Source organism: Rhizobium sp. AN5 (assembly GCF_900215255.1).
Taxonomy (GTDB): Bacteria; Pseudomonadota; Alphaproteobacteria; order Rhizobiales; family Rhizobiaceae; genus Agrobacterium; species Agrobacterium tumefaciens.
In genome coordinates, this window is sequence record NZ_OCMJ01000004.1 from 678,015 (window position 1) to 789,869 (window position 111,855).

Annotated in this window: 112 protein-coding genes, 1 tRNA gene and 1 pseudogene (1 of these 114 cut by a window edge); 65 read left to right on the forward strand and 49 right to left on the reverse strand. The window is 59.3% G+C overall.

Features of this window, described 5'->3' with window-relative positions:
* Together CRP02_RS15710 and CRP02_RS15715 are read right to left on the reverse strand one after the other, a co-directional pair.
* A protein-coding gene (locus tag CRP02_RS15710; RefSeq protein ID WP_097171673.1) for a glycoside hydrolase family 32 protein crosses the window boundary here: on the reverse strand, positions 1-1,122 show its 5' portion. Its footprint begins 597 nt before the window's first position; 1,122 of the gene's 1,719 nt are visible here — the first part of the coding sequence; it begins with the start codon at positions 1,120-1,122; the stop codon falls past the left edge of the window.
* A gap of 63 nt (positions 1,123-1,185) precedes the next feature.
* The gene (locus CRP02_RS15715) at positions 1,186-2,256 is read right to left on the reverse strand and encodes an HWE histidine kinase domain-containing protein (RefSeq protein ID WP_323455370.1); all 1,071 of its coding nucleotides are present in this window, start codon (positions 2,254-2,256) and stop codon (positions 1,186-1,188) included.
* Between the two features lie 177 nt (positions 2,257-2,433).
* Here CRP02_RS15715 and CRP02_RS15720 point away from each other — a divergent pair, with 177 nt between their 5' ends.
* Positions 2,434-3,894 (forward strand): protein adenylyltransferase SelO, encoded by a 1,461-nt coding sequence (locus tag CRP02_RS15720; protein WP_097172796.1) that lies wholly within the window; start codon positions 2,434-2,436, stop codon positions 3,892-3,894.
* A gap of 140 nt (positions 3,895-4,034) precedes the next feature.
* Here the strand turns inward: CRP02_RS15720 and CRP02_RS15725 are convergent, their stop codons facing one another.
* Positions 4,035-5,135, reverse strand: coding sequence for a saccharopine dehydrogenase family protein (locus tag CRP02_RS15725; protein ID WP_097101957.1), 1,101 nt, complete (start codon positions 5,133-5,135; stop codon positions 4,035-4,037).
* 147 nt (positions 5,136-5,282) lie between these two features.
* Between CRP02_RS15725 and CRP02_RS15730 the strand changes: the two genes are divergently transcribed.
* On the forward strand, positions 5,283-5,714 hold the full coding sequence (locus CRP02_RS15730; protein WP_003512084.1) for an Lrp/AsnC family transcriptional regulator: 432 nt from the start codon (positions 5,283-5,285) through the stop codon (positions 5,712-5,714).
* A gap of 109 nt (positions 5,715-5,823) precedes the next feature.
* Here the strand turns inward: CRP02_RS15730 and CRP02_RS15735 are convergent, their stop codons facing one another.
* Entirely contained in the window at positions 5,824-6,189 is a 366-nt protein-coding gene (locus CRP02_RS15735; RefSeq protein ID WP_097171675.1) for a winged helix-turn-helix transcriptional regulator, read from the reverse strand.
* Positions 6,190-6,332: 143 nt separating this feature from the next.
* Between CRP02_RS15735 and CRP02_RS15740 the strand changes: the two genes are divergently transcribed.
* A complete protein-coding gene (locus CRP02_RS15740; protein ID WP_097171676.1) occupies positions 6,333-7,172 on the forward strand; it encodes an SDR family oxidoreductase in 840 nt (279 codons plus the stop codon).
* A 26-nt stretch (positions 7,173-7,198) separates the two neighbouring features.
* On the opposite strand, the gene CRP02_RS15745 is transcribed toward CRP02_RS15740, so the two are convergent.
* Positions 7,199-8,839 (reverse strand): alpha/beta hydrolase, encoded by a 1,641-nt coding sequence (locus CRP02_RS15745; protein ID WP_179784154.1) that lies wholly within the window; start codon positions 8,837-8,839, stop codon positions 7,199-7,201.
* 252 nt (positions 8,840-9,091) lie between these two features.
* Here CRP02_RS15745 and CRP02_RS15750 point away from each other — a divergent pair, with 252 nt between their 5' ends.
* From CRP02_RS15750 to CRP02_RS15800, 11 genes are all read left to right on the forward strand, one after another.
* On the forward strand, positions 9,092-9,619 hold the full coding sequence (locus CRP02_RS15750) for a hypothetical protein (protein ID WP_097172797.1): 528 nt from the start codon (positions 9,092-9,094) through the stop codon (positions 9,617-9,619).
* Entirely contained in the window at positions 9,616-10,878 is a 1,263-nt protein-coding gene (locus CRP02_RS15755; RefSeq protein ID WP_179784037.1) for a DNA-packaging protein, read from the forward strand. The genes CRP02_RS15750 and CRP02_RS15755 overlap by 4 nt, the downstream gene beginning before the upstream one ends.
* Positions 10,879-11,327: 449 nt before the next feature.
* The gene (locus tag CRP02_RS15760; RefSeq protein WP_097172799.1) at positions 11,328-11,966 is read left to right on the forward strand and encodes a glycoside hydrolase family 19 protein; all 639 of its coding nucleotides are present in this window, start codon (positions 11,328-11,330) and stop codon (positions 11,964-11,966) included.
* A 43-nt stretch (positions 11,967-12,009) separates the two neighbouring features.
* Positions 12,010-12,333 carry a Dabb family protein gene (locus CRP02_RS15765; protein ID WP_323455371.1) on the forward strand — a complete coding sequence of 108 codons (324 nt, stop codon included), beginning with the start codon at positions 12,010-12,012 and terminating at the stop codon, positions 12,331-12,333.
* A gap of 186 nt (positions 12,334-12,519) precedes the next feature.
* Complete coding sequence (locus CRP02_RS15770; protein ID WP_097171678.1) at positions 12,520-13,686, forward strand: phage portal protein; 1,167 nt, start codon at positions 12,520-12,522, stop codon at positions 13,684-13,686.
* A 187-nt stretch (positions 13,687-13,873) separates the two neighbouring features.
* Complete coding sequence (locus tag CRP02_RS15775; protein ID WP_003512100.1) at positions 13,874-14,194, forward strand: DUF6107 family protein; 321 nt, start codon at positions 13,874-13,876, stop codon at positions 14,192-14,194.
* A 41-nt stretch (positions 14,195-14,235) separates the two neighbouring features.
* Entirely contained in the window at positions 14,236-14,826 is a 591-nt protein-coding gene (locus tag CRP02_RS15780; RefSeq protein ID WP_097171679.1) for an HK97 family phage prohead protease, read from the forward strand.
* Positions 14,827-14,863: 37 nt separating this feature from the next.
* Positions 14,864-16,132 (forward strand): phage major capsid protein, encoded by a 1,269-nt coding sequence (locus tag CRP02_RS15785; RefSeq protein ID WP_097171680.1) that lies wholly within the window; start codon positions 14,864-14,866, stop codon positions 16,130-16,132.
* 112 nt (positions 16,133-16,244) lie between these two features.
* Positions 16,245-16,814, forward strand: a complete 570-nt coding sequence (locus CRP02_RS15790) for a head-tail connector protein (RefSeq protein ID WP_097171681.1) — start codon at positions 16,245-16,247, stop codon at positions 16,812-16,814.
* Positions 16,815-16,817: 3 nt separating this feature from the next.
* Positions 16,818-17,153, forward strand: coding sequence for a phage head closure protein (locus CRP02_RS15795; protein ID WP_097171682.1), 336 nt, complete (start codon positions 16,818-16,820; stop codon positions 17,151-17,153).
* Positions 17,150-17,545 carry a DUF3168 domain-containing protein gene (locus CRP02_RS15800; RefSeq protein WP_097171683.1) on the forward strand — a complete coding sequence of 132 codons (396 nt, stop codon included), beginning with the start codon at positions 17,150-17,152 and terminating at the stop codon, positions 17,543-17,545. Before CRP02_RS15795 ends, CRP02_RS15800 begins: the two co-directional genes overlap by 4 nt.
* Positions 17,546-17,552: 7 nt before the next feature.
* Here the strand turns inward: CRP02_RS15800 and CRP02_RS15805 are convergent, their stop codons facing one another.
* Positions 17,553-18,752 carry an MFS transporter gene (locus CRP02_RS15805; protein ID WP_179784038.1) on the reverse strand — a complete coding sequence of 400 codons (1,200 nt, stop codon included), beginning with the start codon at positions 18,750-18,752 and terminating at the stop codon, positions 17,553-17,555.
* A gap of 107 nt (positions 18,753-18,859) precedes the next feature.
* On the opposite strand from CRP02_RS15805, the gene CRP02_RS15810 reads away from it, so the two are divergent.
* From CRP02_RS15810 to CRP02_RS15910, 21 genes and pseudogenes are all read left to right on the forward strand, one after another.
* Entirely contained in the window at positions 18,860-19,267 is a 408-nt protein-coding gene (locus CRP02_RS15810) for a phage major tail protein, TP901-1 family (RefSeq protein ID WP_097103217.1), read from the forward strand.
* Positions 19,267-19,623, forward strand: a complete 357-nt coding sequence (locus tag CRP02_RS15815; RefSeq protein WP_097171684.1) for a gene transfer agent family protein — start codon at positions 19,267-19,269, stop codon at positions 19,621-19,623. The genes CRP02_RS15810 and CRP02_RS15815 overlap by 1 nt, the downstream gene beginning before the upstream one ends.
* Entirely contained in the window at positions 19,620-19,841 is a 222-nt protein-coding gene (locus CRP02_RS15820) for a rcc01693 family protein (RefSeq protein WP_013635743.1), read from the forward strand. The genes CRP02_RS15815 and CRP02_RS15820 overlap by 4 nt, the downstream gene beginning before the upstream one ends.
* 97 nt (positions 19,842-19,938) lie before the next feature.
* Entirely contained in the window at positions 19,939-20,520 is a 582-nt protein-coding gene (locus tag CRP02_RS15825) for a phage tail tape measure protein (protein ID WP_097171685.1), read from the forward strand.
* A 90-nt stretch (positions 20,521-20,610) separates the two neighbouring features.
* Complete coding sequence (locus CRP02_RS15830; RefSeq protein ID WP_097171686.1) at positions 20,611-21,249, forward strand: TIGR02217 family protein; 639 nt, start codon at positions 20,611-20,613, stop codon at positions 21,247-21,249.
* Positions 21,246-22,130, forward strand: a complete 885-nt coding sequence (locus CRP02_RS15835) for a DUF2163 domain-containing protein (RefSeq protein WP_097171687.1) — start codon at positions 21,246-21,248, stop codon at positions 22,128-22,130. The genes CRP02_RS15830 and CRP02_RS15835 overlap by 4 nt, the downstream gene beginning before the upstream one ends.
* Positions 22,127-22,561 (forward strand): NlpC/P60 family protein, encoded by a 435-nt coding sequence (locus tag CRP02_RS15840; RefSeq protein ID WP_097171688.1) that lies wholly within the window; start codon positions 22,127-22,129, stop codon positions 22,559-22,561. Before CRP02_RS15835 ends, CRP02_RS15840 begins: the two co-directional genes overlap by 4 nt.
* Before the next feature lie 17 nt (positions 22,562-22,578).
* Positions 22,579-26,382, forward strand: a pseudogene (locus CRP02_RS15845) (baseplate multidomain protein megatron).
* Between the two features lie 34 nt (positions 26,383-26,416).
* Positions 26,417-26,623, forward strand: coding sequence for a hypothetical protein (locus CRP02_RS15850; protein ID WP_003512133.1), 207 nt, complete (start codon positions 26,417-26,419; stop codon positions 26,621-26,623).
* A 139-nt stretch (positions 26,624-26,762) separates the two neighbouring features.
* The gene (locus CRP02_RS15855; protein ID WP_097171689.1) at positions 26,763-27,017 is read left to right on the forward strand and encodes a hypothetical protein; all 255 of its coding nucleotides are present in this window, start codon (positions 26,763-26,765) and stop codon (positions 27,015-27,017) included.
* 96 nt (positions 27,018-27,113) lie between these two features.
* The gene (locus CRP02_RS15860) at positions 27,114-27,785 is read left to right on the forward strand and encodes a response regulator transcription factor (protein ID WP_003512135.1); all 672 of its coding nucleotides are present in this window, start codon (positions 27,114-27,116) and stop codon (positions 27,783-27,785) included.
* The gene (locus CRP02_RS15865) at positions 27,775-29,175 is read left to right on the forward strand and encodes a sensor histidine kinase (RefSeq protein WP_097101994.1); all 1,401 of its coding nucleotides are present in this window, start codon (positions 27,775-27,777) and stop codon (positions 29,173-29,175) included. The genes CRP02_RS15860 and CRP02_RS15865 overlap by 11 nt, the downstream gene beginning before the upstream one ends.
* A 107-nt stretch (positions 29,176-29,282) precedes the next feature.
* The gene (locus tag CRP02_RS15870) at positions 29,283-29,711 is read left to right on the forward strand and encodes a hypothetical protein (protein WP_097172801.1); all 429 of its coding nucleotides are present in this window, start codon (positions 29,283-29,285) and stop codon (positions 29,709-29,711) included.
* Positions 29,712-29,854: 143 nt separating this feature from the next.
* A complete protein-coding gene (ccmI, locus tag CRP02_RS15875; RefSeq protein ID WP_179784039.1) occupies positions 29,855-31,009 on the forward strand; it encodes a c-type cytochrome biogenesis protein CcmI in 1,155 nt (384 codons plus the stop codon).
* Positions 31,006-31,518, forward strand: coding sequence for a cytochrome c maturation protein CcmE (gene ccmE, locus CRP02_RS15880; RefSeq protein WP_003512141.1), 513 nt, complete (start codon positions 31,006-31,008; stop codon positions 31,516-31,518). Before ccmI ends, ccmE begins: the two co-directional genes overlap by 4 nt.
* Complete coding sequence (locus CRP02_RS15885; RefSeq protein ID WP_097171691.1) at positions 31,515-33,506, forward strand: heme lyase CcmF/NrfE family subunit; 1,992 nt, start codon at positions 31,515-31,517, stop codon at positions 33,504-33,506. The genes ccmE and CRP02_RS15885 overlap by 4 nt, the downstream gene beginning before the upstream one ends.
* Positions 33,507-33,628: 122 nt before the next feature.
* Entirely contained in the window at positions 33,629-34,093 is a 465-nt protein-coding gene (locus CRP02_RS15890) for a cytochrome c-type biogenesis protein CcmH (protein ID WP_179784155.1), read from the forward strand.
* A 156-nt stretch (positions 34,094-34,249) separates the two neighbouring features.
* The gene (locus CRP02_RS15895) at positions 34,250-35,803 is read left to right on the forward strand and encodes a Do family serine endopeptidase (RefSeq protein WP_097171693.1); all 1,554 of its coding nucleotides are present in this window, start codon (positions 34,250-34,252) and stop codon (positions 35,801-35,803) included.
* A gap of 270 nt (positions 35,804-36,073) precedes the next feature.
* Positions 36,074-36,832 (forward strand): response regulator transcription factor, encoded by a 759-nt coding sequence (locus CRP02_RS15900; RefSeq protein WP_013635754.1) that lies wholly within the window; start codon positions 36,074-36,076, stop codon positions 36,830-36,832.
* Positions 36,833-36,841: 9 nt separating this feature from the next.
* Positions 36,842-38,251 (forward strand): sensor histidine kinase, encoded by a 1,410-nt coding sequence (locus CRP02_RS15905; RefSeq protein WP_097172802.1) that lies wholly within the window; start codon positions 36,842-36,844, stop codon positions 38,249-38,251.
* Between the two features lie 191 nt (positions 38,252-38,442).
* Positions 38,443-38,868, forward strand: coding sequence for a thiol-disulfide oxidoreductase DCC family protein (locus CRP02_RS15910; protein ID WP_097171694.1), 426 nt, complete (start codon positions 38,443-38,445; stop codon positions 38,866-38,868).
* Between the two features lie 113 nt (positions 38,869-38,981).
* Here CRP02_RS15910 and CRP02_RS15915 read toward each other — a convergent pair whose 3' ends face one another.
* Positions 38,982-39,845, reverse strand: a complete 864-nt coding sequence (locus CRP02_RS15915; protein ID WP_174001568.1) for a MipA/OmpV family protein — start codon at positions 39,843-39,845, stop codon at positions 38,982-38,984.
* A gap of 323 nt (positions 39,846-40,168) precedes the next feature.
* On the opposite strand from CRP02_RS15915, the gene CRP02_RS15920 reads away from it, so the two are divergent.
* Positions 40,169-43,138: a bifunctional [glutamine synthetase] adenylyltransferase/[glutamine synthetase]-adenylyl-L-tyrosine phosphorylase gene (locus CRP02_RS15920; protein ID WP_097171695.1), complete on the forward strand. Its 2,970-nt coding sequence runs from the start codon at positions 40,169-40,171 to the stop codon at positions 43,136-43,138.
* Positions 43,139-43,200: 62 nt separating this feature from the next.
* Here the strand turns inward: CRP02_RS15920 and CRP02_RS15925 are convergent, their stop codons facing one another.
* The 3 genes from CRP02_RS15925 to pepN form a co-directional block, all read right to left on the reverse strand.
* Entirely contained in the window at positions 43,201-45,537 is a 2,337-nt protein-coding gene (locus tag CRP02_RS15925) for a PAS domain-containing sensor histidine kinase (protein ID WP_019564062.1), read from the reverse strand.
* Positions 45,538-45,775: 238 nt separating this feature from the next.
* Entirely contained in the window at positions 45,776-46,096 is a 321-nt protein-coding gene (locus CRP02_RS15930; protein WP_003512161.1) for a carboxymuconolactone decarboxylase family protein, read from the reverse strand.
* Positions 46,097-46,239: 143 nt separating this feature from the next.
* Positions 46,240-48,888, reverse strand: coding sequence for an aminopeptidase N (pepN, locus tag CRP02_RS15935; protein WP_097171696.1), 2,649 nt, complete (start codon positions 48,886-48,888; stop codon positions 46,240-46,242).
* 491 nt (positions 48,889-49,379) lie between these two features.
* Here pepN and CRP02_RS15940 point away from each other — a divergent pair, with 491 nt between their 5' ends.
* Positions 49,380-50,318: a DMT family transporter gene (locus CRP02_RS15940; protein ID WP_003512165.1), complete on the forward strand. Its 939-nt coding sequence runs from the start codon at positions 49,380-49,382 to the stop codon at positions 50,316-50,318.
* A 161-nt stretch (positions 50,319-50,479) separates the two neighbouring features.
* On the opposite strand, the gene CRP02_RS15945 is transcribed toward CRP02_RS15940, so the two are convergent.
* From CRP02_RS15945 to CRP02_RS15960, 3 genes are all read right to left on the reverse strand, one after another.
* Positions 50,480-50,671 (reverse strand): hypothetical protein, encoded by a 192-nt coding sequence (locus CRP02_RS15945; RefSeq protein WP_003497027.1) that lies wholly within the window; start codon positions 50,669-50,671, stop codon positions 50,480-50,482.
* Between the two features lie 153 nt (positions 50,672-50,824).
* Positions 50,825-51,724, reverse strand: a complete 900-nt coding sequence (locus CRP02_RS15955; RefSeq protein ID WP_097171697.1) for a uracil-DNA glycosylase — start codon at positions 51,722-51,724, stop codon at positions 50,825-50,827.
* Between the two features lie 43 nt (positions 51,725-51,767).
* Positions 51,768-53,066 (reverse strand): Hsp70 family protein, encoded by a 1,299-nt coding sequence (locus CRP02_RS15960; RefSeq protein ID WP_003512167.1) that lies wholly within the window; start codon positions 53,064-53,066, stop codon positions 51,768-51,770.
* Between the two features lie 299 nt (positions 53,067-53,365).
* On the opposite strand from CRP02_RS15960, the gene CRP02_RS15965 reads away from it, so the two are divergent.
* Complete coding sequence (locus CRP02_RS15965) at positions 53,366-54,343, forward strand: sensor domain-containing diguanylate cyclase (protein WP_179784040.1); 978 nt, start codon at positions 53,366-53,368, stop codon at positions 54,341-54,343.
* A 22-nt stretch (positions 54,344-54,365) separates the two neighbouring features.
* Here CRP02_RS15965 and CRP02_RS15970 read toward each other — a convergent pair whose 3' ends face one another.
* Positions 54,366-55,154 carry an SDR family oxidoreductase gene (locus CRP02_RS15970; protein WP_013635763.1) on the reverse strand — a complete coding sequence of 263 codons (789 nt, stop codon included), beginning with the start codon at positions 55,152-55,154 and terminating at the stop codon, positions 54,366-54,368.
* A 143-nt stretch (positions 55,155-55,297) separates the two neighbouring features.
* On the opposite strand from CRP02_RS15970, the gene CRP02_RS15975 reads away from it, so the two are divergent.
* Positions 55,298-56,218, forward strand: coding sequence for a cation diffusion facilitator family transporter (locus CRP02_RS15975; RefSeq protein ID WP_097171698.1), 921 nt, complete (start codon positions 55,298-55,300; stop codon positions 56,216-56,218).
* A 195-nt stretch (positions 56,219-56,413) separates the two neighbouring features.
* Here CRP02_RS15975 and CRP02_RS15980 read toward each other — a convergent pair whose 3' ends face one another.
* Both CRP02_RS15980 and CRP02_RS15985 read right to left on the reverse strand, forming a co-directional pair.
* The gene (locus CRP02_RS15980; RefSeq protein WP_097171699.1) at positions 56,414-57,001 is read right to left on the reverse strand and encodes a Swt1 family HEPN domain-containing protein; all 588 of its coding nucleotides are present in this window, start codon (positions 56,999-57,001) and stop codon (positions 56,414-56,416) included.
* Positions 57,001-57,723 (reverse strand): DUF5343 domain-containing protein, encoded by a 723-nt coding sequence (locus CRP02_RS15985; protein WP_097171700.1) that lies wholly within the window; start codon positions 57,721-57,723, stop codon positions 57,001-57,003. Before CRP02_RS15985 ends, CRP02_RS15980 begins: the two co-directional genes overlap by 1 nt.
* Positions 57,724-58,206: 483 nt before the next feature.
* On the opposite strand from CRP02_RS15985, the gene CRP02_RS15990 reads away from it, so the two are divergent.
* On the forward strand, positions 58,207-59,871 hold the full coding sequence (locus CRP02_RS15990; protein ID WP_097171701.1) for an electron transfer flavoprotein-ubiquinone oxidoreductase: 1,665 nt from the start codon (positions 58,207-58,209) through the stop codon (positions 59,869-59,871).
* A gap of 302 nt (positions 59,872-60,173) precedes the next feature.
* Positions 60,174-60,914 carry a pentapeptide repeat-containing protein gene (locus CRP02_RS15995; protein WP_097171702.1) on the forward strand — a complete coding sequence of 247 codons (741 nt, stop codon included), beginning with the start codon at positions 60,174-60,176 and terminating at the stop codon, positions 60,912-60,914.
* Positions 60,915-60,969: 55 nt separating this feature from the next.
* Here CRP02_RS15995 and CRP02_RS16000 read toward each other — a convergent pair whose 3' ends face one another.
* Complete coding sequence (locus CRP02_RS16000) at positions 60,970-61,986, reverse strand: zinc-binding alcohol dehydrogenase family protein (RefSeq protein ID WP_097171703.1); 1,017 nt, start codon at positions 61,984-61,986, stop codon at positions 60,970-60,972.
* A 103-nt stretch (positions 61,987-62,089) separates the two neighbouring features.
* On the opposite strand from CRP02_RS16000, the gene CRP02_RS16005 reads away from it, so the two are divergent.
* Together CRP02_RS16005 and CRP02_RS16010 are read left to right on the forward strand one after the other, a co-directional pair.
* Complete coding sequence (locus CRP02_RS16005) at positions 62,090-62,479, forward strand: winged helix-turn-helix transcriptional regulator (RefSeq protein WP_003512185.1); 390 nt, start codon at positions 62,090-62,092, stop codon at positions 62,477-62,479.
* 120 nt (positions 62,480-62,599) lie between these two features.
* Positions 62,600-63,436 (forward strand): undecaprenyl-diphosphate phosphatase, encoded by an 837-nt coding sequence (locus tag CRP02_RS16010; protein WP_003512187.1) that lies wholly within the window; start codon positions 62,600-62,602, stop codon positions 63,434-63,436.
* Positions 63,437-63,504: 68 nt separating this feature from the next.
* Here CRP02_RS16010 and mgtE read toward each other — a convergent pair whose 3' ends face one another.
* Together mgtE and CRP02_RS16020 are read right to left on the reverse strand one after the other, a co-directional pair.
* Complete coding sequence (gene mgtE / locus CRP02_RS16015) at positions 63,505-64,878, reverse strand: magnesium transporter (RefSeq protein WP_097171704.1); 1,374 nt, start codon at positions 64,876-64,878, stop codon at positions 63,505-63,507.
* 286 nt (positions 64,879-65,164) lie between these two features.
* Positions 65,165-66,409: an MFS transporter gene (locus CRP02_RS16020; RefSeq protein ID WP_097102028.1), complete on the reverse strand. Its 1,245-nt coding sequence runs from the start codon at positions 66,407-66,409 to the stop codon at positions 65,165-65,167.
* Between the two features lie 235 nt (positions 66,410-66,644).
* On the opposite strand from CRP02_RS16020, the gene CRP02_RS16025 reads away from it, so the two are divergent.
* The 3 genes from CRP02_RS16025 to CRP02_RS16035 all read left to right on the forward strand — a co-directional run bounded on the left by CRP02_RS16025 (position 66,645) and on the right by CRP02_RS16035 (position 69,670).
* Entirely contained in the window at positions 66,645-67,553 is a 909-nt protein-coding gene (locus CRP02_RS16025) for a diacylglycerol/lipid kinase family protein (RefSeq protein WP_097171705.1), read from the forward strand.
* A 210-nt stretch (positions 67,554-67,763) separates the two neighbouring features.
* The gene (locus CRP02_RS16030; RefSeq protein ID WP_097171706.1) at positions 67,764-69,140 is read left to right on the forward strand and encodes an aspartate aminotransferase family protein; all 1,377 of its coding nucleotides are present in this window, start codon (positions 67,764-67,766) and stop codon (positions 69,138-69,140) included.
* Between the two features lie 59 nt (positions 69,141-69,199).
* On the forward strand, positions 69,200-69,670 hold the full coding sequence (locus CRP02_RS16035) for an OsmC family protein (RefSeq protein WP_097171707.1): 471 nt from the start codon (positions 69,200-69,202) through the stop codon (positions 69,668-69,670).
* Positions 69,671-69,674: 4 nt separating this feature from the next.
* Here CRP02_RS16035 and CRP02_RS16040 read toward each other — a convergent pair whose 3' ends face one another.
* The 6 genes from CRP02_RS16040 to CRP02_RS16060 all read right to left on the reverse strand — a co-directional run bounded on the left by CRP02_RS16040 (position 69,675) and on the right by CRP02_RS16060 (position 73,230).
* Entirely contained in the window at positions 69,675-69,974 is a 300-nt protein-coding gene (locus CRP02_RS16040) for a hypothetical protein (RefSeq protein WP_414896235.1), read from the reverse strand.
* 65 nt (positions 69,975-70,039) lie between these two features.
* Complete coding sequence (amn, locus tag CRP02_RS16045) at positions 70,040-71,545, reverse strand: AMP nucleosidase (protein WP_097171708.1); 1,506 nt, start codon at positions 71,543-71,545, stop codon at positions 70,040-70,042.
* A gap of 102 nt (positions 71,546-71,647) precedes the next feature.
* Positions 71,648-71,821 (reverse strand): hypothetical protein, encoded by a 174-nt coding sequence (locus CRP02_RS27545; RefSeq protein ID WP_179784041.1) that lies wholly within the window; start codon positions 71,819-71,821, stop codon positions 71,648-71,650.
* A 10-nt stretch (positions 71,822-71,831) separates the two neighbouring features.
* Positions 71,832-72,014: a hypothetical protein gene (locus tag CRP02_RS27550; protein ID WP_179784042.1), complete on the reverse strand. Its 183-nt coding sequence runs from the start codon at positions 72,012-72,014 to the stop codon at positions 71,832-71,834.
* Positions 72,015-72,173: 159 nt separating this feature from the next.
* Complete coding sequence (locus CRP02_RS16055) at positions 72,174-72,770, reverse strand: hypothetical protein (protein ID WP_097171710.1); 597 nt, start codon at positions 72,768-72,770, stop codon at positions 72,174-72,176.
* Positions 72,771-72,891: 121 nt separating this feature from the next.
* Positions 72,892-73,230, reverse strand: a complete 339-nt coding sequence (locus tag CRP02_RS16060) for a DUF2147 domain-containing protein (RefSeq protein ID WP_013635782.1) — start codon at positions 73,228-73,230, stop codon at positions 72,892-72,894.
* Positions 73,231-73,711: 481 nt separating this feature from the next.
* On the opposite strand from CRP02_RS16060, the gene CRP02_RS16065 reads away from it, so the two are divergent.
* The gene (locus CRP02_RS16065) at positions 73,712-73,978 is read left to right on the forward strand and encodes a sel1 repeat family protein (RefSeq protein ID WP_003496982.1); all 267 of its coding nucleotides are present in this window, start codon (positions 73,712-73,714) and stop codon (positions 73,976-73,978) included.
* 391 nt (positions 73,979-74,369) lie between these two features.
* Here CRP02_RS16065 and CRP02_RS16070 read toward each other — a convergent pair whose 3' ends face one another.
* Both CRP02_RS16070 and CRP02_RS16075 read right to left on the reverse strand, forming a co-directional pair.
* Entirely contained in the window at positions 74,370-75,482 is a 1,113-nt protein-coding gene (locus CRP02_RS16070) for a pyridoxal phosphate-dependent aminotransferase (protein WP_097171711.1), read from the reverse strand.
* 159 nt (positions 75,483-75,641) lie between these two features.
* Positions 75,642-75,989: a hypothetical protein gene (locus tag CRP02_RS16075; protein ID WP_097171712.1), complete on the reverse strand. Its 348-nt coding sequence runs from the start codon at positions 75,987-75,989 to the stop codon at positions 75,642-75,644.
* A 328-nt stretch (positions 75,990-76,317) separates the two neighbouring features.
* Between CRP02_RS16075 and CRP02_RS16080 the strand changes: the two genes are divergently transcribed.
* A complete protein-coding gene (locus CRP02_RS16080) occupies positions 76,318-77,535 on the forward strand; it encodes an NAD(P)/FAD-dependent oxidoreductase (RefSeq protein WP_097172805.1) in 1,218 nt (405 codons plus the stop codon).
* Positions 77,536-77,542: 7 nt separating this feature from the next.
* Positions 77,543-78,343 carry an aldolase/citrate lyase family protein gene (locus tag CRP02_RS16085; protein ID WP_097171713.1) on the forward strand — a complete coding sequence of 267 codons (801 nt, stop codon included), beginning with the start codon at positions 77,543-77,545 and terminating at the stop codon, positions 78,341-78,343.
* A gap of 3 nt (positions 78,344-78,346) precedes the next feature.
* Here CRP02_RS16085 and CRP02_RS27555 read toward each other — a convergent pair whose 3' ends face one another.
* Entirely contained in the window at positions 78,347-78,523 is a 177-nt protein-coding gene (locus tag CRP02_RS27555) for a hypothetical protein (protein ID WP_174001585.1), read from the reverse strand.
* Between the two features lie 95 nt (positions 78,524-78,618).
* Positions 78,619-78,960, reverse strand: a complete 342-nt coding sequence (locus CRP02_RS16090) for a hypothetical protein (protein ID WP_003512218.1) — start codon at positions 78,958-78,960, stop codon at positions 78,619-78,621.
* Between the two features lie 163 nt (positions 78,961-79,123).
* Here CRP02_RS16090 and CRP02_RS16095 point away from each other — a divergent pair.
* Positions 79,124-79,214, forward strand: a tRNA-Ser gene (locus CRP02_RS16095).
* A gap of 276 nt (positions 79,215-79,490) precedes the next feature.
* Positions 79,491-80,450: a DUF4062 domain-containing protein gene (locus CRP02_RS16100; RefSeq protein WP_097171714.1), complete on the forward strand. Its 960-nt coding sequence runs from the start codon at positions 79,491-79,493 to the stop codon at positions 80,448-80,450.
* Between the two features lie 165 nt (positions 80,451-80,615).
* On the opposite strand, the gene CRP02_RS27560 is transcribed toward CRP02_RS16100, so the two are convergent.
* From CRP02_RS27560 to CRP02_RS16140, 7 genes are all read right to left on the reverse strand, one after another.
* Positions 80,616-80,759 carry a hypothetical protein gene (locus CRP02_RS27560; RefSeq protein WP_179784043.1) on the reverse strand — a complete coding sequence of 48 codons (144 nt, stop codon included), beginning with the start codon at positions 80,757-80,759 and terminating at the stop codon, positions 80,616-80,618.
* Between the two features lie 32 nt (positions 80,760-80,791).
* On the reverse strand, positions 80,792-81,145 hold the full coding sequence (locus CRP02_RS16105; RefSeq protein ID WP_097171715.1) for a hypothetical protein: 354 nt from the start codon (positions 81,143-81,145) through the stop codon (positions 80,792-80,794).
* A 1,483-nt stretch (positions 81,146-82,628) separates the two neighbouring features.
* Complete coding sequence (locus CRP02_RS28065; RefSeq protein ID WP_097171718.1) at positions 82,629-83,189, reverse strand: gene transfer agent family protein; 561 nt, start codon at positions 83,187-83,189, stop codon at positions 82,629-82,631.
* Positions 83,190-83,858: a hypothetical protein gene (locus tag CRP02_RS16125; protein ID WP_097171719.1), complete on the reverse strand. Its 669-nt coding sequence runs from the start codon at positions 83,856-83,858 to the stop codon at positions 83,190-83,192.
* A complete protein-coding gene (locus CRP02_RS16130) occupies positions 83,855-85,864 on the reverse strand; it encodes a tape measure protein (RefSeq protein WP_097171720.1) in 2,010 nt (669 codons plus the stop codon). The genes CRP02_RS16125 and CRP02_RS16130 overlap by 4 nt, the downstream gene beginning before the upstream one ends.
* Positions 85,854-86,315, reverse strand: a complete 462-nt coding sequence (locus CRP02_RS16135; protein ID WP_097171721.1) for an HK97-gp10 family putative phage morphogenesis protein — start codon at positions 86,313-86,315, stop codon at positions 85,854-85,856. Before CRP02_RS16135 ends, CRP02_RS16130 begins: the two co-directional genes overlap by 11 nt.
* Positions 86,308-86,667, reverse strand: coding sequence for a gene transfer agent family protein (locus CRP02_RS16140; RefSeq protein ID WP_097171722.1), 360 nt, complete (start codon positions 86,665-86,667; stop codon positions 86,308-86,310). The genes CRP02_RS16135 and CRP02_RS16140 overlap by 8 nt, the downstream gene beginning before the upstream one ends.
* Positions 86,668-87,041: 374 nt before the next feature.
* Between CRP02_RS16140 and CRP02_RS16145 the strand changes: the two genes are divergently transcribed.
* A complete protein-coding gene (locus CRP02_RS16145; protein WP_313595263.1) occupies positions 87,042-87,245 on the forward strand; it encodes a KTSC domain-containing protein in 204 nt (67 codons plus the stop codon).
* Positions 87,246-87,384: 139 nt separating this feature from the next.
* On the opposite strand, the gene CRP02_RS16150 is transcribed toward CRP02_RS16145, so the two are convergent.
* The 5 genes from CRP02_RS16150 to CRP02_RS16170 form a co-directional block, all read right to left on the reverse strand.
* Entirely contained in the window at positions 87,385-87,591 is a 207-nt protein-coding gene (locus tag CRP02_RS16150) for a cold-shock protein (RefSeq protein ID WP_210200304.1), read from the reverse strand.
* Positions 87,592-87,717: 126 nt separating this feature from the next.
* The gene (locus tag CRP02_RS16155; RefSeq protein ID WP_097171724.1) at positions 87,718-88,806 is read right to left on the reverse strand and encodes a phage major capsid protein; all 1,089 of its coding nucleotides are present in this window, start codon (positions 88,804-88,806) and stop codon (positions 87,718-87,720) included.
* A gap of 3 nt (positions 88,807-88,809) precedes the next feature.
* Positions 88,810-89,103, reverse strand: a complete 294-nt coding sequence (locus CRP02_RS16160; RefSeq protein WP_097171725.1) for a hypothetical protein — start codon at positions 89,101-89,103, stop codon at positions 88,810-88,812.
* A complete protein-coding gene (locus tag CRP02_RS16165; RefSeq protein WP_097171726.1) occupies positions 89,103-89,618 on the reverse strand; it encodes a hypothetical protein in 516 nt (171 codons plus the stop codon). Before CRP02_RS16165 ends, CRP02_RS16160 begins: the two co-directional genes overlap by 1 nt.
* Before the next feature lie 301 nt (positions 89,619-89,919).
* Positions 89,920-90,885 (reverse strand): hypothetical protein, encoded by a 966-nt coding sequence (locus CRP02_RS16170; protein WP_097171727.1) that lies wholly within the window; start codon positions 90,883-90,885, stop codon positions 89,920-89,922.
* Between the two features lie 315 nt (positions 90,886-91,200).
* On the opposite strand from CRP02_RS16170, the gene CRP02_RS16175 reads away from it, so the two are divergent.
* From CRP02_RS16175 to CRP02_RS16185, 3 genes are all read left to right on the forward strand, one after another.
* Complete coding sequence (locus tag CRP02_RS16175; RefSeq protein WP_179784044.1) at positions 91,201-91,806, forward strand: DUF4145 domain-containing protein; 606 nt, start codon at positions 91,201-91,203, stop codon at positions 91,804-91,806.
* Positions 91,803-92,318 carry a hypothetical protein gene (locus CRP02_RS16180; RefSeq protein WP_097171729.1) on the forward strand — a complete coding sequence of 172 codons (516 nt, stop codon included), beginning with the start codon at positions 91,803-91,805 and terminating at the stop codon, positions 92,316-92,318. Before CRP02_RS16175 ends, CRP02_RS16180 begins: the two co-directional genes overlap by 4 nt.
* 104 nt (positions 92,319-92,422) lie before the next feature.
* A complete protein-coding gene (locus CRP02_RS16185) occupies positions 92,423-93,286 on the forward strand; it encodes a putative phage abortive infection protein (protein ID WP_323455372.1) in 864 nt (287 codons plus the stop codon).
* 118 nt (positions 93,287-93,404) lie between these two features.
* Here CRP02_RS16185 and CRP02_RS16190 read toward each other — a convergent pair whose 3' ends face one another.
* The 5 genes from CRP02_RS16190 to CRP02_RS16210 form a co-directional block, all read right to left on the reverse strand.
* The gene (locus CRP02_RS16190) at positions 93,405-94,217 is read right to left on the reverse strand and encodes a hypothetical protein (RefSeq protein WP_143539323.1); all 813 of its coding nucleotides are present in this window, start codon (positions 94,215-94,217) and stop codon (positions 93,405-93,407) included.
* Complete coding sequence (locus tag CRP02_RS16195) at positions 94,207-94,551, reverse strand: hypothetical protein (protein ID WP_097171731.1); 345 nt, start codon at positions 94,549-94,551, stop codon at positions 94,207-94,209. Before CRP02_RS16195 ends, CRP02_RS16190 begins: the two co-directional genes overlap by 11 nt.
* A gap of 84 nt (positions 94,552-94,635) precedes the next feature.
* Complete coding sequence (locus CRP02_RS16200) at positions 94,636-94,896, reverse strand: hypothetical protein (RefSeq protein WP_097171732.1); 261 nt, start codon at positions 94,894-94,896, stop codon at positions 94,636-94,638.
* Positions 94,897-94,955: 59 nt separating this feature from the next.
* Positions 94,956-95,165: a helix-turn-helix transcriptional regulator gene (locus tag CRP02_RS27175; RefSeq protein ID WP_179784045.1), complete on the reverse strand. Its 210-nt coding sequence runs from the start codon at positions 95,163-95,165 to the stop codon at positions 94,956-94,958.
* A gap of 215 nt (positions 95,166-95,380) precedes the next feature.
* Positions 95,381-96,553: a tyrosine-type recombinase/integrase gene (locus CRP02_RS16210; RefSeq protein ID WP_097171733.1), complete on the reverse strand. Its 1,173-nt coding sequence runs from the start codon at positions 96,551-96,553 to the stop codon at positions 95,381-95,383.
* An 894-nt stretch (positions 96,554-97,447) separates the two neighbouring features.
* Between CRP02_RS16210 and CRP02_RS16220 the strand changes: the two genes are divergently transcribed.
* From CRP02_RS16220 to CRP02_RS16225, 3 genes are all read left to right on the forward strand, one after another.
* Positions 97,448-98,512, forward strand: a complete 1,065-nt coding sequence (locus CRP02_RS16220) for a porin (RefSeq protein WP_065661187.1) — start codon at positions 97,448-97,450, stop codon at positions 98,510-98,512.
* A 37-nt stretch (positions 98,513-98,549) separates the two neighbouring features.
* Positions 98,550-98,840 carry a hypothetical protein gene (locus CRP02_RS27340; protein ID WP_143539325.1) on the forward strand — a complete coding sequence of 97 codons (291 nt, stop codon included), beginning with the start codon at positions 98,550-98,552 and terminating at the stop codon, positions 98,838-98,840.
* Between the two features lie 264 nt (positions 98,841-99,104).
* The gene (locus CRP02_RS16225) at positions 99,105-100,151 is read left to right on the forward strand and encodes a porin (RefSeq protein ID WP_097102053.1); all 1,047 of its coding nucleotides are present in this window, start codon (positions 99,105-99,107) and stop codon (positions 100,149-100,151) included.
* A gap of 145 nt (positions 100,152-100,296) precedes the next feature.
* Here the strand turns inward: CRP02_RS16225 and CRP02_RS16230 are convergent, their stop codons facing one another.
* Positions 100,297-102,369, reverse strand: coding sequence for a lytic transglycosylase domain-containing protein (locus CRP02_RS16230; RefSeq protein ID WP_179784046.1), 2,073 nt, complete (start codon positions 102,367-102,369; stop codon positions 100,297-100,299).
* Positions 102,370-102,756: 387 nt separating this feature from the next.
* Here CRP02_RS16230 and dapA point away from each other — a divergent pair, with 387 nt between their 5' ends.
* Both dapA and smpB read left to right on the forward strand, forming a co-directional pair.
* On the forward strand, positions 102,757-103,641 hold the full coding sequence (dapA, locus tag CRP02_RS16235; RefSeq protein WP_003512226.1) for a 4-hydroxy-tetrahydrodipicolinate synthase: 885 nt from the start codon (positions 102,757-102,759) through the stop codon (positions 103,639-103,641).
* A gap of 162 nt (positions 103,642-103,803) precedes the next feature.
* Positions 103,804-104,286 (forward strand): SsrA-binding protein SmpB, encoded by a 483-nt coding sequence (gene smpB / locus CRP02_RS16240; RefSeq protein WP_003512228.1) that lies wholly within the window; start codon positions 103,804-103,806, stop codon positions 104,284-104,286.
* Positions 104,287-104,446: 160 nt separating this feature from the next.
* Here smpB and CRP02_RS16245 read toward each other — a convergent pair whose 3' ends face one another.
* Positions 104,447-105,946 (reverse strand): globin-coupled sensor protein, encoded by a 1,500-nt coding sequence (locus tag CRP02_RS16245; protein WP_097171735.1) that lies wholly within the window; start codon positions 105,944-105,946, stop codon positions 104,447-104,449.
* 224 nt (positions 105,947-106,170) lie between these two features.
* Complete coding sequence (locus CRP02_RS16250) at positions 106,171-106,740, reverse strand: NYN domain-containing protein (protein WP_013635795.1); 570 nt, start codon at positions 106,738-106,740, stop codon at positions 106,171-106,173.
* Positions 106,741-107,131: 391 nt separating this feature from the next.
* Here CRP02_RS16250 and rpoZ point away from each other — a divergent pair, with 391 nt between their 5' ends.
* From rpoZ to acpS, 5 genes are all read left to right on the forward strand, one after another.
* A complete protein-coding gene (gene rpoZ, locus CRP02_RS16255) occupies positions 107,132-107,524 on the forward strand; it encodes a DNA-directed RNA polymerase subunit omega (protein ID WP_003512234.1) in 393 nt (130 codons plus the stop codon).
* Positions 107,525-107,656: 132 nt separating this feature from the next.
* Positions 107,657-109,891: a RelA/SpoT family protein gene (locus tag CRP02_RS16260; protein WP_097103234.1), complete on the forward strand. Its 2,235-nt coding sequence runs from the start codon at positions 107,657-107,659 to the stop codon at positions 109,889-109,891.
* Positions 109,892-110,087: 196 nt separating this feature from the next.
* Positions 110,088-110,234: a hypothetical protein gene (locus CRP02_RS16265; RefSeq protein WP_003496944.1), complete on the forward strand. Its 147-nt coding sequence runs from the start codon at positions 110,088-110,090 to the stop codon at positions 110,232-110,234.
* Positions 110,235-110,683: 449 nt separating this feature from the next.
* Positions 110,684-111,262, forward strand: coding sequence for a DUF2062 domain-containing protein (locus CRP02_RS16270; RefSeq protein ID WP_097171736.1), 579 nt, complete (start codon positions 110,684-110,686; stop codon positions 111,260-111,262).
* On the forward strand, positions 111,259-111,663 hold the full coding sequence (acpS, locus tag CRP02_RS16275) for a holo-ACP synthase (protein ID WP_003512241.1): 405 nt from the start codon (positions 111,259-111,261) through the stop codon (positions 111,661-111,663). Before CRP02_RS16270 ends, acpS begins: the two co-directional genes overlap by 4 nt.
* The last annotated feature ends 192 nt before the right edge of the window (positions 111,664-111,855 follow it).

Sequence of the window (111,855 nt, forward strand, 5' to 3'; positions counted from 1 at the left end):
CTCCTGCCCGAATTCCTTGGTGAAAGTCTTGCCGTCGAACCAGCCGACATCTGCCATGGTCAGGTTCTTGCGGCCGGTTTCAGGGTCTTCGGAATGCATCAGCCCATAGACCAGAACCCAGCGCGTGGAGCGGGCATTGGCCGGGCCGTCGAGGGGCAGAAGGCAGGGGCATTCAATGGCAGTGGTCTTGTAGCGCGTTTCCACCCAAAGCTTGCCCACATAGGTCCAGCCTGACGCCGCCGTCGGGTCCAGCGTCTCGTAAAGCAGGATGACGCCGCCACCGTCGCTCTGACTTCCGAGCAGCATTTTCCAAAGTCCATCCGGGCCGCGAAAGACGTAAGGATCGCGGAAATCCGGCGTCAGCCCCTGTCCGTCCGGACGATGGCCGAGAATGACTTCGGCCTGTCCGGCCATGATGAGATCGGAAGAAGTGGCGGTGAGCTGGATCTGCTGTTCGGGAATGCGATCCTGCACCTGCTCGGTGAAGAACACGCGGATGCCCGAACCTTCGACCAAAGGAATGGTCGAGCCGGAATAGGCGCCGCCGCGCTTGTCCGGCCGCGTCGTCAGGTCCTCGGAAGGGAAGAGGAAGATCGGCAGATGCCGCCAGCGCAGGTAGTCGGAGGAAACCGCGTGGCCCCAATGCATGGTGTTCCAGCGCAGCCCGTGTGAATAATGCTGGTAGAACAGATGCGGCCGGCCTTCGAACCGGCCAAAGCCGTTCGGATCGTTCATCCAGCCGAAGGGCGGGCGGAAGTGGTAGCTGTCAGGCAATTCCGGTGCGGCATTGTCCGGCTTGGTATGGACGACGGTTATGCCGGTTTCCAGCACGTCGGCGGCGGTGAACCAGTAGATGACGGAAACGGCTGTGGTAACGGTGTCGTAGCTCAGTTCCACATGGCCGCCGCCGAACACCTGATAGATTCTAAATCCGAACTCTTCCGTGTTGAGGCTTGAAACCTCAGCGAATTTTCCATTCGCATTGGAAAAGGAGACGGCGCCGGGTTCCGCCGGTTTTTTCGCCTTCAGCCACACATGGAAAGTGGCGTTAACAGGCAGATCGGTGTGCAGGATGCGGATTGCGCTTTCCGGCTCGGCGGCTACGGCTTCAACGACGGTCATTCCCGTTCCTTTCGTTGCGGCTACTTTGGTTCAGGAAACGCAACGAATGGGACGAAAGAAAGTTCAACCGCCAGAGGTTTCACCGTCGCCAGCCTCGTATTTGCCATCCAGCTCGAACAGCAGCCCGTCTGGATGATAGAAGGTGCGGCCTTCGCCGGAGAAGTAAGCCGCAACGATCTGGTTGGTCAGCCGCGAGCCGAAACCCGTACGCGTCGGCGTCCTGACCGCAGGTCCGTCCGTCTCGCGCCAGCGCAGTTCGAAGTGGTCATCCTCGTCCAGCGTCCACACGATTTCGATTTTGCCGCTCTCGTTGGAAAGTGCGCCATATTTCAGCGCATTGGTGGCCAGTTCATAAATGGCCAGAGACAGGCCCAGCGCCTGTTGCGGCGCGATTTCCATGTCCGGTCCGGAAATCGTTACGCGCGCCTTGTCGTCAAGATGCGGATAAACGGAATCGCGGACAAGCGCGGAGATGCTGGCCCCCTTTCCCGAAGCGTGAATGAGGTTCTGGGCGTTGCCGAGTGCTGCGATACGCCTTTTGATGGTGTCGCGCGCATCCTCAAGTGTCTGCGAGTGGCGCAGGGTGGCGCTGACGACCGCCGTAGTGATCGCCATCGTATTCTTGACCCGGTGGACGAGTTCGCGCCGCAGAACCTCTTCCCGGCTGCGGCTCTGGACGCTGTTCGTGGTATCCACCGTGATGTTGATCAATCCAGCCACCTTGCCTGCATCGTCATAAAGCGGGCTGTAGGAAAAGGTCCAATAGGTGTCCTCGGGATAGCCGTTGCGCTCCATGACGAGGTGCAAGTCCTCGGCAAATGTGCCCCTGTCTGAAAGGGCTGCGTCCACGAACGGTTTGACATCGTCCCAGACATCGGACCAGAGAATGTGAAACGGCTTGCCGAGCGCATCCTGTTCCTTCAGCCCCAGAAGCGGCCGGTAGGCATCGTTATAGATGATGTTCAGGTCAGGACCCCAGAACAGGCAGATCGCATGACCTTGTTTTAGGATCATTTGCACGGTGGCTTTGAGCGATACCGGCCATGTCTCTATCGGTCCCGTGCTTGTCGACGCCCAGTCGAAGCGGCGGATGGCCTCGCCCATTTCACTGTCGTCATAGGGGAACTCTGGCACGAATTTATCCTGCTTGCACTGCGGCTCATTCATTGGATGTTTGTATGTTTAAATATACCTGTAGTTCAAATTGATTTTTCCAAACTTCGCTGCGGCTTCCCGTAATTGTGGCTATTCACCCCTCGCAACCGGGCGGAAAAAGCGCCATATCAGGCAAAAGCAGGGAGTTTACCCGTGATCACATTCGACAATTCCTATGCCCGCCTGCCGGAAAGGTTCAGCGCCGCCGTATTGCCGACGCCGGTGAAGGCGCCACGCCTCATCGCCTTCAACCGCGCGCTGGCAGACGAGCTTCTTCTCGACGTCTCAGGCCTCGACGACGAAAGGCTGGCGGCGATCTTTTCCGGCAATGTGGTGCCGCAAGGGGCCGAGCCGCTGGCCATGGCCTATGCCGGCCACCAGTTCGGCGGTTTCGTGCCGCAGCTCGGCGATGGCCGCGCCATTCTTCTCGGTGAAGTCATCGACAAAAACGGAAAACGCCGCGATATCCAGTTGAAGGGCTCCGGCCCGACGCCGTTTTCGCGAAGGGGCGACGGGCGCGCAGCGCTCGGCCCGGTGCTACGCGAATATGTCGTCTCCGAGGCAATGTTCGCGCTCGGCATTCCCGCGACAAGGGCGCTCGCCGCCGTCCTGTCCGGTGACAGGGTGCAGCGCGAGGTGGGTCTGCCGGGCGGGGTTTTCACCCGTGTTGCGGCAAGCCATATCAGGGTCGGCACCTTCCAGTTCTTCGCCGCGCGCGAGGATGAAGAGGGGATCAGAAATCTCGCGGATTATGTGATCGACCGCCACTATCCCGAAGTGAAAAACGCGGACAATCCCTATCTCGCCCTGTTGCAGGGCATCGCCCAGAGGCAGTGCGAACTCATCGCCCGCTGGATGATGGTTGGCTTCATCCACGGCGTGATGAATACCGACAATATGGCGATCTCCGGCGAGACGATAGACTTCGGTCCCTGCGCCTTCCTTGACGAATACAATTCGAACAAGGTGTTCTCCTCCATCGACGCACAGGGGCGCTACGCCTTCAACAACCAGCCGGGCATCGCCCAATGGAACATTGCAAGGCTGGCGGAATGCCTGTTGCCGCTGCTTGACCCTCAAGTGGAGAAAGCAGCCGAACTCGCAAACGCCGTGCTCGCTGATTTCGCGGCCGCCTTTCCCAAGCGCTGGCTTGCCGGCATGCGAGAAAAGCTCGGGCTGACGGGCGAAGAGGAGGGCGATATAGAGCTGGTGCAGGCGCTTCTTTCGCTGATGCAGGCATCGGAAGCCGATTATACGCTGACCTTCCGGCGTCTTTCCCACGCGGTAGAGGGCGATGCCGAGCCGTTTCGCGGCATGTTCATCGATATCGCGGCGGCGGATGGATGGCTTGCACGCTGGCGGGAGCGGGCCGGGCGGGAAGAAGTTTCTGCCTCCGAGAGGTCGCGGGCGATGCTCGCCGTCAACCCGGCCATCATTCCCCGCAACCACCGCATCGAGGAACTGATCGAGGCGGCGGTGGAGGACGGCGATTTCGAACCGTTCCACGCCATGCTGGCGGCGATTGCCACGCCATTTGAGGAACGGCCGGACAATTTCGTCTACATGCAGCCGCCGATGAGCGATGAGAAGGTGTTTCGGACCTTTTGCGGGACGTGATTTGGGTGCGGCATTCCGCCGCTCGCCGTCATGCTCGGGCCTGTCCCGAGCATCTGCGACCTATCGATTTCGTGAGACGTTAGCAGATCCTCGGGACGAGCCCGAGGATGACGGTGTCGGGGCCGATTGCTCCCCTTAACTCACCCAACCCGGGCCAGCGGCTCATGCGCGCCGTAATATCTTCCAAACCGGTTTTCCAGGAATTTCGGCAGGGCGACTTCTTCCTGCCGGACAAACCCCTTCTGCGGCAGGGCGCCTTCCGCAAGCAGATCAAGAACGGTGCAGATGCCGGCTGCGGTGGTGATCTGGATTGCGCTCATCATCCGGCCGGAAACGGGGCCCGCATAGACCTTGTTGGCATAGGTTTCCTGCAGGAAACGGCCGTTGCGGGTGCCGCAGACGGTGACGAAGACAATGACCACGTCCTGCATGGTGCCGGGCAGGGCGTTTTCGAACAGGTCCTTCAGCACATCGCGGCGGTTGCGCAGGTTGAGGTCGTTCAAAAGCGCCTTCATGATCGCGACATGGCCGGGATAACGGATGGTGCGGTAATTCATCGTCCGCACCTTGCCTTCCAGCGTCGCACATAGCGTGCCGAGGCCGCCCGAGGTGTTGAAGGCCTCATAGGTCACGCCGTCGAGCGAGAACTCCTCGCGCTCTTCCAGCGCCGGAACGGCGGTGAGGCGGCCTTCGACGATGGCTTCGCAGGGCTCGATATACTCGTTGATCAGCCCGTCCGTGCTCCAGGTGAGGTTGTAGTTGAGCGCATTGGACGGATATTGCGGCAGCGCGCCGACACGCATGCGCACGCTGTCCAGCTTGTCGAACCGGGCAGCGAGATCTGCGGCGACGATGGAAATGAAACCGGGGGCGAGGCCGCATTGTGGAATGAGCGCGGTCTCAGCCGTTTCCGCCAGTGCCTTGACCTTGCGGGTGGATTCGACGTCTTCAGTCAGATCGAGATAATGCGTGCCGACGGCAACCGCAGCTTCCGCAATGCCCGCCGTCAGGTGGAAGGGGGCGGCGGAAAGCACGGCGAACTTGCCTTTCAACAGCGCTTCCAGCGCCGGACGGTCGCCAATGTCGACGATTTCAGTATCGACGCGCTCATGCGCCGGCACATTCGTCAGCTGGTCTGCCGAGCGATCGGCAACCGTGATGCGATAATCGCCGGTGACAGCCAGCATCCAGGCGATGGCTGAACCGATATTGCCCGCGCCGATGACGACGATGTTTTTCATGTTTTTGTTCCCCGCAGTAAATTTATATGCCTCTGCGCACCGGATGCGCTTCATAGACAGAATGCCAGCTTTTTTGGACGATTCGCAGCTTCACTATGTGCGGATAGCGGGTTAATATTGGACAATTAGACGACAGGATTGGTCATTATGACGATTGCCGACAAGGACCGGGCGCTGCTCGCCCTGCTTTCCGAAAACGCCCGCATGCCGGTGGCGGAACTGGCCCGCAAACTCGGCCTTTCGCGCACCACCGTGCAGGCCCGCATCGAGCGGCTCGAGGCCGAAGGGGTGATCGCCGGTTATGGCCTGAGGCTTTCGGAAAGCTATCTTTCCGGGCTGGTGCGCGCCCATGTGCTGATCACCATCGGGCCAAAGGCGCTGCCCGGCGTGACGGCGGCGCTCACCGCCATCAAGGAGGTGACAACGCTGCATTCGGTCAGCGGCACTTTCGACCTGATCGCCATTCTGGCAGCACCTTCCATTCTGGACCTTGACCGGTTGATCGACAGGATCGGCGCGCTGGACGGTGTGGAACGCACGCTATCGTCGATCATTCTTTCCACGCGGATTTCGCGGTAGGCGTTGGAGGGTGTGGCAGGGCGAAAGGTGGACGAGTGCGCGCGATGCTCTCGTCTCCCTCATCCCTTTGACAAGCACAGGAATCAGGAAGGCGGGGGTCTGCCTTACCCTACCCACCCCTCTCGTCATAAGCCTTCTGCGCCGCCAGCACCGCGTCCATATTGCCCTCCGCCCAGTGGGCGAGTGCCGCAACCGTGTCGGTCAGCGTGCGCCCGAGCGGCGTCAGGGAATATTCGACCGTGACCGGCACCGTCGGAAAGGCCTGCCGCGAAATCAGGCCGTCGCGCTCGAGCTTTTTCAGCGTCTGCGACAGAACCTTCTGCGAAATGCCCTTGATTTCCCGCCGCAGCAGGTTGAAGCGCACCGAGTCCACCCGCAGCTTGTCTAGGATCAGCAACGCCCATTTGTCAGCGATCCTGTCCAGCACCATGCGTGTGGGGCAGCGATCCTCGTAAACGTCATAGACATGTTCCATGGGTCTCATCCCGTTCTCAAAAGGCCGGGTCGGTTTCCTTGAGGATACCAAATAACCGGAAAGTGCTCTCTTTTCCTGATTTCGAATACGCAGTACGTATGTTTTCGAAACATGGTTTCTATTGGATACTACGGAGATTTGAGATGACTGGCAAGATACTCGTAATCGGTTCCACCGGCACCATCGGCACGCCGCTGGTAAAGGCGCTTCTGGCCAAGGGCGAAAGCGTGAAAGCGGCCTCGCGCACCGGCAAGGCAGCCGAAGGCGCGGAAGGGGTGCGCTTCGATTATACCGACGCCTCGACCTACACGGGTGCCTTCGATGGCGTTGATCGTCTGTTTCTGATCCTGGCTGGCGGGCGTCTGGATGCAATCGACGCGCTGACGCCGGTTGTCGAGGAAGCTGCCCGCCGGAAGGTGAAGATCGTGTTCCTCAGCGTCTTCGGCGTCGATGCCGACGACTCCATTCCCTATCGCCAGGTGGAACTGAAGATCATCGCTTCCGGCGCGCCTTACGTCATCCTGCGCCCCAACTGGTTTGCCGATAATTTCCACACCTACTGGAAGGCCGGCATTGAACACGGCCAGATCGCCGTGCCGGCAGGCGAGGGCAAGTCGAGCTTCATCGACGTGCGCGATATCGCCGACAGTGCAGCGTCAGCGCTGACCTCGACGGCTTTCGACAATAAGGCGTTCAACCTGACCGGGCCGAGAGCGTTGGGTTACGGCGAGGCGGCCGCGATCATCTCGCAGGCCATCGGCAAGCCGGTCGGCTATAGCGCGGTTTCGGACGATGTTTTCATCGGCATTCTGACCGGCGCTGGCGTTCCGAAGGATTACGCCGCCTTCCTCGCGTCGATCTTCTATCCGGTGCGCGAAGGCTGGACGTCGGCGGTCACCGGTGATGTCGAGACTTTGACCGGCCACGCACCGCGCTCGCTGGAAACCTATGTGGCCGAGCATGTGGCCGCGCTGAAGGACTGACGCTCAGAAACGACACGCCCGTCGCGTCACGCCGGATCGGTGGAGCCGCGGCGGGCCTTGAACAACATCTTGAGCCGCTGGATATCATCCGCATTCCAGCCCTGCGGTGCGGTTACCTCCATCCACGCATCGATATAGTGCTCCGGCGCATAGACATGGCCGTAACCGATCGGCGCCGTGGTGGCGGCGGCAACATCAAGACCGAGTTGCAGCAGGGTCACGACGGGGAACCAGCGGAAGGATGTGGAGACGTCAGGGCCGTGATGAACCATCCATTGCGGTCGCCGGTAAAGCGATGCGGCCTCGAAGAAGGTGATCGGGTCGCTGGCATATTGCAGATAGACGATGCGCATCGGCCCCCACTTCGCATCAGGCATATGCGCGGTGGTATATTGGTTGGCGAAGCGGATGACCGAGGAATCGCGGAAACGCGGCAGCCATTCCGGCGTACCCGCCACCCGCCCATTGGTGGCCATGCGCCATGTGGGGCTGGAAAAGGGCGGACCGCTCCACAGCGCACCCTGGAACGGGTCGGAGAGCACGTCGTAAAGATCGGATGATTTCTGCGAGTTCAGCGAACCGAGGCTCAGCCCATGCAGATAGAGTTTCGGGCGCGTTTCCTTCGGCAGTGTGGTCCAGTAACCGTAGACGGCCTGAAACAGCGCGCGCGCCGTTTCCACACCGTAATCCGGTTCGGTCAGAAGCGCGATCCAGCTGGAAAGATAGGAATATTGCACGGCAACGCTGGCGATATCGCCGTCATGCAGATATTCGACCGTATCAAGCGCTTCCGGATCGATCCAGCCGGTGCCGGTGGGAATGACGACCAGCAACACCTTGCGCTCGAACCCGCCAACCCGCTTCAGCTCGTCCAGCGCAAGTGCTGCCCTTTCCTCGGGCGTTGCCGCAGAATTCAGGCCTGCATAGACCCTGAGCGGTTCCCTGGCAGGGCGGTGGGTGAAGGCGGAAATCTCTTGTGCCTCCGGCCCGCCGGCCACGAATTCGCGGCCTCTGCGGCCAAGCGATTCCCATGTCATCAGGGAAGCGCTGCTGCCGGTTTTGAGCGCATCGGAAGGGCGCGGTACATCCGGCTCGATCAGCGCATCCACCTGTTTCAGCGAGGAATCGGCAAACTTCAGGCCGATATCGAAGATCAGACCGTTCAGCAGCATCCATGACAGCACGATGGCGGCGGCGATACCAAGGACATTTGCGAGCCGGCGCGGCAGGAAGTGACGGCTGCGCACCGAGAAGAATCGCCGGATGAGCTGGAAAAGCCGTCCAGCGCCGATGAGGAGGGCGGAGACCAGCACCGCAACGCCGCCGGTCTTGGTGGGGTGGGCGCTGGGCAACGGATCGAGCTCCATCAGGATACGGATGGAATTCTGCCAGTCTTTCGCCTGCCAAAGAAACGCGATCGCCGTTATCGCGCTGGCAAGGGCGATGAGAAAGCGGATGCTGCGCCGGTTATGGCGCGAGGGGTGGGGCAATTCCAGATAGGTCCAGATGGCGGTGAGCGCCACGCCGATCAGATAACCGATGGCAAAGGAAAATCCGCACAGCACACCCTGCATCAGCCATGTGCGCGGCAGAAGAGACGGCGTGAGCGAAGCGCAGAACAGAATAGTGCCAAAGACGATGCCGGTTGCCGAAAGACCCGCAAACAACCGCCCAACCCATTGTTTCAACAACTTGACTTGCCCCTTTTTCCCGCCGTCTCGCACGAGTGTAGTATGCGCCGGGCGAGGGTGCAAACCCTGTTACAAGGATAAAAATCACAATTATAGGAAAATAATCCTTTACAGCGTGACGGTGGTTTGATAGGTTTAGGTCACAGTCGGAGATTTGCGGCTGAGCGGCAAAGGTCGGTTTAGCCGATGCTTTTTCCGCGACACGTCATTCTCTCGCAGGTCCACCTCATGGCAAATATCCGCAATTGCGATCTGGCGCTCCACGGCGTCTGGCAGGAAAGCTGCGCCTATGGCAACGAGGGCAGGCTGGAGGCCGCACCTGAGATAAAATCGCGGGCCGACAAGCTGGCTGCCGAAGATGCGGCGCGCAATGGCAATCTGCGGCAATTGCTGAACGAGCTGACGGTGGAGATGCGCGAACAGTTCTGCATGTACCGCAACCTGCGGCAGACAAGCGAAGCGGCATTTTTATCAACGGTGGAGGATGCCTCGGGCAAACAGGCGCGCGCCGACGTGAAGGCCGCAACGGACCAGCTTTCGCTGATCGTGCGCGCACTGGAACGGATCGACGCCCTGCAACGCGTGCTGGCAGAAGAGAGGCAAGCTCTTGCCGGTGAGGACGAAGCCGATACCGAAGATTACGAAGTGGCGGTGGCGCATTTCCTCAAACGCATCGACGAACTGGCGGAACAGAAATGCCGCGCGAGGCTGGAGGCCGATCTGGCCCGCATCACATCCGCAGAAGCTGACACATGACGGATGTTTCGAGCGCACCCCAACTGCAGAAGCAGGTCTTCACCCTTCTGCGCGACTGGCGTTTCATAGGTAACCTCCCGCAACAGCCGCCTGAAGGTGACTGGCGGACGTGGCTTCTGATCGGCGGGCGCGGATCCGGCAAGACCCGCGCCGGGGCCGAATGGGTGCACAGGATTGCGTCCGCCGACAAGCAATCTGATTTGCGCATCGCGCTTGTTGCGGAAACGCTGGGGGATGCCCGTGAGGTGATGATCGACGGCATTTCCGGCATCTGCCGTATCGCCCGCCGTCGTTGCCGCCCCGCCTTCGAGGTATCGCGCCGCCGGCTCATATGGCCAAACGGTGCTATGGCGCAGGTGTTTTCCTCGGAAGACCCAGAAAGCCTGCGCGGCCCGCAATTTCACATGGCTTGGGCCGATGAACTTGGAAAATGGAAATATCCGCAGGAAACCTGGGACATGCTGCAATTTGGTCTGCGTCTGGGTGAGGCTCCACGGCAATTGGTGACGACGACGCCACGGCCCCTTCCGCTCCTGAAGGCGCTTCTCGCCGACCCTTCGAGCCGGGTGGCCAAAATGCCGACGGCGATGAATGCGCAAAATCTCTCACCGGGTTTCCTGAAAGCCATGCACGACCGTTACGGCGGCACGCGGCTGGGGCGTCAGGAAATCGGTGGCGAACTGATTGATGAGCGCGAAGGCGCGCTGTGGAAACGCGCCGATCTGGAAGCGATTGTGGAAACCGACCATGAGCCGCTGGTGCGGATCGTGGTCGCGGTAGACCCGCCCGCCGGTATCGGTGAAAATTCCTGCTGCGGCATCGTGGCGGCCGGGCTTGGCATATCAGGCAAGTTGGTCGTGCTTGCGGATTGTTCGGTGGAAGGTGAAACACCGGCCGGCTGGGCGCGCGCCGTTGTCGCTGCCGTTCGCCGTCATGAGGCCGACCGGGTGGTGGCCGAAGTCAATCAGGGCGGCGAGATGGTGCGCGCAATGTTGCAGAGCATAGACGCCAACCTGCCGCTGACCCTGGTGCGTGCAAGCCGGGGTAAGTTCACCCGCGCCGAGCCGGTGGCGGCACTTTACGAACAGGGCAGGGTGCGCCACGCCGCACGGTTTGAAAAACTAACCGACCAGATGGCGGATTTCGGACCCGACGGTCTTTCATCCGGACGCTCGCCCGACCGGCTGGATGCGCTGGTGTGGGCAATAACGGCGTTGACGACGACTGTGGCGAGCGAGCCGAGGGTGCGCGGGATGTGATATCGGCGATTGTTGGCCCCATGAATGAGAGCCAATTGCCTATCTAGCCGATGCATATTGGTTCTTCTCCCCCGGCGGGGAGAAGAAATTCGGCACCGTCAACGTCCAAAATCGGGCGCCTGGCAGATGCTACTTCTTCGGAGACTGCGCGGGTTTTGGCTGAGAACCGGTTTCGCGCATCTGGCGCCACTCGTTTTCGAGCCGGTCATAAACGGTCTGGGGGATTGTCGCTGTCATGGTGGCATTCCTCCTTGAATGGTCAACGCTGCGGAAGTGCGCGGTGAATGGAGTTAGCGCGCTAAGGTTCCGCAACTCAAGGAATTTTTTACCTCAAAACCCCGGTCAGCGGATTAAAATCGATTAGGATTTTTTCAAATCGATTTAGTTCTGACGGCCGTCATGTGGAAAAACCCGAGGGTGATATCGCCCCCGATTTTCAGGAGCCGGCTATGGCCTATGAAGAGGCGCGATTCTTCGCGTCGGTGCGAATTTCCATCTACGGTGGTCGCCTGCGAGCTGCACAGCTTGCCGGGACCAAGACGATCCTGGCCGGCTTTGGCAAGGCCCTGCCGGGCGGTGATCCCCGCTGGCTCGCCTACATGCTGGCCACCACTTTTCACGAGACGGCTGCGACCATGCAGCCGGTGCGCGAGACATTGGCGGCAAACGATGCCGAGGCGATCGCAAGGCTGGACCGGGCCTTTGCGGCAGGCGGGCTGCCCATGGTGCGCAAACCGTATTGGCGGCCAGACGCCGACGGCAAAAGCTGGCTCGGGCGCGGTTTCGTGCAACTGACGCATCGCCGCAATTACGAGGCCATGTCGCAGCTGATCGGTGTAGACCTTCTGGCGCGCCCAGAACGCGCCATGGAACCGGATGTGGCCACCGCGATCCTGATCCACGGCATGGTAGCCGGCAGCTTTACCGGCCGGAAGCTTGCCGATGTCTTCGAGGGCGAGCGTGAGGACTGGGAGGGTGCGCGCGCCATCATCAATGGCCGCGACCGGGCGCGGCTTGTCGGGGACTACGGCCGGGCATTTCATCGCGCCCTTTTGGCGGCGCGGATTGAACCGGCGCGGGCCAGATGATAACCCGTTAGCAAACGCCGCAAGGGCCATATTCGAATTTTGCATGACAGGTGACACCTTGATCCGCCATATCGTTTTTTTCACCGTTCCCGAGGAAAACCGCGACGCCGTGCGCAAGGGGCTTTCCGGCCTTACCGCGATACCGCATTCGCTGAAGCTGGAAATCGGCGAGAATGTGAAGAAGGACCAATGGGGCAATTCGGTCGATTTCATCGTCTATGGCGAGTTCGAAAACGAGGCGGCGCTCGCGGCCTACAAGGCCGACCCCGCTTATGATCTTTCGACGCGTACGGTGAAGCCGCTGCGCGAGACGCGTGTTGCCGCTGATTTCAACAGCGATACGGCAGTGAAAGCGCCAATCCGGTAAGTTTCGTCGGGACTCGGGCCCTCCACCTTCATTCCTGAGCCTGTCACAGGAATCCAGCCGACGCGCGTCTGCGCGGCGAAAAGAGTGCTTTCAGCCCAAAGACTTGGGCTGGCTGAATCCCCGTCACGAGCACGGGGATGAGGGCCTGGCGGGAAACTGAGCCCGCATTAAAACAAGGACAATTCAATGCGATTTCCGTTTTTCCTGCCGTGGCGGCGCCCGGCGGATGGCAGAGCCGTGCCTGAACGCAAGACAGCGGCGGGCGGCTTCATGGCGGTTGCGGCGCAGGGTGGGCAGGCATTCTGGACCGGCCGCTCCTATGCCGCACTCGCCCGCGAGGGCTTCATGAAAAACCCCGTAGCGCACCGCGCCGCCCGCATGGTGGCAGAAGCCTCCGCATCGGTGAGCTGGCTGCTTTACGATGGCGATGAGGAGATCGGCGATCATCCGCTGCTCGCACTTTTAGGCAAGCCGAGCGCTCATATGGGTGGGCCGGATTTTTTCGAGACGCTGTATGGCCATCTGATGTTGGCTGGCAACGCCTATATCGAACCGCTAGTGGTCGGCGAACGACTGCGCGAGCTGCATCTTCTGCGGCCGGACCGGGTGAGCATCATCGAAGGCGCGGATGGCTGGCCCGTGGGTTACGATTATCGTGCCGAAGGCCGCGCCATCAGGCGCATTGCCGCTGAACGTGACGGGCTGGGGCTGCTGCACCTGAAGCTTTTTCATCCGCTGGACGATCGGGCCGGGTTCGCGCCACTTGCTTCGGCGGGCGCGGCTCTCGATCTGCACAATGCCGCAAGCCAGTGGAACAAACGTCTGCTCGACAATTCCGCCCGCCCTTCCGGTGCGCTGGTCTATCAGCCGAAGGAGGGTGGCAATCTCTCCACCGAGCAATATGAGCGGCTGAAGCGCGAGCTGGAGGAAGGTTATCAGGGCGCGATGAATGCAGGCCGGCCGCTTCTTCTCGAAGGCGGTCTCGACTGGAAGGCCATGGGGCTTTCGCCGCGCGACATGGATTTTCTGGAGGCGCGCAACGGTGCGGCTCGCGACATAGCGCTTGCACTCGGCGTGCCGCCGATGCTGATCGGCATTCCCGGCGACAATACCTATGCCAATTACCAGGAGGCAAACCGCGCTTTTTATCGTCTCACCGTGCTGCCGCTCGTCAACCGCACGGCGGCACGGCTCTGCGGGTGGCTATCACCGATTTTCGGCTCCGGGCTGCGGCTGGAACCGGATCTCGACAGGATCGCCGGGCTTGCCGGTGAGCGGGACGCGCTGTGGACAAGGATCGGCGCAGCATCGTTTCTGACCGACGAGGAAAAGCGGGAGGCTGTGGGGTATTAGCCACCGTGCTTGAGCCACCGGACCGCGTCTTCGACCAACTTCTGAACCAGCGGAATCGTTTTGTGAGGTTCGCCGTTCAAGCGATTCTGAAGACTCGCGAAATGGCGTTTTGAAACTGCACACCCGACCTGCGGGCGACGCGGCGCGTCTGCCCGATTTTTCACATCCTAAACCGGAATGATTACCCATGTCTGAATTCGCCAATGAAGGCGGCATCTGGGCCGCCCGCATCACCGGTGCCGTCGCAGGCGCGGGTGTGTCGCTCGTCTACCTCCTGCCGAAAAGCAAACGCGAGGCGGCGAGCCGTTTCGTGACCGGCGTCTCCTGCGGCATGATCTTCGGCGGCCCCGTGGGCCTGTGGATCGTGCAGCAACTCGAGATTGCCGGCGCGCTTTCAGGCCGGGAAATCATGGTGGCGGGCTCTGCCGCTGCCAGCATGGTGGCCTGGTGGGGGCTTGGCCTGCTGGTGCGCGTGGCCGACCGTTACAACGCCCGTCCGCGCGCTTAGCCCCCACGCGGCACCCCCTTTTCACATCGCAGGAGTTTCCCATGCACGTCTATCGCGGGCCGCGCCCCGCCACGCGCAAATTCGCCAATCTGGAACTGCGCGGCATAGCTGGCGACGGCACGTTTTCCGGTTATGCCAGCGTCTTCGGCGAGGTCGATCTCGGCCGCGACGTGATCGAGCGCGGCGCTTTCCGCCGCTCCATCGAGGAACGCGGTGCGGGCGGTATCCGGATGCTCTACCAGCACGATCCGGCCGAGCCGATCGGCGCATGGCGCACCATCCGCGAGGATGAGCGCGGGCTTTACGTGGAAGGTGTTCTCGCCCCCGGCGTCGCCCGCTCGCGAGAGGTCCATTCGCTGATGAAGACAGGCGCGCTGGACGGGCTTTCGATCGGTTTTCGCACGGTACGTTCCAGCAAGGACGGGCGCTCCGGCAAGGCGGCACGCTCTGGCGTCAGGCGCATTCTGGAGGCCGATCTCTGGGAAATCTCGGTGGTGACCTTTCCGATGCTGCCGTCCGCGCGGGTCTCGGATGTCAAACACGCCCGCTTCTTCCGCGACCGCGAAACCGAGCTGGTGCGCACCATGCGCCGCGCGGCGCGTTCGCTTTTCGACACAGCCTTCAAACGCTGACTTCCTCCCAAACACTTCCGAAAACAAGGATGGCGACATGACAGACCAGATGACAAAACCGGCCGCAATGACGGTTGCGCCGCAGGTGAAGGCCGTGCCCGATACGATGACGGCGGCCTTCGACGAGTTCATGGAAGCCTTCGAGGCCTTCCGCGACACAAACGACCAGCGGCTTTCCGATATCGAACGCAAGATGGGGTCCGACGTCGTGACCCGCGACAAGCTCGACCGCATCGACAAGGCGCTCGATGACAACCGCAAGATCATGGACGATCTGGCGCTCAAGAAAGCGCGCCCGGCGCTCGGCCGCAAGCAGGCGCATTCCCTCGATACGGATGAGCACAAGGCCGCCTTCGAGGCCTATATCCGCCGGGGTGAGGAGGGCGCGCTGCGCGATCTGGAGGCCAAGGCCTTTGCCGGATCGACAGGCGCCGATGGCGGTTATCTGCTGCCCACCGAAACGGATGGCGAGATCGGCCGCCGCATGACGGCGATTTCACCGATCCGGTCGTTGGCGACCGTGCGGCAGGTTTCCACTGCCGTGCTGAAGAAACCGTTTTCGCCGGGCGGATTTGCCACCGGCTGGGTCTCTGAAACGGCGGCTCGCCCCGAGACGACGACACCGAAGCTCTCCGAACTTTCCTTCCCGACCATGGAACTCTACGCCATGCCTGCCGCAACCCAGGGGTTGCTGGATGATGCGGCCGTGGATATCGAGGCCTGGATCGCCTCGGAAGTGGATATTGCCTTTGCCGAACAGGAGGCAGCGGCGTTCATCACCGGCGACGGCACCAACAAACCGAAGGGCTTCCTCTCCTATACGGCCGTCGCTAATGACAGCTGGAGCTGGGGCAATATCGGTTATGTCGCCACCGGTGTTGCGGGTGGCTTCGCCTCCGCGGGGCCAATGGATGTGCTGCTGGATGCCGTCTATGGACTGAAGGCAGGCCACCGCCAGAACGGCAACTTCGTGATGAACCGCAAGACGCAAGGGGCGCTGCGCCGCTTCAAGGATACCAGCGGCGCCTATCTCTGGCATCCGCCCGCTGCCGCCGGGCAGCCCGCCTCGCTGATGGGCTTTCCGGTGATGGAGGCCGAAGACATGCCGAATGTCGCGGCAAACAGCTTCGCCATCGCTTTCGGTGATTTCCGCGCCGGTTACCTCGTGGTGGACCGCACCGGCGTTCGCATCCTGCGCGATCCCTATTCGGCAAAACCCTATGTGCTGTTCTACACCACCAAGCGCGTGGGCGGCGGCGTGCAGAACTTCGAGGCGATCAAGCTGGTGAAGTTCGGGGTGAATTGACCACAATCTTCCCCGTCACCCCGGACCAAGTCGGGGGTGACGGCGTGCAGATGCTACATTTTCGCCAAACGCTTTCAGCCGGAATTCTTTCTGTCCCATCTCCGGAGACCCCATGACCTATGCCCTCATTCATCCGCCGCAGGCGGAGCCGCTGACGCTTGCCGAGGTGAAGGCGCATTTGCGTCTCGACGGCGGCGAAGAGGATGCGCTGCTTGCTGCGCTGATCCGCACCGCCCGCGAGCATCTGGAACGTACGACGGGACTTTGCCTGATACGCCAGACCTGGCGGCTCTATCTCGACCGGTGGCCGCCGAGTGGCATGATTCTGATTGGTAAGGGACCGGTGCAAACCATCGAAACGATTCTGGTTTTTGACGGTCAAGGGCGCGCGGCCGACATCACAGCCGCCAACAGATTGCTTGACGGCGAGGCGCGCCCGGCGCGGCTGTGGCTGCGCGACCCGCCAGCCCCCGGACGGGTGATGAACGGCATCGAGATCGACTTCATTGCCGGTTACGGTGAGGCGGGAACCGATGTGCCCGATACGCTGAAACGCGCCATGCTGATGCATGTGGCCCAGATGTTCGCCTTCCGCGGTGCCGTTGCTCTGGAAAATCAACCCGCAGCGGTTCCGGCCGGTTACGAGCGGCTGGTGTCGCCGTTCTGCCGTGTGGGGCTCTGAGCCATGAACCTCGTTTTTCTCGACCCCGGCAAGCTGACGGCGCGGTTGGAGCTGGAGGTGCGCAGCGAGGCACCGGACGGGCAGGGTGGGGCAGCGGAAAGCTGGAGTTTCCTGCGTTCGCTCTGGGCGGCTATCGAACCTGTTTCGAATGCCTCCTATGAGCGGGCCTCGGCTGACGGCGTAACAATTACCCACCGCGTCTGGCTGGTCTGGCGCAGCGACATTGCCGCCGGCATGCGCTTTCGCAGGGGACGGCGCATTCTGGCGATCCGGGCCGTGATGGATCCGGACGAGACCCGCCGTTTCATCGTCTGCCGCTGTGAGGAGGAAAGCCCGTGAGTGCCGCAAATGTGCTTTTACAGGCGATTTTTGCAAGACTTTCCGGCGACGCTGCTCTGATGGCGCTTATCCCCGGCGGTATCGTCGACCGGCTTTTGCCGCGCGCCGTCCTGCCCTTGATCGTTATCGGCGAACTTGAAAGCCGCGATTACTCGACGGCGACGGAAAAGGCCGAAGAACATTTTCTGTCGCTGGACATCTGGAGCGATGCCAATGGCCGCAGGTGCGCGGGTGAGATTGCCGGGCGGGTGAAAACCCTGCTCGACGATGCCGCCTTTCCACTTGTCGGTATTTCACTCGTCAATCTGCAGCTTCTCTCCAGCCGTTCGAGGCGCGAGCCGAAGACACGGAACTTCCTCGCGGAAATGCGTTTCAGGGCGGTAACGGAATAGTGTCGGTTCAGGAATTCTGTTTGCGCACGGTGCGCCAGAGCACGATCAGCAACAGAAACGAAATGCTGATTAGCACGGCGGCGATGGTGAGCATGGCCGCCACTCCGCCGCGATCCAGCGCCAGCGTGAAAATGACGGGCGCCACGGCAATCGCAAGGTTCTGCGGCAGGGAGATACGCGCGGCCTGAAGGCCATATTGTTCCGGTGAAAATACCGCGAGCGGCAACACCGCGCGACTGACGGTGAGCACGCCCGCGCCAAAGCCGAAGAAAATGATGAAACCGATGAAAGCGGGCATGGCCGGGGCAAAAACGAGCAACAGCACGAAGGATGCGAGCAGCATAGCTAAGCCGATCATGCAGGTGACGAAAGGGTTGCCGTGTTTTCCAAGCAGAAAATCCAACCCGCGCGCCATGATCGCAAGCACGCTGCGCACGGCCGCCAGTTGCACGGCGAGCGATTGCGATGCGCCGGCATGGACCAGCAGCAGAGGCAGGAGCGGCGAAAAGCCAAAGGCTGTGAAGGCGCTAAGCGTCGTCATTGCCGCCAGAAGCAGAAAGGCGCGCCGCGTATCGACAGGCGATGTCGAGACCGCAGCGGTTTTCGAAGTCCCCGGAGTATTGCTCGTCCTTCGTCCGGGAAGGACAAAAACATAGAGTGGCAGAAGCAGGAATATCTGCAGACAGCCATATACTAAAAGGGTGCCGCGCCAGCCCAGGTGCTGATCTGCGACGGTGGTGACGGGCAGGAAAACGGCTGCCGAAAGCCCGGTAAACACCATCAGAAGCGTCAGCGATCGGCCACTTTCCGCGCCGACACGTTCTACCACAGCCGTATGGGCCGCCGTCGTCAGGCCGCAGGTCGCGGCCAGACCCATCACGACCCAGCCGAGGACATAGCTGATCACGCCGCCCGCAGAGGCGAGCACGACAAAACCCGCCGTGAACAGCAACGAACCCGCCACAAGAACGGGGGCGGCACCACGGCGCACCAGCGTTCTTCCCAGAAGCGGGCCGCAGAGGGCGCTGATCGTCATCATGACGGTGAGACCGGCAAAAACGACTTCGTTTGCGATGGCCAGTTCCTGTCCGATGCGTGGTCCCAGTATGGCCAGCATGTCGAAACCGGTGCCCCAGCTGACGACCTGCCCAACCGCAAGCACGCCGATAAGGCGCGCGCGAGACGTGAAGGGGGTGGCTTCAGACATGATGAAAATCGCGGGTGCGAGATGCGGGAATGCTTTTGGTAGCAGGCCAGTTGCGACCCGGCAACATCAAACGAGACGACATCAATCGAAACGAGAGGGAGAACACCATGGTGGCGCAGAAGGGCAAGGACCTGCTGCTGAAGTTCAACAACGCCGGCTCCTATGTGACCGTGGCGGGGCTCAGAACCAAGCGTCTGGCCTTCAACGCGCAGGCGGTCGATATTACCGACGGCGAAAGCGCCGGGCGCTGGCGCGAGCTTCTGGCCGGCGCCGGCGTGCAGCGGGCGTCGCTGACGGCGTCCGGCATCTTCAAGGATCAGGCAAGCGATGCGCTGGTGCGTGGCGCATTTTTCGCCGGCTCCATTCCGGGCTGGCAGATCGTCATTCCTGACTTTGGCACGATCACCGGGCCGTTCCAGATCGTGGCGCTCGAATATTCCGGTCGCCACGATGGCGAAGTGCAATTCGAGACCGCGCTGGAATCGGCCGGTCTCCTCAATTTCGGAGCACTGTGATGCCGCAAGGGCTACGTTACGGGCGGGCGAACCGCCATCGCGGCGAGATCGAGGCGCTGATCGATGGCGAAAGGCGCGTTCTTTGCCTGACGCTCGGCGCTCTAGCCGAACTCGAAACCGCCTTTCAGGCCGATGATCTCACCGCGCTCGCCGAACGTTTCGCAACCGGACGTATGAAGGCGGCCGATATGATACGGGTGATCGGCGCAGGTCTGCGCGGCGCGGGCAACGTGTTTTCCGATGAAGACGTGGCCGCAGCCACGGTGGAAGGCGGCGTTGTCGGCCACGCCGCCATCGTCGCCGATCTCCTGACAGCCACCTTTGCCGGTTCGAGGGGCACGCCGCCGGACCCCTGAGTGCCGCAGCAGGTGAGGTGGGCGATCTGACGCCGCGTCCTTTTCCCTGGGAGGCGGTAATACACACCGGCTTCCACCTGCTGCGGCTTTCCTCCGAAACCTTCTGGCGGCTGACGCCAAGGGAATTCTTTGCCATGACCGGCGGCATCCGCCCCGCTTTCCACACCCTCGACCGCCCGGCGATGGATGCGATGATGCGGCGGTTTCCGGATGGGTGAGCGTGGTTTGCTATTTTGGGGAACGTATATCTTTCGTGAAAACGACCAGGCAATTCAAACATCTACGGCTCCGTTTTGAATCAGAAAGGCAAGCGTGATGGCAGGCGAAGGATCGATTGTGGACAGTCGCGAGGAAGCGGAAGCGCTCTCGGAGGTGATGGGTGATCTCGAACGGCGTTCCGAGCGGTTCGGGGCGGCGTTGACTTCTGCCATGCAGGCCGCGGTGACGGGCGGCAAGGGGCTGGATGAAGTGTTGCGCGGGCTTGGCGAACGGCTCTCCGGCATTGCGCTTTCCGCCGGGCTGAAGCCGCTTGAGAACATGATCGGCAATGCCGTGGGCGGGCTTTTGAATGGCGGCGGTTCGCTATTTGCCTTTGCCGATGGCGGGGTGCCGGGACGCAGCATCACGCCCTTTGCCGACGGCGGTGTGGTCGCAAGCCCGGCCTTCTTCCCGATGGGCGGCGGGCTTGGCCTGATGGGCGAAGCGGGTGCCGAGGCGATCCTGCCGCTGAAGCGTGGTTCGGATGGGGCGCTCGGTGTTGCCGCACCGGCGGGTGGCGGCGGCGCGCAGATCGTTTTCAATGTGACGGCGACGGATGCGGCGAGCTTCAGAAAAAGTGAAGGCCAGATCGCCGCCATGCTGGCGCGCAGCGTCGGGCGTGGCCAGCGCGGCCTGTGACGGATTGAACCTCCTCCCCGCACGACCTCTGTTTCGAGCGTGATCCTTCCATCTTTCCCAGACTATCAAAACGAATCCAGGAACAACGACATGGCGGCATTTCATGAAGTGCGGTTTCCGCTGAGGCTGGCGCTTGGCGTGAGCGGCGGGCCGGTAAGGAGAACCGATATCGTCAACCTCTCCAATGGGCGGGAGAACCGCAACCAGCGTTGGAAGAATGCCAGACGCGCCTATGACGCGGGATCGGGCATTCGCTCCGTTGCCGATCTTTACGAGGTGCTGTCCTTTTTCGAGGCGCGGCGCGGTGAACTCCATGGTTTTCGGTTTCGCGACCCGATGGATTTCAAATCATGTCCGCCGGGCCAGGCACCTGATGCAAGCGACCAGAAGATTGGCACCGGTGACGGTACGACGACGGCTTTTCAGCTGGTGAAGACCTATGTCGATGCGGGCGGTTCTTTCACCCGGCGGGTGGAGAAGCCGGTCGAGGCTTCGGTCATCATCTCAGTCGATGGGGTGAAAGCCGTCTTGTCGGATTTTTCGGTCGACCATGCGACCGGTACGGTGACGTTTCGCGCCGGTAAGGCGCCGCCTGCCGGTGCCGCAATCCGGGCCGGTTTCGAATTCGACGTGCCGGTGCGATTTGCAATCGACCGCATCGACGTGAACCTTACCGCCTTCGAGGCGGGCCGCATTCCCTCCATTCCATTGATGGAAATCCTGCCATGAAGACCATTCCTGCCGCTTTTGCCGAACATCTGGCGGGCGAAGCCACGACCACCTGCCATTGCTGGAAAGTGACGCTGAAGGACGGCGAGGTCATCGGTTTCACCGACCATGACGAGACCCTTTCCTTAGCCGGTACTGCCTATCTGGCCGCAAGCGGCTTTGGCGCGAGTGACAGCGACAGCGAGGCCGGACTTGGCGCGAGTGCGGGCGACGTGACGGGCGGCTTTTCCAGTGAGGTGATTTCCGAAAGCGATCTGGCCGCCGGACGTTTCGATGGTGCGCAGGTGGCGCTCTACCTCGTCAACTGGCAGGTGCCGGAACAGCATGTACTGCTGAACATGCGCGAAATCGGTGAGGTGACACGGGCGGGCGGGGCGTTTCGCGCTGAGCTGCGCAGCATCGCCCATCGTCTTTCCCAGCCGCAGGGCAGGGTCTATGGGCGGCGTTGCGATGCCGCCCTTGGTGATCGGCGATGCGGGGTCGATCTCAAGCGATTCACCGGCACCGGCAGCGTTGCGGGCGTGGATGCGGCGGGCAACCTGCTGGTGACAGGGCTGGACGTTTTCGCCGATGGTTTCTTCAGCCGTGGGAAATTGCAGTTTCTGAGCGGCCAACTTGCCGGCAAGGGTTTCGATCTCGACGGCCACGAGAAACGCGATGGCGGCACGCTTCTGTCCTTGTGGCTCGCTCCGGAGCAACCGCCGCAACCGGGTGATGTTTTTTCCGTCATCGCCGGCTGCGACAAGAGTTTTGCGACCTGCAAGGCGAAATTCGCCAATCACCTGAACTTTCGTGGCTTTCCGCATCTGCCGGGGGCGGATTTCGCCTATTCCTACGCCAGCGGCGGCCAGACCCATGACGGCAAGGCGCTGTTTCCATGAGTGGTACCCCAGAAAAAGTGCTGGCGCTGGCGCAAGGCTGGATCGGCACGCCCTACCGGCATCAGGCGTCGTTGCAAGGCGTTGGCTGCGATTGCCTCGGCCTTGTCAGGGGCATCTGGCGCTCGCTTTACGGCGAGGAACCGGAACTGCCGCCGCCCTACGCATCAGATTGGGCCGAGCGCGGCGGCGAGGACCGGTTGCTGGATGCCGCCAAACGTTATTTTTCGGCGGTGCCTGATATGGAAGAGGCGATGCCGGGCGACCTGCTGCTGTTCCGCTGGCGGGCAGATGCGGCGGCGAAACATCTCGGCATTCTCGCCGGGCCGCAGCATTTCATCCATGCCTATGAACAGGCGGCAGTGGTGCGCTCAGCTCTGGTGCCCGGCTGGAAGCGACGTATTGCCGGCGTCTTCCGTTTTCCCGAACCCTGACATTTTTCGAGGCGACCATGGCGACCATTCTCTTTCAGGCGGCGGGTGCAGCACTCGGCGGCGTTTTCGGCCCCGTGGGTGCCATCATCGGCCGCGCGGCTGGCGCGCTGGCGGGCAATGCCGTCGACCGCGCGCTGCTTTCCAGCGGCCGCACGGTGTCCGGCGCCCGGCTTTCCACAGCGCGTATTCCGGGTGCGGACGAAGGCGCTGCGATCAACCGGCTTTACGGCACGGCGAGGATCGGCGGTACGCTGATCTGGGCGACGCGCTTTGAGGAAAGCGTCGAGGTGACGCGTCGCGGCGGCAAGGGCAATCGCGGCCCGAAGGTGGGGACCTTTCGCTACTTCGCCAATCTCGCCGTCGGGCTGTGCGAGGGCGAGGCGGCCATGGTGCGGCGCGTCTGGGCCGATGGGCGGGAACTGGACCTGAGCGCCATCGAGATGCGCTTTTATCCCGGCAGCGAGACGCAATTACCGGATCCGCTGATCGAGGCAAAACAGGGCGCAGGCAATGCGCCGGCCTTTCGCGGGTTGGCCTATGTCGTGTTTGAACGCCTGCCGCTCGATGGCTATGGCAACCGCATTCCGCTGATGCAGTTCGAAGTGGTGCGACCGGTCGGCCGGCTGGAGAAATCCATCCGTGCCATCACCGTTATTCCCGGTGCGACGGAACACGGTTACGCCACGGCGCAGGTTTCGGAACGAACCGGCATGGGCGAAAGCCGCATCATGAACCGCAATTGCCTGACGGCCCTAACCGACTGGCAGGCCGCGATCGACGAATTGCAGGCGCTGTGCCACAATCTGCAAAGCGTGGCGCTGGTGGTGAGCTGGTTCGGCACCGACATGCGCGCGGGCGAATGCCGCATTCTGCCGGGTGTGGAAGTGGCAGGTCGCGACAGGGAAAGTGCGGAATGGTCCGTCGCCGGTGTTTCGCGCGGGCAAGCGCATCTCGTCAGCCATCACGGCGGCGGCCCGGCCTATGGTGGCACGCCGGATGATCAAAGCGTTGTGCAGGCGATAGCCGACCTCAAGGCGCGTGGTCTGAAGGTCTGCCTTTATCCCTTCGTGATGATGGATGTACCCGCTGGCAACGGCTTGCCGGACCCCTACGGCAAAGGCGAGCAGGACGCCTATGGCTGGCGCGGCCGCATCACCTGTTTTCCGGCACCGGGCCTGGCAGGTTCGCCCGACCGCAGTGCAGGCACGCGCACGGAGATTTCCACCTTCTGCAACAGCACTGAGGGGTATCGCCGCATGGTGCTGCATTATGCGGCGCTGGTGGCGCAGGCGGGTGGGGTGGATGCCTTCCTGATCGGCTCGGAGCTGCGTGGGCTGACAAGCCTGCGCGACCATAACGACGCCTTTCCTTTCGTGGAGGAACTGGTGCGGCTGGCGGCGGATGTGCGCGCCGTTGTCGGGCCGGCAACGAAACTGACCTATGGCGCGGACTGGAGCGAATATTTCGGCTATCAGCCGGCGGACGGTTCCGGCGACGTGTTCTTCAATCTAGATCCGCTGTGGGCAAGCCCTGATATCGATGCCATCGGCATCGACAATTATATGCCGCTTTCCGACTGGCGCGACGAGGATGCCGCAAACGGCAATCCTGATGGTATGAGCGGCCCGGACGATGCTAACGCCTTCCGTCGCGCCATCACCTCGGGTGAGGGTTTCGACTGGTATTACGCCAGCCATGCCGACCGCGCGGCGCGGCGGCGCACGCCCATCACCGATGGTCTCAAGGGCAAGCCGTGGGTATTCCGCTACAAGGACCTGCGAAGCTGGTGGCAGAATGCCCATTTTGACCGGTTGCGCGGTGCCGAGAAATTGACGCCAACCGCATGGGTGCCGGGGTCGAAACCGATCTGGTTCACCGAACTCGGCTGCCCGGCGGTGGACAAGAGTGCGACGCGCCCGAATGTCTTTCCCGATCCGAAATCGGCGGAAAACGCCTTTCCCTATTTTTCCAGCAGAAGCCGCGCCGACAGCCAGCAGCGACAGTTTCTGGGGGCGCATCTCGACCACTGGAGGGGGAAGGGCGATGCGGCGATGGTGGATCAGAACCGCGTCTATATGTGGACCTGGGATGCGCGGCCGTTCCCCGCCTTTCCGCAGAACGGCGCGGCCTGGAGCGATGGGGCCAACTGGCGTACCGGCCATTGGCTGAACGGCCGGCTTGGGACTGCCACACTTGCCGATACCATCGCCGCGATCTTGACGGACCATGGTTTTTCCAGCTTCGACGTCTCCGCCGTCAGTGGCGATCTCACGGGATATGTGAAGGGCGACGTGACCTCGGCCCGCAACCTCCTCGAGCCGCTGATGGCGGCGTTTCAGGTGGATGTGGCAGAGGACGGCGGAACCCTGCGCTTCCGCTCTCGCAATACGGCGGTTCTGCCCGTGCGTGACGCCGCCGTGCTGGCCGATCTGGACGACGAACCGCTGTGGTCGGAAAATCGCGGCCATGACAGCGATTTCGCCGCAGAGGTCGTGCTGACCTCGTTCAATCCGGCGCTGGACTACGAGCAGGCGAGCGTGCGTTCGCGCCGTATCGACAATGCCGGCAGCCGCGTCATGCGGCTCGACCTTAACGCCGCACTCCCGGCGGAAACAGCGGAAGTCGCGGCTGAGGCCCTGTTGCGTGACAACAGGCAGGCACGGCGCACGCTGCGTTTTGCCCTGCCGCCCGCAGATATCGCTCTGGAACCCGGCGATTGCATTCGTCTCCCGCAGAATGTGTTTTCGGAGGCTCCGGCAGGGAGGTTTCTGGTCAGCCGGATTGAGGACGGTGCTGTACGGCAGGTGGAGGCGCGCGCCTTTTCCGCCGCATCCGCCGCTTTTTCGGGCGCTGTGGATGAGCGTCGTGTTGGCGGGGCAAACGGCGCGTAAGGCTTTGCCCCGGAGTTGCTGTTTCTCGACCTGCCGCGCCATGACGGCACAGCGTCTGAAAATTCGGCGCAGATTGCCGTTTTTGCACGGCCATGGCGGCCAATCGTCGTTTCGTCCTCCGCAGGCACGGAAGGCTACCGGCAGCGCGCCGTGCTTGACCGGCCCGCGATGATCGGCACGTTGGCCATGCCGCTGACATCAGGCCCCTCCGGCCGTTTCGACCGGCAAAACACCATCCTGATCGATCTGCCATCCGGCGAGCTTTCCTCGGCCACGGAGCTTTCGGTGCTGAACGGCGAGAACCGCATGGCGGTGAGGGCCGCAAACGGTGTTTGGGAGATCATCGCTTTCGCGCGCGCAGAGGAAATTGCGCCTGCGCGCTGGCGGCTTTCCGCTTTGTTGCGGGGGCTTGGCGGCACGGAAGATGCGTTGGCCGTTGGCGCGCCGGTGGGCGCCCCTGTTGTGGTGCTGGACGCGGCGGTGCAGCCGCTCGGTCTTGCCGCGACCGAGCGCGGACGGCGTCTAAACTGGATCGCCGAGGCGGCGGGAATGGCGGGCGCTCCCGCCGGGCCTTTCGTCTTCGAGGGTGGCTTGCGGTCTGAAACGCCGCTTGCGCCGGTGCATCTTGCGGCCGAGCGGCGCAGGGACGGCGTTTTGCTGCGCTGGGTGCGCCGAGGCCGGATGGAGGCCGATGGCTGGGACGCGAGCGAGATACCGCTGGAAGAGCCGTTCGAGCGTTACCGCGTGGAGGTGCTGGATGGCGAGGCCGTGCGACGCACGGCAGAGGTCTCCGAACCCTTCTGGTTGTACCCCAAAGCGGGCGAACTCACAGATTTCCCGACCTTGCGGGATCACATTTCCGTGCGTGTCCGTCAGCTCGGCCGCGCGGTGCCTCTGGGAGTGGCGGCGCAAGCCGTTCTCCCACTCTGACAACTACCTGAAAAACAACGCAAAGGACGAGATTATGGAGAGTACCAAGGCATGGTATCAATCGCGCACGATCTGGGGCGCCCTGGTTGCGGTTTTCGCACCGCTTTTCAGCGTTGCTGGTCTTGATCTTCCCGCCGGCCTGCACGGCGAGCTGGCAGAGGGACTGGTGACCGTTGCGGGCGGAATTGGCGGCCTCGTCGCACTTTACGGCCGCCTTTCGGCAACCCGTGCCATCCGCTGACGCCACTTGCGCCCTTACCGTCCCCGCCGTGCGTCGTGGCGTCGGGGGCGGCATTCATTTGCCATTCAGACGCTTTGCGCTACATATTCGGTCACAATACGGTTCGAGACGCAGCCGATTTTTTTGGAAGATTTGTGCAATGGCATCACCTCTCATCATCGCGACGCTTGCAGCCGGGCTTTCCGGTTTCACGGCGCCCGAGGCTGATTTGCAGGGCCATTACATTCTGGTTGCAAGCGATTGCGGCGCGGCCGTTGCCCGCGTGGTGCGCGAAACCGGTGGTCAGCTTCTTTCGGTCTATCCCTCCGGTGACGGTCAGTCCTGTGTCGTTACCGTTCTCGTCCAGGGGAATGGCGAGCGCCCGCGCAAGGTAACGATGCGCGTGCCGATGTAGCCTTGCCCGCATCGCCGAAATATCGGAAAACAATCCGAGACAGTTAGCATGACCGGCGACGCGCGCGCGGGCCGGGACGTAAGGAAAGGGCGGATAATGCGTATTCTCGTGGTTGAGGACGATGCCAATCTCAATCGTCAGCTGACCGACGCGCTGAAAGAAGCCGGTTATGTTGTCGATCAGGCATTTGACGGCGAGGAAGGCCATTATCTCGGCGATACCGAACCCTATGACGCGATCGTTCTCGATATCGGCCTGCCGCAGATGGACGGCATCACCGTCGTCGAGAAGTGGCGCGCGGCGGGCAAGGCCATGCCGGTCCTCATTCTCACCGCCCGTGACCGCTGGAGCGACAAGGTGGCGGGCATCGATGCCGGTGCCGACGATTACGTGACCAAGCCCTTCCATGTGGAAGAAGTTCTTGCCCGTGTGCGTGCGCTCATCCGCCGCGCCGCTGGCCACGCTTCCTCCGAACTCGTCTGCGGACCGGTCAAGCTCGATACCAAATCCTCCAAGGCAACGGTCAACGGCGTGACGCTGAAGCTCACCTCGCACGAGTTCCGCCTGCTTTCCTATCTCATGCATCACATGGGCGAGGTCGTCTCGCGCACGGAGCTGGTCGAACATATGTACGATCAGGATTTCGACAGGGATTCCAACACGATCGAGGTGTTCGTCGGACGTTTGCGCAAGAAGCTCGGGGTTGATCTGATCGAGACCATCCGTGGCCTCGGTTACCGGATGCAAGCGCCGGCAGATGCGAAGTAGCTCTCTTACCGCCCGCGTTCTTCTTCTCGCCTCGGCCTGGTCGGCGCTGGCGCTGGTGGTCATTGCCGTCGTGATCTCGACGCTCTACCGGCAGGGCGTGGAGCGCAGCTTCACCGATCTTCTGCGGGCGCAGCTTTATAACGTCATCAATTCCGTGACGATTTCGAACGAAAATACGCTGGCCGGCAGCCCGCAGCTCGGTGATCTCAGGTTTTCGCAGCCCGATACCGGCTGGTACTGGGTGGTGGAGCCGCTCGGCAATTTCCAGACCGCACCGCTGGTCTCCTCTTCGCTCGGCGTCGCGTCCTTGCCGGTGCCGAGCATTATCGATGCTCCCTTCGATAACAGATACGAGCGGTTTTATGCCGTGACGGATGAGGCGGGCAACAAGGTGCGGGTGGCGGAAACGGAAGTCGTGCTGGATGGTGAAGGCCGTGCCGCGCGTTTCCGCGTTTCCGGCAACCTCAACGTCGTTGAAGACGATGTGCGCAATTTCTCCAATAGTCTTTATCTGGCGCTCGCCGTCTTCGGCGTCGGCAGTCTGGTCGTCAATGGCCTTGCGATTCTCTACAGTCTACGGCCGCTCGATCAGGCCCGTCTGGCGCTCGGAAAGATCAGGGGCGGGGAGGCGGAAAGCCTCGAAGGCGAATTCCCGCGCGAAATCCAGCCATTGGCGAACGAAGTCAATGCGCTGATCGACAGCAACCGGCGCATCGTCGAGCGCGCCCGCATGCAGGTCGGCAATCTCGCACATTCGCTGAAAACGCCGATTGCCGTGCTTCTGAACGAGGCCCGCACGCTGGAGCCGCAGCATGGCGATCTGGTGCGCGCGCAGGCTGACGCCATGCAGGCGCAGGTGCAATCCTATCTTTCCCGCGCTCGCATCGCCGCCCAGCGCGGCTCGATCCTTGCCCGTGTCGAAGCGGAGCCGGCGCTGGAACGGCTGGTGCGCGTCATGCGCCGCCTCAACCCCGACAAGCAGTTCGAGCTGAATTTCGAGCATCCAGGAGCGGTGCTGGGTATGGAACAGCAGGATCTGGAGGAGATCGTCGGCAATCTTCTCGAGAATGCCGCACGTTTTGCGCAGACCAAAGTCGTCGTCACGCTTGCGACCGGCACTCACCCGTCCTCCGACCCCGAAATGGGCCGACGCTCATGGGTGGAGTTGATCGTTGAGGATGACGGGCCGGGGCTGGAGCCCGGGCAGATCAGCGAAGCGATGAAGCGCGGCAGGCGGCTGGACGAAAGCCGTCCGGGCACCGGCCTCGGATTGTCGATCGTTTCCGAAGTGGTGTCTGAGTACCATGGCCACTTTTCCCTCTCGCGCAGCGCGATAGGTGGCCTGAAAGCCGATCTGATTTTGCCTGGCCTCTCGAAAGAGCTTGCGTGAGGCAAGAAAAAAGGCAAGAAATTCAATGCCGATATATTACGTGCGGTGCGGTAAGGAAAAGAGGACAGGGTTTGGTTGACGTGTATGATGGCTGCCGCTCCGTGACGATGCGTTCGCTGGTGTCACGCCCGGCACTTCTCTCGATCCTGTGCGTATCGATGCTGAGCGCCTGCACCACCACGGGCACCCGCTCGGCCGGTGGCAGCCTGTTCGGCGGTTCGGCACAACCTTCGACGCCGTTCCTTGCCAACATGCAGGGCGGCATTGTCGGGCGAAGCGGTCTGGATCTCGAAAAGGGCGACCGCACCAAAGCGCTGGAGGCCGAATATCGCGCACTGGAAACCGCCCCGGTCGGTACGCCGGTGACATGGACCGGCGAAGATGCCAGCGGCCAGGTGGTTGCCAATGCGCCCTATCAGGTGGGCAACCAGAATTGCCGGCAATATTCCCACACGCTGACTGTCGATGAAAAGGAAACCCGGGTACGCGGTGCAGCCTGCCGCAATGCCGATGGCAGCTGGTCTCCTTTGACGTAAATCAAGGTCATGGACCTTTCCGAGTGACAGGAAGGGCTATAGCGGTGCAGCTGGACGCCGGGCGGTGCGGCGTGATGTCTCAAATTCGCGTCATCTCCGCGCTTCATGTTTCCATGTGCCGTGCATTCGAGTAATTGAGCCTTATGTTCTGGATTGTCGTTGCGATATTGACGGCGGCTGTCGCCATCGTCCTGATGTACCCGCTGATGCGGAAGACCGAAGTGTCGCAGACGCGCCGCGACGGCGAGGTTGCAGTCTATCGCGACCAGCTTGCCGAACTGGACCGCGAGCGTGCAGCCGGCCTGATCGGCGATACGGAGGCCGAATATGCCCGCGCCGAAATCGGCCGCCGGCTGCTTGCCGCAGCCGATACCCGTCAAGACGCTGAAAGCAGCGCCCGACCGCTGCGGCACAATCTCGCCGTAACCCTGATTACCGTTTTGCTGCCCGCACTTGGCCTCTGTCTTTACATCTGGAAGGGAAGTCCGGAAGTGCCGGACATGCCGCTCGAGGCACGTCTGGAGCAACCCGGCAACGATATGAACCTTCTGGTCGCCCGGGCCCAGCGGCATCTGGCCGAAAACCCCGACGACGGTGCAGGCTGGGATATTCTGGCGCCGATCTATTTCAAGACGATGCGGCTTGGCGATGCCGAGCTTGCCTATCGCAACGCGCTTCGTCTGCAAGGGCCGAGCCCGGAACGGCTGACGGGACTTGGCGAAACGCTGGTGGCGAGCAATGACGGCATCGTCATCGAGGCTGCGCGTGACGCCTTTGCCGAGGCCGAACGGCTGAAGCCCGGCAATCCACGTGCCCGCTTTTATCTGGCGCTGTCACTGGAGCAGGCGGGCAAGGCGCAGGAGGCGCGTGCGGCCTTTGCAGCACTGGCGGCGGATGCACCCGCCGGTGCGCCATGGTTGCCGCTGGTGCGGGAACATATCGCCAGAACCGGCGGCGAGGTAGCGCCCGGCCCGACCGCAGGCGACGTGGCAGCGGCGAAAGACATGACGCCCGCCGACCGGCAGGCAATGATCGAGGGCATGGTGGCGAGTCTCGACGCCAAGCTCAAGGAAAATCCCGGTGATTTCGAAGGCTGGATGCGCCTCGTGCGCGCCTATTCCGTCTTGAACAATGCAGCGAAGGCGGGCGAGGCACTGAGAGCCGGTTTGCAGGTTTTCCCGCCTGAGGGCGAAGAGGGTAAGCAGCTACTGGCGCTGGCGAAGGAATTGGGAGTTTCCGCCGGACCTGTTCGCATGGATGGGCAAGGGCGCGCGATGCCGCAGGGAGTGACGCAATGACCCGCAAACAGAAACGGCTCGCAATCATCGGCGGCGGCATGAGCTTCATCGTCGCGGCCGTGCTGCTCGTCATGTTCGCCTTCGGCCAGTCCATAGCCTATTTCTACATGCCGGCCGATCTGGAGAAGACGCCGGTCAATCCCGGCACCCGCATTCGCCTTGGTGGGCTGGTGGCGGAAGGCTCCGTCAAGCGCGGGGAGGGCCGCACGGTCAGCTTCACGGTGACTGACGGTGAAGCAAACGTGCCCGTCAGCTATACCGGCATTCTGCCCGATCTTTTCCGCGAAGGGCAGGGCGTGGTGACGGAAGGCGTTTTCGATGCCGCCACCCATGGCTTCGTCGCCGACAGCGTTCTGGCCAAGCATGACGAAAACTACATGCCGAAGGAAGTGGCCGACCGGCTGAAAGACAAGGGCCTGTGGCAGAACACCGGAGAGGGTGGGCAACCTTCCGGCGCAGCGCCTTCTCCTGCGGGGGCTTCAGCCGACAAGACCGGAGCGATAAAATGATCAACGAGATCGGCCATTACGTTCTGGTTCTGGCACTCGCCGTGGGGCTGATCGTCTCGACGCTGCCGGTGATCGGCGCGCGCCGCAACGACCGGGCGCTGATGGATATCGCCTCGCTCGGCTCCGTCGTGATGTTCCTGCTCGTGGCCTTGTCCTTTGCGGCGCTGACGCGGGCCTATGCGGTCTCGGATTTCTCCGTGCGCAACGTCTGGGAAAACTCCCATTCGCTGATGCCGATGCTCTACAAGTTGACTGGCGTCTGGGGCAACCATGAAGGCTCCATGCTGTTATGGCTGCTGATACTGGTGTTTTTCAGCGCGCTCGTTGCCGTCTTCGGCCGTAATCTGCCGGAAACGCTGAAAGCCAATGTACTGTCCGTACAGGCCTGGATTTCCGTCGCCTTCCTGCTGTTCATCCTGCTCACCTCCAATCCGTTCATGCGTCTGGAGCGGGTGCCGGCCGAAGGGCAGGACCTGAACCCTATCCTTCAGGACTTCGGCCTCGCTATCCATCCGCCGCTGCTTTATCTCGGTTATGTCGGCTTTTCCGTCTGTTTCTCCTTCGCCGTCGCAGCGCTTCTGGAGGGCCGGATCGATGCGGCCTGGGCGCGCTGGGTAAGGCCGTGGACGCTCGCCGCATGGACCTTCCTGACGGCAGGTATCTCCATGGGATCCTACTGGGCCTATTACGAACTCGGCTGGGGCGGCTGGTGGTTCTGGGATCCGGTTGAAAACGCCTCCTTCATGCCATGGCTAGCGGGCACCGCGCTGCTGCATTCGGCACTCGTCATGGAAAAGCGCGAAGCGCTGAAAATCTGGACCGTGCTTCTGGCGATCATGACCTTTTCGCTGTCGCTGCTCGGCACCTTCCTCGTGCGCTCCGGCGTCTTGACCTCCGTGCACGCCTTCGCCACCGATCCGAGCCGCGGCATCTTCATTCTCGGCATCCTCACCGTGTTCATCGGTGGAGCTTTCGCGCTGTTCGCATGGCGGGCGCCCTCGCTGAAGGTGGGTGGATTGTTTGCGCCGATCTCGCGCGAAGGGGCGCTGGTCCTCAACAATCTGATCCTGACGGTCTCGACCGCGACCGTGCTGATCGGCACGCTCTATCCGCTCATTCTCGAAACGCTGACAGGCGAAAAAATCTCGGTCGGCGCGCCGTTCTTCAACCTCACCTTCGGCCTCCTGATGATCCCGGTCCTGATCGTCACGCCCTTCGGGCCGATGCTCGCCTGGAAACGCGGCGATCTTCTCGGCGCTTTCCAGCGGCTTTATGTGGCGGCCGCCATTGCAGCCCTTGCGGGGCTGACGCTCTGGTACGTGGAAAACGGCGGCCCGGTGCTGGCCGCACTCGGTATCGCAGCCGGTTTCTGGCTGATCTTCGGGGCGCTTGCCGATCTCTGGTATCGGGCCAATTTCGGCAAACTGGCCTTCGGCATCGCTTTTCGGCGCCTCAAGGGCCTGCCGCGTTCGGCCTTCGGCGCCGCACTTGCCCATATGGGGCTTGGCATCACCGTGCTTGGCATCGTCACTGTCACCACCTTCGAGACCGAAACCGTTCTTGAAATGAAGCAGGGCATGGAGGCAAAGGCGGGCGGCTACAGTCTCACCTTCGACGGTATTCGCCATGCCGTCGGCCCTAATTTCACCGAGGATCGCGGCCATTTCACCATACGCAAGGCGGGTGTGGAAGTGGCCGACGTCTGGTCCTCCAAACGGCTCTACACCGCACGGCGCATGCCGACCACGGAAGCGGGCATTTTGACCTTCGGCCTCAGCCAGCTCTACGTCTCGCTCGGTGACCCGATGGCGGATGGCGGCATGGTAGTGCGCATCTGGTGGAAACCCTTCATCCTGTGCATCTGGGGCGGCACGTTGTTCATGATGGCCGGCGGTTTGATATCGCTCTCCGACAGACGGTTGAGGGTGGGCGCACCGAGCCGCAAGGCGAAGCCCGTGCGGGCTGCAATGCCGGAGGCGGCGGAATGAGTGGCGAACTCTCCTCATTCCTGTGCTTGTCACAGGAATCCAGTCGACGCGCGTCTGCGCGGCTGGAGAGCCTTTTCAGCCCAAGGACTTGGGCTGGCTGGATTCCTGTGACAAGCACAGGAATTAGGGAGGTTGTGGCGGGGCTCACGCTCCTTCTCGTCCTCATGTTTACGTCATGGCCGGCCTTCGCGTTCAATCCCGACGAAGTCCTCAAAGACCCGGTGCTGGAACGGCGCGCCCGCAATCTCACGTCTCAACTGCGCTGCATGGTCTGTCAGAACCAGTCGATCGATGACAGCAATGCCGAACTGGCGCGGGACCTGCGCGTTCTGGTGCGGGACAGGCTGGTGGCAGGCGATAGCGATCAGGCTGTAGTCGATTACGTTGTGTCTCGTTATGGCGAATTCGTGCTGCTGAAACCGCGTTTCAGCCTGCGCACCGCACTTTTGTGGGGCGCGCCCATCGTTCTGGCGCTTGCGGGAATATTCGCCATCCTCGTTTTTTCGCGTCGGCGCGCCACCCAGGAGCGGCCGGAAAAACTGAGCGCGGACGAAGAAGAGAGAATTCGTAATCTCATTGAAAAATAACCGATTTTCATATCCATCCTCGGTTCTTTTTCAACATTACGGTTTTTTCATTCGTCAGACACTTCGCTGTAAGGTGTCGCCTCCTATATCTTCATCATCCACCGCTTCTCCCCCGGTCAAACGGGTTCCAGTCTGAATGAAGAAAGAAGGTACACCATGTCTCACTCGCAAAACGGACGCTCCTCGCTGAAGACGGTTCTGAAGGCAACGACCGTTGGCGGTCTTGCCGCGCTGATGCTTTCCACAGGCATCGCCGCACCGATCGTTCATTCCTTTGCCGCTCCGGTCGAGGTGACTGCGCCGCAGGTTCCGAGCTTCGCCAATGTGGTCGAGGCGGTTTCGCCCGCCGTCGTCTCCGTTCGCGTCCAGTCGAACGTTCAGCCCGCTTCCGATGATTCCAGCAACTTTTCCTTCAATTTCGGCGGCCGTGGTCTCGACCAGCTGCCGGACGACCATCCCCTGAAGCGCTTCTTCAAGGAATTCGGCGGCCCCAACCAGGACCGTTCCGACCGTGGTCCGAACCGTCACCGTGACGGCAAGGGTCCGCTGCGCCCCGTCGCTCAAGGATCCGGCTTCTTCATCTCCGAAGACGGTTATGTCGTCACCAACAACCACGTTGTCGATGACGGCTCCGCCTACACGGTGGTGATGAATGATGGTACCGAACTCGAAGCCAAGCTCGTTGGCCGTGATCCGCGTACCGATCTGGCGCTGCTGAAGGTCGATGTGAACCGCAAGTTCACCTATGTGCAGTTTGCCGATGACAGCAAGATCCGCGTCGGTGACTGGGTCGTAGCCGTCGGTAACCCCTTCGGCCTCGGCGGCACGGTAACCTCGGGCATCGTTTCCGCCCGTGGCCGCGATATCGGCTCCGGCCCCTATGACGATTACCTGCAGATCGACGCCGCCGTGAACCGCGGCAACTCCGGTGGTCCCGCCTTCAATCTCAACGGTGAAGTCGTTGGCATCAACACCGCGATCTTCTCGCCCTCCGGCGGCAATGTCGGTATTGCTTTCGCCATCCCGTCGTCCGTTGCCAAGGACGTGATCGCTGACCTGCAAAAGGACGGCAAGGTCGAACGCGGCTGGCTCGGTGTGCAGATCCAGCCCGTCAGCAAGGACATTGCCGAGTCGCTTGGTCTTGCCGAAGCGAAGGGCGCGCTCGTCGTCTCGCCGCAGTCCGGTTCGCCGGGCGACAAGGCTGGCATCAAGCAGGGTGACATCATCACTGCCGTCAATGGCGACCCGGTCAAGGATGCCCGCGATCTGTCGCGCCGCATCGGCAGCATGACGCCAAACAGCAAGGTTGAAATCTCGCTCTGGCGCGGCGGCAAGTCGCAGTCGGTCACCGTGACGCTTGGCGATCTCGCAAGCGACGATGCCTCCAAGGCAACGCCGGGCCAGGAAAACGACAGTGGCAGCAAGCCTTCCAGCGCAAAGGTGTTGTCGAGCCTCGGCCTGACGGTTACGCCCGCTGACGACGGCAACGGCCTTGCAATCACCGATGTCGATCCGGACAGCGACGCCGCTGCCCGTGGCCTGAAGACGGGTGAGAAGATCACCTCCGTCAACAACCAGCAAGTGGCTTCCGCCGCCGATATCGAGAAGGTTCTCGAGCAGGCGAAGAAGGACGGACGCTCCAAGGCGCTGTTCCAGATCCAGACGGACAGCGGCAGCCGCTTCATCGCACTGGATATCGACCAGGGTTGATAATCTGAGATGCGACGTCGGTTCTTTTTTGAGCCGGCGTCGCTCGGGACTGTGTCTCACCTTGAGGGCGGGACAGAGTATGTGGAACGCGCGTGCCGCTTGTTTCTTCTCCGCTAGGGAGGAGAAGGTCGCGGCAGCGGGATCAAGGGCAAGGCCAGCGATAGACCGCGCCCTTGCCCCCTCATCCGACCCTTCGGGCCACCTTCCCCCCGGCGGGGAGAAGACAAGGACCCACAAAGCCGGTCCAGTCAGCACCGAGGAGGAAATCTCATGGAAAACAAGGTTCAGGAAATGTCTGTCGCATCTGTTTCCGGTTGTGCGGAAAAGGGCGAGGGCGCTATTGTCCCGCACATGAAGATTCTTGTTATTGAAGACGATCTCGAGGCTGCGGCCTATATGACCAAGGCGTTCCGGGAAGTCGGTATCGTTGCCGACCACGCGAGCGATGGTGAAAGCGGCCTGTTCATGGGCTGCGAGAATTCCTATGACGTGATGGTGATCGACCGCATGCTGCCGCGCCGCGACGGACTTTCCGTCATCAGCGAGCTGCGCCGGCGCGGCATCGAGACGCCGGTTCTCATTCTTTCGGCGCTTGGGCAGGTGGACGACCGCGTGACCGGCCTGCGTGCCGGCGGCGATGATTATCTGCCCAAACCCTATGCCTTTTCCGAACTTCTCGCACGCATCGAAGTGCTGGGCCGCCGCAAGGGCAAACCCGAACAGGACATGGTCTACCGTGTCGGCGATCTCGAACTTGACCGGCTGTCCCACGATGTCCGGCGCGGCGGCAAGGAAATCCTGTTGCAGCCTCGTGAGTTCCGCCTGCTGGAATATCTCATGAAGAATGCCGGCCAGGTGGTGACCCGCACCATGCTTCTGGAAAACGTCTGGGATTATCATTTCGACCCGCAGACCAATGTCATCGACGTGCATGTGTCCCGCCTTCGTTCGAAGATCGAAAAGGACTTCGAAAAGCCGCTGCTGAAGACCATTCGCGGCGCGGGTTACATGATGAAGGACGAGGGCTGATTGGCGAAAATGGTCCGCCTCAGAATATTGTTCCGGTCAACAGCGGTGCGCCTTTCGGCGCTTTATATCCTGCTGTTTGCGCTCTGCGCCGCCTTTCTGGTCTTTTATGTCACCGCCCTTTCCGAACGGCTGCTCAACCAGCAGACGCGTGACGCGGTGCTGCAGGAAGTGTCGGATGTGCAGCGCATCTACAATCGCGGCGGCATCAACCCGCTGTTGCGGATGATGGAGCGCCGTGCCCGCCAGCCGGGGGCGAGCCTTTACATCATCGCCGGCCCCAATGGCGAAATTCTTGCAGGCAACGTCGCTTCCGTGCAGCCCGGCGTGTTTGACAAGGAGGGCTGGACGGGTTTCCCCTTCCGTTACGAACGTTATTCCGAAAGCGGCGACAGCGTGCAGCATATGGCGACCGCCAATGTCTTCATGCTGGACAATGGCCTGCGCATCCTGATCGGCCGCGATCTCGGCGAACCCACCAAATTCCGGGCGCTGGTGCGCAATGCGCTGATGGTGGCGCTTGCCATCATGAGCGCCGGTGCGCTGCTCATCTGGTTCGGCATCGGCCGCAATGCCTTGAAACGCATCGACCGCATGTCGGCGGCGACCAAGAAGATCATGGCCGGTGATCTTTCGCAGCGCCTGCCGCAGGGCCGCTCCGGCGACGAGTTCGACCGGCTGTCCGGCTCGCTCAACGCCATGCTCGGCCGTATCGAAAAGCTGAACGAGGGCTTGCGGCAGGTGTCCGACAACATTGCCCATGACCTCAAGACACCGCTGACGCGGCTGCGCAACAAGGCGGCCGCCGCTTTGGATGACGACGACGAGACGAAACGGCGCGCGGCACTCGAAGGCATCATTGCCGAATCCGACCAGTTGATCCGCACCTTCAATGCGTTGTTGATGATTTCCCGCGTCGAGGCGGGTTCCATCGCCGCCGAAATGACCGATGTGGACATGTCGGCAATCGCCGCCGACAGCGCCGAACTTTACGAACCGGTGGCCGAGGACGCGGGACTTACGCTTGAGGCTGAGATCGAACCCGGTCTTTCGGTGCAGGGCAACCGTGAGCTGATCGGCCAGGCGCTTTCAAACCTCATCGACAACGCCATGAAATATGCCTGCGAATGCGAGGGCGACAAAAAACTCGTCGTGCGTCTGGTGAGCGAACCGGACGCCATCGTGCTTTCCGTCTCCGACAATGGCCCCGGCATCCCCGCCGACAAGCGCGGCGAGGTGCTGAAACGTTTCGTGCGGCTGGACGAAAGCCGCTCCAAACCCGGCACGGGGCTCGGCCTGTCGCTGGTGGAGGCCGTGATGGAATTGCACGGCGGATCGCTCGCGCTGTCGGACACCGACACTACAAATTCCGTCTGCCCGGGCCTGACCGTCTCGATGATCTTTCCCGTTTCGACCTCGTAAGCCGCGCTGTCCAACGCCGCCGACACCAGCACCGGTTGGTCACTGCTATTTGTGCGGAAATTCGTTCACCGTCGAGAAATAATCGTCTCTCGAGATTGAATTGAAAGATGATCGGAAGAATATCTTATAAGGTTCTACAGCTGCACTTTATTGGGGGATCGCATCGCGATCGGCAAAAGGACTTATAACGGATGGCAAACATGGCTCCCTTGGTCGGCGACCACCATGGCCCGATCATTCTGTTCGATGCCGAATGTGTGCTGTGCTCCGTGAATGCGCAATTCGTACTGCGGCATGACAAGGCCGGATATTTCCGGCTGGCCTCCATGCAGGGAGCCGCCGGCACGGAAATCTACCGGCGGCACGGAATGGACCCCAAAAATCCGGTCAGCCTGCTCGTCGTGGATGGCGACAGGGTGCGACAGGATAGCGACGGCGTTCTTGCTATCTATGAGGCGCTTGGCATGCCCTGGCGGCTGCTTGGCATGTTGCGCATAATTCCCGAATTTCTGCGCGATCCCGTCTATCGTTTTGTCGCCCGCAATCGCTACCGTTGGTTCGGAAAACGTGAGCAATGCTGGGTGGCACCGCCGGAATACAGGGACAGGATTCTCTGAACTTAGCGACGATCCTCCGCCCAGGGCAGGCGACAACTTCACGCGGCGGGACAGAAACGTCACGGCGTTGCGGAGATGGTTACGCATCCCCGCAACGCCACGTCGCCATCGGCTCAGAACGTATAAGCCACGCCAATCATCGCGAAGGGCTGGATGTCCTTTTTGGAGAGCGGGCTTTCCTTGGCATCGCCCAGCAGGAAGCCAACACCGCCGGCGCCGGTGATCGACCAGTTCTCGGTCATAAGGTAAGTGAGGGAGGCGCTGGCGTCGATGCGCTTGAAGCCTGCCTTGGCGTCATAGCGGCGCAGGCCGGAACGGGCGGATTGGGCTGAGGTGACGCCGAAATAGGATTTCATGTGCTTGTCGTCCGCCCAGGTGGCGGAGAGGTCCGCGCCAAGGATGAACTGGTCGACTTTGTGCGAAACGCTGGCGCCGACGGTTGCGGTCAACCCTTCGCTGCCGCTGATGGTCTTGTCCACCTTCGCATAGACCTCGAAGGGATCGATGCCATAAGCGATAACACCGCCGACCACGCCGCCCGCCTTGATGTCACCCATTCCGCGAAGATTTTTCTTGTCGTCCTTTTCCTTGCGCCCGGCTTCCCAGCCGCCCTTGACGCCCAGTCTGAAGCCGTTGCTGTTCAGCAGGTTGACGGTGACGCCGCTGAAATCGATGCTCAGCGTATCTCCATACTCAACGGAAACCAGGGGAACCGCGCCTGCTTCCAGCTTGTCCGAGCCCTCATATTTGGGAGCGTAGGCAGCACCCACGCCAAGTGTGATTTTCCACTCGCTGGAACTGCTGTAGCGGGCATTGTCGAAATTGCCCTGCGGTTCGGCGAGCCTGTCCGATTTACCGAGATCGGCGGCGAGGACGGGCGTGCAGACGGCCTGCGCCAGGGGCAGCGCGGTCAGGCACAACGCCATCGCACGCAGGTTCTTTTGCCATTTCACTGTAAAAATCTGTTTCATGATCATATCCGTTGCAGCATCAAGCGTTGCAAAACCTGGGAGTCGGGTTTCGTTGAGGAGGACGCTACGTGGGCATAATTGCGGAGACATTACGCGAGATTGCCGGCCACGACTGAAATGGCGCTTCTGCAGGCCGGGCCTCGGAAAAGATCGGCAAAAGCGGTTTTCCTGATCGCAAAGCGCCACGCATTTGTTACAACGCGGAGTGTATGCGCCCGGAAGCTTCGACAATGCGTGGCGGCAGGACGATTTTGCGGGAAGCGATCCTTCCTGAGAATCAGGCACGGTCGAAGCGCAAGGATGGGTCGCTCGGGAGAGGGAGAGAGACAGTGACGAAACGGGAAACCGCTGAAAGGCGGCTGAGCGAGGTTCTGCCGGGCGTGATCCGCCCCTATACGCAGACGGAACTGAAATCCGTTCTCTCCACGCTGAAGGATATCGCCAAGGGCGAGCCAGCTGTGGCCGCGCTTCTTGCCGCCGAAAGCCCGCTGAAGGACTTCATCGCTGCGGCTTTCACGCTGTCGCCCTATCTGCGCGACATGGCCGCGGCGGATGAGGGGTTGCTGACGCTGGCTATTTCAAAACCGCTGGAGCCACTGCTGGCCGATCTCGTCCGTGAAGCGCGCGATTGCTGGAAGCCGGGGCAAGAGGGCGGCGTGCCCGTCGAAAACGAGGTGATGTCGCGGCTGAGGATCGCCAAGCGTCGGCTTTCCTTCGTCGTAGCGCTTGCCGATCTGGCGCGCATCTTCACTGCCCGCGATACCACGCGCTGGCTGAGCGACATGGCGGATGCATCGCTTTCCGCTGCCATCGACCACCTGCTGCTTGTCGGCCATGAGACCGGCAAGCTCAAACTGAAGAACGTGGCCGCGCCAAGCGAAGGTTCCGGCCTGATCGTGCTTGGCATGGGCAAGCTCGGCGCTCGCGAACTGAACTATTCCTCGGACATCGACGCGGTGGTGTTCTTCGAACCCTCGGCGGGCATTATCGACGATCCCTATGCTGCGACAGAGAATTTCGGCCGCATGATGCGCCGCCTCGTGCGTATCATGCAGGAGCGCACGGCAGACGGTTACGTCTTCCGCACCGATTTGAGGCTCCGGCCAGACCCCGGCTCGACGCCGCTCGCCATACCCGTGGAAGCGGCGCTGCTTTATTACGAGGGCAGGGGCCAGAACTGGGAACGCGCCGCCTATATCAAGGCGCGGCCGGTGGCGGGCGATCTGAAGGCCGGCGACAATTTCCTGCGCGAACTGACACCTTTCATCTTCCGCAAATATCTCGATTATGCGGCGATTGCCGATATTCACTCCATCAAGCGGCAGATCCATGCGCATAAGGGCCATGGCGCGATTGCGGTTAAGGGCCATAACGTCAAGCTCGGACGCGGCGGCATTCGCGAGATCGAGTTCTTCGCGCAGACGCAGCAGCTGATCGCCGGCGGCCGTATGCCGGCGCTCAGGGTCCGCGCGACGCAGGAGGCGCTGGCGGCGCTCACCGAAGCGAAATGGATCGATGCCGAAACGCGTGACAGCCTGACTGAAGCCTACTGGTTCCTGCGCGAAGTGGAACACCGCATTCAGATGGTGCGCGACGAGCAGACCCACGTGCTGCCCGACACCGAAACCGAACTGAAGCGCATCGCCTTCATGCTCGGTTTTGAAGATACCAAGGCGTTTTCCGAGAAGCTGGAAAAGGTGCTGCGGCTGGTGGAGCGCCGTTATTCGGCGCTGTTCGAACAGGAGACGAAACTCTCCGGTGAGGCCGGTAATCTGGTCTTCACTGGCCAGAAGGACGATCCCGATACGCTGAAAACCCTCTCAGCACTTGGTTTTCAGCGGCCGGAGGATATTTCCCGCGTCATCCGCACCTGGCACAATGGCCGATACCGGGCAACGCAATCGGTCGAGGCGCGCGAGCGGCTGACGGAGCTGACGCCGGATCTGCTGCGCTCCTTTGGCGAAAGCAAGCGGGCGGATGAGGCGCTGCTGCGCTTTGATAATTTCCTCTCCGGGCTACCGGCGGGCATCCAGCTCTTCTCGCTGCTCGGCAACAATCAGGCGCTGCTGTCGCTGCTGGTGACGATCATGTCGTCGGCCCCGCGCCTTGCGGAAATCATCGCCGCCCGCCCGCATGTTTTTGACGGCATGCTGGACCCGGCGCTGATGAGCGACGTGCCGACGCGCGAATATCTCGCCCAGCGCATGGGCAATTTCCTCTCCAATGCCCGCCATTACGAGGACATTCTCGACCGGCTCCGTATTTTTGCCGCCGAGCAGCGCTTTCTCATCGGCGTGCGACTGTTGACAGGCGCGATCCGTGGCGAGATCGCCGCCCGCGCCTTCACCCATCTTGCCGACCTGGTAATTGAAGCGGCCCTGAATGCCGTTCTCTCGGAGATGGAGACGGTGCATGGGCCATATACGGGCGGGCGCGTGGCCGTGATGGGCATGGGCAAGCTCGGCTCCTTCGAGCTGACCGCGGGTTCGGATGTCGACCTCATCCTCCTCTACGATTACGACGACGCCGCCCATGAATCGACCGGCGCAAAACCGCTCGATGTGGTGCGTTATTTCACTCGCGTCACCCAAAGGCTGATTGCCGCGCTGTCGGCGCCCACGGCCGAAGGCGTGCTTTACGAGGTGGACATGCGGCTTCGCCCCTCCGGCAACAAGGGGCCGGTGGCGACGCGCATTTCCGCCTTTGAAAAATACCAGCGCGAGGAAGCCTGGACCTGGGAACATATGGCGCTTTCCCGCGCTCGCCTGATCTGTGGCGAAGCCTCGCTGATGGAAGATGCGCGCGGCATCATCGCCTCGGTACTCTCCCAGAAACGGGATGTGGCGAAAGTCTCAGCCGATGTGCTGGAAATGCGAAGCCTCATCGAACAGGAAAAGCCGCCGGAAAACATCTGGGACTTCAAGCTCATCAATGGTGGGCTGATCGATCTGGAATTCATCGCCCAATATCTGGCTCTGGTCGGGCCCGCCAGGGGTCTCCAGCCGCACGAACCGGGTCGCAACACGGCAGAGGCATTGCAGGTGCTGGCGGCTCCGGTGATGGAGCAGCAATCTTTCGACGACTGCATGGCGGCGACGGCGCTTTACACCGAGATATCGCAGATCGTGCGGCTGTGCATCGACGGTGCTTTCAATCCGAAGGAAGCGCCTGCCGGTCTTATCGATCTGGTTTGCCGGGCCGGGGATTGCCCGGATATTTCCACGCTGGAGGGCGAGGTGAAGCGGCTGGCGAAGGTTGTCAGGAAGGCGTTTGTGGCAACGGTGAAGAATGGCGGGTGATGGCGGGTATCGCGCGTTCTGCCTTCACTTACTGCAACGCAGCGGGCACACCCCGATATTCCTCAATGCACCGTGCCACAGCACCCTGCCGCGTGCGGGATGATGATCGTCACCACCGTACCTCTGCCTTCGCAGGAGCGGATTTTCATCGTGCCGCCATGCAGCCTGACGAGCGAGCGCGAGATGGCGAGCCCGAGGCCTGAGCCGCCCTGGCTTTTGGCGTATTGGCTCTGCACCTGCTCGAAGGGCTGGCCAATCTTGTCGAGCGCCTCGGCGGGAATGCCGATGCCGGTATCGGCGATGGTGAGGATCATGGCGGCCTGATGCACATGGGTGCGCAGCGCTACGCGGCCGCCATTGCCGGTGAACTTCACAGCATTGGACAGAAGGTTGAGCATGATCTGCTTCATGGCGCGGCGGTCGCCCTGCATCGTCAGCCCGGCGCAGACCTTCTGCTGCACGGTGATGTTCTTCTGTTCCGCCTGGATGGCCGTCAGCCGCAGGGTTTCCTCGATCAGCGGCGCGAGATCGATCGTCTCGCGGTTGATCCGCATATGGCCCGCCTCGATCTTGGACATATCGAGAATGTCGTTGATGACGTTTAGGAGGTGCTTGCCGCTGTCGTGGATATCCCGGGCATATTCGGAATATTTCGGCGAGCCAACCGGGCCGAACATCTCGTTTTGCAGGATGTCGGAAAAGCCGAGAATGGCGTTGAGCGGCGTGCGCAGCTCATGGCTCATATTGGCGAGGAATTCGGACTTTGCGAGGTTTGCCGCCTGGGCGCGCTCTTTTTCGGCGAGATAATTGGCGTTGGCGTCTGAAAGCTCCGTCTTCTGCCGCTCCAGCTTATGCTGCGAGGCGGAAAGATCGCCGATGGTGGCCATCAGCCGGCGTTCGGAGTCGCGCAGGCGCTCCTGATGGCGCTTCAGAAGCGTAATGTCGGTGCCGACGGAGACGAGGCCGCCGTCACGGGTGCGGCGTTCATTGATCTGTAGCCAGCGATCATCGGCAAGCTGCACTTCCGTCATGCGCGAAAGGCCAGACTGATCGGGGTCCGCAACGCGCCGCTCCACGACCGGGCGTGCCGCAGCCGCCTGCACGGCGCTCTTTTCGGTGCCCGCTACCAGAACGCTGTCCGGCAGGCCGTAAGCCTTCTGGTAATGGGTGTTGCACATGACGAGACGGTCGTTCTTGTCCCACAGCACGAAGGCTTCCGAGGTGGATTCGATGGCGTCTGCAAGGCGCTGGTCTGCCTCGGCATAACGTTGCGCAAGGCGGTGCTGCTCGGTCACGTCCATGGCGATGCCGATGACGCGCGGGCCGTTATTGGTGCGGATGACCTGGGCGCGGGCGCGCAGCCAGACATAGTGGCCTTTCGCGTGGCGCATGCGGAAGATCTGGTCGATCTGGCGCAGATCACCGCAGCCGACGGCACGGGCAAGCTCGTAGAGGTTTCCATCTTCGGAATGCATCATGCGCGCCGCATCGGAAAAGGACAGCGGTGCGGCCTTCGGCGGTCTGCCGAGGATTTCGTAGAGCGATCCGGACCAGAACATGCGCCGCGTGGAAAGATCGAAGTCCCACAGGCCGCAGCGGCCACGTGACAGCGCCGTCTCCACCCGCAGGTTCGATTCGGCGAAGATGTCGTCGGCATCGCGGGCGCGTTTGACCTGCATGTAATAGGCGTAGAGCACGACGAGAAGGATCGAGGAGATCCCGGCAAACAGCGTCACGTTCATAGCGATTTCGCTGCGCCAGAAAGAACGGATCGGCTCAAGCGAGCGCGCCGCGATGACCATGCCGCCATCGTCGCCGAAGGGGATCATCGTCGCATAATGCGGCTGGTTGTCGATATTGGTTTCGATGGTGCCGGGGGCACCGGGAAAACGCTGTACAATGGCGATTTCGGGAAGCAAAGCGGGCAGGGAGGTGCCGATATAAAGCGTGGCGCCCTTGCCGGCGCCGGCAAAAATCCGGCCGTTACTGCCCGACAGAAGCACCATGGTGCCATCAGCAAGGCTGCCCGAAGGCAGCGCTGCGGCAAGGCTCGCCTCGGCGCGGGTGCGCTCTTGCGAGGCAAAGACAATACCGTTGTTGATAAGGGCAGCTTTTGCCGTCAGCGCCGTCAGTGCGGTGGAGTGGCGGGCTGCCTCTTCCATGCGGCTATATTCGGCAACGATGCCCAGCATGCGTGACGCCGCGATGACGACGAGAAATGCAAGAATGAGAATGGGAATGAGGCGCTTCAGCAGGGTCTCGACCTGCGGCATCGGGCGGTCGGAGCCGTTCATCAAACCCATCAGGTCGCTGGAAAGCCTTTCGCCCCAGGCCGCAAGATCAGAAAATTTGGCATACGGCCGCTCATCGCCCGCAGTCGCCCGCCGCACGTTCGTCATTGTCCCGCCTTCAAGATATCCCCACTGATTCGAAGCGCCGCCGCTCGAATATGCATAGTGAATCAAATGCGATTCGCTGTGTCCAGAGGCAAAAGTTAAAAGAATTTTAACCCCTTGAACCGACTCCGTATTTTTTCGGGACAGCGCGTTACGGTCTGCACAGCGGCGCCAGGCATTGGAAAAACCGACACCCGGATGGCCGGTCTGGGACGTTCCGGTGTGTTACGGCCGGTGGTTCTCAAGCCTTGTCGAAAGCTTCGAGAGCAGGTCCAAGTGCGCCGAGAACGCCGTTTCCGGCGGCAGGAAGCCCGGTCAGCACCGCGCTGATGATATCGTCACGGCTTGCGCCATGCGCTTTGGCTTCCAGCACATGAAATGCCACACCGCCTTCCAGCCGCAGTGCGGCGAGAATGCCGATATAGACCAGGCATTGCGTCTTGGCATCCAGCGTGGACGCTGCACCCAGCCCCTGCACGGCCTGAAGCCAGACAGCCTGATGGGCCGGGGCCTCGGTGATGAAACGCTGGAACGAATTGCTGGTGTTGGAAATATCCGTCATCTGAAGTCCCTTTCCGTTTGCGGCCGCTCCCGGGCCTGTCGCTGACGATTGTGTCGCGCAATGCGTTGCGCCGCCTTGACGGAAATCAAGACGGCGCACAGGCATTGTCCGGAATAGGGCAGTTGGCGAATGTTCGCCGGGTATTATCCTTTCAGAATACGCCCGACGATATCGCTGACATCCGTCGAAAGACCTTTTGCTTCGGCGATCGTCGAAAGCGCTGCCTTGGCGTGTTCGGCGCGGCTTGCTTCCAGCGACCGCCAGGAGCGCATGGAGGTGAGAATGCGCGCGGCAAGCTGCGGATTACGCTTGTCGATGGCTATGATCTGCTCGGCGAGGAACCGGTAGGCAGCACCGTCGGCGCGGTGGAAACCGGTCGGGTTGGAGAAGGCGAGCGTGCCCACCAGCGACCGCACCCGGTTGGGATTGGAGGCGATGAAGTGTTTCGACGTCATCAGCGCCTTGATACGTTCCAGCGCGCCGTCGCCGGGAATGGCGGCCTGCAGCGAGAACCATTTGTCTAGAACCAGCGCGTTGTCGGCAAAGCGGGCTTCGAAGGCGGCAAGCGCTTCCCTTGTCTCCGTGCTGTCGGGAAAACGCTGGGTCAGTACACCAAGCGCATGGGCAAGATCGGTCATGTTGGTGGCGCCGGCATAGGCCTTTGCCGCCCTGTCAGGCGTTCCCTCGGCAAAAGCAAGGAAGCTCAACGCGCCGTTGCGAAGCGAACGCCGTCCGGCGCTGTCGGCATCGGGGCTATAGGCTTCACCGTTGCCGTCGCTGTCGGCGAGCCCGCGGAGCGTTTCAATACCGGCCGTGGCAATGGCCTTGATCGTCGCGTTGCGTGCCTTGTGGATGGCGTCCGGGTCGGTATTGCCGCCCAGTTCGCGAGCGATGTCCGTTTCGCTCGGCAGCGCCAGCGCCTGTGCCCGAAAAGCGGGTTCAAGCGAAGCATCGCCGACGATTTCGATCAGCGTTGCGATGAGGTCGGCGTCCGAGCGCACCTCCTCGCCGTTCTGCACGGCTTTGGTAGCGGCAATCAGCGCCGGCAAAGCGAGATCGGTAAGCGCCTGGAAACGGGCAAACATATCCGTCTCGTGCCGGGCTACCTGCACCAGATCGGCAGCACTCTGTTCGAAATGCAGGTTGATCGGCGCCGAGAAGCTGCGGTTGAGCGACAGCACTGGGCGCGATGAAATGCCGGAGAAGGAGAATGTCTGGTTGCGTTCGGTCAGATGCAGCACGCCGTCGCGGTATTCGCCGCCCGTGACAGCCTGCGGCTCGGCGATCTGGCCGTTATCGAGAATCAGCGCCAGCGACAGCGGAATATGACGCGGTTGCTTCACCGGTTGGCCGGGCGTTGGTGCGACGGTCTGTTCCAGCGTCAGCCTGAAGGTCGCCTTGGCGGCATCGTAGGCGGAGGAAACGGAGACGAGCGGCGTGCCAGCCTCGGTGTACCACAGCGAAAACTGCGACAGGTCGCGGCCGCTGGCATCGGCAAAACTCTTGACGAAATCCTCAACAGTCGCTGCTTCGCCGTCGTGGCGCTCGAAATAAAGGTCCATGCCTTTCTTGAAGTCGTCTTCCCCAAGGATCGTGGCGATCATGCGGGTGACTTCGGCGCCTTTTTCATAGACGGTCGTTGTGTAGAAGTTGTTGATTTCGCGATAGGTATCGGGGCGCGGCGGGTGTGCCAGCGGACCGGAATCCTCCGGAAACTGCTCCGATTTCAGGTGGCGCACATCGGCGATGCGCTTGACCGGGCGCGAGCGCATGTCGGCGGAAAATTCCTGGTCGCGATAGACCGTCAGGCCTTCTTTCAGGCACAGCTGAAACCAGTCGCGGCAGGTGATGCGGTTGCCGGTCCAGTTGTGGAAATATTCATGCGCGATGATGCGCTCGATATTGGCGTAGTCTGCATCGGACGCGGTCTCCGGGTCGGCCAGCACGAATTTGTCGTTGAAGACGTTGAGACCCTTGTTCTCCATCGCGCCCATGTTGAAATCGGACACGGCGACGATCATGAAGATGTCGAGGTCGTATTCACGGCCGAAGCGTTCCTCATCCCATTTCATCGAGCGCTTCAGTGCATCCATGGCATAGGCTGCGCGCGGCTCCTTGCCATGCTCGACATAGATCTTCAGCGCCACTTCGCGGCCGGAAAGGGTGGTGAACGTGTCTTCCACCACGCCGAGATCGCCGGCGACAAGCGCAAAGAGATAGCTGGGTTTCGGGTGCGGATCGAACCAGGCTGCAAAGTGGCGGCCTTCATCGTAATTGCCGCCGCCGAGGAAATTGCCGTTCGACAACAGCAGCGGATTGCCCTCCTTCGCGGCGATGATCGTCACCGTATAGGGTGCCAGAACATCCGGTCGGTCCGGGAAATAGGTGATGCGGCGGAAACCTTCCGCCTCGCACTGGGTGCAATAAACGCCGTTGGTGCGGTAAAGCCCCATCAGCTGCGTATTGACCTGCGGGTTGATATAATTGGTGACACAGATCTCGAAGGGCGTCTCCGCAGGCAGATCGCGGATCGTCAGGCTATCAGGCGTCGCGTCATATTGGCTTGCGGGAATGTCCACCTGATCGAGCAGCAGGCCCGAAAGCGTCAACTCGTCGCCATCGAGAACGAGCGGCGCTGACACGTCGACGCCCTCTCGGCGATGAAAGATCAGACGGGCTTCGACCTTGGTATTCTTGGGGTCGAGTTCGAAGGTGAGATCCACCCGCTCCAGAACGAAATCGGTGGGGCGGTAATCTGCCAGGTGAACGATCTGGCCCGTGTCTGTTCGCATGACTGTTCCTGAATAACTTTGTCGTTGTCCTCCGGGCATCATGTCGTCATAAGGCCCGGATGTAAAATAGGTAGAGTATTCGTCACAATCATGTGCGCATCGGGAGGACGTTCTGTCCTGCCATGGAAGGCTTTGCCGGCCCTGCAGACGATCCTATCGCTGCCGGACCTGCGGACCATGCCAGCAAATGTTGAACGATTGCTGAAATTGTATTTTATTTTCTTCAAATTTTAGCGCGTGTCGCTTTTGGCCTGATTCTCACGTCGCCATCGGGGCTGAAGGCCTGAACAATGGAGGCGACGAGGCCACAAGCCAGGAAAGCAATACTGCGCCTCACCAGATCAACCGAATTCATGGGTAAATAACATTTTTTGTTGTAAAGCGCTTCGGGAATGCTCTAGCCTTGTGCAAATCCAATTCCCCCGCGTCGTCCTCCCCGCATGAACAATCTCCCGATGGCGTGTTTGCGCAGCCGATATGAGTAACTGCCGATGAACGCCGAACCGACAAATCCCTTTCGGGGGATAAGCCTGAAGCTGATTTCGGTTGGCTTTTTTCTGGTGATGCAGACTTGTATCAAGGCCTCCGGTCCTGATGTGCCGGCCGGTCAGATCACTTTCTTCCGCTCCGCTTTCGCCATCATCCCCATCGTCGTTTATCTTGCCTGGCTGCATGCGCTGACGAGCGCGCTGCACACCAACAATCTCATCGGCCATTTCAAGCGCGGGTTTCTCGGCATTCTCTCCATGGCTTGCGGGTTTTACGGGCTGACGCTGCTGCCGTTGCCTGAATTCATCGCCATCGGTTATGCCTCACCGCTGCTGGCCGTCGTGTTCGCCGCCTTCATCCTGCGCGAGAAGGTGCGCATCTACCGCTGGAGCGCGGTTTTCGTTGGCATGATGGGCGTGCTGGTTATCCTGTGGCCGAAGATGACCCTGTTGCGCGAAGGCGGTTTTGCTGCGGGCGAGGGGCTGGGCGCGATTGCCGTGCTCTGCGGGGCAGCACTTGGCGGTCTCGCAATGATCCAGGTGCGGCAACTGGTGGAAACGGAAAAGACGCCGACCATCGTTCTCTATTTCTCGCTCACGGCCACCTTGCTGTCGCTCGTCAGCGTGCCCTTCGGCTGGAGCGCTCTGGATACCAAGCAGGCCGTGCTGTTGATCACCAGCGGCATTTGCGGCGGCGTCGCGCAAATCTTCCTGACGGAGAGCTATCGCCACGCGGAGGTCTCAACCATCGCGCCCTTCGAATACAGCTCCATCGTTTTCGGGATAGCGGTCTCCTATATCCTGTTCGGAGACATTCCCACGCTCACCATGCTGATCGGCACGGCAATCGTGATTTTCGCCGGCATCTTCATCATTTTCCGCGAGCACCAGCTGGGCCTGGCCAGACGCGCGGCACGCAAGGCCTCCACGCCGCAGGGGTGACGCACCAAATTTGGCGGAGGTCGCAAACATGCGGCATCGTCGATGCCAGAGCCGTTGTCGTGTCGGCGCCTAGTCCCGCAAATGCAAAAGGCGCCTTCCCGAAGAAAGACGCCAGCGCGCAATCATAGATATGGACCGGTTTTACACCGGCCTGAGTGCTCTCAGCGCTCGCGGAAATCCGCAAAGACAGCTGCAGGACGTGTGACGCGAACCTGCTGCATGGCAGCACGTGCGGTCATCTGTTCGTTAGCGGCAGCGCCGAAACGATGGTAACCCTGACTGGAGCGAGGGCCGAGGCCCGCCAGTCGGAGCGTTTCAAAGCCGGAATGTACCGGACGGAAGCGAGTGGTCATTGCCTTGGTTCCTTAAACCGAATTCCTCCCAAGACACAGGCTGGCTTATCGCAGTGCAGCATGGATTCGGCAAGCCGGCTCAGCGCGCCGCTGTTATGCGTAATACGCATGGCTTTTTTCATACTTCGTTTACTCTGAGTAAGAATCAGGCAATCAGCCTTCGGAGATTTTTGCCTGAAACGCCAATAAATCCTGCCATGCCAATGACTTGCTGGCAGGTGCGTTTAGAAGTTCCTGCGGATGCAGGCTCGCCAGCGCAGGTAAAACCAGGTGCCCGGCTGCGACATCACGCCACTGTCCGCGCAGCGTATGGATCGTTCCGGTGCCGCCGAAAAAGAAACGTGCGGTCAAGTTGCCAAGAAGCAACAGGTGTTTCGGCTCCGCAAGGGCGATCTGGCGCTCGATGAAGGGGCGGCAAATATCCATTTCGGCCTGAGTCGGCGGGCGGTTGCCCGGTGGACGCCAGGGCACGACATTGCCCAGCATGATGCGTGCGCGGTCAAGGCCGATAGCGGCCAGCATACGGTCGAGCAGCAGACCGGTCTTGCCGGCAAAAAGCTGGCCCTCGCGGTCGTCATCCGCATCCGGCATCGGGCCAATGACCATGACGGTGCAAGCAGGGTCGCCCTCGGTGAATACCGTGTTGCGGGCGCTGTTCTTGAGGTTGCAGCCGCTGAAACCCTCAAGCGCGATTTTCAGTTCGGAAAGCGACCTTGCGCTCTCAGCCGCAAAACGGGCAGCCGCCACGGCCTGTTCGTCCGGCATGGCGACATTCTGCTGAAGTGCCGGAGCAGGCGGCGCGCCTCTCGTCGGCGCGCTGCGACCTGCCGTCTGCCGCTGCGGAGCATCGGCACGACGCTCCGTGCCGCCGTCCATCTGGCGTGCGGGCGCAGAACTCTCCTGACGCGCTGCCGGTCGGGCAGGGCGGGAGGCGGCAAATTCAGCGAAACGGTCAACAGGTCCGTCTTCCAGCAACCAGTCCACGCCCGCATCCGCATGGAAATGCAGAAGCGCGGCGAGTTCGGCCGGGGAGAGGTCGTGAGCGGCGATCATGGGGTGAAATTATCCCATGTTCCCCGCCCGGGGAACCCGTAAATCACGCTGTCCAGCGCTGAATGTCACCGCTTTCGCCGATCATGGCCAGACCATGGGCAATCGAGAGCAGCTCGCCGCCGGTTTCGATCCGGTCCGCGTCGAAACGACGGGTGAAAAGCTCGCGCACCGCCGGCACGAAGGAGGTGCCACCGGTGAGGAACACCTTGTCGATTGCCTCAGGCGCGACTTGCGTCTTCTCCAGAACCTCGTCGAGCGCGCCCTCGATCTTTGCGAGGTCGTCGGCGATCCAGTTGTTGAAATCGCTGCGCTTGACCATCTTGCGGCCGGCCTTGCCGAGCGGCGCGAAGTTGAATTCCGCCTCTTCAGCCGAGGACAGCGCCATCTTGGTGGCGGAAATCGACTGATAGAGCGGATAACCCTCGTCATGCTCCACGAGATCGATGAAGAGTTCGAGCTTGTCCGGCTCCAGCGCCGAGCGCACCAGCGATTTCAGATCGGTGAATTCCTTAGAGGTCTTGAAGATAGACAGCTGGTTCCAGCGACCGAAATTCACGTAGTAGCCGGAAGGCACGTCCAGCACCTTGTCGAAGCTCTTGAACTTGCTGCCCTTGCCGATTTCCGGCGAAACCAGATTGTCGATCATGCGGAAGTCGAAATGGTCACCGGCGACACCGACGCCGGAATGGCCGATGGGGGTGGCGGAAAGCTTGCCGGCATGGGTCTCGAAGCGGATCAGCGAATAGTCGGTGGTGCCGCCGCCGAAATCCGCCACCAGCACATTGGCGTCCTTCTTCAGGCTCTGGGCGAAATAATAGGCGGCCGCCACCGGCTCGTAGACATAGTGGATTTCCGGAAAGCCGGCACGCGTCAGCGCTTCGTTGTAGCGGGAGAGCGCCAGCGTCTCATCCGGATTGCTGCCGGCGAAACGCACGGGGCGACCGGCGATGACTGTCGAGACGTCGCTTGGCCACTCTGCGCCTGCATAGGTTTTCAGCTTGCGCAGGAACACGTCCATCAAATCCTCGAAGCTCTGGCGCTTGGCAAAGATCAACGTGCCCTGGAAGAGCGGCGAGGCCGCAAATGTCTTGATCGACTGCAGGAAGCGGCAATCGCCCGCATTGTCGATGAATTGCCTGATGGCTGCGTGGCCCGCTTCCACGTGCAGGGCAGCCGCACCAAGGCCCGAATCCTTCATGAAGGAGAGCGCGGTGCGCATGCTGTCATCCGTGCCCGCGCTGCTGGTAAACTGCATGGAGCGGCTTTCGCCGCCGCCGTCGGAAAGAGCCATGACCGTGTTGGTCGTGCCGAAATCGAGGCCCAGTGCCCGCTTTTGCGTCATCGCCATATCCTTGTCGCCGATAGAAATGCTCGCCCGGCCAAAAGGCGGCCCGGCGTGAGAATAAGGGACGCATTTGGCATCCCGATGTCAGAGGAGGGCGGTTGATTGCACAGGCCCGGCAGAATGGCAAGCGCCACTTCTCGGTTTATTAAAACATTAGAATAAAGTAATTTTCTGTTATAAATACAGTTTTTCGATACATATTAAATATTTTTTCGCAATCGCAAAGTATAAATAAAGGCTATATCCTCAGGGAGCGTTCTTAATTGTAGCTGTCGCGTCGTAACCCGGAAGTCCAGATGTCCCGCAAGCAGGCATGTTCCGCCCTCCAAGATGTGCCGCCCGGGCCGGAGGTCCTCATTCGCGGCGACGTGGAAATTTTCCATTCCCAGCTTATGAACCTCATGGCGTCATCGCAGCAGGGTTATGCCCTTTTCGATGGCAGCGATGAGTTGCGCTTTGCCAATGCGGCCTTCCGCGAGGCGCTGGGCATGGCTCCGGACGGTTTTCCGAGCTGGATGGAGCTGATGCGCGGCGGGTATCGCAGCTCGACAGGAACGGCGGTCGAAACCACCGATTTCGAACTGTGGTTGCGCTCGGCGCGGACAAGGCGTGGCAAGTTGCCTTACCGCACCATCGAAACCAGCCTGAACGATGGACGCTGGATGCTGACGACGGAAACGACGCTGCCGGGCGGCTGGATGTTGTGTGTCGTGACCGATGTTTCCGAGCTTGGCATCCAGTTGCGCGATCTGCGGCAGGAGCGCGACAGGGCGCTGAAATCGGCGCTGAGCGACGAACTCACGGGCCTCGGCAACCGCCGCTATGCCATGGATATCCTCAACCAGATGCTTGGCCCCAACAAGGCGCAGGCGCTTGCGGTGATCATCATGGATATCGACCACTTCAAGGCGGTGAACGACCGTTTCGGGCATGCCTGCGGCGATCTCGTCCTCAAGGATTTCGCCACCCGGCTTTCCGCCGCGATCGGCCGGGACGATCTGGTGGGGCGGATCGGCGGTGAGGAGTTTCTGCTCGTTCTCAGCGGTTCGCGAATGCTGAGCGCGGAAAGCACCATGCAGAAGCTGCTGGCGACGTTGACCGAGGCATCGCCGCTGGGCGATGTGCCGGATTTCCGTTACAGCTGTTCGGCCGGCATTGCCTTTGCCGATCCCGGCGAGAGCGCGAGCGATGTGCTGCGCCGCGCCGACACGGCACTCTATGAAGCCAAGAATACCGGCAGAAACCGCTTCGTAGTCTACGGAGCGGCCTCTTGACCGCTCCGATGTCTCACCGGTGTCAGTTGGATTTCGCTGCTCCGCCATCGACCCGCAGCATTGTGCCGGTGATGTAGCTTGCCGGAACCGAGCATAGGAAAGCCCCGGCGGCTGCGAATTCTTCCACCGTGCCAAGCCTGCCTGCCGGAATGCTCTTGACTGACGCCTCGCGGATTTCCTCCATGCTTTTACCCAGGCGCTTGGCATTGGCGCCATCCAGCTCGTCGATGCGGTCGGTATGGATGCGGCCGGGCAGAAGAAGGTTGGAGGTGATGCCGAAACCGGCCACTTCGCTCGACAATGTCTTGCTCCAGCCCACCAGCGCCCCACGCAGCGTGTTGGAGAGCGCCAGATTGGGGATGGGTTCGAACACGCCGGAGGAGGCAACGGTCAGGATGCGGCCAAAGCCCTGTTCTTTCATCTGCGGCAGCAGCGCATTGGTGAGCGTGATGACGCGCAGCACCATCGACTGGAAGAAGCTCTCCAGCTTCTCGGTCGTGATCTCTTGTGCAAGACCCGGCGTCGGGCCACCGGTGTTGTTGACGAGAATGTCAATGCCGCCGAGCTTGTCGTTCACGGCCTGCACCATGGCCTCGACGAAATTGTCATCGCCAAGATCGCCCCGCACCCAGTCGGCCTTGCCCTTGCCCAGCGCGTTGATCGTCTTGCAGTTCGCGTCCAGCTTTTCGCTGCTTCTGCCAACGAGAAGAACATTCACGCCTTCGTTCGCCAGCGCCGTGGCGATGCCCAGCCCAAGGCCGCGAGAGGAGGCGAGAACGAGGGCGCGTTTGCCGGAAATGCCGAGATCCATGGGTTTTGTCCTGTCTTGTTTGCAGCAGATCAAAGAATCGAAGCGTGACTGCAGGCGAAAACCTTACACAGTTTTCGCTATCCCGCTCCATCTGTGCTGTTTATAGGAAGGCGGCGCCCGCTTTTGAAGGTTAAATACGCGTCATGACCGAACAATCTCTGCTGAAATTCTCAATTGCCATCACGGTTCTTCTGGCCGCGTTCGGCATTGGCGCAGGCCTGTTTTCCGGTTCTTTCGCGGTGGTGTTCGATGGCGTTTATGCCCTGACGGATGCATTCATGACGGTGCTGGCGCTACTGGTGGCGCGGCTGATCGCGGCTTCCGCCGCCCCACGGCCCGGTGGACGGCTAGCAGAGCGTTTCACCATGGGCTTCTGGCATCTGGAGCCGATGGTCCTCGGCCTCAATGGCACGCTTTTGATGGGCGCTGCGATCTATGCCCTGATCAACGCCATCGACAGCCTGATGGACGGCGGCAGATCTATCGAGTTCGATTACGCCATCATCGTCACCTTCGTCAGCTTTGCCGTTTCGCTCGTCATGGCATGGTTCGTCAAACTCCAGAACCGCAGACTGAAATCGGCCTTCGTGGCGCTGGACGCCAAAAGCTGGCTGATGAGCGCGCTCCTGAGCGCAGCCCTGTTCCTCGCCTTCGCCATCGGCTACGGGCTGACGGGAACCGCGCATCAGTGGATCGCGCCCTATATCGACCCCGCCGTGCTGGCGCTGGTCTGCCTCATCATCATTCCCATGCCGCTCGGCAATGTGAAGCAGGCGCTCGCCGACATCCTTCTGGTGACGCCGTTTGAATTCAAGCAGCATGTGGACAGGGTAGCGGCCGAAACCGTCGAAAAATTCGGCTTCGCCTCGCACTATTCCTATGTCGCCCGCGTGGGCCGAGGCCGCCAGATCGAACTCTTCTTCATCGTCCCGAAAAACTGGCCACCCCGGCGTCTCGAAGAATGGGACGCGATCCGCGACGAGATCGGCGATGCACTCGGCGGCGAGGGGACGGATCGGTGGCTGACGATTGTGTTTACGACGGATGAGGAGTGGGCGGTTTGATGTTGGGGAGAGTGATCATAGCTAAATCGGCTTGAAGCAGCAGCTGCCTATACTAGCGTGGGATACAGCGTCGTGCTCCGGCTCAGGGCTTTTAGCCCAGAGTACCGTTCTAGAAAATGGAACATCCACTGTGGCTCACAGCGACGATGGATATCGCCAAAGTCCTGAGGGCAGAACTATATACCTGCTTAACCATTACTTGGGACCCTCAAGCAAACGGAACCAGTCTTTCACCGTCAATTTGAGACGATCAACCTCATCCTCTGCCAGAAGTCCGCAGTGGGCGATCGGGCCGCGAAGATTATTGAGCGAAAACATTACCCTGCCCATAGCCTTCTGGTTGCTCAGTATACCCCCAAACAAGGCATAGTTGGCGCGAATAATGTCCCCCAGTTGACCGAACGTTACATAGTCTAAGGGATTTTCCGATCGTGGGGTAAAGCCCGCTTCCTGCTCCCTTTGCAGATTCCCCTTATATTCGACCTTTGCACTGTCGGGAGCATATTTGTCCCACCAATCAGGCCCCTTATTGTCTTCAGTAAGCGTGTCATCGATTAGCCGACGGATGTCATTCTCTAACATATAGAACAGCTTGTAATGCTCAGCCATCATCAAAGCGTTATCACGGACCTCCGCCGAGAATTGTGATACGGATGCCTTCACCGATGCATCTTCATTGGCGACTGAGTGACTGACGGTTGGGCGGGGATTTACTCCATCAACTGCCAACTTTATTGAGGCGCATTTAAGAAGAAACAACTCGACCGTATCAGCTTGATCCATCACAGAAGGTTCTCTTTGATGCTGCGAAAGATCGCATTTAGAACCTTTAAATCTGAGGTCTCTGGAAGCACTATATTGATATTATAGACGAGGCCGACCGGCTTCGAGCCTCTGCCGACGGTGCGGGCAACCTCACCCTGACCATGCTGATTTGCTGTAGTACCAGCCAATTCGTCCTGAAAACTCGTATCCTCACCGCCATTGCTTAAATCAGCCCCGGCAGGAATGAATGTCTTCACAACGTTGAAGGTAGATTTGATCGCCTGAGCAACCGGATCACTTGCTTTCAGTCCGGTTATTTCGAGGATAATATCCCGCAGTTTGTTGTCATCGACAGTGTGGGCATATTCACTTCGCTTGAATATTTCGGGAAAGCCATTGCGCAATCCAGCCAAAGCCGCTGCAGGCCGGCCACCTTCCGTGCGGAATTTAGCATAGAGGTCCGTTGGCACAGCGTCGCTAGACAGAAAGCCCATTTTCTTCATGATCGGGATTGTCGCACGCGCGGCACCGCCGCTTAGCTTAAGGACATTCTCCATGAAATCTGCATTGAACTTGTCTGGGCGAGAAGCATCAATAATTCGCTCAAGCGCCCTTTTCAGGGTTCCCGAGGCTGTAAGGTAAGGAAGATTTCCTGGGATCTTTCTTGGGGCAGATGCCTTGGCCGTGGCAGTTTTCTCCTCTGCTCTAGCTTTTTCTTCATCTTGCTTGGATTCAGCCATTCAATCCCCCAACCCTTTTGGCATCTTCTACCGCCACTACTAATGATGGCAACGCCGTTTGCTAAAGTCAAAAGGAACATACTCTGTCACAATCTTGGATGACGCAAATGCTGCACGGGAGAAGCAGTCAGACACGGGAGCACGGCAGTTGATGACGGTAGCCGAGTGACGTTTAAGTTTCGGCGCTAAACGCAATAGTGGTACAAATGCCGGTGACTCTTGACGGCTGCGCTCCTAGCTTCTAGTTTTAAATTACGTGTACGTAAAAGTAATAAATCAATCATCAGGTTGTCTGACAATTGAGTGGCGTGCGACATGTTTTGCCGCTATGGAAGCTCGACAAAGGCGTCGTGCTTTGCGAAGACAGGCTAGGGCGAATGTGTTGTCGCAGACGGGCTTTTCGGCCAGTGCAGGCAACACGGTGCGAATGCCGGAAGCGGATATAACAACAGCCGGATGGGACCGGCGAGGTGAGAGGACAAGATGACGGAAGCGATGGAACTGCCGGAACGCGAAGCGATGGAATTCGACGTTGTGATCGTCGGTGCTGGTCCTGCGGGCCTTGCCGCCGCGATCCGTCTGAAGCAGGTCGAGCCGGAGCTTTCGGTCGTCGTTCTGGAAAAGGGCGCTGAAGTCGGCGCGCATATTCTCTCAGGTGCCGTGGTTGATCCCATCGGCATCGACCGGCTTCTGCCCGGCTGGCGTGAGGAAGAGGGGCATCCCTTCAAGACCGAGGTCAAGGACGACCAGTTCATGTTCTTAGGCCCGGCCGGCTCCATCCGTCTGCCGAACTTCATGATGCCGCCGCTCATGAACAATCACGGCAATTACATCGTCTCGCTTGGGCTGGTCTGTCGCTGGCTGGCGGAAAAGGCGGAAGCGCTCGGCGTCGAGATCTATCCGGGCTTTGCCGCCACAGAAGTGCTTTATAATGACGAGGGCGCGGTGATCGGTGTCGCCACCGGCGATATGGGCATCGAGAAGAACGGTGAACCCGGCCCCGCCTTCACGCGCGGCATGGAGCTGCATGGCAAATATGTGCTGATCGGCGAAGGCGTGCGCGGTTCGCTCGCCAAGCAGCTGATTTCCAGGTTTGACCTTTCGAAAGATCGTGAACCGCAGAAATTCGGCATCGGCATCAAGGAACTCTGGCAGGTCAAGCCGGAACACCACAAACAGGGCCTCGTGCAGCACTCCTTCGGCTGGCCGCTCGGTTTCAAGACCGGCGGCGGCTCGTTCCTCTATCATCTGGAAGACAATCTCGTTGCCGTCGGCTTCGTGGTGCATCTCAACTACAAGAACCCCTATCTTTATCCGTTTGAGGAATTCCAGCGCTTCAAGACGCATCCGGCCATCCGCGACACTTTCGAGGGCGGCAAGCGCATTTCCTATGGCGCGCGCGCGATTACCGAGGGCGGTTACCAGTCGGTGCCGAAGCTGACTTTCCCCGGCGGCGCGCTGATCGGCTGTTCTGCCGGTTTCGTCAATGTGCCGCGCATCAAGGGCAGCCACAATGCGGTGCTGTCGGGCATGCTGGCGGCGGAAAAGATCGCCGCGGCTATTTCCGCCGGTCGCGCCCATGATGAAGTGGCCGAGATCGAGGCGGAATGGCGCGACGGCGATATCGGCAAGGACCTGAAGCGTGTGCGCAACGTCAAGCCGCTCTGGTCGAAGTTCGGCACGCTTGTTGGCGTCGGCCTTGGCGGTCTCGACATGTGGACCAACCAGCTGTTCGGTTTCTCCGTTTTCGGCACGCTGAAACACGGCAAGACGGATGCGCAGAGTCTTGAGCCGGCCTCCAAACACAAGCCGATCGCCTATCCGAAACCGGACGGCGTTTTGACCTTCGACCGGCTGTCATCGGTGTTCCTGTCCTCCACCAACCATGAGGAAGACCAGCCGGTGCATCTTCAGGTGAAGGATATGGACTTGCAGAAGCGTTCCGAACACGACGTCTATGCCGGTCCCTCGACACGTTATTGTCCTGCCGGCGTTTATGAGTGGGTGGAGAAGGACGGCGAGGAGGTCTACGTGATCAACGCGCAGAACTGCGTGCACTGCAAGACCTGCGATATCAAGGATCCGAACCAAAACATCAACTGGGTGCCGCCACAGGGTGGCGAAGGGCCGGTTTACGCCAATATGTGATGGTGATGCCGGCCTGCCGGCAACCTTCGTCTTGCCCGGGCTAGTCCCGGGCATCTGCAACCGATTGATTTCTCGATACGTGGTTGGATCCTCGCGACGAGCGGGAGGATGATGTCTCGTGCGCGAGGCATCGAAAGTCTCGTCCCCCCTGGTATTTGTGGATTGCCCTTCGATTTCTTACATATAGGATGTTGGGGTGTTGTCGCTTCGCATGGTCCATGGATTGTGGGCCAGGGATGCGGTAACGCCTTGAATGTGCATATGTTGCGTTTGGGCCGTCGCCCGGCGGCAGGAGTGATGGAATGTCCGGCTTTCAGAGGCTGAATATCGTGCGGAATACAAGGATCGTCGCCAGTCTGGCGGCAGGTATGGTGGTTGCCGTTTCGCTCAGTGGCAGCCCTCTGATGGCCGCCAGCTGCCGCGCCGACGCCATGGCCGGCATCGACTGGCGCGAATGCAACAAGCGCCTCCTGATGCTGGGCGGTAGCAACCTCGATTCGGCGATGCTTTACGGCACGGATTTCACCTATACGGATTTGCGCGGCTCCTCGCTGAAGGGCGCCAATCTTGAAAAGGCGAAACTCATCCGGACGGCTCTTGGAGAGGCGAACCTGCAGGGCGCCAACCTGACGAAGGTGGAAGCCTACCGCAGCGACTTTTCCGCCGCCGACGCCACCAGCGCAAAATTCATCAATGCGGAAATGCAGCGGACCAATTTCAACAAGGCCAAGCTGGACGGCGCGGATTTTACCAAGGCTGAACTCGGGCGTGCCGAGTTTCAAGATGCCAGCCTGTCCGGCTCGAAATTTTCGCTGACCAACCTGTCGCGTGCCAGCTTCCAGGGCGCAAAGCTCGGCGGTGCGGTGGATTTTGCCAACGCTTTCCTGCTGTTGACCCGCATAGAGGGGGTCGATCTTTCCGCGGCCACCGGCCTTGAGCAGAAACAGATCGACATCGCCTGCGGCGACGCCAAGACGAAACTGCCGAGCGGCCTGACGACGCCTGCCGCATGGCCATGCCCGGAAGATCCGGAAGACGATTGACCGGGAAGGGCGCGCTTTATCAGGCGCGCACCTCCCATTTCGTGTGACGTGTAGATCAAAAGCCCGAAAGCACGATCTTGCCCTTGGCCGTGTTGCTTTCAATCAAGGCGTGGGCCTTGATGAGATTTGCGGCGTTGATGGTGCCGAAAACCTCGGTCAAAGTCGTCTTGATCTTGCCGGCATCGACCAGTTCCGCAACGTGATTGAGCAGCTTGTGCTGTTCGATCATGTCGGGCGTCTGGAAAACCGCGCGGGCGAACATCATTTCCCAATGGATTGAAACGCATTTGCGCTTGAACGCCATGGCGTCGAAACCGCCGGCCGGATCGTCGATCAGCGCGAAACGGCCCTGCGGCGCAATGGTCGCCACGCTGTCGGCGGCGTGAATGTCGCTATGGGTGGTCGAGAATACGAAGCCCGGTGCACCAAGGCCAAGCGCCTCCACCTGCGGGGCAATCGGCTTGCTGTGATCGACGACATGATGCGCGCCGAGGTCTTTGGCCCATTGCATCGTTTCCGGCCGCGAAGCCGTGGCAATGACGGTGAGATCGGTCAGTGCGCGCAGAAGCTGGATGGCAATCGAGCCGACGCCGCCGGCGCCACCGATCACCAGAACGGCATTTGCCGCACCCGGAACGGGCTCTTTCACCCGCAGCCGGTCGAACAGCGTCTCGTAGGCCGTGATCGCGGTCAGCGGCAGTGCCGCTGCTTCCTCGAAATTCAGCGATTTCGGTTTGGCGCCAACGATGCGCTCATCGACCAGATGGAATTCGCTGTTGGAGCCGGGGCGGTTGATGACGCCAGCGTAAAACACCTCGTCGCCGGGCTTGAACAGCGATACCTTGTCGCCGACGGCTTTCACCACGCCCGCCGCATCGAAGCCCAGCACGCGGGCAGCACCGTTTTCCGGCGCCTGGTTGCGGCGAACCTTGGTGTCAACAGGATTGACCGAAACGGCCTTCACCTCCACCAGAATATCATGCCCCGTCGCCTCCGGCTGCGGCAGGTCGAGGTCGATAAGGGCATCCGTTGCGGTGATGGGCTGGCTCGTCTTGTAACCGATGGCGCGCATGAACAGTCTCCTTTGCTTGTTTGCGTGCCTCTTACTTGATACATATGAACATCGATCGCAAGAATGCACATTTTGTGATGATACATACAAAAAGGATACTGTGATGTCGCGACCGCGCGCCAAGCTTACCGGCAATTTTCCCGGTTGCCCGGTGGAGTCTGCCTTGAGTTTTCTCGACGGCAAATGGAAAGGCGTGATCCTCTATCACCTCATCAATGAGGGCACCCTGCGCTTCAACGAGTTGCGCCGCCACATCCCAAGCGTCACCCAGCGCATGCTCACCAAGCAGCTGCGGGAACTGGAAGAGGCGGGCCTGATTTCGCGCACCGTCTTCCCGGTTGTGCCGCCGCGCGTGGACTATGCGCTGACGCCACTTGGCGAAACCATGAAGCCGGTGATCTCGGCGCTGAAAAGCTGGGGCGACGCCCATGTTGTGTGCAAGAACGGTGCGAAATACACCCTTCATCCCGAGGCTGCGGAGAAGGCGGCCTGAAAAATAACGGGTAAAACCAAGCCCTCCGGCACTTCTTTTTCATGGTGCGATGCAACACGGATTTGCCCGGTTTGATGCATAATGCTGCGAATTCGATTCGCAGCAGGGACATCAAATCACATGAGCATCGGTTGGTTGGAGGCCGGATTTCTCGGCCTTTTGCAAGGACTTACGGAATTTCTTCCGGTTTCTTCAAGCGCGCATCTGAGGATAGCCGGGGAGTTTCTGCCCTCCGGTGCGGATCCGGGAGCCGCCTTCACGGCGATTACGCAGATCGGCACGGAAGCGGCGGTGCTGGTCTATTTCTGGTCCGATATCATGCGGATCGCTGCCGCCTGGCTCCGGCAGAACCTTCGCCTCGGACCCTATGACAAGTCCGATGCGCGGCTTGGCTGGCTGATCATCGTCGGCTCGGTGCCGATCGTGCTGCTCGGCCTGTTCTTCAAGGATGCCATCGAGCATTCGCTGCGCAATCTCTATATCACTGCCGTGATGCTGATCGTCTTCGGCATCATTCTTGGTGTCGCCGACAGGATCGGCAAGAAGCGCTACAAGCTGAACCAGCTGATCTGGCGTGATGGCATCCTGTTCGGTTTCGCGCAGGCCATGGCGCTCATCCCCGGCGTTTCGCGCTCTGGCGGCACCATCAGCGCCGGCCTGCTGTTAGGCTACACGCGCGAGGCGGCCGCACGGTATTCCTTCCTGCTCGCCGTTCCCGCCGTCTTCGGTTCCGGTTTCTACCAGCTGTTCAAAAGCATTGGCGAGGAAAACCCTGTTGGCTGGGGCCAGACGGGGCTTGCAACCCTGATCGCCTTCGTCGTCGGTTACGCCGTGATCGTCGTCTTCCTCAAGCTGGTCTCCACCAAGAGCTACATGCCCTTCGTCTGGTACCGGGTGGTCATCGGCGTCATTCTTTTGGGACTTCTCGGAACGGGCGTTATCAGCGCCGGCGGTTGAGGGGCATTTGCCCTGTCGAAAACTCCGCAAATGAAAAGGCCCGCTCTTTCGAGCGGGCCTTTTGTGTTTCAGAGCAGCGTGCCGCTGAGGATCACCAGCGCCACCGAGAAGTAGATGACGAGGCCACTGACATCCACCAGCGTGGCGACGAACGGCGCAGATGCGCTGGCTGGATCGAGCCGCAGACGCTGCAGCAGGAAGGGCAGCATGGAGCCCGCCAGCGAGCCGAAGGTGACGATGCCAACGAGTGCGGCAAAAACGGTAGCGCCCACCAGCAGCCAGTGGTCGCCATAATCATAAAAGCCTGCCTGCTGCCAGATGGTCAGACGCAGGAAGCCGATGGCGCCGAGAATGCAGCCGAGTGTCAGGCCCGTCGGGATTTCCCGCAGCAGCACCCGCCACCAGTCCGAAAGCTTCAGTTCGCCGAGCGCCAGCGCCCGGATGATGAGCGAGGTGGCCTGCGAACCGGAGTTGCCGCCTGATGACATGATGAGCGGAATGAACAGCGTCAGCACAACGGCTTTTTCCAGCTCGCCTTCAAAATGCTGCATGGCGCTTGCCGTCAGCATTTCACCCAGGAACAGGGCAGCCAGCCAGCCTGCGCGCTTGCGGATCATGTCCGGAAAGCCCATTGCCATATAGGGCTTGCCGAGTGCTTCCATACCACCGAACTTGTGGGCGTCTTCCGTGGTGTCGGCGATCATGGTGTCGATCACGTCGTCGACCGTGACGATGCCGAGAATGTGCGAATGATCGTCAACGACGGGAAGCGCCAGAAGGTCGTGCTTGCGGATGAGCCGGGCAACATCCTCCTGCGACATCAGGGGGCTGGCACAGACGATGCCTTCCTTCGATGCGACGGAGAGAATGGAGGCACCGGCCTCGCCGGTCAGCAGGCGACGCAGCGTCACGACGGTGGACAGCGTTCCGTCCTGCGCCAGCACATAGATGGCATAGACCGTTTCACGCGACCGCTCGACGACGCGGATGTGCGAAAGGGTCTGTTCCACCGTCCAGCTATCCGGCACGCTGACGAATTCCGTGGTCATGATCGAGCCGGCGGTGCGCGGCGGATAACCCATCAGATGTTTGATGGAGAGCGCGGTCGTGCGGTCCAGCCGGGAAAACAGCTTTGCGCGCGGCTCTTCGTCCATTTCCGCCATGACGTCGGCAACGCGGTCGTCAGACATCAGGTTGACGAAGCGGGCGGCCTGGTCAAGCGGAATGCCGGCAATGATGGCGGCTGCGTCATGCAGTTCCGGCCGGTCGAGAATGGCGACGGCCTTTGCCTGCGGCATGGCGAGCAGGGCGGCGACTGCCTCATGCGTATCGAGTGTGTTGAGGTGCTCGACGCGTTCTGCAATGGTGGTGGAACCGGCATTTCCGCTGCGGAGAAGACGTGCGGCCTTGCTGGCTCTCTGGGAGAGGGTGTGGAAGTTCATGATTGCTCACCTTTCCGTCGATTCGCCGATTACGACGAACGCGGTGGTGAGCCGACAGGTGCCGGATCAGTTCCCGTTCGCCGCTTTCGGCAAAGGCAATCGACTACTACTGTCGCTAGACATCAAATGATGCTCCGTTAAAATCCGCGCTGTGCCGGGTCACGGCCTGCGCGTAACGCCGTGTTGCGCCCGAAACCAAAAAGAGTCAAGCGAGCCGATCGTGAAATTTCCGTAAGGTTTATTGCGGGTGCAGGAGCGGGTGTTCCGGCCGCTGAAAAACCGGCTTTCAGCCGGCTTTTGCGCGCCGTTCGACGGTGACGGACACAAGGAAAACGCCAAGCCCGAGAAGCGAAAGAACAGCGCCCACATAACCGGTGGAGGCATATCCATAGCCCATGGCGATGACCATGCCGCCAAGCCATGCGCCGAGCGCGTTGGCGATGTTGAAGGCGGAGTGGTTGGAGGCAGCCGCAAGCGTCTGCGCATCCGCTGCCACATCCATCAGCCGCGTCTGCACGGCGGGGCAGGCGGCAAAACCGCAGCCGATCAGGAAGACGCAGAGACACAGCATGAACGGGTCATGCGCCGTCATGCCGAACACGGCCATGACGACCACGTTAAAGGCCAGCATGCCGCCGATCGTGCCGTTGAGCGAGATATCGGCCAGCCGCGAGCCGACCACATTGCCGACATTCATGCCGATGCCGAAGAGGGCGAGCACCATCGACACCGTGGAAACCGGCATCATCGCGACATCGGTGGTGGTCTTGGCGATATAGCTGAAAACCGAGAACATGCCGCCGAAACCGACTGATGCGATGGCAAGCGTCAGCCACACCTGCACGCGGCGGAAAGCCCCGAGTTCACGCCAAACGCTGGCACCTTCCTCTACCTTGTCGCGCGGCTGGAACAGCCACAGCAGGGCGACGGTCAACAGCCCGATGCCGCCGACCAGCATGAAGGCTGCGCGCCAGGAAAGCATCTGCCCGAAGAAAGTGGCAAGCGGCGTTCCAAGCAGCGTGGCGATGGTGAGGCCAAGCATGACGCGGCCAACGGCGCGGGCACGTTTGTGGATTGGCGCCATGGAGGCGGCCACCAGCGCCGCAACGCCGAAATAGGCGCCGTGCGGCAGGCCGGTGATGAAGCGCAGCACGGTAAAGCTCAGGAAATCAGGTGCGACGGCGCTTAAGATATTGCCGAGTGCGAAAAGTCCCATGAGGCCGAGAAGCAGGGTGCGCCGCGTCATGCGCGCAGCCAGCACCGCGATGATGGGCGCGCCTATGACGACACCCAGCGCATAGGCCGTGATGACGTAACCTGCCTGGGGCACCGTGACGCCATAGGTCGTTGCGACGTCAGGCAGCAGGCCCATGATGGCGAATTCGCCGGTGCCGATGCCGAAACCGCCGGCGGCAAGCGCCAGTTCGATGAGTGCGACGGCAAACGGCGTCAGTGCCACTGCAGGCCTTGCCGCAACAACGGTTTCACTCTCCGCCTCGAGGCGGGCTTCCGACAAATTCGAATGGCTCATTGCGACCTGAAAAGGGGGAGGACCCCACAGAAAAAAGGGCAAGACCGTATGGGAACGGCCTGCCCTGACTGGAGATGCGCGGTCATGAAAATGACCTTAAGTGATATCTAACATGAAATGATGCATTGCGGTAGAGCGATTCTCGGCAAAAGAGCATCTTCACGCGATGGTGTTTGGAACCCTATATAAGCCCAAGCATTTACGCGCGGCTGCCTCACAGAATCAGGTTGGAAATATGAAGCTCATTGCAATTTTCAATCGTGACGGCGGCACCTTCCGCACCACGGATATGGATGCCTATTGCGACCACGCCCGCGAGGTCTTTTCACGCGCCGGCCACACGATCGACTGCCGCGTGGTCTCCGGCAAGGAAGTCGTCGAGGAGATGGAACGCGCCGCCGATGAGCCTGATATCGAAGGCATTATCGCCGGCGGTGGTGATGGAACGATTTCGGCCGCTGCCGGTATCGCCTGGAAACACGGCATCGCGCTCGGTATCGTACCGGCCGGCACCATGAACCTGTTCGCCCGCTCGCTGAAGCTGCCGCTCGATATCCGCCAGGTCCTGGAGACACTGGCGAATGGCGAGATCGCCAATGTCGATATCGCCAGCGCCAACGGCCGTCTTTTCGTCCACCAGTTTTCCGCAGGCCTGCATTCGCGCATGGTGCGTTATCGCAACAACCTCGCCTTCGCCTCCCGCCTTGGCAAGATCAAGGCAAGCGTCCGCGCCGCCATCAGCGTCATTCTCAATCCGCCGGTCTTCGAGGTGGAATATACGGTCAATGGCAAGACGCAGCGCCGCAAGGTGTCAGCAATTTCCGTCTCCAACAATGAATTCGGGCAGAACTCGCTTCTGGTCGCGGATAATGTCTCGGGTGGCCATCTCGGCTTCTATCTAACCGATCCCCTGCGCCCCTCGGGCGTCGCGAGGCTCGCTTTCGACATCCTGCGCGGCAAGCTCAAGGAAAACGCTGCGGTAACGGCCACGACCGTCACGGATGTGGAACTTCATTTCCCCAAGAAGCGCCATGACGTGCGCTGCGTCATCGATGGCGAATTGCTGCCGATGGAGCGCGACGTGGCACTTGAAGTCCATGCCGGCGAATTGAAGGTGCTGGTGGGGCGAGGGGTCTTGACGTAGCGCACCATCTCCGTAACGGTGCAATCGAACCTGCTTCAAGGTAGCGGCGCATTTCTTCTCCCCGGCGGGGAGAAGAAACAAGCGGCAAGGCCGAGTCATCATCTCGATCCCCCAAAAAACGCCAGTCTTGCCAAATCGAAGCCGCCCGGCCATGTTCGGTTGGGTGCGGCTCCGGAAGGCGCCGTCGTCTTTGCGGGAGTGCGATCTGTCATGAATGAAGTCTCCAAGCCGGTGTCCAACCTTGCCGCCATCGATGCCGCCCATCACCTTCACCCCTTTTCCGATATGGGTAAGCTGAACGCGAGCGGCACCCGCATCATCGAGCGTGCAGAAGGCGTCTTCATCTATGACAGCACCGGCAAGAAGTATCTCGACGCCTTTGCCGGACTATGGTGCGTCAATATCGGTTACGGACGCCGCGAGATCGCCGATGTCGTGCAGCGCCAGATGAACGAACTGCCCTATTACAACGCCTTTTTCGGCACTACGACACCAACAGCCACACTTCTGGCTCAGAAGATCGCTTCCCGTGCCGGGCCGAAGATGAACCATGTGTTCTTCACCAATTCCGGTTCGGAAGCTACCGACACCTGGTTCCGCATGGCGCGGGTCTACTGGAAGGCGCTCGGCCATCCGACGAAGACCAAGGTGATCGCTCGGCGCAACGGCTATCACGGCTCTACGGTCGCCGGCGCTTCGCTCGGCGGCATGAAGTGGATGCACGAGCAGGGCAATCTGCCGATCGAGGGTATCGCCCATATCGGCCAGCCCTATTGGTATGCGGAAGGCGGCGATCTCTCACCCGCGGCATTCGGCCTGAAGGTGGCCCGCGAACTGGAAGCGAAGATAGACGAGCTCGGTGAAGAGAATGTCGCTGCTTTCGTGGCGGAACCCATTCAGGGCGCCGGTGGGGTCATTGTGCCACCGGAAACCTACTGGCCGGAAATCGCACGCATCTGCAAGGCGCGCAACATTCTGCTGGTGTCCGACGAGGTGATCTGCGGTTTCGGCCGCCTTGGTTCCTGGTTCGGCTACCAGCATTTCGGCGTGGAGCCGGACCTCGCGCCCGTCGCCAAGGGCCTGTCATCCGGTTATCTGCCGATCGGCGGGGTCCTCGTTTCCGACCGCGTGGCGGAGGTGATGTTGTCCGAGGTCGGTGATTTCAACCATGGCTTCACCTATTCCGGCCACCCCGTCTGCGCCGCCGCCGCTCTGGAAAATATTCGTATCATCGAGGATGAGGGGCTGGTGGAGCGGGTGCGGGATGATATCGGCCCTTATTTTTCGCAAGGCTGGAAAAGCCTTACCGACCACGAGTTGGTGGGTGAGGCAGTGAATGTCGGCCTCATGGGTGGCCTGCAGCTTGCAGCCGACAAGGCGACCCGCAGGCGTTTTGCCAAGCCGGATGACATCGGCACCGCCGTGCGCAACCATTGCCTGGCAAACGGCCTCGTCATGCGTGCCACCGGCGACCGCATGCTGGCCTCACCGGCGCTGACGATCAGCCGCTCGGAGGTGGACCAGATCATCGAGACTCTGCGCAAGGGGCTCGATCACCTGCGCGATACACCAGAGCATTTCCAATAAAAGCGCGTAGTTGCTTTACGTCCGGGAAATGCGACAAAAAACTCTAAGGGAGAAATGACATGGCAGGACAGGAACATCACTATGCCGTTCAGGTGAAGTGGACCGGCAATCGTGGCAAAGGGACTTCCGGCTACCGCGATTATGAACGCGACTACACGATTTCCACGGCAGGGAAAGCGGATATCGCCGGCTCTTCCGACCCCGCCTTTCGCGGCGATGCCTCCCGCTGGAACCCGGAAGACCTGCTTGTTGCCTCGCTCTCGGCCTGCCACAAGCTATGGTACCTGCATTTCTGCTCCGTCAATGGCATCATCGTTGAAGACTATGTCGACAATGCCGAAGGCACGCTGGTTATGGAAAAGGACGGCGCCGGGCAATTCAGCGAGGTGGTGCTGAAACCGGTCATCACCATCTCGAAGGGTGATCCCGAAAGGGCGGACGAATTGCACCACGATGCGCATGACAAGTGCTTCATCGCCCGGTCAGTGAATTTTCCGGTGCGTGTCGAGGGAACGGTGAAGGTGGTTTGAAAGATCAGGCCAGTCGCAGACCGAGATGATCGGCCATGGGCTGAAAGTCTCGGTCGTTGTGCAGTCGTTCGTATCCGTTTTCGATACAGTAAGTAGCGACGATGATCGCGTCCCAGCCTGTCCGCATCTCATCTAGATCGCCTTCCCAGCCCATACCCTCCAATGTATCAGCGCACGCATTTGACGATGAATGCGCACGAGATCCCGCAGCTCCTTTTCCACTGTCGCCTTTTCGGTAGAGAGACCGGTAATTTTCCATCGCCTCGGCGATCAAATCATCATCGGGTTCAATGTTGGTGCGCATGGGAAAACCCTTGGTGTATCGATTTTCGAAACAATACACCGAGGCGCTTTTAGCGATGTCTGTTTTTACTGGAACGCCGTCTCGTAGAAGCTTCTGAGCTTGCGCGAATGCAGCGTTTCCGTTGGCATGGCGGCGAGTTTCTGCACGGCGCGGATGCCGATCTGCAGATGCTGGGCAACCTGCGTGCGGTAGAACTCCGTCGCCATGCCCGGCAGCTTCAATTCGCCGTGCAGCGGCTTGTCGGAGACGCAGAGGAGGGTGCCGTAGGGCACGCGGAAACGGAAGCCGTTGGCCGCGATGGTGGCCGATTCCATGTCGAGTGCGATGGCGCGCGATTGCGACAGGCGCTTGACCGGCCCCGCCTGGTCGCGAAGCTCCCAGTTACGGTTGTCGATCGTGGCGACGGTGCCGGTACGCATGATGCGCTTCAGCTCGAAGCCCTCGTAACCGGTGACTTCCGCAACCGCACCTTCCAGCGCCAGCTGCACTTCCGCCAGAGCCGGGATCGGCACCCAGACCGGCAGGTCGTCGTCCAGAACGTGATCCTCACGCACATAGGCGTGTGCCAGCACATAGTCGCCAAGGCGCTGACTGTTGCGCAGCCCGGCGCAATGGCCAACCATCAGCCAGGCATGCGGACGCAGCACGGCGATATGGTCGGTGATCGTCTTGGCGTTGGAAGGGCCGACGCCGATATTGACCAGCGTAATGCCGGCATGGCCCTTTTTCTTCAAGTGATAGGCTGGCATCTGTGGCAGGCGGCCAAGCGCCGCATCCGTTTCCGGCCTGTCGGAGCCAGCGGGGGTGATGATGTTGCCCGGCTCCACGAAGGCCGTGTAGCCTTCACCACCATTCTTCATCAACTGCCGCGCCCATGCGGCGAATTCGTCGATATAGAACTGGTAGTTGGTGAACAGCACGAAGTTCTGGAAATGGCTGGCGCTCGTTGCCGTATAATGGCTGAGGCGGGCCAGCGAATAATCGATGCGCTGCGCGGTGAACGGCGCAAGCGGCGCGGGTTCGCCGGGCACCTGATCATATTCGCCATTGGCGATGAGATCGTCGGTGTTGTTGAGATCGGGCGTGTCGAAAAGATCGCGCAACGGCACGTCGGACAGCGAGGATGCCGCCGCCGCCTCGACATAAGCGCCTTCACCGAAGGCGAAATGCAGCGGAATGGGCGTGGCCGATTCGGCAACCGTCACCGGAACGCCGTGATTCTTGATCAGAAGCCCCAGCTGCTCTTTCAGGTAGTGGCGGAAAAGCTCCGGCCGGGTGATCGTCGTCGTATAGACCCCTGGGGAGGTGACATGGCCATAGGAAAGGCGCGAATCGACATGACCGAAAGTGGATGTCTCCAGGCTGACCTGCGGATAACAGGAGCGGTAGCGGCCGGTAATCGGCGCACCCTTGGCAAGTTCGGTGAAGGAGTTGATAAGGAACGCCGTATTGCGTTCGTAAAGCGCGGTCAAAGCCTCAACAGCTTCTTTCGGGTCCGTGAATGTCTGCGGCGCGAAAGGCTCGGGGCTGATGAAGGAGAAGGGCGGAATCGTTCGTTTTGCTATTGTCATGGCCCATTATAGGAGGCCTATTTCGACAGGCAAGCGACAGAAATACGAAGAAACTGAAAAGAAACGGAAAAATGGCTGCGGCAAAGGGCAGGCGGTGAAATCTCAGCCGAGCGCGCCGCGTTGCAGGCTCATAAGCAGCACGAAACCGGCGCCTTTGGATGCCGGGCGGGGATCTGACTTGTAAACTGCAAGTCCCGCCACCGGGCCTAGAAAGATCGATGCCATCAACACCAGTCTTAGTGCGGAAAACAGGCCGTTGGAAAAGCTCGTCGTCATCGGCCTGTCCTCACAGCACGACGGGGCAATTGGCGGCGGGTGCCGGGCCGTGCTGGCAGGCAAGCGCAGCACCCGCATTCACCCGCTGAAAGCTGCGGTTGGGATTAACAACGAGCGAGGCGAAGGACATGGCGAAGATCGCCATGAGAAACGCGAAGATTGCCAGCCGGCTGATCAACTTTGTCATGTCCATTCCCCTTTATTGGAGTTCATGGACAGAGTTTTGCCACACTCGGACTGAACGGACCCTGAGACCCCGGTTCATATGGTGTTCAGGGAGATTAACGGGATGCTTCCAGTGTGAATTGGGGCGGTGGATGGCTTCAGCGGCCTCAAATCGCCTGCTTTTGGATCACGCCGGAGAGGCTACCGCACGGGCTGTGAGTTCATTGACGAGGCCATCGAATGCTTCGGGATTGGCGATGTCGACGGTCGGTACGTGATGGTGCCGCGCGGATGCCAGCATTTCGGTATTTTCGCGCAAGGACCGCTCAATGAAGGCGTCCATGATCCGGCGCTGGCCCGCCGTCGCATCTTTATATCCTGCATGCGCGCGCATTCTGTCGGAGAGAAAGTCATTCTGTGCATGAAGAAAGACCCCGGCTACCGCGCTGCCCAGCAGGGGCGCTATAAATTCCGGCCGCAAGGCCGCGCCCTCGAAGACGACGATATTGCCGGTGCCTGTCTTGCTGTCGATCAGCCCGCGCACAAGCGGCCAGATATTCTGGTGATGCACCTTCAGAAACCAATGGATCGTTTCTGCCGACAGCTGCCTGTAATATTCCTCCACAGGCGCGGGTATGCCGGGCCATGGCCTCCCCGGGTGGCGTGCCAGGCTGTCGGTTGAAATTGCCTCGCAGTGGAGCTTTTCGATCAACAGGCCGGCTAGGGTGCTTTTGCCGACATGGGACGTACCCGAAATCAGGATTATGGAAAGGGTGGTGGGCATGCGTCGCTCTTAAGAGTGTTCGTTCGGGCCGCGACGATACATCAACGGATATATGCGTTACACACGACGTCCGTCTGCGACGACGGACAGGCTGTTACAAGCCTGTCCGTCGCATCTTATATCACAACCGCGTCCAGGTCTGGGATTTGCACAGGATTTTCAGCACGCAGCCCTTCATACTCAGCGAATTGCCGGAAACGGTGCCGGAGCCGCTATAGGTCTTGTCATTGGCGGGATCGGTAATATCGCCCGAATAGCTGTTTCCCTTGCCGGAAAGCTTGCCGATCTGTTTTCCCGCATGTTTGCCTGTCTTCAGCGTCACGCAGAAAGCTGCGCCGCAGGGGCCGATTACGGCTGTCTCGCCGCTTGCCGTCTTCCAGTTGCCTTCAATGGGCTCAGCAGCAAAAGCAAGGTTGCTGCCAATCAGCAGGCCTGCGGCAATCATCATCACACGCTTCATAAAAACTCCTCCGTCCATGTCGCGCTTTCTTTGCCCGTTTCGTCCTCCGCACGGGCATGCGGATAGTATTTGACGTTCACGTAAAAGGAAACAGAAAATTCCAGCTGCGAGATGGCATTTGTGTCGGTTAGGAGAGTGGGAGAGGGGCAATTCGAAAAACCGTTGTTTGGATCGTGGTGAATGAAGGGTTGAAATCCAATTCTAAAGTTTTCGTAAAATTCGCTCGAAAATCCTTAATTTCCGCACCTCGTGATATTTAACAAAAACCCAATTTTACCAATCGTTTGCAGTTTGTTTGCGGCCCATTAATCATGCCTTTTAAGCGCCCGTTGAAAGCCTCATGACATATTGGGGTCATCAAAAGCGCAGGGAAAACCTGCCGGCCGGAAGAACAAAAAAGCCGCAAAAGACGGCAGTTCCAAAGGTTAGCCTCGACAAGAAGGCAATTGATGAAACAGGCGAGAAGACAGGGATAAAAACGATGGCACGCTTTGAAATTCGCGATATCGAAATGGCAGTTGCCGGTGGCGAAACCCGCGCCGACACCCTTTGCAATCTCGGCCTGGTCTATGCGACCGGCCGGGGATGCAAGGTGGATCTGGTCGCGGCCCACAAATGGCTCAACATCGCCGCGATCCGCGGATCGGAAAGAGCCGCTTCGCTGCGAGCAGATCTTGCTCGCAACATGACCAAGGCGGAACTGGCCGAAGCGCTGCGTGCCGCACGCGACTGGATGACGATGCACTGACGCACCTTATCCGCGACAGAATTTCCGGTCCGGTTCCCTCCAGTCCCGATGACCGGTACAAACGAAAGTAAACCCGAAGGGGAATGCGGCGAGGGCTTTGAAAAGGAGCTTTTGCGCTGACACATCAAACCGCGACCGGCAGGAACAAGGCCGGCGCGGTTTTCTTATGTCTGGCGATGTCGGTTGATGGAAAACGATTCGCGAACAGTGGTTTGTGAGGGGAAATTGAATCGATGCGTGCAACCCGCGGCACTCTCCAACCCTCATTCCTGTGCCTGTCACAGGAATCCAGCCGACGCGCGTCTGCGCGGCGAAAAGAGTCCTTTCAGCCCAAGGACTTGGGCTGACTGGATTCCTGTGACGAGCACAGGAATGAGGGTGGGTTGGGAATTTACCCGATCGCCTTGAGAACCTTCGGCAGCGCCTGCTCGAAAAGATCAAGCTTGTCATCAGGTCCCACACTCACACGAATGCAGCGGTTAAGCGGCGCCACGCCCGGCATGCGGATGAACACGCCATGTTCCATCAAGCCGTCGACGATGGCGCGGGCGTAAGTGCCGTCGCGCTGGCAATCGATGGTAACGAAATTGGTGGCCGAAGGCAGGGGCGAGAGGCCGTTATTGCGGGCAATCGCGGAAATGCGATCTCGAGCCACCGCAATTTTCCCAACGACGTCATGCAGATAGGCCTGATCCTTCAGCGCCGCCAATGCGGCGGCGACCGAAACGCGTGCCATGCCGAAATGATTGCGGATCTTGTCGAAGGCTTCGACATTGCCGAGCGTGCCGATGGCATAGCCCACGCGGGCGCCGGCAAGCCCATAGGCTTTCGAGAAAGTCCGCATGCGCAGGATGTTCGGCTGGCCGATGAGGGCGTCGATGACTGGCACGGCGCTGGCAGGTGCGGTCTCGCAATAGGCCTCGTCCAGAATGAGCAGGCAGGTTTCCGGCAACGCACGGGCAAACGCCACAACCTCGCTTGCCTCCCACCAGCTTCCCATCGGATTGTCGGGATTGGCGAAATAGACCAGCGGTGCATTTTCCCGGATGACCAGATCGAGAAGTCCGTCGAGGTTCTCGTGATCGTCGACATATGGCGTGGTCACGAGTTTTCCGCCAAAGCCGTTCACATGGTAATTGAAGGTGGGATAACCGCCGAGCGAGGTGACCACCGGCGTGCCCGGCTCGACGATCAGCCTGGCGATCTCACCCAGCAAACCATCGACACCGCCGCCAATGGCGATATTGCCACGCGAAATGCCGTGGTGGATGGCGAGTGCTTCCTTCAGTTCGAAATTTTCCGGATCGCTATACATCCAGGTCTCGGCCGCAGCATCCCGCATGGCCATAAGCACGGAGGGGGCAGGGCCGAACCCGCTTTCATTGGCGCCTATCCGCGCTTCCACCTTCAGGCCGCGGCCCCGCTCGATGGCTTCCGGGCCGACGAAGGGAACGGTTGAAGGAAGAGAGACGGCAAGCGGCGTAAGACGTGAGAAAGCGGACATTGGCTGAGATTTCCAGTACCTGTTTGAAAACCCGGCACACAATAGGTGCAAAAAAACCGGACGCAAGTCGCGCCCGGTTACCGGATGGCTGTTTTGGAACAGTTTTTTCCACCGTCGCGCCGTGAGAGAAAAACTCGGCCGCGAATCGGTCGATGCGGCTCAGACGCTGGTCTCGAAACTCAGTCTGCGCACATGGTGCAGGAATTCCGCGTCGATCAACATGTTGAATCCGATGGTGACCTTTTCCTCTTCCCTGCGGATCAGGTTGCAGCCGATCTCATCGCGAATGCCGAGAATTTCCAGATAGAAATTGGTGGGCATCTCCAGATGCGGACTGACCTCGATCTCCGCGCCATAAAGCGAGATGCTGCGCACCAGGCAGCGCATGGTATCCTTGGCGCTGAGGTGATGCCCGATGAAGGTGATCTTTCCGGGCCGGTCGATCTGAAACTTCTCGTATTGCTCGTCCTGCGGGACGCTTTGACGGGGATCCATATGTAAAGCCATGACAACCTCCCGGATTGCCTTTTCCTGATGCCGATTTTAACGCGGCTTCCTTGCCAGTGCGTGAAGGAAATCCGCGCAATTGTCTGTTGTGCGTCTCGACATGGGCCAGACCGCCTGTCGGAAGCCGATGTTTCCCTTGAGGAAATGCACCCGGCTCCTTCCGGTTGCAAGGGTGTCGCAGTCTGGGGTGATAATGTGTCATGCTTGCACCGGGCTGGTGGTGTTGTGCGGTTGACGCGGGCCGTACTTGGCGTTACGCCTGATCCCGAAATATGGCTTCGCAGGGTGCGGCAAATCTGCCCATTGGCGATTGTTCTGGGAGTGGAATGTGGCGGGAAGGCTGGTAATCCTCGGGGCGGGGCAGGCCGCTTTCGCGCTGGCGGCAAAGCTCAGGGCGCTGAAGGATGAGCGCCCCATCACCATCATCGGCTCGGAGGATGCCTATCCTTACCAACGGCCGCCATTGTCGAAAAAATACCTTTTAGGCGAGATGAGCTTCGACCGGCTGATGTTCCGGCCTGAGGAGTGGTACGCGGAAAACAATGTCGATATCCGGCTCTCCACCTTCGTGGAGGAGATCGACCGCGCTTCCAAATCCGTGCGCATGCAGGATGGCAGCACGCTTTCCTACGGCAAGCTGGTACTGGCGACCGGTGCTGCACCCCGCGAGCTTCCCGCCAGCATCGGCGGCGATCTCGAAGGGGTTCTGACCGTTCGCGACAAGCGCGATGCTGACCGGCTGTTTGAGGAAATGAAACCCGGCCGCAGGCTGCTGGTCATCGGCGGTGGTTATATCGGTCTGGAAGCGGCAGCCGTCGCCCGCAAGCTCGGTCTCGAGGTCACGCTGATCGAAATGGCCGACCGCATTCTCCAGCGCGTGGCGGCAAAGGAAACCGCCGATATCATGCGCGGCATCCATCAGGCGCACGGCGTCTCCATCCGCGAAAAGACCGGCCTCGTGCGGCTCGTCGGCATGGATGGCCGGGTGGCCGCTGCCGAGCTTTCCGATGGTTCGATGCTTGACGTGGATTTCGTCATCGTCGGCATTGGCGTAACCCCGAACGATCGCCTTGCCCGCGAATCGGGCCTCGATGTCGGCAATGGCATCGTGGTGGATGAACACACCCGCAGCTCGGACAAGGATATCCACGCGGTGGGCGATTGCGCGTTGCTGCCGTGGCGGGGCCAGCTTGTGCGTCTCGAATCAGTCCAGAACGCCGTTGATCAGGCCGAGGCCGCCGCTCATGTACTGGCAGGCGCCGAAGTCTCCTATGATGCCAAACCTTGGTTCTGGTCGGATCAATACGAGGTGAAGCTGCAGATCGCCGGCTTCAACCTCGGTTATGACGAGACGGTGCTGCGGCCCGGCGCGCGCGAAGGCAGCTGGTCGGTCTGGTATTTCCGCGACGGGCGATTCGTGGCGGTCGACGCGGTCAACGATGCCAAGGCCTATGTTTCCGGCAAAAAACTGCTCGATACCGGCGCTGAGCCGGATCGCGCCATCCTGGCGGACCCGTCCGCCGATCTGAAATTACTGCTTTCCTGAGGACATCATGCCCGCTCCCGAAAATCGTTTCAAAACAGCCATCCACGCCGGCAGGCCGCAAATCGGCCTCTGGCTCGATATGGGTGAGGCCATCACGGCGGAAATTGCCGGAACAGCGGGTTTCGACTGGCTGGTCATCGATGGTGAGCACGGCCCGAACGATCTTCGCAGCATTATCGACCAATTGCGCGCTCTCGCCACATCACCCGCCGAACCGGTGGTGCGTGTGCCCGTTGGCGAAAGCTGGATGATCAAGCAGCTGCTGGACGCAGGCGCCCGCACGCTTCTGGTGCCCATGGTCGATTCGGCGGCGCAGGCTGAAGCTTTGGTCAGTGCGATGCACTATCCGCCGCGCGGCATTCGCGGCATGGGAGCGGCAGTTGCCCGCGCCTCAGCCTTCAACACCATAACGGATTATGCCGACAGTGCGTCCGACAGCGTGTGCCTGCTGGTGCAGGCCGAAACGCGCGCAGCTATCAACGATCTCGACAATATTCTTGCGGTGGAAGGTGTGGACGGCATCTTCATCGGCCCGGCCGATCTTGCTGCGGATATGGGCTATCTCGGCAAGCTGGATGAGCCGGAAGTGCAGGCCGTAATCGAGGCAGCGATCGTCAAGATCGTCGCGGCCGGCAAGGCCGCAGGCATTTTGACCTTCAACGAGACCTTCAATCGCCGTTATCTAGAACTCGGCGCATCTTTCGTGGCCGTTGGCGCCGATGTCACGGAGTTTTCCAATACACTTCGTACGCTTTCCAGCCGCTACAAGGGCGGGGCAGCGCCTGCGCCATCCAAATCCGGATATTGAGTCCTAGTCATCGTTGCTGGCGTTCAGCTTTTCCGGCGGAATGCCTTCTTCGCCGGAAGCGAGATAACCGTTATTGATGAGTGCGGCGCGGACGATGCGCTGGATGGCTTCATCCCTGTCAATGCCGTAATCTCTCGCGAAATCCGACAATGCCTCTTCAAGATCGCTGCTGAACACCATTTCCGCCCCCCGTTCGTCAATTCTTAGAAATAAATGCGAACAGGCAAGGCGGAACGTATCCCGCCTTGCCTGAATTCTAGCCTCTAGTGCGGCAATCAGCGCCAGCGATAAAGGCTGCTGTTCGAAGAACTCTGCTGAGTACCAGCGCCGACCGCATAACCGATCGCAAAACCGAGTGCGCCGACGATCGTCAGCAACGAGGTTGCAGTACCGGGGTTTTCCTTGACTGCTTCCACAACGTTCTGACCCTGGGCGCGCACATTGCTTGCCGCCTTGCGAACGCGGCCACGAGCCTCATCCAGAAATTCGGATGCATCTTCACCAACGCCTTCCGCACGGGCGGAAACGGACTTGGAGAGAGACGAAATCTGCGAACGCAACTCCGCAATCTGGTTTTCGATCGTATCTTCGACAACATTCAGTTTGGTCTGAGCCATTAGAACACCTCTTTTTGTTACCTAAGTCAGAACGTGCCGGAAGAGAAGAAGTTCCCCAATAGCCCGCAAAGTTTCGCTATCGGGTGTTCGGCCAACAGGTTTTTCGGCTTCTTGGCGAAAAACCCTTGCATTCATTTTTTTAAAGCAATAATCAGGCCGCACCGGAGAGGTGGCCGAGTGGTCGAAGGCGCTCCCCTGCTAAGGGAGTATACGTCAAAAGCGTATCGTGGGTTCGAATCCCATCCTCTCCGCCATGACCCTTGTTTTCATTGCATAATTTGGCTTTTTTCGCCGCTTGCCATAACTTGGCTGGCGCGTTTTCTGCTGTGGATATGTCGTCCAGATAGCGAAAACCCGCCAGTTGGTGATTCTGGCGGGCCTTCTTGGCGCTGTGTTTTGGAACTTGTCGGTGGGGTTTCCGAAAATCGTTCGGGTTACTTCCCGCTTTTTTTGGGTTGTTGATATCTAGCACACACGCTTGATTTGTATCCATCAATCGGTGATTGTCGGGACCGGGTAAAGGTTCAGATATGAAAAAGAAATTACAGGTTTTTGTTTCGAGTACATTCACTGATCTGCAGACAGAGCGACAGGCAGCTGTGCAGGCGATTTTGAAAGCCGGGCACATTCCGGCAGGAATGGAGCTTTTCACGGCTAGCGATAAGTCGCAGTGGGAGATCATTAAGCGTTGGATCGATGAGTCCGATGTCTACATGCTCATTCTGGGCGGAAGATACGGTTCGGTCGATAAGGAAACCGGCGTTAGCTACACTGAGATGGAATATGATTACGCGGTGACGCAAAAGAAGCCGCTGTTTTCTGTTGTGATCGAAGACGAAGCTCTAAAAGATAAGGTCCAAAAAGTCGGTATCTCGGCGATCGAGCAAGAGAACCCGCAAGCCCTAAAGAAATTTCGCGAGAAAGTTCTCAGCACTATGTCGGCTTTTTTTGCAGATGGCCGCGACATCAAATTGGCCATCCACGAAAGCCTCGGCGAACTTGGCCATCAGACTGACTTAGTTGGGTGGGTGTCTGCATCTGAGATCGTAGATGTTTCTGCGCTTCACGCGGAGATATCGCGTTTGAAATCGGAACTCGATAAAGCAAAAGAAATTAAGCCGGTAGCTAGACGATCAAAGACCAGCGGCGATGAATTGGAGGATTTCAAGAGCGTCCTTGAAGTACTCGATCTCACGACAATAGAAATTCCAGAGGATGTGATTGGAAGGGAGGGCGAAATACGAACGCTGTCTTCCCTAATGATCAGTTTCTCAGGTCAGCTCGTAAATGGCGTAAGTCAGGGCAGCAACTCCGTTGTCAGATTTTTGTACAACACAGTTTTCCCGAAATTAATAATCCACGACCTTGCAGCCAACGAAAAACCCGCTGGAAGCACGCTGAGGAGGAGTTACCTAACAGAGAAAGGCAAGAAGATCCTGGCTTTACTCGATAAGCAACGACTCATAGACACGCAGGCAGAAGCAGAATAATTCACCCGCCGCCTTGGTGGGCTGACGGGTGATAAGCTGTGGTGGCGCTTGATCCCAGACGCGAAGTGCGTCTAGGTCTCCTCGGTGATGAAAGACCGGGTGCAGCCCGAAGGCGCACACCGGCAAGGTGGCTGGCCCTGCATGTCAAAAGGCCAGCGGGAAACTTTAGGGGAAGCGGACAGCGTCAGCTATAAGCGGCAGGATCTTGGCGTTGACGGTGAGCATCAGTTCACCGCGCTGGTAGAGGTCGAACGCAGAAAAGTGCGGATTGTGCTTCACGGCAAACTCGAGTCCGTCGATCGTGACCACGCTTCATTCTGGGATATCCTGGCGCCTGTCGTTCATGACCTAGCCTCCCTCATAACCGAATTCCATTCCTCGGCGCGAAAACGCTTGAGGTCCGCCAGTGCCTTGGCAATTGCGGGCTGCTCGTCGTGGTACTCGCCATGGGGGCACTCCACTAGCAGGGCGGCATGCCGCAGCTTACCGGCCACGTCCGCCTCACAAGTGACTGGCGCATCGATAATGGCCTTGGAGACGATCCAGTGAGCTTCTGTGATATGGTCCATGGCGTCGTCCGGCATTTCGCCAACCCGCTCGCCGATGGTGTGGAGCTCAACGAAGAGGCGCGACATTCGGGAGATGAAGGATTCTGGCATGCCTTCGGCGTTCGCCGGTAAGACGTTGTTTACCATAATATCGGTTCCGTGTTGCGATTTATATATCGTGGTGATAGGAATATATCAAATCCGGCGCGCGTCAATAGGTTAATATCACAATGATAGAAAAATATCACGTCAGCGGTCGTCAGGTGTCGGCGGCGCGTGCTTTAGCTGGTATCTCTCAATCGGACCTTGCTAATGCGGCGAATATATCGCTCCCAACACTTAGACGCATGGAGGCGTCCACCGGCCCAATGTCGGGTATGCCCAACAACGTCGCTGCTGTTGTGCAGGCCTTGCTAGATTTCGGAATTATCTTCATCCCGTCTAACGGCAACGGACCAGGCGTCCGGTTGCGCGATCGCACTTGACCAGCACGCCTCGCTGAATCATCTTGCTCCCGAGGTTTGGGGGACAAGAATGAAGTTGCTATTGGCGCTCGCGGTTATCGTTATCGCATCTATAGGAATATGGATGGGCGGGGTTAGGATCATCGTTGTTCAGCCAATAGGCGCGCTCCCTGAAGGCACAACAATTGTTGTGGCTGGGTTACAAAACGCGCGATTGATTGATAGTCCGGACGCGATATGCAACCGGCACCAAGGAGGCGTAAGCCTGCTTTGCAGGGCCGGCACACTAGGCGCAATAGCTGAGAATGGTAAAATCTTGCTGCGCCTACCCTACAGCGAAACATTGTTCCGGATCACCGGCGGCCCGTTTCGAGACGGGTAGTGCTCAGGCTTAAATGCCGTTGGGGAAGCTTCATACCATCGTGGATGGCCGTAAGTGCTGATATTTAGTGTGAGATTCGGTGCTTCTCCGCGCACCAAACCATATTGCAAGCAGTAATAGAGGCGACGTTACGACACTATACACGCCTATCAACAGGCCATGCATACTGAATATAGTATTAGCGCATTCTTTCGATTCCAAATTCCAGCATATTGTGGGATAACTTTTCTCGGCAACATCCGGAGGAATAAGGAGAGCATTGAGCCATCGCGGGATGACCTAATGCTGCCAACGGATGCGGGGTCGGCCTGATAAACCGACAATCCACCCGGCCAAGGAAAGGAGCCGAAATGGGTCTTGAAGTAATACTACTGGTTTTGGCTGTGCCGCCTGCGGCATTGGCCGTTGTACAGTTAGTGGCTTTGATTAGGCGCCGCTAAGCACAACGCTGCAGGAGATTGCCCGCGTGTCTCTCCTGCAGCAAAAAACCCACAGGGTGATAAGGCCTGTGGGTTTTAAGATTATCCAATGTTGGAGCCTTGGACGGGGCCTTGAAGTAGCTTTTTGATATACAAATTATTTGTAGCAGTCAACCAAATGTTGATTTTGTTGCACATTGATTGTTACAAAACCTGTAGCATGATCTGCGCAATTAACTGCACAAAGACGTGGTGAGTTCCACCCTGCACGACAGCTACATCCTATTGCGCCTGCCTTTCAGCGAAACGCTTTACAGGTGGTCTGGGGCAACCCATTTATTTCAGTCGGCAAAATTGCGTTGAGTTCACTCCTGAACCCACGCCCAAAGCTCATCTATTTCCTGAGTGCTGAGCGCGCCGTCGTCTTGGCTGTTCGCGTCAACATATCCCTCCACCGCGGCCGCAAATTGCCACAGGGATAGGTCGCCCACCGCCTCCGGGCTAAACCCCATCACAGCACCTAATCCATAGAATGATGAGAACCTGATTTTGCCGTTAGGGAGGTCAGCGGGTGGGCTCTTGGATGGCTTTCGCCGCTTTTCAGTAGTGGGCTCATCCAGAGCACCCACAATGCCGGCAGACAAAATGACTTGAGCGGAAATCAGGTTCTCAAGTGGTGACCGCCGCTCCACATGCCGACTTACTAGAGCAGACGCTAGCGGTGGGCTGACCCCACCACCTATTAGGCCAAACAAGATGACATGCGAGATATCAGATACCCGCCATGTGCCCCCATCCAGCCGACTGAAAAGAAGGTACGGACCAGAGTCCGTAGCCTCCTGAAGCTCAATCAATGAGCTAATTGGCAAGCGAAACAATCGCCTCTCACCCGCCCACTCAAAGGAAATCGTGCCGCGACGGGACAATTACGCCGCCAGCGGCTGGATTTTCTCGCCAACCTTATCTTCTGGCCATTCGTGCACTGCGGTGATTTCGCCTGCGCCGCAGCCCGTCACAGCGCAGTGGTATACGCCCCCACCGACTGAGTACCCCATGTTAGGTTCCTCGCGCTCACCACAATGCAGGTCATGTGGCGTCTCGCGGAAGCGCCGGAACGCTTCGACTGCACCAGCAGGTGTGAAAGCCTGTGGATCCGGAACGTCTTCCCAGTCAACGCCGAAGCAAACCCGACCTTCGGTCCACTTGTAACACTCACCCCGCGCAAGCTGGTCGGTATCGCTGTGCGACTGTCGTGCGTAGATTTCGCCACGATTGCGGATCTCTGACCAGCCGGCAACGACGATTTCTGACCCTTCCTTGCCGAACAGCCTCAAGTAAGAATCATGCAGGTTGAGCAACGCTGGAAGGACCGCCACCACCTCGTCGAACTTACGAAACTGACTGGCCTCACAGATCGCCTCGAAGATGGGGAATGCGATTGCGGCACCGCGACTGGAATAGACCGCCGGCACATTCGGAATCCTTCTGACCTTACATTCAAGGCCAGTAACAAGACCGGTTTCGGGATCGTAGAAAGCGCCATCGGCAAGCAAATGGACGGCGTCTGGCTGAATAACGGCTGCTATAGCGCTCACGCGTATACCTCTGGTTTGTTTGAGAATGTGATTGATCCGGTCCGGCCACCGTCGTTGTACAGGCTGCCTGTAGGTGCTGCGGGGAAGTAGCTTTTACCTCCTCCACCACCACCAAACAGTCCACCGAAAAGGTCGAACAATCCTCCACCGCTGCCACCGGCGTTGTTAATTTTGAAAATGTTGTTCAGCACGTCATTGATCAGCGAGTTACCAATCTTCTTGAGGCTGTCAGCCAGAATGTCTGCCGCGCTTGCGCCTTCAATGAAGCCGTCAATCATGCCTCGTGTGACGCCCTTGGCGGTTTCCATGGCCTCTTCGGCGCGCTGGCGGATTTCATCCTGCTTTTCGGAAAGCCGCTCGGATTCGACAACAGCGTTCGCGTAACCTGCCGCTAGATCCTCGATACTGGCCGTAAGTTCAGGCGTGATTTTAACGCCAGCCTCTTGCGCCGCGGTCAAGAGTTCCTGTTTGGCGCGGGCGAACTCAATGGAATGCCCGTAGTCGTTCAGGAGAGGATTCAGGCCAGCCTGCGCTGCCGTCTCAGCGTTCAGAGCTGCGGTGCGCTTTGTGATCTGCTCGACCTCGCGGGCGTACTCATCAGCACGCTTCCTGCTGGATTTGCCGTCTTTGTCGGCTGTGACCTGATATTTCTTATCGGTGATGTCGACGGGCGTGAATTTCTTGCCGTTGACGGTTTTGGTCTCGCCTCCACCCACAATTACAGGTGCACTGGTGGGGTACTTGAGCGGCTTGTCGTTCAGCGTGTCCTGAATGATGCTGGACGCAGTTCTGGTCTGCGCTTCTTGCAGGGCCTTGATCTGCCCCTCAAGCTGCCTGATTTCAGCCTGACCGAGAACGTTGGCCGGATTGGCCTTGATCTCCGCAATCTGCTTTTCCAGTTCCAGCCGCCTCTGGGTGTTGTCGACGAGCTTGTCGCTGGCTTTAACGGTTGAGTTGACCGTCAGCGCGCCGCCCAGCGCAGATAGCTTGCCATCGCCGTCGCTGTCTAACGCGCTTATAGCACCTTGACCAATGTTCTGAAGGCCGCTTGCCTTTCCGACCCACTCGGCGAAGTCTTGAGCTGCTTTTGCACCAGCGTTGAGCTTTTCGATAACGTACTGAATATCAGATGCTAGGCCATCCATGTCGACGCTGTTGACGAAGTTCGCCATGTTGTCGATCGCGCCGCCGAACGTGTTCGCAGCCTGGGTGGATTCGTTGAACCTGCGGACAGAGTTCGTCAGGGCGGTGCGAAGGTTTTCAAGTCTCTGGTCGACCGTCAGCACCGCACCGGCAACCTTTTGCTCAAGCACCGGTGCGCCAGCATTGATGCCGTCGAAGAATGCCTTTGAGGAAAGCTTGCCTTCCAGCATGATGTTGCGGAGCTTCGCGACCGATCCTTCGGCCTGCTTGATGCCGGCGGCAGCGGCCTGCAGGATGGTTGGTGCACCCTCCAAAATTGAGTTGAATTCCTCGGCGCGGACTACGCCGGCGCCCAAAGCCTGCGACAGCTGCAACAGGGCGCCGGATGCTTCCTGGCTGGATTGGCCAGATGCGCGCAGCGCCAAGGCAACGTTGCTGGACAGGCCGATGATATCGTCCGACGAGACGCCCAGCTCTTTTTGCACCAGCGATACGCGGCCGTACAACTGCACCAGTGTTTCGAGCGGGGCGGCATTCTTCTGTGCCGCCGTGAAAAGCTTCTGATACACGCCTTCAAGTTCTTCGCCAGCGAGGCCCGCTACCTTCAGGGAGTTGGTGATGCGCGTTCCGCTATCCGACAGCTGGCGAAAGCCCTGGGCACCGCCGATAAGGGCAAAGGCCTTCGCCGCGCTGGCAGCGATCCCCGAATAGGTCGAATTCAACCGGGCCTGCATTCTGGCGGAAGTGGTTTCGACTCGCTTGAAATTGCGCTCGGCGTTGCGCGTGGCACCGGCAATTTTTTTCTCGAAATCCGCAACGCGGGCCTCGAGCATGACGGCAAGTCTTTCATATTCAATTGCCATTCTTTGTGCTCCTTATCGCCTTCGACATCGCCCGCTTGATTTTCTGGCCAGCCTTTTTCTTTGCTGTGCGGAAACCCGAGAAAAAGAATGGATGCGCGGGGATGGCTGGTATCTCTGCGCCTTCAAACTGACCGCCGGCGATATGCGCGCGAGTGCCGAACTCGACGAGATGCGCATAGCGTACCTTAGAATTGCCGGCTGTGATCATTGCGGCGTTCTCAGGGACGACCATAGATCGTCCAGGCAGACTATAGGGCGGAGTTGACTGCCCGCCGCCGGTAACTTCGATGCTGTCCCGCAAATCGCCATCGTATTTCGGTGCTAAAGCCCTAATCACTTCCGCCACATCATCGGCAGCGGAAGTGATTGACGGTTGTGTCTGCTCGCGCACCGCTTTCGGGATTTTACCAAGCCTACGCTTTAGACGATCCCATCCTTGGACTTTAGCCATCGACGACGGCCTGTTCCGGATCGAATTCGGGAACTCCCTTGCCATGAAAAAACGCATCCACGATCTTCACAACCAGGCTGAAATTCTCAGCTGCAGGCCGCTCCTCGACATACGTGCGCACCATGCGCAACGCGTCAGAAGGAGCCATGCCGCCCCCAATAAGGCCAAGACGGACTAGCTCGCGGGTGTCATGGAGCTGTGCGATACCCGTGCGCATGATGTGGATAAGCGTGGCGTATAGACTACGTTCCGTCGTCTTCTCCCATTCTGATGCAAGGGGCCACGTGAGGCCGAATGTGTAGGTGCCGTCGGCGAAGTCGGCATCGATAAGAGCAAAAGGTTGTGCTGTCATCTTGGGTTTTCCTTGTGGATAGCGAGTTCTCGCTATGGTGGCAATCTGGATGCGAATCGCGTTTTGGCTCACTCTGTCTGAGAGCTGCCCCTGACAAATTCTTCCAAGGCCGAAACGGCTGCTCACACGGGGCACGGTCAACAGTTCGTTGGCTGAGAGGGCGGTCTCTCCAACCGCTAAGAAGAAGGAAGCAGGTATGAGAAATATCAAGGCAAGGCTGGTACGTGTGCGAGCATATGTTCGTAAGCGGTTTGGACGTCAGGAGACCGTCTGCGCTCACTTTCGCTCTATGCCGAAACAGCTCTCGTTCAACTTCTAGAAAGTCAGGCGCGTAATCTGACCCATCAGGGGCAGCTCACCAGAAGGACGACTAAGTGCCGTATTTGAGATCAAGCGCGATATCGCGAGTGGAATACAACGATGCCACGTCTACAATGAGCATCTGGTTCGTTGAGAGCGGTGGGCCGTACGACTACTACCGCGTGCCAGAAAGAGTTTATCTTGGGATAATCAAAGCGTCTTCCGCAGGCACCTACTTCAATATGCATATCAGAGATAGATACTCATCAAACCGATGAATTCAGGCGAAAAAACTCAGTGATTTCTCGCGCGCGTTTGCGCGTGCGCGAGGCAAAAATCTGTGTTTGCATTAAAAGAGCATTCCCGCGCCGGTCCGTGGCCGAGGGGTCTCGGACTTTTTGACCACCCCCGGGTGGGTCATAGGTATGCTGCCTCGCCCCACGTCGTCACCTCGCGGACGTTTACCGCTTTGGTGCGTCCATCCATGCCGGTGACGCGGTCAAAGTCGAAGCGCTGGCCAATGCGCGGCGCATCAGTGTCTGGCATTGCGCTGATGTGTACGAAGTCGCCAGCATTGCCGCGCTCTCCGTCTTCCTGAATGAAGCCGAATCCTCGGTCAGTCATCCACTTGATAATTCGCCCTGACGGCATTGTTTAATCCTTATATGTGAAGGGGTGGCCAGCCGCAGGGGGCTAATACGGCTGGCCTTTGATAGCGGGGCGGAATCACACCCCACTATCTGGATGGCGTTAGGCTGCGAACGTACCTGTGATCAGGCTCTCAGGACGGTAGACCGCCAAAGCCAGACGTTCTTCAACGCGCGCAGTCGCCATGTTCTTCTCGAAGTCATCAGCGTTTTCGGTGCTGATTTCGAAAGTAACCTGCTGTCGGTCGAAGACCTGCGCGGCAGTAGCGAGAGCACCGACAAGGAACTGGCCGGCGGGCATGGCGGTGGTGTCGACAATCGGCAGGCGCCAGACGCGGTCAAGGCCGCCGTCAATTGGATTGCCGATGATGTAGTTTCCGCCTGCGTCCTTGGTCAGCTCCAAAGCCTCAAGGTCGTCAGGGTGGAGCACAATGCCAGTTGCGCGATACTCGGCGCGCCGCACCTGAAGGATGGCGTGCCTCAGCGTGTCGATGCGCGTGTCGCCTGTCTTACGAAGCGCATTGTCGAACGCCGTAGCCTGTGGAACCAGACCAGCGATATTCTGACCTGTGCCAGAGCCAAAGAGGAGCTGGTTTTCTTCCTTGATCTTGAGGCCGGTTGTGCCGCGCAGATCGAGGTAGGAAATCAGGCCAGGGCCATCAGCGAGCATCTGGATGCTGATCTTGAACAGGTGCGCGATTGTACGAACCGGCGCAGTCTTCATGTCGAACGTCAGATCCGAATACGGCTTGGCGGTTGTCTCGGCCACGGGCGCAGCGTTGTTCGTGTAGCCGGTTTCCTGAACGAATTCGATTGAACCAGCCGTAGTGGTGCCAGGGGCGATGAGATCGCGCACGGTCAGAACACGGTCAGGCTTGGCGATGATGCCAGGGCGGCGGTCAGCAGGTACAAGCGAAGTTGCCGCAGAACGGCCTGTGCCGACCGTGGTGTTGCCTGAGGTGATGGCCGCCATCTCTACCGACGCACTGCCACGCACGCGGCCTTCATTCAGATCCTTGAAGGCTGGGCTGTTCACCAATGAAGCCGCAAGGGAGTTGGTAGCATCGTAGTTGTCGTTGTCTTTTTCGCGGGCGGCTCGTTTTTCGAGCCCAGAAATTCGCTCAGACAGGTCGGCTGCCCAGGCGTCAAATTTGTCGCCAACTTCACGGATAAGTGTTGCCAGATCAGTCATATTTTAGTCCTTGAAAATTGAGGGGTTTTCTGCGCGAACTCGATCGCGTCTGGCGTTGTCGTCGGCCAATTCTTCGGCCAACGCCTTTTCCGTTGCTGCGACGGCGGCGCGGAATTCTGTGGTGCTTGCGGCCAGCTTTTCGGCTAGTCGCTCTCGTTCGGGGGTGCTGGCGTAGTGCCACTCCCAAACATGGGCGCGGGCAGCGGCACCGTGTTTCACAAGGGCCACCACGTCGGATGCAGGTGATTGCTGGCTGGCCACGTCTGCGGCTGCCATGATGAGGTCTTTGATGGACATCAGTTTTTTCCAATGTTGATGATTGCGGCCAGGGCGTCGGCCTGAGCTGGTGACTGGCCTTGGAGTTCAGCAGCTATGGCAGCGACTGCTTCACCCGGAACTATGCGAGCTGGCGAGGCGCTGTCGCGGGATGGCGGGTCGCCGAAAAGCAAGTGCTGGTTATCGACCGTGACGGATACGCCAGCGGGTGACTGGCGAACCATGAGGTGGCGCACCTGCCGTGGTGGCCCGAAGAGGAGTTCGCTTAGGAGCGTATCGAAGCGCTGGCCGTCTGTGGTGGTCAGGGCGCCGAAGGTCTTTGATGCCAGCGGGCCTGTTCCGATTCCCGATTCCCCGAGAAGCGCCAACAGAAGCGTGACGACCTCGGGCTCTGAAATATCAATTGGAAAACGGCGGCTTCCTTCGGTCTTTTGAAGCTTGCAGTCGTCTTGCAGCTTTCCGGCGATAGCCTGGACCCTGCCGACTTTCATGCCGAGCCGGCGCGCGAAAAGGTGCACGCATTCGTACAGGCGCATAGTGCACCTCCTATTTCTTGACAATTGGGATTACTTGAGCAAAAAAAATCGCAGGCGCTCTGCCGGTCATCGAGGAGACAGACGTCGGCAGAGCGCGCGATCGAACCGCGATACCACTCGCGGGATTTCAGGGTGGCAGTACATCCGTGCGCACCATGATTGGTGCCGGAGCCTGCTCGCTCCGGCTTCCGATAGCGCGACCCAAGGCCCTGCCGTCAGAAACAAAAAAGGCGGCCCGAAGACCGCCAATTGAAATTCATAGAACCATTATATCACATCAGGCCAGACCGACCCCCACCCCCTATGCGACTTTGAGAATGGCGGCGCGATTGTCATTTGCGGCCGTGTGCCATGTCTTCGGTAGGTCGGTGGACTTGCGCCCCAATGTCGAGACGTGGGCATCCTTGATGGTCGTCCCGTCTGCCTCGGCTTCGCGTTCGCGCCTCTTCATGTCGGTCATATCGGCGAAACATTCCTTCGCGATTAGCAGGGCGTCAACGACCTTCTGCCGGCCAAGCTTGGCAGCATCTTCCTTGTTGCCGCCGTATTCCCTGCCGATAGCCGCCATCGTCTTCCCGAAGACAAGAGCATCGACCAGCGGACGCCAGAGGTGCATCGTGCGGTAGCGAATGAATGCTGCAGCATGCCTTGCGTCGATCCGTCGCTCACAGATGGCTGTGCCTTCGCGGTTTGCCGTTTCGTAGACATCGACAAAATCCGCGGCGATGTTCCGAAGATTTTCGGCGATGCGTCCCGTCCGAAACTCTGCCTCAACCGGCAAACCTTCTCCAGCCCATTTTCGCTCTTCCTGTGTCGCCAGCAGGGGCTTGGCTTCTTCAAGAAGTTCGCGGCTTGCCTGGGGAGCGCCGATATTAGCCCGAACCGCGAGCCGGTAGCGCTGGGGGCGCATTGCCTGCCGTTCATCCTCCACCTTCCTCGCCAAAACGATGCGGTTCGCCTCAATGGGGTCGCGCTCCTGGGTATCGAATAGGTGGGCGTCTGCCCATTGGATGTCGCGCTTTTGCACGTCCAGTTTGATGTGGGGCAGTGGGTGCGAGAAATCCCATTTGCCTGAAGCATCCCGACCGTATCTCACTGCCAACCGATATGGATGGTTCTCGACATCGCGGAAGCCGAAGCCGGCGCCGCGATCGATGTCTCCCAACCAGTGTTTGCGGTCGGCAATAGGAACGTCATTGAAATCTACGGGATTGTCATTTGCGGGAATGTGCTTAAGCGGATTTTTCGCAAGCGTGATCTTCTTCAAGGTGAGCAGACCTTTCGGAAAGAGGAAATTTTCTATGTGCGGAAGCGCCGAAAATCAGCGAGTTACACCCTAGACCAATTTTACAAATTTGTCAATATTTGCTTGACTTTTGCTGTGAATTGTGAAGTCAGCAGCAGCGCGTACCAATCTTTCGATTAGTAATTTTGTGGAGACCTAAGATTTAAGCTGGCGCATTTTTTACTTACGTGAGAATTTTCTTGCATTGCCGCTTAGAGTAGAAAAATGGCTTTCTTAATCACTGATTGCGTAAGGTGCCCCGCCACTCATGTTCAGCATACCCTGATCGGGGAAAAAATGAACGACGAGTACGGATACGATTGGGAGTTGGCGTTAGCGTGCCACGCGTGCCAGAGGGTGTCAGTCTATGGTTGTCGCCTTCAAGTGAACGGCTACACGCCGTCGGGATATGCGGGCGAGGGTGACATCAAGCCGATAGTGACACGCATCGAAGCAGTGAAGATTGGAGTTTCCGAGCTCGCGGTTTCTGATTCCATTCCACAGCGCGTTGCCGATCTGTTCATTGAGGCCAATGCGTGCCGGCAAATGATGAGGTACGAGGCGGCTGGAGCAATGTTTCGCAAAACCGTGGATGTTGCTACGAAGTTCATCTACGCAAATGATGGGCGCCTTGCTAATAAGTCGCCAGCGCAAGCGCTCCGCGTCAGAATTAAGTCTCTCGGAGAAATGAAAATTCTGGACGAAGAAATTGTCGAACTTGCCGATGTTGCCGCTTTAGACGGCAACGATGCAACGCATGACGTTGATCCATATACGATGGAAGAAGCAGAGGCCCTCGAAGAACTTACCCTCGACCTTCTTGACCGTCTTTTCGTAAGGCCAGCGCGGCTTGCAGCCGTCAAAGCGAAACAAATCGCGTCGGGCCAGAGGTTGTCAATATGACACTTGCACCTCAAACAAAACAATTCATGAAGGAGCGACACGAGGTCGCCGATATCGTCTACAAAGACTACAAAGAGATGCAGCGCGCGACGTTTGATGTTGCAAGTCAGTGGGGGCGCTGGCTACTCGCAAGCCTGCTCTTGATCCACGGCGGCGCGCTGTTTGGTCTCTTTACATTTCTTAGTGATCTCGCCGAGAAACCCGAAGCCTTGTCCAAATATCAATGGACGGTTTGGTGGTTCGTCGCCGGACTGATGCTAACCTTGTTGTCTGGCTTCATGGCTTGGATAAATTGGTCGATGCACAGTGACAACTATGACGCTTGGGCCAATAAGCCAATGCTATGGGACCCTGAACAGTGGACAGGTCAAAGTGTCCATACGTGGGGTCTAGATGTGACCAACTGGGGCGCGATCATTTTCGGCGCTTTATCTGCGTCGTGCATTCTTGGCGGCGCCTATTTCACTATGAACGGTAACTGGGTGGAATCCATAAGAACAGCGGTGGTTTAAAAAAACGGCCGGTGCAAAATCGCCCCGACCTTCCTGTCTGCTTAGACGGTGATAAATACACCGCAGACCCGGCGCCGATCCCGATATCGCACCTCGAAGGTTACATGATGCGTAAAATAATCCTCACCATCTCGCTCGCGGCCATCGTTGTCATAGGGGCTTGGATTTACTGGGCGTTTCACTCAGTTCAAATTGCGCATTGGGCACTAAATTCGATCTATATTCCGGAGCAAGCCGGTCCTTGGGGGGATTCGTTTGGAGCCTACAATGCGTTGTTCGGTGCCTTGGGGGCAACCGCCGTTGTTGGAACGCTTTTGCTACAGGGTCGAGCCCTTAGATTGCAGCAGGAGGACCAGCATAGGCAGCGCTTTGAGGCAAACTTCTTTCAGCTCCTAGGGGTGATTCGCGAGAACAGGAGGGATGTTAGATTCGCAAACTCAGAAAAATACCTGTTGGCCAATCCTAAAGCCAAAGACCAGGTAAAAAGAGAACATTTTGCCTTCAGGGCGGCCTATCGCGAAATGCGTTACGCCATCATTGGGGCGCTTCGCCAGAAACAAGATATTACAGTCGAAGAACTCGCGAAATTGTATGCCGAGAACGTTCACGTTCGCTACGAGAGCACGTTAGGTGCGTATTTTCGATTGGTTTACGAAACTCTTGATCGCGTCGAACGCGACGATCGTCTCACTTACGAGGAAAAAAACGAATTTGGAAATCTCGTGCGCGGCCAAATGACAAGTTTTGAAGTTGCTATTGCGGGCTGCAACGCTTTGAATGATTTTGCCAAAGACTTTAAACGCTTAATTATAAGATTTCGCCTTTTGAAGTATGCCAAAAAGGGCGAGGTCTACGACGAACTTCTCAAGCACTATCCGCCCGAGACCTTTCAGGGCCGAGAGACTAACCGCGCTCCAGATCCAGAGTCGGTCGAAGATGTTGATGACGACAATGGATGGGATGAGTGATCGTCAAAAGGATCACTCATCGCAGTCAAAGCGCCCCTAAGCCGCCCTAGCAAACACCGCCAGTTCCCGCCCGACATCGCCAGCAGGTCGTCGAGCGAGTGTATGTCTCGTGGACTGGTCATGTGGCCTCCAATGGAAGAAAGTCGTCGCTGGCCGTAAGAAGCAACGGAACACCTATCACGTCGCTGGGCTCACCGATTTCGTCGATACCCAACGCGATCTTGAGCCTCTCTATCCTCTTCGTGCCACGGTCCTGCGTTGCCTGGTCATTGCTGTGGATACAGATCGCATATGGCTCCCTCGCGCCCCCGTCGACCTCAAACTCCATATGAAGCCACAATGAGTCGTCTTCTTCATCCTTCTGGATTTCACTCGCCACAATCCTCGTCACGCGATCAGACGCACGGGCCGGGGCGGCCGACAGGCCCGACCCCGTGCCCGCTGCGGATGTATCTCTTACTTTGTCACCGGTTGTAACCGGGACAAGTAAGAGGGATTCGGTATTGCCTGCGATACCGCTAGACCGATTAGAGGTATCGCCTACAGAACCACTAGGGGTATTGCCTGCAATACCGCTGGTTTCCGTAGTGGTATCGTACACAATACCACTACTAGAGGTATCGCCAGCAATACCGCTAGAAAAGCCGAAGTTTGGCCTGTATTCGCTGGGGCGGGTTCCTTGACCTTCGCGTACGAGCTCAATCGCGCGGTTATCCACTAACCTGCGAAGGGACGCCACGACATTGGCGCGGGTCGCGTTGGTCGCCTTTTCCAGATACCTGAGGCTTGCCCGCGCATTCCCATGTCGTGAAACGTAACGCTCAATCAATTCGGCCATCACCTTGTGATCGAGTTTGGTTGCCCAATCTGTGCGGATCACCATAAGGAGCAACATATGCTTCGCCAGAAGGCCATCTGGTTTATCGCTCATATTTAGCCATCCGTGCGTCATGTGCCGCCCGCCATTCATCCCCGCGCTCGACGACAGGGATGTACATCGCGCGGCCGTCCTCGGTGCGCCCGATCTCCTTGATGAAACCGGCATCGATCGCGCCCTTGATGGTATTCCACATGGTTTTGCGGCCGACGCCGTAGCGCGCAGCCAGGGCGTTTGTGCGCAGGACGGCAAAGCCGTTTTCTCGCCACTGGTCGACGACAAGGCCGGGAATGCGAAAGCCGTTCTTTGTCTTGAGCACATAGGCGCCAGCGGTCATGTAGTCGGTTAGACGCTCGATATCGTCATCGTTGAGCGATTGGTGGTCCATCTCAATCCTTTCAGGAGAGCGCGCGAATGCGTTCCTGCCGGTGGGCGCCGGCAGGGTGTTGTCTGTTGGCGATTGTGAGGGTGGTTAGGCGGCTGCGATCGTGCGCAGGTTCGCGATGATGGCGCGCCAAGCCGATACAGTGAAGTCGATACATATCGGCGCGTCTTCATCTTCAAGCTCTTCAAAAGAGCACTCTCGGCCCTCAGCCTCTTGCTCGAATTGCTCAGAGAATTTGTAGGCCAGTCTTTTCGCTAACGTCCCAAGGAACTCCGCGGACGTAACAGGGGGGGGCAAGATGGTATCGAAATCGCAAGCGGTGAGGACTGTCGATTGTGTTTCAGTCATAGCTTCTCCTTCGCCGGCAGCGCCGGACGTTGCAGTTTATGATGATGTTTGGGGTTGGTTTAGGCCACCCTCGCGCCGATCGCTGTCTCGATCCAATCCTCCACCTCGGCACGGACGTAGGCGATGCGCTTAAGGCCGATCTGCACCGGCTGCGGGAAGCGGTTTTCTTTGGACATGCGGGCAAGCAGCACGCGCGACATAGTCGTTGCGGCCGCTGCTTCTTTCGGCGTCATCAGTCGTGGCTTGTTGTCATTCGCTGGAATGGTCATGGTGTCTCCTCGAAGGCAAGACAGAGTCATGGCGTGAAATGGAACGATGATTTTTTGAGAAGGTTCGGTTGCCGGCTGATACCGGAGAAGGTTCGTGGCGCTGGGCGCCAATTAGCCGGTTTTCCCGGCGCTGCGTCTTGGCGGGAACCACCCCGCCGAATGCCGCAACCACCACAATTGCGACGCTCATTTAATAGACCGATTTTACAAATTTGTCAAGATTTGGAAACTGTTGAAACCTTGCTTTCGCAGTATTCGGTCCAGTCCTCCATCATGGCACGACGCTTCGCGAGCGCGTCACTTCGGCGGTATGCTTGTTCAACGACATCACCCACGGCGTGGGCAAGGGCAGCTTCCGCAACCTCTCGGGGGTGGCCAGTGGTATCACCCGCCCAGTCGCGGAATGATGAACGCAGGCCGTGCAAGGTGATTTTTTTATCCTCTGACGCGGCACGCAGGCTCTTCACCATGGCTGTGTCTGATATAGCTGCGCCTTCTTTGCCGCCTTCAAATATCAAGTCACCAGTCGCCACCTGCTTACGCGCCTCAAGGATAGCCAGCATTCGGCCGGTGAGCGGAACGCGGTGCTCGCGGCCAACCTTCATTCTCTCAGCTGGCACAATCCAAACCGCCTGGGCGAAATCAATTTCAGACCAGACGGCGCCGCGGACTTCGCCAGAACGTGAAGCGGTGAGGGCGGTAAACTCCACGGCCCGAGCCGAAACAGCGTCACTTGCCCGAAGCTTCGCCATGATAGCAGGCATGTCTTTATATGCCGCCGCTGCATGGTGGCCGCGCGTGAGCTTGCTTCGTGCGGGCAGAAGCTCTTTCAAGCCACCGCGCCAGCTGGCCGGGTTATCACCGGTGAACAGCCCGCGTGCCCGCGCATGGTCCAATACCGCTGCGATTCGCATTCTGGTTCGGTCGGCGGTTTCCGGAATGGTGGTCCAGATAGGTTTGAGGGCTTCAACAACGTCGTCGCGTGTGATTTCGCCAACCGGCTTCTTGTGGAGCGCCTTCGCGTATTCATCGAGCGTCATTCGCCATTGCGCCTTATGCTTCTCATTCTTGAAGCTGGCTTCCTTCACGGCAATGACGTCTTCCATGACGTCGGCGAATGTTTTGCGCGTCGCCAGATCCTCGCCGCGCGCCAACCGCGCACGGACCTCATCCGCCTTTTCGCGGGCCAAAGAAAGTGGCACGGGCGCCGTGCCTTGGCCGTATCCGCCCAGACCGATCTCAACGCGCTTACCTGCACGTTTGTAGATGAACACCCACTGACGGCTGCCACCGGCGCGCACGCGAAGAAACAAGCCATCACCGTCGCCGTATATGCCCGGCTTCGTTAGCGTCTTGATCTTGGTTTCTGAAAGCTTGTTGCGTGCCATGCTTCGCCCGTTGTCATAACTTTATGCAGGAAACTATGGCAAATATGGCCATTGTCAATCAAATCGTGTCAGTAATTTCAATAGCTTACGGAGCGTGGCGGACATCCTCTCCGCCATTTCGGCACGAAGCCTGAAATTATAAATCTCCCTAAACAGCTACTTCTTCGCAGCAGACACCCAACGCATGCGTTTCGGCATGCCAGTTCGTTCTTCAGCGCGTTTCGCGAAACGCCGGACCCCTGCGATAAACCGCAGGATAGTGGAGAGAGCTAGTGCGTCGAGGCGATTCTGCCCCTCGTTTCTTGCAGGCAGTTACAAAGTACTCTGTACCCAAATGACACACACTCGTATCGCGCGCCGTTTTGGCGACTCGTCCCGTAACGCTTGCGGACGCAATCGGCCAAGCAATTGAAGTGCCGGAGCCTGTGAGCCGAATCGTTGATCGGGGAATCGGTGGCGAACCGCGCGGGTTTCACTGTTGTTTCTCTGTGCGCGCCGGGGTGCCATACTAAGGGTGGGGCCGGAACGGGGCAAAAGTTTCCGTCGCCCTTGCCCGGCGGGGCAAGGGATCTCGGAAAAGGCCTATAGTTTAGAAAGACCTTGTTAACCGCGCTAACTAACGGATTTTCAAGTCATTTCTTAACGCATGGTAAAGCCACCTGTGGGCCGCGTGCCCACTGTGTGCTGTTTCCGCAACAAACCGAAATGAAGCATGTACGTAAATGCGCTTTATCGGATGTTGGCGATTGCAAGCGGCGAAACGTTTTGTATTTTCACGACCAGAAGCGAGGCGGTGGATCGTTTGGCTTCTAAGAACACGGGAATGGGGCAGGGAATGCTGTCCTTCGGCAAAAGTACCCAGACCCACTTAAAAACTTTGACTGGAGGTCAATCATGAACATCAAGAGCCTTCTCATCGGCTCCGCTGCGGCTCTCGCAGCAGTATCCGGCGCTCACGCTGCCGACGCTATCGTCGCTGCTGAGCCTGAGCCCCTGGAATACGTTCGCGTTTGCGACGCTTTCGGCACCGGCTTCTTCTACATCCCCGGCACCGAAACCTGCCTGAAGTTCGATGGTTACATCCGTTTCCAGACCGACTTCGGCCGTAACCTGTCCGGTTCGTCTGACTGGAACTCGTTCACCCGCGCTCAGTTCAACATCGACACCCGCACCGACACCGAACTCGGCGCTCTGCGTGGTTACATCGGTCTTCGTGGTCAGGCTAACAACGACTCCGCACGTGGCGTTGTTGTCGACCAGGCTTTCATCGAGCTCGGCGGCCTGAAGGTCGGTTACTACTACAACTGGTGGGATGATGGTCTCTCCGGCGAAGTCGATAGCCTTTCTTCGAACGCTACGCGTCTGAACGCTATCCGTTACACCTACGACGCTGGCTCGTTCTACGTAGGCGTTGCAGTTGAAGAGCTGGATGCTGCTCGCGGCACTTCCAACATCTCTGCAGCTCTGACAAAGGGCGGTTCGTTCGAATCTGCTAACAACGTTGGCGTAAGCGGCATCATCGGTGCTAACTTCGGTGCCGTTAAGGCTAACCTGCTCGGCGGCTACGACACCGACCAGGAAAATGGTGCAATCCGTGCAATCGTCACGGCTGACATCGGTCCGGGCACCTTCGGTATCTCTGGTATTTGGGCTTCTGGCGCAAACAACTACTACGAAGAGTCCGAGTGGACTGTTGCTGCTGAATACGCAATCAAGGCAACTGACAAGCTGACCATCACCCCCGGCGCTCAGTACTTCAGCAAGATCGACATCGGCGCTGACAACGACTTCGTTGGCGATCGCGATGCATGGCGCGCTGGCGTAGCTGTTGGCTACAAGATCACCCAGGGCCTCTCCACGCTCGTTTCGGTTAACTACCAGGACGTAGACGGCACCGAAGGTGTAAACGGCGGCGGCGACAGCTGGGTTGGTTTCGTTCGCCTTCAGCGCACGTTCTAATCTGATCTGACATTGTCAGTGATGGAAAGCCCGGCTCTTGAGCCGGGCTTTTTTGTTTGATGCACATTGGCGAGGGGCAGGCAAAGCGTCGATTGGCCGGCGTTTCGATATCCCGGCGACTTTCCGTTACGGCTTAGGTCGGTTTGTATCGTTGTTGATTCGTTTGCCACTCAACTGTTTTGGGCCTGTCGAACTGGGAACTGATTCTCTCCTGCTGCGGATGGAAGCCTTGCTGCCGACAGCCCGATTTCCCACCAATGGCACCGCGTTTCCGACGCTTTCCCATGGCGCAGCGATGTCAGAATTCTGGCGGCGGGATGAGGATTGACTTATCTCATTTATCGGCATTTCGCTTAAGTCGCTGAAAAGCATGAATTATTAACGTTTTGTTAGGAAGTGCTGCCCGTCGGTTAGAATTGTAGCTATTTCGCAACAATGCAAAACTAAGGTCCCCTTACTGTCTTCCTTTTGTCATCATTGGGATTGCCTCCCCGACCGGTTTTGGCTCTAATCATCTCCATAAGCGGCACGCATTTAGTTGTGTTTCCCCACCCGCTGCTTAGAAAATTAAGCGTTTGACTGGAGGTCAACCATGAACATCAAGAGCCTTTTGATCGGCTCCGCTGCGGCTCTCGCAGCAGTATCCGGCGCTCACGCTGCCGACGCTATCGTCGCTGCTGAGCCTGAGCCCCTGGAATACGTTCGCGTTTGCGACGCTTTCGGCACCGGCTTCTTCTACATCCCCGGCACCGAAACCTGCCTGAAGTTCGACGGTTACATCCGTTTCCAGACGGACTTCGGTCGTAACCAGTCCGGTACGTCTGACTGGAACTCGTTCACGCGCGCCCAGTTCAACATCGACACCCGCACCGACACCGAACTCGGCGCTCTGCGTGGTTACATCGGTCTTCGTGGCCAGGCTAACAACGACTCGAGCCGCGGCGTAAACGTCGACCAGGCTTTCATCGAGCTCGGCGGCCTGAAGGTCGGTTACATGTACACCTGGTGGGATGATGATCTCTCCGGCGAAACCGACATCCTGTCTTCCAACACCACCCGTGGCAACGCTCTGCGTTACACCTACGACGCTGGTTCGTTCTATGCTGGTATCAGCGTTGAAGAACTGGATGCCGGTCGTGACGTTTCCAACCTCACGGGCGATATCAAGGGCGGTTCGTTCGAAGGCCCGAACAACGTTGGCGTCAGCGGTATCGTTGGTGTCAAGTTCGGTGCTGTCACCGCCAACCTGCTCGGCTCCTACGACACGGACCAGGAAAATGGCGCAATCCGCGCTATCCTGTATGCTGACATCGGTCCCGGCACCTTCGGTCTCTCTGGCGTTTGGGCTTCTGGCGCAAACTACTACTACGAAGAGTCCGAGTGGGCAGTTGCTGCTGAATACGCAATCAAGGCAACTGACAAGCTGACCATCACCCCCGGCGCTCAGTACCTCGGTACGATCGATATCGCTCCTGATGGTGACTTCACCGGCGACAACGATGCATGGCGCGCTGGCCTGACGGTTGATTACAAGATCACCCAGGGTCTCGATGCCAAGATCGCTGCAAACTACCAGGACGTCGATGGTCCGACCGGCGACAGCTGGACCGGCTTCGTTCGCCTTCAGCGCACGTTCTAATCTGATCTGACATTGTCAGTGATGGAAAGCCCGGCTCTCGAGCCGGGCTTTTTCGTTTGAGTGCTGTAAATCCTAAAAACAAAAAAAGCACCGGGCGTGCCGGTGCTTTGATATTTTGACAGTGATCAACTGATAAACCGGCCTTCTATCCCGCCCGGCCATGACGCAGGTCATCGACAATATCGGCCTGTTGCCCCAGCCTCGTCTTGTAGACCTGATAATTCTCCATCACCCGCTGCACGTAATTGCGGGTTTCGGGGAAGGGGATGCGCTCGATCCAGTCCACGACGTCGTCGATCGGCTTGCCACGCGGGTCGCCATAGCGGGCAATCCATTCCGGCACACGTTTCGGGCCGGCATTATAGGCGATGAAGGTGAGGATGTAGGAGCCGCCGAAACTGTCGATCTGTTCGCCGAGATAATGTGCGCCGAGCGTGGCGTTATATCCGGCGTCGCTGGTCAGCATTGCCTGAGTGTAGGGCAGGCCGTGGCGCCCGGCCACGCCCTTGGCGGTTCCCGGCAGCAATTGAAGCAGCCCGCGAGCATTGGCAGCGGAGACGGCGGCCGGGTTGAAGGCGCTTTCCTGCCGGGCGATGGCATAGGCAAGCGCCTTGCCCGAACCGGCAATATTGGCACTGGCGGGAATGACACCGAGCGGATAGGCGAGTGCCGCCGCATCGATGCCGCGGCTGAAGGCCGTCTTGCCGATTTGCAGTGATACCTGATGGTTGCCGTTGCCCTCCGCCCTTGCTGCCAGAATGGCAAGCTCGCCCGGGCTGTCGAGCTGATCTGCCAATGACCTGTAGAGGCTGTCGGCCCGCCAGCCGTAGCCTGCGGCTTCCAGCCTGTCGATGGCCCGCACGGCTTCGCGGCCGGCAAATCGTTCACGGTCGGCAGCGCTCGGAGCAGGGTATGTGACGTTCAGCGTCTTTGCATCGATTCGTGCGGCGGCAAGCTGGCCGTAAAAGGTGCCGGAATGGGCAGCCGCCTTGGTGAAGAAATCGCGGGCATTGCCCGGTCCGCCGGCTTCCGCTGCCCGCCCGAGCCAATAATAGGCCCGCGAGGCGGAAAGTGGCCGGTTCGAGGTCTGCAAAAGGGTGTTGAAGTGGCGTGAAGCCGTGGCGGGATCGCGCAGTGCCCGCAACGCGTACCAGCCGGCATGGAATTCCGCATCGGCAACATCGACGGCTGATGTGGCCGAATGATTGGCGACGATGCGATAAGCCTCGGCAAAATCGCCGAGATCGGCGACGCCGCGCGCGATGATTCGCCGCTCGTTCCACCATTCGCCGGGATTGACGAGTTTTGCCGTGTCCTTCGGGGCCTGCTTTAAAAGTGCTGCGGCTTCCGGATATTTCTGCTGGTTGCGGATATTTTCGATGCGCGCGAAGAGAAAAGCAGGGTCGCTGCGCAAGTTGGCGTCAACCTTGCCCAGCAGCGCCACGGCATTGCCTGAGCGCTGCAGGACGGCGGCCCAGGCATTGTAGAGCGACTGCGCCTTGCCGAGATCGCCGAAACGTTTCGCCTGGCCGATTCGGCTGCGATACATCAGATAATCCATCCGCGCCTTGTGGTCTGCGGGCGTCAGATAGGTGGGGAACTCGGCAAGAACACGGTCTTCCATGTCCTTGTCCATGCCTTCGCTCACCCAGAGATGGCGAATGAGGCGTTGTGCTTCCAAAGCCTTGCCGGAAGAGGTGAGGGCCTTGGCGAGCACCACGGTGCCCTCGGCTGTTTCCGGCCGGCCGCTGCCAAAAGCGGCAAGCACCTGGGGTGACGGTGGATTTTCGCGGTAAAGCGCCTTTTCGGAATTGGCGCGCAGTGTCGCCGCACCCGGCCACCCCGCCAGCTCGCTCTGGGCTGTAGTGATTTCGGCGGAAGGCACGTCCTTCTGCCCGGAAATGGCAATCGCCCAGGTAAGAATATGCCGGTCAAGACTGCCTGTCTGCATGGCGTTGCGAACGGCGATGGCGCGTGTCGTGTCACGGCTGGAAAGCGCATCCAGTCCGGCTTTAAGCTGGTTCGCATCGTCAGGCCGGTTAAGGCGTGGTATGGCGCCGGTAATTTCGGGCGAGGCCGGCATGAAGGCGGGAACAGCAGACGCATTCGGCTTCACATAGGGAAGCGGCACGGCAGCTTCCGGCACGGGGCCGGCAAGCGCGTTCCAAACAGTCGCGGCAAGACCTGCCGCCATCAATCCCCAAACTGTCTTTTTCATACCGCTCTTCATCACCGGACGGAAACAATCGACCTTCTTGTATTGTCGTTTCATTGCAGCGGGATTGCGAAATGCGCCAGTGCGTTGCACCTATGAGTTTCGCCTCAGATCCCGCTCTGGAATCTACGGAGACTGTGCTTAACGAAACCTTACTTTCCGCTCGGCACTCCAATCAACTTTTATTCACCGGTCTGCGAGCGGCGTAAAATTCCACCGCCTCGTTTTTTGCCTGCCGCGTGAGCTTCCGCGACTGTCACACTTCCGACAATTTCGGACAAAATAGGCTGCCTTTGCGCTTGTCGGCGCCAAGGGCTGGCACTAATGTGTGCCGGTTTTAATCATCGAATGCGGCCGAAGCATGAACCGGCTCGGCGCCAGGAGCTTTGTATGTTCAAGGGATCAATTCCCGCCCTCATTACCCCGTTCACGGACAATGGTGCCGTGGACGAACAGGCATTTGCCGCCCATGTGGAATGGCAGATTGCCGAAGGCAGCAACGGACTTGTGCCTGTGGGCACGACGGGGGAATCTCCAACCCTGTCCCACGACGAGCACAAACGTGTCGTCGAGCTGTGCATCGAGGTAGCGGCGAAACGGGTTCCTGTCATTGCGGGCGCGGGCTCCAACAATACCGATGAAGCGATCGAACTTGCCCTGCACGCGCAGGATGCTGGCGCGGATGCGCTGCTGGTGGTCACCCCCTACTACAACAAGCCGACGCAGAAGGGGCTTTTCGCCCATTTTTCCGCGGTTGCCGAAGCGGTGAAACTGCCGATCGTCATTTATAACATCCCGCCGCGCTCGGTGGTGGATATGTCGCCGGAAACCATGGGTGCGCTTGTGAAGGCGCACAAGAACATCGTCGGCGTCAAGGATGCGACGGGCAAGCTCGACCGCGTCTCAGAACAGCGGATTTCCTGCGGCAAGGATTTCATCCAGCTGTCCGGCGAAGATGGCACGGCGCTCGGCTTCAATGCCCATGGTGGCGTCGGCTGCATTTCGGTCAGTGCCAATGTTGCGCCACGCCTCTGTTCCGAATTCCAGGCGGCCATGCTTGCAGGCGACTATGCCAAGGCGCTGGAGTATCAGGACCGCCTGATGCCGCTGCACCGGGCCATCTTCATGGAACCTGGTGTCTGCGGCACAAAATATGCGCTTTCGAAGACCCGTGGCGGCAACCGCAAGGTCCGCTCGCCGTTGATGAGCACGCTGGAACCGGCAACGGAAGCGGCAATCGACGCGGCGCTGAAGCATGCCGGCCTGATGAACTGAGGGACGCCTGAAACCCGAAAGGCGCGCAATGGGACTGCTTCGCGACAGAAGCCGTTTCGCGCGCCTTTTCTTTTCGTAACGACGATACTAAATAGAAACGTGAAAACCGCTCGTGGCGGACAAGCCGCAGGCGCAATAAGAAAAACAAGGGATTGAAATATCATGGCCCCCAAAGGCAGCCAGCGCGTGGTGAACAAGATCGTTGCGGAAAACCGCAAGGCTCGTTTCAACTACGAAATCATCGACACCTATGAGGCGGGTTTGGTGCTGACCGGCACCGAGGTCAAGGCGCTGCGCGAAGGCAAGGCGAACATCGCCGAGTCCTACGCATCGGACGAGGGCGATGAAATCTGGCTCATCAATTCCCACCTTCCGGAATATCTGCAGGCGAACCGGTTCAACCACGAGCCGCGCCGCCGTCGCAAGTTGCTGCTGAACAAGCGCGAGATCAACCGTCTGCGCGCCGGTATCAACCGTGAAGGCATGACGCTGGTGCCGCTGAAGGTCTATTTCAACGAAAAGGGCCGTGCGAAGCTGGAACTGGCACTGGCCAAGGGCAAAAAGCTGCACGACAAGCGCGAGACGGAGAAGGAGCGCGACTGGAACCGACAGAAGTCGCGGCTGCTGAAGGGCAACAACGCCTAGAGCTTACTCCCTCATTCCTGCGCTTGTCGCAGGAATCAAGCCGCCGAGCGTCTGCGCGGCGAGAGAGTTGTTTTCAGCCCAAGGACTTGGGCTGGCTAGATTGCTGTGAGAAGCACAGGAATGAGAGTGAGGATGCTTTCGCCTCTTCAATAGACAGCTCTCACGCCGCCCTATAAGTCCGCTCCACATAGGACGTGGACGCCGAAACGCTGAATCGGCTGACCAGTGCCGCCAGATTGGCGCTCACATCGCTCAGATTGTGCGTGGCCGCGTTGGTTTCTTCCACCATGGCCGCATTCTTCTGGGTCAGATTGTCCATGCTGTTGATGGCGGCACTGATTTCCTGAATGCCGACGGACTGCTCCTGGGCGGCCTTGGTCAGTGAGGTGATATGTTCCTGAATATGATCCACCTTGTTGCCGATCGTATTCAGCGATTGCCCGGTTTTATTGACCAGCGATACGCCCTGCATCACATCCTCCGAGGATTTGGTGATGAGGGTCTTGATCTCCTTGGCGGCGTTGGCTGAACGCTGCGCCAGCTCACGCACTTCCTGGGCGACGACGGCAAACCCCTTTCCTGCTTCACCGGCACGCGCGGCTTCCACACCGGCATTCAGCGCCAGAAGGTTGGTCTGGAACGAAATCTCGTCGATGACGGAGATGATCTGAGTGATCTTCTGCGACGATTCCTCGATGGCGCCCATCGCTTTTACCGCTTCCGTCACCACATCCCGTGACCGCGCCGCTTCGGCGGCCGAGCTTTCGACGATGGCCTTGGCTTCTCCGGAGCGCTGCGCCGAAAGCTTGGAAATGGTGGTGATTTCCTCGACGGCGGCGGCGGTTTCCTCAAGGGCTGCTGCCTGCTGCTCTGTTCTGCGGGCCATGTCGTCGGTCGCGGATGTCAGTTCGCGCGTATTGCCTGATATCTTGTTGGCTTCCTCGACGATCTGCGAGAATGCACCCGAGAGATTGCCGACCGCAGCGTTGAAATTGGCAATCAGCCCCTCGAATTGCGGTGCAGTCTTTTCATTGATGCTGGAGGTGAGGTCGCCATTCGCCAGCTTGTTCAGGGCGTTGTTGAGCAGTTCGAGAACCTGCTCCTGCTCCTTCTTCATCTGCGCCTGTTGTTCCTCGACCTTCAGCCGCTCGGCGGCAAGCACGTCGAGGTAGACGGAGATCGAATAGTCCATGTCGAGAAGGGCGGCCTTGATCGTTACCGTCAGGGCGTCGTTCAGCTTCTTGGCCTTCTTTTCCTGGAAAAGGCCCTTCAGTTCCGAATTGACGACGGCTTTGACGATGCCATCAAGCATCAGCGCGTAACCGCCAATATACCATCTCGGCTCCAGCCCCAGCCTTGCATGGGTACGGCCGATGGCCGTCACGGCATCGGTATAGTCCGAGTTGAAAGTGCCGGAGGCAATTCTTGCCCAGTGTTTCATCTGCATGCCTTTTGCATGCTGGACATGTGCTTCGCTTGCAAAGAACTTCGCCGTTTCCGGCACGGAACGCGCCTTCGCATAAAAACGGTCGAGAGAGGCGTCGAGAGAGCCTGTAATGACGCCCTTCATGTCCGAAAGGTTTTGCCGTTGCTCCTGGCCAAGTCCCAGAAAATTAAGTCTTTCGTCGAGTTGTTGATTGGTTTTTACTTGGCCATGCATGTCTGAACATCCTGATTTGACACCGAAATCATGTCGTTGGTGCCGTTGGGTGATTTAGACACGTCTAAAATTAACCAAGATATAATTTTGACTGGCTGAATTTGATGTTTGTTAATTTTAAGAGGAATTTTCCGGCAGGAATACACGGTTGTGGCGCCAAACAAAAACGCGCCCGCCTTGCAGACGGACGCGTTTTGATTGTGTCAGCGGCTTAAAAACCGGGATCAGATCGTCTCGGGGCTTTCGACGTGCCGGGCAGGGCGCTCGTTGGGGTCACGCCCGATTTCGGCCTTCAAGGTCATGAGATCAATGAAGTGATCTGCCTGCCTGCGCAGATCGTCGGCGATCATTGCGGGCTGCGTTGCCATGGTGGACACCACGGAAACCTTGCGGCCCTTGCGCTGAAGCGCGTCCACCAGCTTGGTGAAATCGCCGTCACCGGAAAACAGAACCAGATGATCGACGGTCTCTGACTGTTCCATGGCATCGACAGCAAGTTCGATATCCATGTTGCCTTTGATCTTGCGGCGACCGAGCGCGTCGGTGAATTCCTTCGCCGGCTTCGTCACGACCTTGTAGCCGTTATAATCCAGCCAGTCGATCAGAGGGCGGATCGAGGAATATTCCTGATCCTCGATCAATGCGGTGTAATAGTAGGCGCGCAGCAGGTATCCGCGCTTCTGAAACGCCTTGAGAAGCTTGCGATAGTCGATATCGAACCCCAGGCTTTTAGATGCTGCATAAAGATTGGCTCCATCTATAAAGAGCGCAATTTTCTCCCGTGGATCGAACATTCCATCCCATTCCTTTTTTGGAAAGGCCATTATCTGGCTTTTATTTCCGGTCGCAAATGCGAAAAATCATGTCGTATCAACGAATTTTGCGTAGCGCCGTTGCGTTTTAAGTAAGGTAACTTCACCCGTATTCCAAGACAATTCTTCTAGACATTTTGTTCATCAGACGCCAAACAAGGGCAATAAGGTGCCAAAAGACGCCAAAGACAGGAAAAACTTGAATTCCGCGGCCAATGGCTGTATCGGAAGCTGGAAGGCTTCGTCGCGAGGAATCCAAAGCGTTTTTCGCAAGGCACGAAGCGCAGATTCAATAGGTTAGAGCATCCCTTGTGCATCCTCAAGAAAGCACGGCGCTCTGATCCACGACATTACGACTCGCAAAGGACAGGCAATGGCCCGCGTCACAGTTGAAGATTGCATTGATAAAGTAGACAACCGTTTCGAGCTGGTCCTTCTTGCCAGCCACCGTGCGCGCCAGATTTCCCAGGGCTCGTCCATCACGGTTGACCGCGACAACGACAAGAACCCGGTCGTCGCTCTGCGCGAAATCGCCGACGAGATGCTCTCGCCCGACGACCTCAAGGAAGACCTCATCCATTCGTTGCAGAAGCATGTGGAAGTGGACGAGCCCGAGCCCGATCCGGTTACGCTCGCAGCCTCCGCTACTGCCGATGGCGAAGAGGACGACCAGCCGGAAACCGTTACTTTCGACCAGATGTCGGAAGAAGAACTGCTGGCCGGTATCGAAGGCCTTGTGCCGCCGGAAAAAAATGACGACTATTGATCTGACTTTATGACGCCATTGGCAGGCGGTGGTTACCGTCTGTCAATATTTGCCGTCATAATCTGATCCCTATTGATGCAGCATTGTGCGCCGACCCCAAGGTTGGCGCGCTTTCTTTTTGTGGAATATCGCATGATGCGGCAATACGAACTCGTTGAGCGGGTTCAAAAATATAAACCGGATGCGAATGAGGCCCTGCTGAACAAGGCCTATGTTTATGCAATGCAGAAACATGGCCAGCAAAAGCGGGCCAATGGCGACCCCTATATCTCGCATCCGCTGGAAGTTGCCGCCATCCTGACGGAAATGCATCTCGACGAATCGACCATCGCGGTGGCGCTGCTGCACGATACGATCGAGGACACCACCGCCACCCGCGCTGAAATCGACGAGCTGTTCGGCGAGGATATCGGCAGACTGGTGGAGGGGCTGACCAAGCTCAAGAAACTCGATCTCGTCACGCGCAAGGCCAAGCAGGCTGAAAACCTGCGCAAGCTGCTACTTGCAATTTCCGATGACGTGCGCGTTCTTCTGGTCAAACTGGCCGACCGCCTGCACAACATGCGCACGATGGAATATATGCCGGCTGACAAGCGCAGCCGCATTTCCGAAGAAACCATGGAAATCTATGCGCCGCTGGCAGGCCGCATGGGCATGCAGGACATGCGCGACGAGCTGGAGGACCTGTCCTTCCGTTACCTCAATCCGGAAGCCTATGAGACGGTGACCAACCGCCTTCAGGAACTGGAAACGCGCAACGAAGGGCTCATCAAGAAGATCGAGGACGAGCTGCGCGAGCTTCTCGTGGCGAACGGCCTGCTCGGCGCCAGCGTAAAGGGGCGTCAGAAGAAGCCCTATTCGGTGTTCCGCAAGATGCAGTCGAAATCGCTCTCTTTCGAGCAACTGTCCGACGTCTACGGCTTCCGCATTCTGGTGGACGATATTCCTTCCTGCTACCGGGCGCTCGGCATCGTCCACACGCGCTGGCGCGTGGTACCCGGCCGCTTCAAGGACTATATCTCCACGCCGAAGCAGAACGACTATCGCTCCATCCACACCACGATCGTTGGCCCTTCGCGCCAGCGTATCGAGTTGCAGTTGCGCACCAAGCGCATGCACGAAATCGCCGAATTCGGCATTGCCGCCCATGCGCTTTATAAGGACGGGGAAAACGGGGAGGGCGATCTGCTCTCGCCGGAGAGCAACGCCTATTCCTGGCTGCGCCACACCATCGAATCGCTGGCAGAAGGCGACAGCCCAGAAGAATTCCTCGAACACACCAAGCTGGAACTGTTCCAGGACCAGGTGTTCTGCTTCACGCCCAAGGGCAAGCTGATTGCGTTGCCGCGTGGCGCCACCCCCATCGATTTCGCCTATGCGGTGCACACCAATATCGGCGACACCACTGTTGGCGCCAAGATCAACGGGCGGATCATGCCGCTTGTGACCCGGCTCAACAACGGCGACGAGGTGGAGATCATCCGCTCCGGCGTGCAGGTTCCGCCCGCCGCATGGGAAGAGGTGGTGGTGACGGGCAAGGCCCGCTCGGCCATCCGCCGCGCCACGCGCATGGCCATCCGCAAGCAATATTCCGGTCTCGGCTACCGTATTCTGGAGCGCACTTTCGAACGTGCCGGCAAGGCCTTCTCGCGTGAAGCGCTGAAACCTGTGCTGCATCGTCTGGCGCAGAAGGATGTGGAAGACGCTATCGCCGCCGTCGGGCGCGGCGAGGTCTCCTCGCTCGATGTGCTGCGTGCGGTCTATCCGGATTATCAGGACGAGCGCGTGACGGTGAAGATGACCGGCGACGACGGCTGGTTCAACATGCGCAGCGCCTCCGGCATGGTCTTCAAGATCCCCGGAAAGTCGCGCTCCGTTCTGGAGGACGATGGCGCAACCGAAATGCTCGATGGGCCGGACCCGCTGCCCATCCGTGGCCTTTCCGGCAATGTCGATGTGCATTTCGGTGCCGCCGGCGCCGTTCCGGGCGATCGCATCGTCGGCATCATGGAAAAAGGCAAGGGCATCACTATCTATCCCATTCAGGCGCCGGCGTTGCAGCGTTTCGACGATGAGCCGGAGCGCTGGATTGATGTCCGCTGGGATCTTGATGAGGCGAACAAGTCGCGCTTCATGGCGCGGGTGATGATCAACGCGCTGAACGAACCCGGCACGCTCGCCTCCGTGGCGCAATCGATCGCGACGCTGGATGTCAACATACGCGCCCTGAATATGGTCCGCATCGGCACGGATTTCTCCGAACTGGCGTTGGATGTCGAAGTCTGGGATTTGCGGCAACTCAACCAGCTGCTGTCGCAGTTGAAAGACCTCGATTGCGTATCGACTGTCAAACGTGCCTTCGATTGAGGCATTTTTGATCATTCGCACATTCCAAAAGGCCGCTGTTATGCATTGGGTGCATGGCAGCGGCCTTTTACTGTCTCTGGTCTCGCATGTGGTTTGCGACTATCTTCCTTTCAGAAATTGAAAACGGAAAACGCGGCGTGCCGGTGGTCCTACACCGATGAGAAACGCCATTTCCAAACTGAAAGGACATGAAATCATGTTTACTCCGCTTCGCAAGATCGCCCGTGCAGTTCGTGGCAAGACGACTCAGGAACGCGAATTCGAATATCTCAGCGGCTCCGTGTCGAATGTAGACCTCGAGTTCCGCCAGCGCGAAATCGACCGCGGCCTGTTCCGCCGGTAATGCACTCAGCGCATGGCAGCCGTTCGCCATGCGTATGGGACTTGGAAGGTGGGTGGCCGTTGTCGGACAACTCCTTCTCGTGTCTCGTAAGACTGTATGATTGCGCGCTACGAACGGGCGTTCACCGTTGTCCGGTCTAAATGATAGGACACGCTGCTTTTGAAACGAATTTGACGGCGAGAGGGTGCTTGTTTCCTCGACGTCATCCTTGGGCTCGTCCCAGGGATCTGATAACCTTGCATTCAATCAATCGGTTGCAAATCCTCGGGGCAAGCCCGAGGATGACGTCAGAGTGTTCGGCAAGATTCGTATTCTCTGGTGACGCCACGTGGTGTTGGCGGAATTCCAGCTATAGGCCGGAATGACGGGGAAAATACGCCTGCAAAAGAAATCCCCGTGACGTATACGATGCTCTTGGCTCAGCCGGGGCGATGAAATAGACTGCCCTCATGCCGTTTCGCCGCCGTGAACCCGTTGGTTTTTCAGAGAAGATTCGTGACCTCTTTTGGCCGCGCACGGGTTTTACCCGTTCGCTGCGCTATATGAAGCTGCGTCTGCTGCGGTTGTCCGCGTCTCCGCATTCGATTGCTGCCGGTGTCGCGCTCGGTATCGGCGTGGCGTGGACACCATTTCTCGGCGTCCATATCATCATCGCCATGGCGCTCGGTTTCCTCATGCGCGTCAATCTCGTTGCGGCGGCACTCGGCACCACCTTCGCCAATCCCCTGACATTTCCGTTCATCTGGGCGTCCACCTGGGAACTCGGGCATTTCCTGCTCGGACGACAGAAGGAGGCGGGGGGTGTGCATGTGGATTTCGTTGCGCTGTTCAGCCACCTCGAATTCCGGCAGATATGGAGGCCGGTGCTGGAACCCATGACCGTCGGTGCGCTTCTGCCTGCGGCCGTGAGTGCGGTCATCGCCTATATCACCGTCTACAGCCTCATCAGCGGTTTCCAGCGCCGCAAGATGGAAAATCTCGCGCATCGCGCCGCCAATAAAAACGCGTCTCTGGAGATGTTGAAATGATCCTTGGATTGGGCAGCGACCTGATCGATATCCGCCGCGTCGAACATTCGCTCACCCGTTTCGGTGAACGTTTCACGCACCGCTGTTTCACCGATATCGAGCGCGCCAAGTCCGATGGCCGCAAGAACCGCGCGGCATCCTACGCCAAGCGTTTCGCCGCCAAGGAAGCCTGTTCCAAGGCGCTCGGAACCGGCCTTGCGAACGGCGTTTTCTGGAAGGATATGGGGGTCGTCAATCTGCCGGGCGGCAAGCCGACCATGGCGCTCACCAACGGTGCCGCAGAAAGGCTGGCGGCCATGCTGCCCGCCGGTCACCGCGCCAATATCCATCTGACCATCACGGACGATTACCCTTACGCTCAGGCATTTGTGATTATCGAGGCGCTTCCCGTGAGCGACTGAGACCGGCGGCTGCCGCATTGGCGGCCTATTTGCAGGCGTATGACAGAAGCGCTTCCCTTCCGGCTGGAAAGGTTCTAGAGAAGTCGCAGAAATATGAAAGCGTCGCTGGCTGCGTGAAAAATTGCTTCACCCCGCCGCAGTCGCGAGCAACAACGGCCCGGACGCCTCCGTCAAATCGCAGGAACCGGTAAA

Excerpts from the sequence above, each read along its gene's own strand:
- CRP02_RS16270 (WP_097171736.1), top strand. The coding sequence starts at position 110,684 with ATGCCGTTTCGCCGCCGTGAACCCGTTGGTTTTTCAGAGAAGATTCGT.
- CRP02_RS16025 (WP_097171705.1), top strand. The coding sequence starts at position 66,645 with ATGAAGCTCATTGCAATTTTCAATCGTGACGGCGGCACCTTCCGCACC.
- CRP02_RS16030 (WP_097171706.1), top strand. The coding sequence starts at position 67,764 with ATGAATGAAGTCTCCAAGCCGGTGTCCAACCTTGCCGCCATCGATGCC.
- CRP02_RS27555 (WP_174001585.1), bottom strand. The coding sequence starts at position 78,523 with ATGGTGTTCAGCAGCGATCTTGAAGAGGCATTGTCGGATTTCGCGAGA.
- CRP02_RS15750 (WP_097172797.1), top strand. The coding sequence starts at position 9,092 with ATGGCAAATATCCGCAATTGCGATCTGGCGCTCCACGGCGTCTGGCAG.
- CRP02_RS16160 (WP_097171725.1), bottom strand. The coding sequence starts at position 89,103 with ATGTCCATCAAAGACCTCATCATGGCAGCCGCAGACGTGGCCAGCCAG.
- CRP02_RS16090 (WP_003512218.1), bottom strand. The coding sequence starts at position 78,960 with ATGGCTCAGACCAAACTGAATGTTGTCGAAGATACGATCGAAAACCAG.
- CRP02_RS16140 (WP_097171722.1), bottom strand. The coding sequence starts at position 86,667 with ATGACAGCACAACCTTTTGCTCTTATCGATGCCGACTTCGCCGACGGC.
- CRP02_RS16155 (WP_097171724.1), bottom strand. The coding sequence starts at position 88,806 with ATGACTGATCTGGCAACACTTATCCGTGAAGTTGGCGACAAATTTGAC.
- CRP02_RS15740 (WP_097171676.1), top strand. The coding sequence starts at position 6,333 with ATGACTGGCAAGATACTCGTAATCGGTTCCACCGGCACCATCGGCACG.
- CRP02_RS15975 (WP_097171698.1), top strand. The coding sequence starts at position 55,298 with ATGACCGAACAATCTCTGCTGAAATTCTCAATTGCCATCACGGTTCTT.
- CRP02_RS15835 (WP_097171687.1), top strand. The coding sequence starts at position 21,246 with ATGAAGACCATTCCTGCCGCTTTTGCCGAACATCTGGCGGGCGAAGCC.
- ccmI (WP_179784039.1), top strand. The coding sequence starts at position 29,855 with ATGTTCTGGATTGTCGTTGCGATATTGACGGCGGCTGTCGCCATCGTC.
- CRP02_RS15985 (WP_097171700.1), bottom strand. The coding sequence starts at position 57,723 with ATGGCTGAATCCAAGCAAGATGAAGAAAAAGCTAGAGCAGAGGAGAAA.
- CRP02_RS15825 (WP_097171685.1), top strand. The coding sequence starts at position 19,939 with ATGGCAGGCGAAGGATCGATTGTGGACAGTCGCGAGGAAGCGGAAGCG.
- mgtE (WP_097171704.1), bottom strand. The coding sequence starts at position 64,878 with ATGAACTTCCACACCCTCTCCCAGAGAGCCAGCAAGGCCGCACGTCTT.
- acpS (WP_003512241.1), top strand. The coding sequence starts at position 111,259 with ATGATCCTTGGATTGGGCAGCGACCTGATCGATATCCGCCGCGTCGAA.
- CRP02_RS15830 (WP_097171686.1), top strand. The coding sequence starts at position 20,611 with ATGGCGGCATTTCATGAAGTGCGGTTTCCGCTGAGGCTGGCGCTTGGC.
- CRP02_RS15940 (WP_003512165.1), top strand. The coding sequence starts at position 49,380 with ATGAACGCCGAACCGACAAATCCCTTTCGGGGGATAAGCCTGAAGCTG.
- CRP02_RS15725 (WP_097101957.1), bottom strand. The coding sequence starts at position 5,135 with ATGAAAAACATCGTCGTCATCGGCGCGGGCAATATCGGTTCAGCCATC.
- CRP02_RS15960 (WP_003512167.1), bottom strand. The coding sequence starts at position 53,066 with ATGACGCAAAAGCGGGCACTGGGCCTCGATTTCGGCACGACCAACACG.
- CRP02_RS16185 (WP_323455372.1), top strand. The coding sequence starts at position 92,423 with ATGATGCGTAAAATAATCCTCACCATCTCGCTCGCGGCCATCGTTGTC.
- CRP02_RS16035 (WP_097171707.1), top strand. The coding sequence starts at position 69,200 with ATGGCAGGACAGGAACATCACTATGCCGTTCAGGTGAAGTGGACCGGC.
- CRP02_RS15850 (WP_003512133.1), top strand. The coding sequence starts at position 26,417 with ATGGAGAGTACCAAGGCATGGTATCAATCGCGCACGATCTGGGGCGCC.
- CRP02_RS15945 (WP_003497027.1), bottom strand. The coding sequence starts at position 50,671 with ATGACCACTCGCTTCCGTCCGGTACATTCCGGCTTTGAAACGCTCCGA.
- CRP02_RS16210 (WP_097171733.1), bottom strand. The coding sequence starts at position 96,553 with ATGGCACGCAACAAGCTTTCAGAAACCAAGATCAAGACGCTAACGAAG.
- CRP02_RS27175 (WP_179784045.1), bottom strand. The coding sequence starts at position 95,165 with ATGACCATTCCAGCGAATGACAACAAGCCACGACTGATGACGCCGAAA.
- CRP02_RS15895 (WP_097171693.1), top strand. The coding sequence starts at position 34,250 with ATGTCTCACTCGCAAAACGGACGCTCCTCGCTGAAGACGGTTCTGAAG.
- CRP02_RS27545 (WP_179784041.1), bottom strand. The coding sequence starts at position 71,821 with ATGACGACGAGCTTTTCCAACGGCCTGTTTTCCGCACTAAGACTGGTG.
- CRP02_RS15970 (WP_013635763.1), bottom strand. The coding sequence starts at position 55,154 with ATGGATCTCGGCATTTCCGGCAAACGCGCCCTCGTTCTCGCCTCCTCT.
- CRP02_RS15995 (WP_097171702.1), top strand. The coding sequence starts at position 60,174 with ATGTCCGGCTTTCAGAGGCTGAATATCGTGCGGAATACAAGGATCGTC.
- CRP02_RS15770 (WP_097171678.1), top strand. The coding sequence starts at position 12,520 with ATGCGATTTCCGTTTTTCCTGCCGTGGCGGCGCCCGGCGGATGGCAGA.
- CRP02_RS16010 (WP_003512187.1), top strand. The coding sequence starts at position 62,600 with ATGAGCATCGGTTGGTTGGAGGCCGGATTTCTCGGCCTTTTGCAAGGA.
- CRP02_RS15905 (WP_097172802.1), top strand. The coding sequence starts at position 36,842 with ATGGTCCGCCTCAGAATATTGTTCCGGTCAACAGCGGTGCGCCTTTCG.
- CRP02_RS16265 (WP_003496944.1), top strand. The coding sequence starts at position 110,088 with ATGTTTACTCCGCTTCGCAAGATCGCCCGTGCAGTTCGTGGCAAGACG.
- CRP02_RS15815 (WP_097171684.1), top strand. The coding sequence starts at position 19,267 with ATGCCGCAAGGGCTACGTTACGGGCGGGCGAACCGCCATCGCGGCGAG.
- CRP02_RS16200 (WP_097171732.1), bottom strand. The coding sequence starts at position 94,896 with ATGACTGAAACACAATCGACAGTCCTCACCGCTTGCGATTTCGATACC.
- CRP02_RS15855 (WP_097171689.1), top strand. The coding sequence starts at position 26,763 with ATGGCATCACCTCTCATCATCGCGACGCTTGCAGCCGGGCTTTCCGGT.
- CRP02_RS15860 (WP_003512135.1), top strand. The coding sequence starts at position 27,114 with ATGCGTATTCTCGTGGTTGAGGACGATGCCAATCTCAATCGTCAGCTG.
- CRP02_RS27550 (WP_179784042.1), bottom strand. The coding sequence starts at position 72,014 with ATGGACATGACAAAGTTGATCAGCCGGCTGGCAATCTTCGCGTTTCTC.
- CRP02_RS16195 (WP_097171731.1), bottom strand. The coding sequence starts at position 94,551 with ATGGACCACCAATCGCTCAACGATGACGATATCGAGCGTCTAACCGAC.
- CRP02_RS16250 (WP_013635795.1), bottom strand. The coding sequence starts at position 106,740 with ATGTTCGATCCACGGGAGAAAATTGCGCTCTTTATAGATGGAGCCAAT.
- CRP02_RS16150 (WP_210200304.1), bottom strand. The coding sequence starts at position 87,591 with ATGACTGACCGAGGATTCGGCTTCATTCAGGAAGACGGAGAGCGCGGC.
- CRP02_RS15730 (WP_003512084.1), top strand. The coding sequence starts at position 5,283 with ATGACGATTGCCGACAAGGACCGGGCGCTGCTCGCCCTGCTTTCCGAA.
- CRP02_RS16065 (WP_003496982.1), top strand. The coding sequence starts at position 73,712 with ATGGCACGCTTTGAAATTCGCGATATCGAAATGGCAGTTGCCGGTGGC.
- CRP02_RS15840 (WP_097171688.1), top strand. The coding sequence starts at position 22,127 with ATGAGTGGTACCCCAGAAAAAGTGCTGGCGCTGGCGCAAGGCTGGATC.
- CRP02_RS15885 (WP_097171691.1), top strand. The coding sequence starts at position 31,515 with ATGATCAACGAGATCGGCCATTACGTTCTGGTTCTGGCACTCGCCGTG.
- CRP02_RS16105 (WP_097171715.1), bottom strand. The coding sequence starts at position 81,145 with ATGGTAAACAACGTCTTACCGGCGAACGCCGAAGGCATGCCAGAATCC.
- CRP02_RS15915 (WP_174001568.1), bottom strand. The coding sequence starts at position 39,845 with ATGATCATGAAACAGATTTTTACAGTGAAATGGCAAAAGAACCTGCGT.
- CRP02_RS16070 (WP_097171711.1), bottom strand. The coding sequence starts at position 75,482 with ATGTCCGCTTTCTCACGTCTTACGCCGCTTGCCGTCTCTCTTCCTTCA.
- CRP02_RS16220 (WP_065661187.1), top strand. The coding sequence starts at position 97,448 with ATGAACATCAAGAGCCTTCTCATCGGCTCCGCTGCGGCTCTCGCAGCA.
- CRP02_RS16085 (WP_097171713.1), top strand. The coding sequence starts at position 77,543 with ATGCCCGCTCCCGAAAATCGTTTCAAAACAGCCATCCACGCCGGCAGG.
- CRP02_RS15760 (WP_097172799.1), top strand. The coding sequence starts at position 11,328 with ATGGCCTATGAAGAGGCGCGATTCTTCGCGTCGGTGCGAATTTCCATC.
- CRP02_RS16225 (WP_097102053.1), top strand. The coding sequence starts at position 99,105 with ATGAACATCAAGAGCCTTTTGATCGGCTCCGCTGCGGCTCTCGCAGCA.
- CRP02_RS15925 (WP_019564062.1), bottom strand. The coding sequence starts at position 45,537 with ATGACGAACGTGCGGCGGGCGACTGCGGGCGATGAGCGGCCGTATGCC.
- CRP02_RS16245 (WP_097171735.1), bottom strand. The coding sequence starts at position 105,946 with ATGCATGGCCAAGTAAAAACCAATCAACAACTCGACGAAAGACTTAAT.
- CRP02_RS16230 (WP_179784046.1), bottom strand. The coding sequence starts at position 102,369 with ATGAAAAAGACAGTTTGGGGATTGATGGCGGCAGGTCTTGCCGCGACT.
- ccmE (WP_003512141.1), top strand. The coding sequence starts at position 31,006 with ATGACCCGCAAACAGAAACGGCTCGCAATCATCGGCGGCGGCATGAGC.
- CRP02_RS16055 (WP_097171710.1), bottom strand. The coding sequence starts at position 72,770 with ATGCCCACCACCCTTTCCATAATCCTGATTTCGGGTACGTCCCATGTC.
- CRP02_RS16040 (WP_414896235.1), bottom strand. The coding sequence starts at position 69,974 with ATGCGCACCAACATTGAACCCGATGATGATTTGATCGCCGAGGCGATG.
- CRP02_RS15785 (WP_097171680.1), top strand. The coding sequence starts at position 14,864 with ATGACAGACCAGATGACAAAACCGGCCGCAATGACGGTTGCGCCGCAG.
- CRP02_RS15930 (WP_003512161.1), bottom strand. The coding sequence starts at position 46,096 with ATGACGGATATTTCCAACACCAGCAATTCGTTCCAGCGTTTCATCACC.
- rpoZ (WP_003512234.1), top strand. The coding sequence starts at position 107,132 with ATGGCCCGCGTCACAGTTGAAGATTGCATTGATAAAGTAGACAACCGT.
- smpB (WP_003512228.1), top strand. The coding sequence starts at position 103,804 with ATGGCCCCCAAAGGCAGCCAGCGCGTGGTGAACAAGATCGTTGCGGAA.
- CRP02_RS15865 (WP_097101994.1), top strand. The coding sequence starts at position 27,775 with ATGCGAAGTAGCTCTCTTACCGCCCGCGTTCTTCTTCTCGCCTCGGCC.
- CRP02_RS16075 (WP_097171712.1), bottom strand. The coding sequence starts at position 75,989 with ATGGCTTTACATATGGATCCCCGTCAAAGCGTCCCGCAGGACGAGCAA.
- CRP02_RS16005 (WP_003512185.1), top strand. The coding sequence starts at position 62,090 with ATGTCGCGACCGCGCGCCAAGCTTACCGGCAATTTTCCCGGTTGCCCG.
- CRP02_RS16190 (WP_143539323.1), bottom strand. The coding sequence starts at position 94,217 with ATGAGCGATAAACCAGATGGCCTTCTGGCGAAGCATATGTTGCTCCTT.
- CRP02_RS16060 (WP_013635782.1), bottom strand. The coding sequence starts at position 73,230 with ATGAAGCGTGTGATGATGATTGCCGCAGGCCTGCTGATTGGCAGCAAC.
- CRP02_RS15965 (WP_179784040.1), top strand. The coding sequence starts at position 53,366 with ATGTCCCGCAAGCAGGCATGTTCCGCCCTCCAAGATGTGCCGCCCGGG.
- CRP02_RS15900 (WP_013635754.1), top strand. The coding sequence starts at position 36,074 with ATGGAAAACAAGGTTCAGGAAATGTCTGTCGCATCTGTTTCCGGTTGT.
- dapA (WP_003512226.1), top strand. The coding sequence starts at position 102,757 with ATGTTCAAGGGATCAATTCCCGCCCTCATTACCCCGTTCACGGACAAT.
- CRP02_RS15765 (WP_323455371.1), top strand. The coding sequence starts at position 12,010 with ATGACAGGTGACACCTTGATCCGCCATATCGTTTTTTTCACCGTTCCC.
- CRP02_RS15755 (WP_179784037.1), top strand. The coding sequence starts at position 9,616 with ATGACGGATGTTTCGAGCGCACCCCAACTGCAGAAGCAGGTCTTCACC.
- pepN (WP_097171696.1), bottom strand. The coding sequence starts at position 48,888 with ATGCGAACAGACACGGGCCAGATCGTTCACCTGGCAGATTACCGCCCC.
- CRP02_RS15790 (WP_097171681.1), top strand. The coding sequence starts at position 16,245 with ATGACCTATGCCCTCATTCATCCGCCGCAGGCGGAGCCGCTGACGCTT.
- CRP02_RS15980 (WP_097171699.1), bottom strand. The coding sequence starts at position 57,001 with ATGGATCAAGCTGATACGGTCGAGTTGTTTCTTCTTAAATGCGCCTCA.
- CRP02_RS16260 (WP_097103234.1), top strand. The coding sequence starts at position 107,657 with ATGATGCGGCAATACGAACTCGTTGAGCGGGTTCAAAAATATAAACCG.
- CRP02_RS15795 (WP_097171682.1), top strand. The coding sequence starts at position 16,818 with ATGAACCTCGTTTTTCTCGACCCCGGCAAGCTGACGGCGCGGTTGGAG.
- CRP02_RS16100 (WP_097171714.1), top strand. The coding sequence starts at position 79,491 with ATGAAAAAGAAATTACAGGTTTTTGTTTCGAGTACATTCACTGATCTG.
- CRP02_RS16020 (WP_097102028.1), bottom strand. The coding sequence starts at position 66,409 with ATGAGCCATTCGAATTTGTCGGAAGCCCGCCTCGAGGCGGAGAGTGAA.
- CRP02_RS15870 (WP_097172801.1), top strand. The coding sequence starts at position 29,283 with ATGCGTTCGCTGGTGTCACGCCCGGCACTTCTCTCGATCCTGTGCGTA.
- CRP02_RS15805 (WP_179784038.1), bottom strand. The coding sequence starts at position 18,752 with ATGTCTGAAGCCACCCCCTTCACGTCTCGCGCGCGCCTTATCGGCGTG.
- CRP02_RS16135 (WP_097171721.1), bottom strand. The coding sequence starts at position 86,315 with ATGGCTAAAGTCCAAGGATGGGATCGTCTAAAGCGTAGGCTTGGTAAA.
- CRP02_RS15780 (WP_097171679.1), top strand. The coding sequence starts at position 14,236 with ATGCACGTCTATCGCGGGCCGCGCCCCGCCACGCGCAAATTCGCCAAT.
- CRP02_RS15955 (WP_097171697.1), bottom strand. The coding sequence starts at position 51,724 with ATGATCGCCGCTCACGACCTCTCCCCGGCCGAACTCGCCGCGCTTCTG.
- CRP02_RS16175 (WP_179784044.1), top strand. The coding sequence starts at position 91,201 with ATGAACGACGAGTACGGATACGATTGGGAGTTGGCGTTAGCGTGCCAC.
- CRP02_RS15775 (WP_003512100.1), top strand. The coding sequence starts at position 13,874 with ATGTCTGAATTCGCCAATGAAGGCGGCATCTGGGCCGCCCGCATCACC.
- CRP02_RS16165 (WP_097171726.1), bottom strand. The coding sequence starts at position 89,618 with ATGCGCCTGTACGAATGCGTGCACCTTTTCGCGCGCCGGCTCGGCATG.
- CRP02_RS15735 (WP_097171675.1), bottom strand. The coding sequence starts at position 6,189 with ATGGAACATGTCTATGACGTTTACGAGGATCGCTGCCCCACACGCATG.
- CRP02_RS15810 (WP_097103217.1), top strand. The coding sequence starts at position 18,860 with ATGGTGGCGCAGAAGGGCAAGGACCTGCTGCTGAAGTTCAACAACGCC.
- CRP02_RS16130 (WP_097171720.1), bottom strand. The coding sequence starts at position 85,864 with ATGGCAATTGAATATGAAAGACTTGCCGTCATGCTCGAGGCCCGCGTT.
- CRP02_RS15910 (WP_097171694.1), top strand. The coding sequence starts at position 38,443 with ATGGCAAACATGGCTCCCTTGGTCGGCGACCACCATGGCCCGATCATT.
- amn (WP_097171708.1), bottom strand. The coding sequence starts at position 71,545 with ATGACAATAGCAAAACGAACGATTCCGCCCTTCTCCTTCATCAGCCCC.
- CRP02_RS16000 (WP_097171703.1), bottom strand. The coding sequence starts at position 61,986 with ATGCGCGCCATCGGTTACAAGACGAGCCAGCCCATCACCGCAACGGAT.
- CRP02_RS15990 (WP_097171701.1), top strand. The coding sequence starts at position 58,207 with ATGACGGAAGCGATGGAACTGCCGGAACGCGAAGCGATGGAATTCGAC.
- CRP02_RS16180 (WP_097171729.1), top strand. The coding sequence starts at position 91,803 with ATGACACTTGCACCTCAAACAAAACAATTCATGAAGGAGCGACACGAG.